Origin of the sequence: Pseudochrobactrum albidum (assembly GCF_051851455.1) — a bacterium.
Lineage (GTDB): Bacteria > Pseudomonadota > Alphaproteobacteria > Rhizobiales > Rhizobiaceae > Pseudochrobactrum.
This window is the reverse complement of the sequence record NZ_JBPVTR010000024.1, coordinates 457,442-572,784: the sequence shown is the minus strand read 5'-3', so window position 1 is coordinate 572,784 and position 115,343 is coordinate 457,442. Positions and strand designations below refer to the sequence as shown.

At 52.2% G+C, this 115,343-nt stretch carries 96 protein-coding genes and 1 pseudogene (2 of these 97 running past the window's edge); 60 read left to right on the top strand and 37 right to left on the bottom strand.

Annotation, left to right across the window (positions count from 1 at the left end; translation table 11 throughout):
• From pgi to ACSTTO_RS13645, 3 genes are all read left to right on the top strand, one after another.
• Positions 1 to 734, top strand: partial view of a glucose-6-phosphate isomerase gene (gene pgi / locus ACSTTO_RS13655; RefSeq protein ID WP_439273791.1) — the final stretch only. Its footprint begins 922 nt before the window's first position; 734 of the gene's 1,656 nt are visible here — the last part of the coding sequence; its start codon lies beyond the left edge, outside the window; the stop codon is at positions 732 to 734.
• Positions 735 to 930: 196 nt separating this feature from the next.
• Entirely contained in the window at positions 931 to 1,992 is a 1,062-nt protein-coding gene (locus ACSTTO_RS13650; RefSeq protein WP_439273790.1) for a peptidase M14, read from the top strand.
• Entirely contained in the window at positions 1,992 to 2,732 is a 741-nt protein-coding gene (locus ACSTTO_RS13645) for an HAD family hydrolase (protein ID WP_439273789.1), read from the top strand. Before ACSTTO_RS13650 ends, ACSTTO_RS13645 begins: the two co-directional genes overlap by 1 nt.
• Before the next feature lie 171 nt (positions 2,733 to 2,903).
• Here ACSTTO_RS13645 and ACSTTO_RS13640 read toward each other — a convergent pair whose 3' ends face one another.
• Complete coding sequence (locus ACSTTO_RS13640; protein ID WP_439273788.1) at positions 2,904 to 4,910, bottom strand: long-chain-fatty-acid--CoA ligase; 2,007 nt, start codon at positions 4,908 to 4,910, stop codon at positions 2,904 to 2,906.
• Between the two features lie 735 nt (positions 4,911 to 5,645).
• Positions 5,646 to 5,813 carry a hypothetical protein gene (locus ACSTTO_RS13635; RefSeq protein WP_439273787.1) on the bottom strand — a complete coding sequence of 56 codons (168 nt, stop codon included), beginning with the start codon at positions 5,811 to 5,813 and terminating at the stop codon, positions 5,646 to 5,648.
• An 856-nt stretch (positions 5,814 to 6,669) separates the two neighbouring features.
• Between ACSTTO_RS13635 and ACSTTO_RS13630 the strand changes: the two genes are divergently transcribed.
• Positions 6,670 to 7,341, top strand: coding sequence for an HAD-IA family hydrolase (locus tag ACSTTO_RS13630; protein ID WP_439273786.1), 672 nt, complete (start codon positions 6,670 to 6,672; stop codon positions 7,339 to 7,341).
• A gap of 33 nt (positions 7,342 to 7,374) precedes the next feature.
• Here the strand turns inward: ACSTTO_RS13630 and ACSTTO_RS13625 are convergent, their stop codons facing one another.
• Positions 7,375 to 8,325 (bottom strand): XdhC family protein, encoded by a 951-nt coding sequence (locus ACSTTO_RS13625; RefSeq protein WP_439273785.1) that lies wholly within the window; start codon positions 8,323 to 8,325, stop codon positions 7,375 to 7,377.
• Between the two features lie 77 nt (positions 8,326 to 8,402).
• Positions 8,403 to 8,948, bottom strand: a complete 546-nt coding sequence (locus ACSTTO_RS13620; protein ID WP_439273784.1) for an Lrp/AsnC family transcriptional regulator — start codon at positions 8,946 to 8,948, stop codon at positions 8,403 to 8,405.
• A gap of 78 nt (positions 8,949 to 9,026) precedes the next feature.
• On the opposite strand from ACSTTO_RS13620, the gene ACSTTO_RS13615 reads away from it, so the two are divergent.
• Positions 9,027 to 12,068 carry an aminotransferase class III-fold pyridoxal phosphate-dependent enzyme gene (locus ACSTTO_RS13615; RefSeq protein ID WP_439273783.1) on the top strand — a complete coding sequence of 1,014 codons (3,042 nt, stop codon included), beginning with the start codon at positions 9,027 to 9,029 and terminating at the stop codon, positions 12,066 to 12,068.
• Positions 12,069 to 12,122: 54 nt separating this feature from the next.
• On the opposite strand, the gene dld is transcribed toward ACSTTO_RS13615, so the two are convergent.
• The 5 genes from dld to ACSTTO_RS13590 all read right to left on the bottom strand — a co-directional run bounded on the left by dld (position 12,123) and on the right by ACSTTO_RS13590 (position 16,996).
• Positions 12,123 to 13,865 (bottom strand): D-lactate dehydrogenase, encoded by a 1,743-nt coding sequence (dld, locus tag ACSTTO_RS13610; RefSeq protein WP_439273782.1) that lies wholly within the window; start codon positions 13,863 to 13,865, stop codon positions 12,123 to 12,125.
• 11 nt (positions 13,866 to 13,876) lie between these two features.
• Positions 13,877 to 14,287, bottom strand: a complete 411-nt coding sequence (locus ACSTTO_RS13605; protein ID WP_439273781.1) for a c-type cytochrome — start codon at positions 14,285 to 14,287, stop codon at positions 13,877 to 13,879.
• A gap of 91 nt (positions 14,288 to 14,378) precedes the next feature.
• Positions 14,379 to 15,950 (bottom strand): GMC family oxidoreductase, encoded by a 1,572-nt coding sequence (locus ACSTTO_RS13600; RefSeq protein ID WP_439273780.1) that lies wholly within the window; start codon positions 15,948 to 15,950, stop codon positions 14,379 to 14,381.
• Between the two features lie 50 nt (positions 15,951 to 16,000).
• Entirely contained in the window at positions 16,001 to 16,537 is a 537-nt protein-coding gene (locus ACSTTO_RS13595) for a twin-arginine translocation signal domain-containing protein (protein WP_439273779.1), read from the bottom strand.
• Positions 16,538 to 16,600: 63 nt separating this feature from the next.
• Entirely contained in the window at positions 16,601 to 16,996 is a 396-nt protein-coding gene (locus tag ACSTTO_RS13590) for a VOC family protein (RefSeq protein WP_439273778.1), read from the bottom strand.
• Positions 16,997 to 17,264: 268 nt separating this feature from the next.
• On the opposite strand from ACSTTO_RS13590, the gene ACSTTO_RS13585 reads away from it, so the two are divergent.
• From ACSTTO_RS13585 to ACSTTO_RS13570, 4 genes are all read left to right on the top strand, one after another.
• Positions 17,265 to 17,573 (top strand): ribbon-helix-helix domain-containing protein, encoded by a 309-nt coding sequence (locus tag ACSTTO_RS13585; protein ID WP_439273777.1) that lies wholly within the window; start codon positions 17,265 to 17,267, stop codon positions 17,571 to 17,573.
• Between the two features lie 160 nt (positions 17,574 to 17,733).
• Positions 17,734 to 20,781: a D-2-hydroxyglutarate dehydrogenase YdiJ gene (gene ydiJ, locus ACSTTO_RS13580; protein ID WP_439273776.1), complete on the top strand. Its 3,048-nt coding sequence runs from the start codon at positions 17,734 to 17,736 to the stop codon at positions 20,779 to 20,781.
• Positions 20,782 to 21,285: 504 nt separating this feature from the next.
• Positions 21,286 to 22,362, top strand: a complete 1,077-nt coding sequence (locus ACSTTO_RS13575; RefSeq protein ID WP_439273775.1) for a DUF475 domain-containing protein — start codon at positions 21,286 to 21,288, stop codon at positions 22,360 to 22,362.
• A gap of 122 nt (positions 22,363 to 22,484) precedes the next feature.
• Positions 22,485 to 23,900, top strand: a complete 1,416-nt coding sequence (locus ACSTTO_RS13570) for an MATE family efflux transporter (protein WP_439273774.1) — start codon at positions 22,485 to 22,487, stop codon at positions 23,898 to 23,900.
• 39 nt (positions 23,901 to 23,939) lie between these two features.
• Here the strand turns inward: ACSTTO_RS13570 and ACSTTO_RS13565 are convergent, their stop codons facing one another.
• The 6 genes from ACSTTO_RS13565 to ACSTTO_RS13540 all read right to left on the bottom strand — a co-directional run bounded on the left by ACSTTO_RS13565 (position 23,940) and on the right by ACSTTO_RS13540 (position 29,621).
• The gene (locus tag ACSTTO_RS13565; protein ID WP_439273773.1) at positions 23,940 to 24,761 is read right to left on the bottom strand and encodes a M55 family metallopeptidase; all 822 of its coding nucleotides are present in this window, start codon (positions 24,759 to 24,761) and stop codon (positions 23,940 to 23,942) included.
• Positions 24,762 to 24,880: 119 nt separating this feature from the next.
• Positions 24,881 to 25,036, bottom strand: a complete 156-nt coding sequence (locus ACSTTO_RS13560) for a hypothetical protein (RefSeq protein ID WP_439273772.1) — start codon at positions 25,034 to 25,036, stop codon at positions 24,881 to 24,883.
• Between the two features lie 191 nt (positions 25,037 to 25,227).
• Positions 25,228 to 26,745, bottom strand: a complete 1,518-nt coding sequence (locus ACSTTO_RS13555) for a tripartite tricarboxylate transporter permease (RefSeq protein WP_439273771.1) — start codon at positions 26,743 to 26,745, stop codon at positions 25,228 to 25,230.
• A 162-nt stretch (positions 26,746 to 26,907) separates the two neighbouring features.
• Positions 26,908 to 27,372 carry a tripartite tricarboxylate transporter TctB family protein gene (locus tag ACSTTO_RS13550; RefSeq protein WP_439273770.1) on the bottom strand — a complete coding sequence of 155 codons (465 nt, stop codon included), beginning with the start codon at positions 27,370 to 27,372 and terminating at the stop codon, positions 26,908 to 26,910.
• A 17-nt stretch (positions 27,373 to 27,389) separates the two neighbouring features.
• Positions 27,390 to 28,334, bottom strand: coding sequence for a Bug family tripartite tricarboxylate transporter substrate binding protein (locus ACSTTO_RS13545; protein WP_439273769.1), 945 nt, complete (start codon positions 28,332 to 28,334; stop codon positions 27,390 to 27,392).
• A gap of 225 nt (positions 28,335 to 28,559) precedes the next feature.
• Positions 28,560 to 29,621 (bottom strand): ABC transporter substrate-binding protein, encoded by a 1,062-nt coding sequence (locus ACSTTO_RS13540; RefSeq protein ID WP_439273836.1) that lies wholly within the window; start codon positions 29,619 to 29,621, stop codon positions 28,560 to 28,562.
• A 188-nt stretch (positions 29,622 to 29,809) separates the two neighbouring features.
• Here ACSTTO_RS13540 and ACSTTO_RS13535 point away from each other — a divergent pair, with 188 nt between their 5' ends.
• Both ACSTTO_RS13535 and ACSTTO_RS13530 read left to right on the top strand, forming a co-directional pair.
• Entirely contained in the window at positions 29,810 to 30,511 is a 702-nt protein-coding gene (locus ACSTTO_RS13535) for a response regulator transcription factor (protein ID WP_439273768.1), read from the top strand.
• Positions 30,511 to 31,923, top strand: a complete 1,413-nt coding sequence (locus ACSTTO_RS13530) for a sensor histidine kinase (RefSeq protein ID WP_439273835.1) — start codon at positions 30,511 to 30,513, stop codon at positions 31,921 to 31,923. The genes ACSTTO_RS13535 and ACSTTO_RS13530 overlap by 1 nt, the downstream gene beginning before the upstream one ends.
• Positions 31,924 to 31,967: 44 nt before the next feature.
• Here ACSTTO_RS13530 and ACSTTO_RS13525 read toward each other — a convergent pair whose 3' ends face one another.
• The 3 genes from ACSTTO_RS13525 to ACSTTO_RS13515 form a co-directional block, all read right to left on the bottom strand.
• The gene (locus ACSTTO_RS13525) at positions 31,968 to 33,077 is read right to left on the bottom strand and encodes a porin (RefSeq protein WP_439273767.1); all 1,110 of its coding nucleotides are present in this window, start codon (positions 33,075 to 33,077) and stop codon (positions 31,968 to 31,970) included.
• 238 nt (positions 33,078 to 33,315) lie between these two features.
• On the bottom strand, positions 33,316 to 33,684 hold the full coding sequence (locus ACSTTO_RS13520; protein WP_439273766.1) for a winged helix-turn-helix domain-containing protein: 369 nt from the start codon (positions 33,682 to 33,684) through the stop codon (positions 33,316 to 33,318).
• A 180-nt stretch (positions 33,685 to 33,864) separates the two neighbouring features.
• Positions 33,865 to 34,419, bottom strand: coding sequence for a cupin domain-containing protein (locus ACSTTO_RS13515; protein WP_439273765.1), 555 nt, complete (start codon positions 34,417 to 34,419; stop codon positions 33,865 to 33,867).
• Between the two features lie 191 nt (positions 34,420 to 34,610).
• On the opposite strand from ACSTTO_RS13515, the gene aptA reads away from it, so the two are divergent.
• From aptA to ACSTTO_RS13485, 6 genes are all read left to right on the top strand, one after another.
• The gene (gene aptA, locus ACSTTO_RS13510; protein ID WP_439273834.1) at positions 34,611 to 35,942 is read left to right on the top strand and encodes an omega-aminotransferase AptA; all 1,332 of its coding nucleotides are present in this window, start codon (positions 34,611 to 34,613) and stop codon (positions 35,940 to 35,942) included.
• A gap of 425 nt (positions 35,943 to 36,367) precedes the next feature.
• Positions 36,368 to 38,011, top strand: coding sequence for an ABC transporter substrate-binding protein (locus ACSTTO_RS13505; protein WP_439273833.1), 1,644 nt, complete (start codon positions 36,368 to 36,370; stop codon positions 38,009 to 38,011).
• A gap of 25 nt (positions 38,012 to 38,036) precedes the next feature.
• Positions 38,037 to 39,005, top strand: coding sequence for an ABC transporter permease (locus ACSTTO_RS13500; protein WP_439273764.1), 969 nt, complete (start codon positions 38,037 to 38,039; stop codon positions 39,003 to 39,005).
• Entirely contained in the window at positions 39,005 to 39,847 is an 843-nt protein-coding gene (locus ACSTTO_RS13495) for an ABC transporter permease (RefSeq protein ID WP_439273763.1), read from the top strand. Before ACSTTO_RS13500 ends, ACSTTO_RS13495 begins: the two co-directional genes overlap by 1 nt.
• On the top strand, positions 39,840 to 40,658 hold the full coding sequence (locus ACSTTO_RS13490) for an ABC transporter ATP-binding protein (RefSeq protein ID WP_439273762.1): 819 nt from the start codon (positions 39,840 to 39,842) through the stop codon (positions 40,656 to 40,658). Before ACSTTO_RS13495 ends, ACSTTO_RS13490 begins: the two co-directional genes overlap by 8 nt.
• Entirely contained in the window at positions 40,648 to 41,442 is a 795-nt protein-coding gene (locus ACSTTO_RS13485) for an ABC transporter ATP-binding protein (protein ID WP_439273761.1), read from the top strand. Before ACSTTO_RS13490 ends, ACSTTO_RS13485 begins: the two co-directional genes overlap by 11 nt.
• A 40-nt stretch (positions 41,443 to 41,482) precedes the next feature.
• On the opposite strand, the gene xylB is transcribed toward ACSTTO_RS13485, so the two are convergent.
• A complete protein-coding gene (gene xylB, locus ACSTTO_RS13480; protein ID WP_439273760.1) occupies positions 41,483 to 42,940 on the bottom strand; it encodes a xylulokinase in 1,458 nt (485 codons plus the stop codon).
• A gap of 240 nt (positions 42,941 to 43,180) precedes the next feature.
• Here xylB and phnC point away from each other — a divergent pair, with 240 nt between their 5' ends.
• From phnC to phnN, 5 genes are all read left to right on the top strand, one after another.
• Entirely contained in the window at positions 43,181 to 44,038 is an 858-nt protein-coding gene (gene phnC / locus ACSTTO_RS13475) for a phosphonate ABC transporter ATP-binding protein (protein ID WP_439273759.1), read from the top strand.
• Positions 44,039 to 44,195: 157 nt separating this feature from the next.
• Positions 44,196 to 45,113 carry a phosphonate ABC transporter substrate-binding protein gene (phnD, locus tag ACSTTO_RS13470; RefSeq protein ID WP_439273758.1) on the top strand — a complete coding sequence of 306 codons (918 nt, stop codon included), beginning with the start codon at positions 44,196 to 44,198 and terminating at the stop codon, positions 45,111 to 45,113.
• Positions 45,114 to 45,227: 114 nt separating this feature from the next.
• Positions 45,228 to 46,205, top strand: a complete 978-nt coding sequence (gene phnE, locus ACSTTO_RS13465; protein ID WP_439273757.1) for a phosphonate ABC transporter, permease protein PhnE — start codon at positions 45,228 to 45,230, stop codon at positions 46,203 to 46,205.
• A 2-nt stretch (positions 46,206 to 46,207) separates the two neighbouring features.
• Positions 46,208 to 47,563: a phosphonate ABC transporter, permease protein PhnE gene (gene phnE / locus ACSTTO_RS13460; protein WP_439273756.1), complete on the top strand. Its 1,356-nt coding sequence runs from the start codon at positions 46,208 to 46,210 to the stop codon at positions 47,561 to 47,563.
• Between the two features lie 137 nt (positions 47,564 to 47,700).
• Complete coding sequence (phnN, locus tag ACSTTO_RS13455) at positions 47,701 to 48,258, top strand: phosphonate metabolism protein/1,5-bisphosphokinase (PRPP-forming) PhnN (protein WP_439273755.1); 558 nt, start codon at positions 47,701 to 47,703, stop codon at positions 48,256 to 48,258.
• Here the strand turns inward: phnN and ccoS are convergent.
• The 8 genes from ccoS to ccoN all read right to left on the bottom strand — a co-directional run bounded on the left by ccoS (position 48,250) and on the right by ccoN (position 56,593).
• Positions 48,250 to 48,420: a cbb3-type cytochrome oxidase assembly protein CcoS gene (gene ccoS / locus ACSTTO_RS13450; protein ID WP_439273754.1), complete on the bottom strand. Its 171-nt coding sequence runs from the start codon at positions 48,418 to 48,420 to the stop codon at positions 48,250 to 48,252. The genes phnN and ccoS overlap by 9 nt on opposite strands.
• Before the next feature lie 110 nt (positions 48,421 to 48,530).
• Positions 48,531 to 50,774 (bottom strand): cation-translocating P-type ATPase, encoded by a 2,244-nt coding sequence (locus ACSTTO_RS13445; protein ID WP_439273753.1) that lies wholly within the window; start codon positions 50,772 to 50,774, stop codon positions 48,531 to 48,533.
• Complete coding sequence (locus ACSTTO_RS13440; RefSeq protein WP_439273832.1) at positions 50,771 to 51,322, bottom strand: FixH family protein; 552 nt, start codon at positions 51,320 to 51,322, stop codon at positions 50,771 to 50,773. Before ACSTTO_RS13440 ends, ACSTTO_RS13445 begins: the two co-directional genes overlap by 4 nt.
• A 110-nt stretch (positions 51,323 to 51,432) precedes the next feature.
• The gene (gene ccoG, locus ACSTTO_RS13435) at positions 51,433 to 52,989 is read right to left on the bottom strand and encodes a cytochrome c oxidase accessory protein CcoG (protein ID WP_439273752.1); all 1,557 of its coding nucleotides are present in this window, start codon (positions 52,987 to 52,989) and stop codon (positions 51,433 to 51,435) included.
• Between the two features lie 194 nt (positions 52,990 to 53,183).
• Complete coding sequence (ccoP, locus tag ACSTTO_RS13430; protein WP_439273751.1) at positions 53,184 to 54,047, bottom strand: cytochrome-c oxidase, cbb3-type subunit III; 864 nt, start codon at positions 54,045 to 54,047, stop codon at positions 53,184 to 53,186.
• Positions 54,040 to 54,198, bottom strand: a complete 159-nt coding sequence (locus tag ACSTTO_RS13425) for a CcoQ/FixQ family Cbb3-type cytochrome c oxidase assembly chaperone (protein ID WP_439273750.1) — start codon at positions 54,196 to 54,198, stop codon at positions 54,040 to 54,042. Before ACSTTO_RS13425 ends, ccoP begins: the two co-directional genes overlap by 8 nt.
• Before the next feature lie 11 nt (positions 54,199 to 54,209).
• A complete protein-coding gene (gene ccoO / locus ACSTTO_RS13420) occupies positions 54,210 to 54,941 on the bottom strand; it encodes a cytochrome-c oxidase, cbb3-type subunit II (protein WP_439273749.1) in 732 nt (243 codons plus the stop codon).
• Between the two features lie 14 nt (positions 54,942 to 54,955).
• Complete coding sequence (gene ccoN, locus ACSTTO_RS13415; protein ID WP_439273748.1) at positions 54,956 to 56,593, bottom strand: cytochrome-c oxidase, cbb3-type subunit I; 1,638 nt, start codon at positions 56,591 to 56,593, stop codon at positions 54,956 to 54,958.
• 978 nt (positions 56,594 to 57,571) lie between these two features.
• On the opposite strand from ccoN, the gene ACSTTO_RS13410 reads away from it, so the two are divergent.
• The 7 genes from ACSTTO_RS13410 to ACSTTO_RS13380 all read left to right on the top strand — a co-directional run bounded on the left by ACSTTO_RS13410 (position 57,572) and on the right by ACSTTO_RS13380 (position 66,392).
• Positions 57,572 to 59,197 (top strand): amidohydrolase, encoded by a 1,626-nt coding sequence (locus ACSTTO_RS13410; protein WP_439273747.1) that lies wholly within the window; start codon positions 57,572 to 57,574, stop codon positions 59,195 to 59,197.
• 55 nt (positions 59,198 to 59,252) lie between these two features.
• Entirely contained in the window at positions 59,253 to 60,194 is a 942-nt protein-coding gene (locus ACSTTO_RS13405; protein WP_439273746.1) for an ABC transporter permease, read from the top strand.
• Entirely contained in the window at positions 60,191 to 61,093 is a 903-nt protein-coding gene (locus ACSTTO_RS13400; RefSeq protein ID WP_439273745.1) for an ABC transporter permease, read from the top strand. Before ACSTTO_RS13405 ends, ACSTTO_RS13400 begins: the two co-directional genes overlap by 4 nt.
• A 60-nt stretch (positions 61,094 to 61,153) precedes the next feature.
• On the top strand, positions 61,154 to 62,746 hold the full coding sequence (locus ACSTTO_RS13395; RefSeq protein ID WP_439273744.1) for an ABC transporter substrate-binding protein: 1,593 nt from the start codon (positions 61,154 to 61,156) through the stop codon (positions 62,744 to 62,746).
• 96 nt (positions 62,747 to 62,842) lie between these two features.
• Positions 62,843 to 64,279 (top strand): amidohydrolase family protein, encoded by a 1,437-nt coding sequence (locus ACSTTO_RS13390; protein WP_439273743.1) that lies wholly within the window; start codon positions 62,843 to 62,845, stop codon positions 64,277 to 64,279.
• A 56-nt stretch (positions 64,280 to 64,335) separates the two neighbouring features.
• Positions 64,336 to 65,316 carry an ABC transporter ATP-binding protein gene (locus tag ACSTTO_RS13385; RefSeq protein ID WP_439273742.1) on the top strand — a complete coding sequence of 327 codons (981 nt, stop codon included), beginning with the start codon at positions 64,336 to 64,338 and terminating at the stop codon, positions 65,314 to 65,316.
• Positions 65,313 to 66,392 carry an ABC transporter ATP-binding protein gene (locus ACSTTO_RS13380; RefSeq protein WP_439273741.1) on the top strand — a complete coding sequence of 360 codons (1,080 nt, stop codon included), beginning with the start codon at positions 65,313 to 65,315 and terminating at the stop codon, positions 66,390 to 66,392. The genes ACSTTO_RS13385 and ACSTTO_RS13380 overlap by 4 nt, the downstream gene beginning before the upstream one ends.
• Positions 66,393 to 66,489: 97 nt before the next feature.
• Here ACSTTO_RS13380 and ACSTTO_RS13375 read toward each other — a convergent pair whose 3' ends face one another.
• Both ACSTTO_RS13375 and ACSTTO_RS13370 read right to left on the bottom strand, forming a co-directional pair.
• The gene (locus tag ACSTTO_RS13375; protein WP_439273740.1) at positions 66,490 to 67,887 is read right to left on the bottom strand and encodes an alanine/glycine:cation symporter family protein; all 1,398 of its coding nucleotides are present in this window, start codon (positions 67,885 to 67,887) and stop codon (positions 66,490 to 66,492) included.
• Between the two features lie 229 nt (positions 67,888 to 68,116).
• Positions 68,117 to 68,941 carry a bifunctional allantoicase/(S)-ureidoglycine aminohydrolase gene (locus ACSTTO_RS13370; RefSeq protein WP_439273739.1) on the bottom strand — a complete coding sequence of 275 codons (825 nt, stop codon included), beginning with the start codon at positions 68,939 to 68,941 and terminating at the stop codon, positions 68,117 to 68,119.
• A 347-nt stretch (positions 68,942 to 69,288) separates the two neighbouring features.
• On the opposite strand from ACSTTO_RS13370, the gene ACSTTO_RS13365 reads away from it, so the two are divergent.
• From ACSTTO_RS13365 to ACSTTO_RS13350, 4 genes are all read left to right on the top strand, one after another.
• Positions 69,289 to 69,984, top strand: coding sequence for a response regulator transcription factor (locus ACSTTO_RS13365; protein ID WP_439273831.1), 696 nt, complete (start codon positions 69,289 to 69,291; stop codon positions 69,982 to 69,984).
• Positions 69,985 to 70,016: 32 nt separating this feature from the next.
• Complete coding sequence (locus tag ACSTTO_RS13360) at positions 70,017 to 71,168, top strand: ATP-binding protein (protein ID WP_439273738.1); 1,152 nt, start codon at positions 70,017 to 70,019, stop codon at positions 71,166 to 71,168.
• Positions 71,169 to 71,304: 136 nt separating this feature from the next.
• On the top strand, positions 71,305 to 72,285 hold the full coding sequence (locus ACSTTO_RS13355) for a DUF535 family protein (protein WP_439273736.1): 981 nt from the start codon (positions 71,305 to 71,307) through the stop codon (positions 72,283 to 72,285).
• Positions 72,286 to 72,534: 249 nt separating this feature from the next.
• A complete protein-coding gene (locus ACSTTO_RS13350; RefSeq protein ID WP_439273734.1) occupies positions 72,535 to 73,194 on the top strand; it encodes a phosphatase PAP2 family protein in 660 nt (219 codons plus the stop codon).
• On the opposite strand, the gene ACSTTO_RS13345 is transcribed toward ACSTTO_RS13350, so the two are convergent.
• Positions 73,137 to 74,162 (bottom strand): AraC family transcriptional regulator, encoded by a 1,026-nt coding sequence (locus ACSTTO_RS13345; RefSeq protein WP_439273732.1) that lies wholly within the window; start codon positions 74,160 to 74,162, stop codon positions 73,137 to 73,139. The genes ACSTTO_RS13350 and ACSTTO_RS13345 overlap by 58 nt on opposite strands.
• 135 nt (positions 74,163 to 74,297) lie before the next feature.
• Here ACSTTO_RS13345 and ACSTTO_RS13340 point away from each other — a divergent pair, with 135 nt between their 5' ends.
• The 24 genes from ACSTTO_RS13340 to ACSTTO_RS13225 all read left to right on the top strand — a co-directional run bounded on the left by ACSTTO_RS13340 (position 74,298) and on the right by ACSTTO_RS13225 (position 101,858).
• Positions 74,298 to 75,488, top strand: a complete 1,191-nt coding sequence (locus tag ACSTTO_RS13340) for an acetyl-CoA C-acyltransferase (RefSeq protein WP_439273731.1) — start codon at positions 74,298 to 74,300, stop codon at positions 75,486 to 75,488.
• A gap of 66 nt (positions 75,489 to 75,554) precedes the next feature.
• Positions 75,555 to 77,330: an AMP-binding protein gene (locus tag ACSTTO_RS13335; RefSeq protein ID WP_439273729.1), complete on the top strand. Its 1,776-nt coding sequence runs from the start codon at positions 75,555 to 75,557 to the stop codon at positions 77,328 to 77,330.
• Positions 77,320 to 78,468 carry an acyl-CoA dehydrogenase family protein gene (locus ACSTTO_RS13330; RefSeq protein WP_439273727.1) on the top strand — a complete coding sequence of 383 codons (1,149 nt, stop codon included), beginning with the start codon at positions 77,320 to 77,322 and terminating at the stop codon, positions 78,466 to 78,468. The genes ACSTTO_RS13335 and ACSTTO_RS13330 overlap by 11 nt, the downstream gene beginning before the upstream one ends.
• A complete protein-coding gene (gene mmsB, locus ACSTTO_RS13325) occupies positions 78,465 to 79,361 on the top strand; it encodes a 3-hydroxyisobutyrate dehydrogenase (RefSeq protein WP_439273726.1) in 897 nt (298 codons plus the stop codon). Before ACSTTO_RS13330 ends, mmsB begins: the two co-directional genes overlap by 4 nt.
• The gene (locus ACSTTO_RS13320) at positions 79,358 to 80,131 is read left to right on the top strand and encodes an enoyl-CoA hydratase (protein ID WP_439273724.1); all 774 of its coding nucleotides are present in this window, start codon (positions 79,358 to 79,360) and stop codon (positions 80,129 to 80,131) included. Before mmsB ends, ACSTTO_RS13320 begins: the two co-directional genes overlap by 4 nt.
• 192 nt (positions 80,132 to 80,323) lie before the next feature.
• Positions 80,324 to 81,004 (top strand): GntR family transcriptional regulator, encoded by a 681-nt coding sequence (locus ACSTTO_RS13315; RefSeq protein ID WP_439273722.1) that lies wholly within the window; start codon positions 80,324 to 80,326, stop codon positions 81,002 to 81,004.
• A 39-nt stretch (positions 81,005 to 81,043) separates the two neighbouring features.
• On the top strand, positions 81,044 to 82,507 hold the full coding sequence (locus tag ACSTTO_RS13310; RefSeq protein WP_439273720.1) for an aldehyde dehydrogenase family protein: 1,464 nt from the start codon (positions 81,044 to 81,046) through the stop codon (positions 82,505 to 82,507).
• Between the two features lie 30 nt (positions 82,508 to 82,537).
• Entirely contained in the window at positions 82,538 to 83,290 is a 753-nt protein-coding gene (locus ACSTTO_RS13305) for a glucose 1-dehydrogenase (RefSeq protein ID WP_439273830.1), read from the top strand.
• A gap of 161 nt (positions 83,291 to 83,451) precedes the next feature.
• Positions 83,452 to 84,906, top strand: coding sequence for an ABC transporter substrate-binding protein (locus ACSTTO_RS13300; protein ID WP_439273719.1), 1,455 nt, complete (start codon positions 83,452 to 83,454; stop codon positions 84,904 to 84,906).
• A 70-nt stretch (positions 84,907 to 84,976) separates the two neighbouring features.
• Entirely contained in the window at positions 84,977 to 85,930 is a 954-nt protein-coding gene (locus ACSTTO_RS13295; RefSeq protein ID WP_439273717.1) for an ABC transporter permease, read from the top strand.
• A 2-nt stretch (positions 85,931 to 85,932) separates the two neighbouring features.
• A complete protein-coding gene (locus ACSTTO_RS13290; protein WP_439273829.1) occupies positions 85,933 to 86,793 on the top strand; it encodes an ABC transporter permease in 861 nt (286 codons plus the stop codon).
• Positions 86,790 to 87,848: an ABC transporter ATP-binding protein gene (locus ACSTTO_RS13285; protein WP_439273716.1), complete on the top strand. Its 1,059-nt coding sequence runs from the start codon at positions 86,790 to 86,792 to the stop codon at positions 87,846 to 87,848. Before ACSTTO_RS13290 ends, ACSTTO_RS13285 begins: the two co-directional genes overlap by 4 nt.
• A 54-nt stretch (positions 87,849 to 87,902) precedes the next feature.
• Complete coding sequence (locus ACSTTO_RS13280; protein ID WP_439273715.1) at positions 87,903 to 88,727, top strand: ATP-binding cassette domain-containing protein; 825 nt, start codon at positions 87,903 to 87,905, stop codon at positions 88,725 to 88,727.
• Between the two features lie 86 nt (positions 88,728 to 88,813).
• The gene (locus ACSTTO_RS13275; RefSeq protein ID WP_439273713.1) at positions 88,814 to 90,199 is read left to right on the top strand and encodes an amidase; all 1,386 of its coding nucleotides are present in this window, start codon (positions 88,814 to 88,816) and stop codon (positions 90,197 to 90,199) included.
• 109 nt (positions 90,200 to 90,308) lie between these two features.
• The gene (locus ACSTTO_RS13270) at positions 90,309 to 91,538 is read left to right on the top strand and encodes a thiamine pyrophosphate-dependent enzyme (protein ID WP_439273712.1); all 1,230 of its coding nucleotides are present in this window, start codon (positions 90,309 to 90,311) and stop codon (positions 91,536 to 91,538) included.
• 2 nt (positions 91,539 to 91,540) lie between these two features.
• The gene (locus tag ACSTTO_RS13265; RefSeq protein WP_439273710.1) at positions 91,541 to 92,572 is read left to right on the top strand and encodes an alpha-ketoacid dehydrogenase subunit beta; all 1,032 of its coding nucleotides are present in this window, start codon (positions 91,541 to 91,543) and stop codon (positions 92,570 to 92,572) included.
• Complete coding sequence (locus ACSTTO_RS13260) at positions 92,573 to 93,838, top strand: dihydrolipoamide acetyltransferase family protein (RefSeq protein ID WP_439273709.1); 1,266 nt, start codon at positions 92,573 to 92,575, stop codon at positions 93,836 to 93,838.
• Between the two features lies 1 nt (position 93,839).
• On the top strand, positions 93,840 to 95,237 hold the full coding sequence (lpdA, locus tag ACSTTO_RS13255; protein ID WP_439273707.1) for a dihydrolipoyl dehydrogenase: 1,398 nt from the start codon (positions 93,840 to 93,842) through the stop codon (positions 95,235 to 95,237).
• Positions 95,238 to 95,584: 347 nt separating this feature from the next.
• Positions 95,585 to 96,562, top strand: a complete 978-nt coding sequence (gene bioB / locus ACSTTO_RS13250) for a biotin synthase BioB (protein ID WP_439273705.1) — start codon at positions 95,585 to 95,587, stop codon at positions 96,560 to 96,562.
• Positions 96,556 to 97,671, top strand: coding sequence for an 8-amino-7-oxononanoate synthase (locus tag ACSTTO_RS13245; RefSeq protein ID WP_439273704.1), 1,116 nt, complete (start codon positions 96,556 to 96,558; stop codon positions 97,669 to 97,671). The genes bioB and ACSTTO_RS13245 overlap by 7 nt, the downstream gene beginning before the upstream one ends.
• Positions 97,664 to 98,299, top strand: a complete 636-nt coding sequence (gene bioD / locus ACSTTO_RS13240) for a dethiobiotin synthase (RefSeq protein WP_439273702.1) — start codon at positions 97,664 to 97,666, stop codon at positions 98,297 to 98,299. The genes ACSTTO_RS13245 and bioD overlap by 8 nt, the downstream gene beginning before the upstream one ends.
• Positions 98,296 to 99,570, top strand: a complete 1,275-nt coding sequence (locus ACSTTO_RS13235; protein WP_439273701.1) for an adenosylmethionine--8-amino-7-oxononanoate transaminase — start codon at positions 98,296 to 98,298, stop codon at positions 99,568 to 99,570. The genes bioD and ACSTTO_RS13235 overlap by 4 nt, the downstream gene beginning before the upstream one ends.
• Positions 99,567 to 100,529 (top strand): beta-ketoacyl-ACP synthase III, encoded by a 963-nt coding sequence (locus tag ACSTTO_RS13230; protein WP_439273700.1) that lies wholly within the window; start codon positions 99,567 to 99,569, stop codon positions 100,527 to 100,529. The genes ACSTTO_RS13235 and ACSTTO_RS13230 overlap by 4 nt, the downstream gene beginning before the upstream one ends.
• A 138-nt stretch (positions 100,530 to 100,667) precedes the next feature.
• Entirely contained in the window at positions 100,668 to 101,858 is a 1,191-nt protein-coding gene (locus tag ACSTTO_RS13225; RefSeq protein WP_439273698.1) for a M24 family metallopeptidase, read from the top strand.
• 51 nt (positions 101,859 to 101,909) lie between these two features.
• Here ACSTTO_RS13225 and ACSTTO_RS13220 read toward each other — a convergent pair whose 3' ends face one another.
• From ACSTTO_RS13220 to ACSTTO_RS13190, 7 genes and pseudogenes are all read right to left on the bottom strand, one after another.
• The gene (locus ACSTTO_RS13220; protein WP_439273696.1) at positions 101,910 to 102,908 is read right to left on the bottom strand and encodes a TRAP transporter substrate-binding protein; all 999 of its coding nucleotides are present in this window, start codon (positions 102,906 to 102,908) and stop codon (positions 101,910 to 101,912) included.
• A gap of 26 nt (positions 102,909 to 102,934) precedes the next feature.
• On the bottom strand, positions 102,935 to 104,764 hold the full coding sequence (locus tag ACSTTO_RS13215; RefSeq protein ID WP_439273695.1) for a TRAP transporter large permease: 1,830 nt from the start codon (positions 104,762 to 104,764) through the stop codon (positions 102,935 to 102,937).
• Positions 104,765 to 104,998: 234 nt separating this feature from the next.
• Positions 104,999 to 105,862: a transporter substrate-binding domain-containing protein gene (locus ACSTTO_RS13210; RefSeq protein ID WP_439273693.1), complete on the bottom strand. Its 864-nt coding sequence runs from the start codon at positions 105,860 to 105,862 to the stop codon at positions 104,999 to 105,001.
• Between the two features lie 30 nt (positions 105,863 to 105,892).
• The gene (locus ACSTTO_RS13205) at positions 105,893 to 106,687 is read right to left on the bottom strand and encodes an ABC transporter ATP-binding protein (RefSeq protein WP_439273692.1); all 795 of its coding nucleotides are present in this window, start codon (positions 106,685 to 106,687) and stop codon (positions 105,893 to 105,895) included.
• Positions 106,684 to 107,427: an ABC transporter permease gene (locus ACSTTO_RS13200; protein WP_439273691.1), complete on the bottom strand. Its 744-nt coding sequence runs from the start codon at positions 107,425 to 107,427 to the stop codon at positions 106,684 to 106,686. Before ACSTTO_RS13200 ends, ACSTTO_RS13205 begins: the two co-directional genes overlap by 4 nt.
• Complete coding sequence (locus tag ACSTTO_RS13195) at positions 107,427 to 108,146, bottom strand: ABC transporter permease (RefSeq protein WP_439273690.1); 720 nt, start codon at positions 108,144 to 108,146, stop codon at positions 107,427 to 107,429. Before ACSTTO_RS13195 ends, ACSTTO_RS13200 begins: the two co-directional genes overlap by 1 nt.
• 194 nt (positions 108,147 to 108,340) lie before the next feature.
• Positions 108,341 to 108,965, bottom strand: a pseudogene (locus ACSTTO_RS13190) (DUF922 domain-containing Zn-dependent protease).
• Between the two features lie 237 nt (positions 108,966 to 109,202).
• On the opposite strand from ACSTTO_RS13190, the gene ACSTTO_RS13185 reads away from it, so the two are divergent.
• The 3 genes from ACSTTO_RS13185 to ACSTTO_RS13175 all read left to right on the top strand — a co-directional run.
• On the top strand, positions 109,203 to 110,801 hold the full coding sequence (locus ACSTTO_RS13185; protein ID WP_439273689.1) for an ABC transporter substrate-binding protein: 1,599 nt from the start codon (positions 109,203 to 109,205) through the stop codon (positions 110,799 to 110,801).
• A gap of 222 nt (positions 110,802 to 111,023) precedes the next feature.
• Positions 111,024 to 112,265, top strand: coding sequence for a peptidase T (pepT, locus tag ACSTTO_RS13180; protein WP_439273688.1), 1,242 nt, complete (start codon positions 111,024 to 111,026; stop codon positions 112,263 to 112,265).
• 20 nt (positions 112,266 to 112,285) lie between these two features.
• Positions 112,286 to 115,343 carry the 5' portion of a hydantoinase B/oxoprolinase family protein gene (locus tag ACSTTO_RS13175; RefSeq protein ID WP_439273687.1) on the top strand. 542 nt of this gene lie beyond the right edge of the window, so the window shows 3,058 of its 3,600 coding nt (coding positions 1-3,058); its start codon is at positions 112,286 to 112,288; its stop codon lies beyond the right edge, outside the window.

The following is a 115,343-nucleotide window of genomic DNA, read 5'->3' as shown; positions in this document are numbered from 1 at the left end:
TTGAGCAGAACCTGCCGATGATATTGGGCGCAATCGGCTATTGGCACCGTGAAATCTGCGGCTTTGGCAGCCGTGCGGTCATTCCTTATGATCAGTATCTGGCGCGGTTGCCGGCTTATCTTCAGCAGCTGGACATGGAATCCAACGGCAAAAGCGTCAAGCTGGACGGCACGCCGGTTACAGGCGCCACAGGGCCGGTTGTCTGGGGTGAACCCGGCACAAACGGCCAGCATGCTTTTTTTCAGCTGCTGCATCAGGGAACAGATACTATTCCGCTGGAATTTATGATTGCCGCCAACAGCCATGAAGCGGAGCTGCCGGAGCAGCATCAGATGTTATTGGCCAATTGCCTGGCGCAAAGTGAAGCTTTGATGAAAGGCCGCACCCTGGAGGAGGCGCAGGCGCAATTGCGGGCGCGTCAATTACCAGAGGCGGAAGTGGCGCGCATTGCACCGCATCGTGTGTTTGCCGGTAACAGGCCCTCAGTCACGATTATTTATGACAAGCTCACACCTTTTGCTCTTGGCCGCCTGATTGCGCTTTATGAGCATCGTGTTTTTGTGGAGGCGCAATTATTCGGTATTAATGCCTTTGACCAATGGGGAGTGGAGCTTGGCAAGGAGCTGGCCACAGAATTGCTGGATGTGGTGCGCGGAGAACAAACTGCCGCCAACCGCGATGCCTCCACACAGGGGCTGATTGCGCATTTGCAGCGCAGCATACAGAAAATGTGAACAAAGCTGCAAAGGCGGCCGCTGAACAGGGAAATGCGTGACAATTCATAGCGTTTGGTGTTTGCTGCCTTTCTATGCAGGAATCGGAAGCGTTGTGAGGAGCAATGCGGATTCTGCCGGATAAATTGCAAGATATATGCCGCCGTTTCAGCGCGGTAAAACCGGCTCAAAGCCGGAATTCTCAGGTGGGACAAAGATGAAGACTGATCGGATAGAATTTGCCGCAGATGTGCCGGGCATTCAGGTGGAATTGCGCGTTTTGCGCTTTGAGGGCACAGATCAAACGGCGCCGTCAGCCTATATGCAATCATCGCTTCATGGCGCTGAATTGCCGGGGCAGGCCGCTTTGCATTCTCTCATTCCGATGCTGCAAAAGGCTGAGGCGGAAGGCCGAATTCGCGGTAATCTCACCATTGTGCCGCAGGCCAATCCCGTGGCTTCCAATCAATGGCTCAGCCACCAGCATCATGGCCGGTTTGATTTTTTCTCCGGGATTAATTTTAACCGCAATTTCCCGCTTCTGGAAGATTTTGACACATCTTCCTTGCCGGAGGCCGATGCGCCGGTATCGCTTGACAAGCGCATCAAGGCAATGTTGGTGCGCCTCGCCTTAAAACATGAAATCGTGCTGGATCTGCATTGTGACGATGAGAGTGAAAACTATCTCTATGTACATGAAAATTTTGCAGAAGATCTGCGTGATCTGGCAACCGCGTTGCGCTCTGCCGCTATTCTTGCCGGAGATTCTACCGTGAGTGCGGCTTTTGAAGAGGCCTGTGTTAACCCGCTCTTGCATATGAAGCCGGAGGAGCGTGATATGCGCCGGCGTGCGGTAACAACGGTTGAGTTTCGCGGCCTTAATGATGTTGATCCTGAAACCGGCAAGGCTGATGCAGAGGGGCTTTATCGCTTTCTTGTCGCCCGTGGTGTGGTGGAAGATGCGGCAAGTGAGCTGGGTGAGCCGTTTAACGGCCCGATCGCGCCTTTTTCACGTGTGGAGATGATCCGCGCGCCGCAGGGCGGCATGGTGCTTTATCATGTGGCGCTTGGCGATATCGTGAAAAAGGGTGATCTTCTCGCCACAATCGTAACGGTGCCGGGCGAGCCGGAACATGATATCAAATTATGCGCGCCGCAGGCCGGCCGTGTGCTCACCCATCGCAGTCTGCGTTATTTGCGCCGTGGTGATGATGTGATGAAACTGATAGGGGATGAACCCTCAGCACAGGTAAAACCTGCCGGTTCACTGGAGGCCTGATGTCTGCGGTTGTTACAACACCTTGCGGCTCTGTAAAAAAAATCCGCGCTATACTTTTTGACAAGGATGGCACGCTGGTTGATTTCAACCGGACATGGTTTGCCATTTCCTGTGAGCTGGCAAGGCGTTCTGCTGCCGGTGATGATACCTTGGCTCGCAGCCTGCTGGAGGCCGGAGGCTATGATTGGGAAAGTGAGCGATTTCGTGCCAATTCTGCAATTGCCGCAGGAACGATAGAAGATATTGTGGCGCTCTGGCACCCGCACGACAGTGCGGAGCAGCGCCGCGAGCGCGTGGCGGAATATGATATTTACGGGGTTGAGGAGGGTGCAAAACAGGCTGTTGCAGTGGAGGCGCTGACACAAACCCTGCAGGCGCTGAGAAAAGCCGGCTTTGTGCTTGGTATTGCCACCAATGATTCCGAGGCCGGTGCGCGGGCAACGGCGGCCGCGCTCGGCATCAGCGATTTATTTTCCGGTTTTGTGGGTTATGACACCGCAGCACGTGCCAAACCGCATGCTGATCCGCTATTGCATTTTGCAGCAGAAATTGGCGTGACACCGGCGGAAGTGGCAATGGTTGGCGATAATCCGCATGATCTGGAATGCGCCAGAGCTGCCAAAGCCGGCTTGGCTGTTGGTGTTCTGACCGGTAACAGCCCGCGTGAAGTGCTGGAGCCGCTGGCAGATATTGTTTTGGATTCCATTGCCGATCTGCCGGATTATCTTGCCGGGCAATAATATCTGTTTGCAAGTTCCAAGTGCTGTTGCACGCCGCGGGTGAGCGGCTTTGCGCATCCTGTCTGTTTAAAACGCAATAAGACATCGGTCCTTCGGGCTGATGTCTTATGGATATGTTTTTAAAAGCGGTTCCGGTTCAAACAAAACCTGCGGAACCGCTCTTACCCGGTTTTAACGCAGTTCGCGCCGCAGAATTTTACCGACATTGGTTTTCGGCAGGCTTTCACGGAATTCAATTATACGCGGGCGTTTGTAATTGGTCAGTCGTTCTGCGCAGAAGGCTTTCAGCTCGTCTTCTGTCAGTTCCGGATTGCGGCGCACCACAAATAATTTGACAACCTCGCCGGAATGTTCATTGGCAACGCCAATAGCCGCTGCCTCCATGACGCCCGGATGTTCGGCTGCAACCTCTTCAATTTCATTGGGATAAACATTGAAGCCCGAGACCAGGATCATATCCTTTTTGCGGTCGACAATCTTGGTGAAGCCTTTTTCATTCATAAAGCCCATATCGCCGGTGCGGAAAAATCCGTCCGGTAAAATGGCTTTTGCGGTTTCTTCCGGCCGGTTCCAATAGCCTTTCATAACCTGTGGCCCGCGAACGCAGATTTCTCCCACTTCACCAAGCGGCACATTATTGCCGTCATCATCGCGGATTGCCACATCTGATCCGGGTACCGGCAAGCCGATGGTGCCGGAAAATTCTGTGGCATTAAGCACATTGGCTGTAGCAACAGGAGAGGTTTCTGAAAGACCATAACCTTCGGTGATCAGGCAGCCGGTCAGTTTTTCCCAGCGTTCTGCCACCGGCCGTTGCACGGCCATGCCGCCGCCAAGGGTGAGAACCAGCGGTTTGAAATCAAGCTGGCGGAATTCCGCATTATCCATCAGTGCATTGAACAGGGTGTTCAGGCCGGGGAAAATGTGAAAAGGCGCTTTTTTAAGTTCTTTAACAAAAGCCGGAATATCACGCGGATTAGGAATAAGCACATTGCGTGTGCCTTGCTGAATGCCCATCATCGCATTCACTGTCAGTGCAAAAATATGATAAAGCGGCAGGGCGCAGATATAATTGATATTTTCCGGTCTTCCCTTGCGCTGGAATGCCACATCAAGCCAGAGGCGCAATTGCTCCACATTGGCAATAATATTGCTTTGCAACAGCATAGCGCCTTTGGAAACGCCGGTTGTGCCGCCGGTATATTGCAAAAATGCCAGATCATCCGGTGTAATATCAACCGGCTTGAAGGTGAGTTTCTCCCCGGCGGATAAGGCAGATTTAAAACGTGTATGTGCCGGAATATTCCACTGTGGAACCATTTTCTTGACACGGCGCACCACAAAATTAATCAGGGCGCCTTTCAGCCCGTGCAGGTCGCCCATAGAGGCGACAATGACATGTTTGACCTGCGTGGAAGGCAGAGCTTTTTCGAGCGTGTGGGCAAAATTTTCAAGAACAAAGATAGCCTTGGCACCGGAATCATTAAGCTGGTGTTCCAGCTCGCGCGGGGTATAGAGCGGATTAACATTGACCACCACCAGGCCGGCACGCAAAATTGCGGTAATGGCCAGCGGATATTGCAATATATTGGGCATCATCACGGCGACACGATCGCCTTTTTCCAGCCCGCGTGATTGCAGCCATGCGGCCATTGCGGCAGATTTTTCATCCAGCTCCCTGTAAGAAAGTGATTTATCCATACAGGTAAAGGCCGGACGCTCGGCATAGGTTTTGCAGGCGGTGAGAATAAGATCGGCAATAGATTGATAAGGGGAGGGGGAGAGCGTGTGTGCCACACCTTCCGGATAGCTTTGCAGCCAGGGCCTTGTGGCATAGGGGCTGGCGGTATCTGTCTTGTTCTGTACGGGGGCTGGTGCCTTTTCAGGCGTGGCGGTTTTTGGCTTGCTTGCAGGTTCTGCACTTACTGGTTTTGCGCCGGCAGCTTTGGCTGCACGTGTTGCCTTGGTGGCTGAAGCCGGTTGACTGGTCTTTTTTGCGGTTGTGCCGGCCTTGGCAGCAGATTTGGTTGCTGTGACAGGTTTTGCGGCGGTTTTGCGCGCTGTTGCCTTTCCTTGGGTTTTGGTGGTTGTTGCAGCCTTTTCCACTGTTTTAGTGGTGTTTTTTGCTATATCTTTTGCTGTGCCGGTTGTGGCATTCTTACCGCTCGAACGTGTCATTCTGCCTCCCAGAATTCCTGCTGTGCTGACATATGCCCGCCGGATTGCTCCGGTTTCCGGTTCCTCCTCTTTTAAAAACCGGTCTGTCAGCAGCTTAAACGAGATTGTGCCGAGATCAATATCCGGCAATAATATTCCATTGACGTAAACGTAAATTGCTTGTCAGGCAATATGTCAAATCACAATGCATTTAAAATAAATTATGCGCTATAAATTTTCATACGCAAAATGCACATAAGTGAAGGTAAAATATAATTCTGCAATAAGGGGCATATATAAAAAATAATATGCCTTATGCTTTACAGCTATCTGTCATATTGAAAATAAATTAATATATTCTTTTCAATATGTTATGTCTTTAAAAAAATATAAGCCCCCTCTGTTCGGATGAAAGATTTTGCGATTTGTGCGGCTTATTTTTTGCGTTGAAGATTTTGCTCTTTATGTGTCATTTTGCGCTGGTTTCGCACAGGCTTTAAGCGTTTATTTTTTGGCCATGCAGGCATGAAATCTTCATATTGCCGGCAAGCTGAATGTTGTTTCAGCGAGATAATAATTGTGCAGAGCCGAAAAATTAGCATCAATATCGCCGATTCTCATATTTCAGCCGCATTGATCGGCGTGCTCCTGTTGCCTAAAAAATAAAAAGCCGCACGGATTTATCCTGTGATGATCTTCGCCATCTTATTTAAAAGAATATCCGTGCGGCTCCCCTCTGATTATTGGCTTATTCCTTTAGCTCAAAATGGCGACAAGGCCGGTGGTAATTGCCCAAAGAATAAAAGCAGCCGGCACAGCCAGTGCGGCTAAAAATATTCCGAGAAACACATAGGCTGCATTATCACTGTGTGTTTGCAGGTCATCATTCGGTTTTTGCCAGAGAGCGGGTATGCCGTCATACATAATCTGTCTCCTCCGCAATCATTTTTGCAATTATCGATTATGATATGAATGTAAAAATCTTCAAGGGTGAATATAAAATTGATTTTAAATGCATAAATGAGATGGTATTAAGCTATTTATCGATAATTATTTTATAAATTTAAAATGATTTGCTTTGATCATTAAATGAAATAGTTCAATAAAATTATTGATATAAATATATTTTACTTTTTTACTGTAAATATCGTATGATTTGTAAATTCAATAAAAACTGAAATTTCTGGTGTGAGTGCTTTTGTTAAGCGATGCCGCGCTGGGCACTGCCCTTTTGTGTTTGTGTCAGGTTCTTAGAATATTTACTGTGTGAGTCGGGTGGCATATCATTTATCCGCATATCAGCAGATGTGCGCAAATCCTGTTTGATGTGCTGTTGCCCCTGCCTTACGATACTGCCGCCCTTGCCTTGCAATGCTGCATGTCTGTTATGCAATATTGTTTATTGTCGGTCTTTCAGGGTTCCATTATATAACGGGCTGTCGGGTTCGTTCTCCTCCTCCCAATTAGACCCGACAACGGAATACGGTACTCCTCCTCCCAGCCGTATCCATGATCAGGCCGCGCATTCTCCTCCCCCGCGCGGCCTTTTTCTTTTCTCCCTCACAGCATTATGTCTTGCAGAGTTTGCAGCGCATTCTATTTTGCCGGTAAATCATTATGTTCATTTTGTTATTATTGTAACATTTGTATGTTTGTATGATAACAATTGGCGTAACATAAATTGTTGCAGTAATTTTTAACTTAAATATTGCTGTCAAATAACCGGATTATAGCCGGATTCCAGATTGCCGGCGGCGAGCGGCTCAAAAAGGACCTGAAAGTGAAAACGTGCGATAATTCTGTATTTCTTCATTCCTATGCCGGATTCTTGTTTGATATGGATGGCACTTTGGTAAATTCCATTCCTGTTGTGGAGCGTATCTGGCTGGAATGGGCGGCAGAACACGGGCTTGACGGGCAGGAACTGCTGAAAAAGGTGCATGGCATCCGCGTTGTTGATATGATCAGGGCGCTTGATATGCCGCATCTTGATCCGCAGGCTGTGGCTGATGCTTTTCTGGCAGAAGAAATGCGGGATTTTGCCGGTATCCGGGCGATTGCCGGTGCAAGGGATTTTATTGCTTCACTGCCGGAAGATCGCTGGACAATTGTCACATCCGCCCCGCGTGAGCTGGCACAGGCGCGCCTGAGCGCAGCCGGTTTGCCAATACCGCAAACCATTGTGGTGGCAGAGGATGTTGTCAAAGGCAAGCCTGATCCCAGTGGCTATCATCTGGGGGCGCAGCGCCTTGGTTTTGATGCAGCCGATTGCCTGATATTTGAGGACGCGCCGGCCGGAATTGCGGCAGGGCAGGCGGCGGGAGGCAAGGTTGTGGTGATCAGCGAAACCCACAGCCACAGGGTGAGCGGCGGTAATGGGGAGTTTCGGGATTATACCGCTTTGGGCATGATGCAGGATGATAATGGCCGCCTGCGCCTCAGTGTTAGCTGAAAACGCATATGAACCGCGCTTTGAGGCGGCCGCCTAATTGCGATAGGCCTGAATGATTTCAGCAAGGACAGCGGTGGCAATCTCGGCGGGTTCCTGTGCACTGATGGCAAGGCCGATAGGGGCATGAATCCGTGTGAGCTCATCGGCGCTGAAACCGGTTGCCATCAGCCGCTCCAGCCTTTGCGCATGGGTTTTGCGGCTGCCGAGTGCGCCGATGTAAAAACAATCGCTCGCAAGGGCGGCAATCAGCGCCGGATCATCAATATGGGGAATATGGCTGAGCGCAACAATTGCGGTAAAATTATCCGGCTGGTTGTGGCGAAAAAAATCCTCCGGCCATTGTGTATTCAGCCGTATATCGGGAAAGCGTTCTTTTGTGGCAAAGCCGGTGCGCGGGTCAAGTATTGTCAGTTCATAGCCGGTAATTTGTGCCATTTGCGCCAGCGATTGTGCAATATGCACAGCACCGGTTACCAGAATATGTGGCCGCGGCCGGTAGGTGCGGATAAAGCATATATCATCCAGCAAGGTGATTTTTGCACTTTCCGGCGCCGGAACAAGGCTGATTCCGCCACTGGCAAGATCGGTGCGCGCGGTGATTTGCCGGCGGGAGGCCTGCGCCTGAATAATCCGGCCGATCGTTTGATAGAGGGCGGCATCATAAGGGGTGATGAGCAGGCGGAGCGTGCCCCCGCAGGACAAGCCTGCCGCCCATGCATCTTCATCGCTGATACCAAAGGACAGATCGCGCGGCTCTCCCTGCTGTAAAACTTCTGCGGCTTGCGTAATAACTTCCGCCTCAATACAGCCGCCGGAAACCGAGCCCTCAAAATTGCCCTGTGCGTCACAAATCATATGGCTGCCTGCAGGGCGCGGCGCCGAACCCCACACAGAGAGCACGGTAACAAGTGCAATCCTGCGCCCTTGTTCAAACCAGTTTTGTGCAATTTGGAGCGGATCGGCGGCTGATATTGTCTCAGTCATGGCAGTAACAATCCCCTTTTTTTGAAAGAAGACTGACTAAATTTGCACGATCAGGCAATGATTTATTTATAGCAGATTTATTTATCGCGCAGAATTTCGCGGCGCAGAACAATATTTGTGGTCAGGTCTTCCACATTGTCAAATTCGGCAATTCTGTTGCGAATTTCATTGAGCGCATTGATGGAGGGCACTTCCACCTCCACCACCAGATCAAGCTGGCCGCTGACAGAAGAAACCTTGCGCACCTGCGGCAGTCCGGCCAGATTATCAAGAATGGGAAAGCTTGGCGTACGCTTTAATGTAACCATGAGAAAAGCCTGCAATGCTGCATCATCGAGCAGGCCGATATCGGCGCGATAACCACGGATCACGCCATTTTTTTCAAGCCGGGCAACACGTTCGCTGGTGGCGCTGCGGGAGAGGCCGATGCGCCCTGCAAGCGTTTTCATCGGAATGCGGGCCTCCTGTGACAGAATGCTCAGGATTTTATGATCTGTGGCGTCAATATCCTGCATCATTTCCCTTCTGGATGCGCGCGGTGTTGCGCTCAAAATTGTTGCCGGCAATGTGACGGTTACTTGAAACAAACTGCCGGTGCAACCGGCACTTTGTCTGATGCGCATCTTTTTATGCTGTGTAAATCTGTGTGCATAAAAGATGTAACGCCTGCCTTCTGAACAGGCACATGAAACGGAATAATCATGCTTGATACTGCGCCGCAATTTTCACCTGACGATGCCGCTGCCCTGCTTGCCGCCCATTATGGTCTTAGCGGGGAGCTCGCGCTGCTTAACAGCGAGCGTGATCAGAATTTTAAGCTGACTACGGCAGAGGGTAAAAGTTTTATTCTGAAGATTATTAATGCTTCGGAGCCGGAGACGGAAAGCCGTTTTCAGACGGCTTTGCTCAACCATATCCGTGAACATGCCCCGCATTTGCCTGTGCCGCAGATTGTACACACCCTAAAAGGGGACAGCCTTGCCGATACACAGATGCTCAATGGCGATATACATAATATCCGCCTAGTGAGCTGGGTTGAAGGGCAGCCTCTGGCAGAATCTGCCCGTTCATTGCAGGCTCTGGAGAGCCTTGGCGCATTACTTGGCCAGTTTGATGCGGCGCTGCAGGGGTTTATCCATGCCGGTGCGCTGCGTGATCTTGATTGGGATATTACCAGGGCAGGGCGCTCCAGAGACCGTCTTCATCTTGTTAAAAATACCGATGACCGTGCTTTGCTGGAACGTTTCATCACCCGTTTTGAAACACAGGTTGCACCAAAGCTTAAAACCTTGCGTGCCGGTGTTATCCATAATGATGCCAATGACTGGAATGTGCTGGTTGGCAATGACAATCAGCATGTCATTGCCGGTCTGATTGATTTTGGTGACGCACTCTACACGCCGGTGATTGCCGAAGTGGCGATTGCGGGCGCCTATGCGGGGCTTGATCATGATGCGCCGGTCAGCGCCATTGCCGCTATTGCCAAAGGGTTTCACAGATATTATCCCCTGCGGGAGGAAGAGCTTAATCTGCTCTATGATCTTATCGCCATGCGTCTGGTCACCTCGGTCACAATTTCTGCATCGCGCCGGCAGCAGGTGGAGGATAACCCCTATCTGGCGATCAGTGAAAAACCGGCATGGGATCTCCTGCGCAAACTTGACCGCATGGAGCCGCTTTTTGTAAGCGCAATATTGCGTAAAGCTTGCGGGTTTGATGCAGTTTGCGGTGCATCCGTAACGGTTAATTGGCTGAAAAATAATCGTTCAAAACTGTTGCCCCTGTTGGATAAGCCGGTTGCAACCTATCCGGCAGAACTGGTTCCCTATGGCGACCCGTTGCATCCGATGACTATAAAATCAGCAGAAGAACAGCCGGTTATTGCCCAAAAAATATGGGAGGAACATTGCGCTGTAACCGGTTCTGAACTTGGCATCGGCCCTTGGGGGGAGGAGCGCACCGTTTATGCCGGCACAATGTTTGAATCCAGATTGATAAAAGACAAACGGCGCACCTGCCATCTGGGGCTTGATTTGTTTATGCCCGCAGGCACGCCGCTCTATACCCCGCTTGATGCGATTGTGCGCAGCGTGGATATTGAGCCGGATCCGCTGGGTTATGGCTGTCTGATCACGCTGGAACATCGCCCGCAAGACTGCCCGCCTTTCATCTCGCTTTGGGGGCATCTGGCACATGAAGCTGTCAACCGGCTCAAGGCAGGCGATGTTTTGCACGCCGGTGATCTTGTTGCCTATATGGGCAATGAAACAGAAAACGGCCATTGGGCACCGCATTTGCATCTGCAGATCTGCACCGATACCCGCCTGACGGCAATGGATATTATTGGTGTGGGGGAGGAAGCCTATCTTGATGTCTGGGCAGAATTATTTCCTGATCCCCGCAATTTTGCCGGTCAGGCAGATGAGTTTTACCGGCAATCGGGGCGCAGCAGGCAGGAAATTGTCGCCATGCGCCGCAAAATGCTGCTGCCCAACCTGTCAATTTCCTATGAGGAGCCGATCAAATTTGTGCGTGGTGACGGCGTCTGGCTGATTGACCATAAAGGCCGCGCCTATCTCGATTGTTTCAACAATGTCTGCCATATCGGCCATGCGCATCCGGCTGTGGTGGAAGCCCTGCATAAACAGGCCTCAACGCTCAACACCAATACACGCTATCTGCATGATAATATTGTGGCCTATGCCGAGCGCCTGACAGCTACCCTGCCGGATAACCTCACCATTGCCGGTTTTACCAATAGCGGTTCTGAGGCCAATAGTCTTGCACTGCGGATGATGCGCGCACATACAGGGCGTGAGAATGCAATTGTGCTTGACTGGTCTTATCACGGCACCACGCAGGAACTGATTGATTTGAGCCCCTATAAATTCAACCGCAAGGGCGGCAAGGGGGCCAAACCGCATGTTTATGTGGCAAAAGTGCCCGATAGCTACCGTGCGCCGGAAGACTGGAATCCGGCAGATCATGCCAGATTTTATGCGCAGAGTGTGGCAGAACAAATTGCGCGAATGCAGGCAAAGGGGGAGGGGCCTGGTTTCTTCATTGCAGAATCTATTCCAAGCGTGGCCGGTCAGGTTTTTATGCCGGATGGTTATCTCAGGGAAGTCTATAAAATGGTTCGCGATGCCGGCGGCATATGTATTGCCGATGAGGTGCAGGTCGGTTTCGGCCGTGTCGGCAGCCATTGGTGGGCTTTTGAAACACAAGGGGTAACGCCGGATATCGTGACCATGGGCAAGCCTATCGGCGATGGTCATCCTATGGCAGCACTGGTTACCACCCGCGAGATCGCCGACAGTTTCAACAATGGTATGGAATATTTCAACACATTTGGCGGCAATCCGGTGTCTTGTGCCGTTGGCCTTGCTGTTCTGGATGTGATTGAGAGCCAGAACCTGCGCGCCAATGCGCTTGCAATCGGCAATTATCTGATGGCTTCCTTCCGTGATATGCAAAACCACTATGATGTGATCGGCGATATACGCGGTCTTGGCCTGTTTCTTGGTATTGAACTGGTTAATGACCGCCACACAAAGGAGCCGGCAACTGAGATTGCGCGTGCCGTGTGTAATGTTGCCCGCCGCCGCGGTATTTTGATGGGCACGGAAGGCCCGTTTGATAATGTGCTGAAAATGCGCCCGCCAATGATCTTCAACAAGGCAAATGCTGATTATCTGCTCAATGTTTTGGATGAGGCTTTTGCGGAAGTAACGAAGAAATAAGAAAAATCAGGGCTGGTGCATTTCACCGGCCCTGATTTTTAACAGTCATTATCCTCAGCAATCATTACACTGGCAGCCATAGAAGCGGAACTTTGAGGCTTTGCCGATACCGGGGTTGAAACTGTTGGTCGGATCAAGCTGCCGGTAAAAGGCGGCCTGCTCGGGTTTGGCCTCATAAAGATGGCCGACATTATGTTCAGCCGGATATTCCGCACCGCGAGAGCTGATCAAATCCAGCAAATCATGTTTGAAGCTTTTGGCATCAAAGCCTTTTTTCACTACATAATCCTGATGGAAGACATGGCAGAAAAAATGCCCGTAATAGAGTTTGGACAGGCATTGCCGCTCAAGATTATCCGGCAGCACCTCAAACCAGTCCCTCGTATTGCGTGGCAGGGCAATATCCAGCGCCACCATATCTTGCGCCTGTTTATCATGCACAATTGCATAGCGGATGGCGGCACCGGCGGCGGCAAAGCGATGCAGGAATGCTTTCTTGCCTTCTTCTGCCGTGCAGCTGAACCAACTGCCCTTTTGCGCATTGTCAGGCTTTGCAAACAGGGCGCTTAAATAATCACGCGCTTCCTGCACGCCCTTGCCCGACATTTTCAGCATCAGGTGATGTTCGTATTTTTCATGATAATCCAACAGGCGCTTTGGCAGTACTTCCGGCCAGAACCGCATCAGTTTTTGCAATATCCGGTCAGTCAGTGAGGAGGGCAGAAACGGCAACCGGTCGGTGAAGGCATCAATCCGTCCTTTAAGCGTGAAAAAGCGCGGCATAAATTCTGTGCCGAGCTTGTCAATCATCACAAATGTATCCTTGCCATAAATGCGGGTCACGGCAAAGGCTTCACGATGTATATATTCTCCGGCCACTGGCAGATCGCTGAAATTTTGCAGAATATCCCTGCGAATCGTGGTGAGGATATGCGGATCCTTGGTGCCGATATAAAAGCTCTGCTCCTCCCCTTCGGGGGCAAAAGTATCAAGCCGCACGGCAAAAACCGCAAGCTTGCCTGCGCAGCCTGAGGCGTTTTTCAGGCGCCGCGGATCGGCATTGAAACGGGCTGGGCTGTCTTCCTCAACGGCGCGCACACGGGCAGCATAATCATTATCATGGGCAACAGCATCCGTATCATTACTAATATCGGCGGCGCTGTAATCCCCTTTGTCCAGCCGGGTTAAAATTTCTTCCGGTGTTGTACCAAGATCAATGCCAAGCTCATTGATGAGATGCAGCTCCCCCTGTTCGTCAAGGCGGGCATAAAGCGCAAGTTCCGTATAGGCAGGCCCGCGTTTGACAAGAGAGCCGCCGGAATTATTGCTGATACCGCCGATAATAGACGCGCCAATACAGGATGAGCCGATGACGGAATGCGGCTGACGGTTATGGGGCTTGAGCAGTTTTTCCAGTTGAAACAATGTTGCGCCGGGCAGGCTGACAATTTGTTTGGCATCATTGATAAGATCAATGCGGTTCATCCGTAATGTATTGATAACAACAACAGGCCGGTCATAATCATAACCGCTGGGTGTGGAGCCCTCTGTCAGGCCGGTATTGGCCGCCTGAAATATGATGGCCGCGCCATGTCTGACACAGATTTGTAAAACCCGCCATTGCTCCATAAGGCTTGCGGGAAACACCACCGCCGCCGCTTCTCCCTCGCCGCTTCTGAAACCTTTGCGATAACGCTCTGTGGTACGGGGGGTGGTCAGGATGTGTTTCCTGCCAACCACAGATTGCAGATCGGCAATCAGATGCTGCGGGGCGGAGGGGTGGTGTTTTTCTGGCATGACGATAAAATTTATTCTGCGGATTTTGAGCGGAGATAGGCGATAAGGTCGCTGATATCTTCCGGTTTTTTCAGGCCGGCAAAAATCATTTTGTTACCGGGGATGAATTGCTTAGGTGCGGCGAGATAGGAGCGCAGTGTTTCCTCATCCCAAACCATTCCCTCTTCACCGGCCTTGGACATGGCCGGTGAATATTTGAAACCCTCGGCCGTTGCTGTCTTGCGCCCGATAATATTAACCAGATGCGGGCCGACACGGTTTTTCTTTTCCTCGATTGTGTGGCAGGCCATGCATTTTGCAAAGACTTTCTTACCCTTTTCAGCATCGCCTTCCGCATGGGCGGGCTGGATGAGGGCGGGCTGGATGAGGGCAAAGCCTGAAAGCAATGCAAGACCAATCAGATTTTTAAACGCAATATGCATTTGCTACACCTTTTTAAACCGTTATTTGCGGACGGTTCTAATTGAAATCTGCCGCAGCGGCGCGTGAATAAGTGCCGCTGCGGCAAAACTGTCAGATATTGCCTGCAGCCATTTCTGCGGCAATATATTCCGCCTGACGGATTGCCAGCGCCACAATTGTCAGGGTCGGATTTTCCGCTGCAGATGTGGTGAACTGGCTGCCATCCGAAATGAACAGGTTTTTAATATCGTGGCTCTGGCCGTGCTTGTTCACCACGCCATCCTGTGCCTTTTCACTCATCCGGTTGGTGCCCAGATTATGCGTTGAAGGGTAAGGTGGTGTGGGGAAGGTCTTGGTTGCGCCAACTGCTTTATAGAGCGCCTCACCCTGTTTATAGGCATGATTACGCATGGCAATATCATTGGCATGGTCGGTAAACCATACATCCGGAACCGGCATGCCATACTGATCTTTCAGTTCACTGTGCAGTTTAACGGCATTTTGTTCCTGTGGCAGGTCTTCACCCACAATCCACAGGCCGGCCATATTGGGATAATCATCCATAGCCGCCGCAAAAGAGCGCCCCCAGCCACCCGGATTAAGGAAGGCCGCCATAAAAGGAACACCAAGCGAGATGGTTTCCATCTCATAACCGCCCACAAAACCGCGGGAAGGATCATGGCGGGCTTCATCGCGGATGATGCCCGCCATGGTGGTGCCGCGATACATGCGAACAGGCTTCTCAAATACGCCATAGACAGAGCCAGTGGTGTGGCGCATATAGTTTTTGCCGACCTGCCCGGAAGAATTGGCAAGACCGTCAGGAAACAGAGAGGAGGCCGAGTTCAGCAACAGGCGCGGACTCTCGATCGAGTTGCCGGCAACGGCAACAATGCGGGCTTTCTGCGTGTGCAGCTTGCCCTCTTTATCAGCATAGACAACACCGGTAACCTTGCCGTTCCTGTCATGCTCGATTTTCACAACATGCGCATTGGCGCGCACTTCCAGCTTGCCGGTGGCTTCGCCTTTGGGGATTTCTGTATAAAGGGTTGACCATTTGGCGCCCCATTTACAGCCCTGAAAGCAAAAACCGGTCTGCTGGCATGCCATACGGTCATCGCGCTCGGCAGAATTAATTGCCATATTGCCGGTATGGCATTCTTTATAGCCAAGCTTGTCGGCGCCGGCTTTCATCACCTTAAAATTATTATTGCCGGGCAGCGGGGCAATGCCATTAGTGTTGGTAACGCCCATTTTATCTTCAGCACGGGCATAATAAGGCTCAAGATTCTGATAGCTTATCGGCCAGTCCAGCAGATTGGCGCCCTCAATCTTGCCGTAATGGCTGAGTGTCTTGAACTCATGTTCCTGAAAACGTAAGGATGCGCCGGCCCAGTGAATGGTGGTGCCGCCTACGGCTTTCACAATCCATGCCGGCAGGTTGGGAAAATCTTTTGCAACACGCCAGCCGCCGCTGCTGGTGCGCTTGTCATCCCATGAAAGCTGGGCAAAGCTTTCCCATTCATCATTGATAAATTCGTCATATTCATAGCGGTTGCCTGCTTCCAGAATGACAACATCAATGCCTTTCTGTGCCAGTTCATTGCCTAATGTGCCGCCGCCCGCGCCGGAGCCGATAATAACAACCACATGGTCGTCAGTCAGTTTATAAGGAGCTGCCATAGTTTCCTCCCACAAGAAAAACTAATCAATTGATCGTCAAAGTTTGGAGGTCAGAGCCATTCGATATCGTCAAAACCGCGCTCGATATAACCGCCTTTGGAATAGGATTCGCCCTCATAGCCAAAGAGCGGCCAAAGCTCTTTCTGATTATAGAGGCTGACGACGAGATCACTGCGAATAGCCTGAAAAAACGGGCTGTCTTCAATGGCGTGAAGAATGGCAACCCGGTCTTCTTCCCAGCCCATATCGCGATAGGACGGGCTGCCGGCAGCAACGGCACGTTTGTTGAGATCAGCAATGCCTTCCTCAATCAGTGTCAGATGAGCTTTGTCTTTTGCAGCCTTTTCTTCATGGCCCTTGATGGCAATGGCATAAAAACGGTCAGCCAGCCGGTCATGGGGGTAGATATCGCGTGCCAGCTTGATGAGCGTGGCAACACTATCGGACTTGAGAGCATTGCTCTCAAGCGCCCAGGCATAATTAGCGCCAAAAACCGCATTGCCAAAAACAATAAGGGCAGCGCCGGTGCCGCCGCGCTTTAATAATTCACGGCGAGAAATGCCGCGCAGGTTTTTTGTGACTGTCATGTTTCCCTCCCAAGGTAAACGTCATGGGCGGGCAATGTTCCTCGGCATTGCCCGTAATCCTGATTATTTGAAGCGGCCACCGCGCTGCAGCACTTCGATTTTGTAACCGTCAGGGTCGGTGATAAAGAAGAAGCGGCCAACCAATTGGCCATCGGGCTTGAATTCAATCAGTTTTCCCGGATTAAGGCCGGCCTCAACAAGACGGGCATGTTCCGCATCGAGATCTGCTACCGAAACCGCAAGATGGCCATAGCCATCACCCAGTGTATAAGGCTCTGTGCGGCCTTTATTGATGGTGAGTTCCAGTTCAAACTCGCTTTCCGGATTGCTGAGATAAACCAGCGTGAAATCCTGGAAATCAAGCCGGTCGGCAATCTCCAGACCAAAAGCTGTTTTATAGAATGCAAGGGAACGCGCTTCATCAATGACGCGGATCATGGAATGAATATTTTTTGCCATAAGATCACCGGTTGTGAGAAGATTGGAATTAGACTTGTTCCAAATTCTGCACTTTTTGTCTCATTGCATGGTAGTAGCCCATTACCGCATGATGTTTTTTGTGTCTGAAATATGAAAAATCATCAATATTCGTGTAAACTGGTTGCCTGAATATATACGCGTGAAATGCCGCTTTAAAAAAATGCAAGGCGGTTTGGGTTCTATGCTATAGAGGCGTATAAACATGGAAGGTATAATCAGTATTCCGGCTATTCAGTGAGGATTTGAGATGTGTGAAGTATTTGCAACGCAGGATCCCGATCGTTACCGTCCGGTTAACCGCTCTGTGCGTATTGGCGGGCATTCCACAAGCATTCAGCTGGAAGCCGCCTTTTGGGATATTATTGATGAGATCGCCTGCGGACAGGATATGTCTACATCGCGGTTTCTTTCAACGCTTTATGATGAAGCCATGCATGTAAACGGGTCAGTGCCGAATTTTGCTTCGCTTCTTCGTACCAGTTGCCTGATTTATCAGGGCAGCAATGGCGCGCAGCGCAAGGAGATGAACCGTCCGGTCATTATTGCTGCGGAATAAGGTGATAGAAAATACTATGCATAACCTTATGCCAATGCATGATAAAGTTCATCGCTGCCTGTGATTGGAAAGCACCGCCAAAAACGCTATGACATGTCTGCGATAAAGGGTTGTATAAGGAGAAATACCTGATGCAGCCGGCAAATGCGGAGAGAATTGCGTGATACCATTTCTGCGGGCGGAGATTGCGGCGCAGCCGGAGCCTCTGGATTTTTATGATGCACTGCGGCTGCGCGGCTTTGGTGGTGATATTGAGTTTGATGCGGCAACAACCACCGTTTTTGCAACTGATAATTCCGTTTATCAGTTGCGCCCGCAAGGGGTGCTTTTTCCGCGCGGGATTGAAGATCTGCAAAAAATTGCCCGGCTCCTGCATGAGGCGCGCTTCCGCCATTTGAAAATGGCAATGCGCGGCGGCGGCACCGGCACCAATGGCCAGTCCCTGACCGGCGGGATTGTGGTTGATACCTCACGCTATATGAACCGCATCCTCTCCATTGATCCGCAAAAGCGCATTGCACGGGTTGAAAGCGGCGTGGTCAAGGATCAGCTCAACAAGGCACTGAAGCCCTATGGTCTGTTTTTTGCGCCGGAGCTTTCCACCTCAAACCGCGCCACAATCGGCGGTATGATCAATACGGATGCCTGCGGGCAGGGCTCCTGCCTTTATGGCAAGACCTCCAATCATGTTTTGGGCTTGCGGGCTGTTTTGATGGATGGCAGCGAGCTGAATACCAGGCCACTCTCCAGAGATGAACTTGAGAAGTTGCAGAAACAGGATGATCGCAGCGGTGCAATTTATCGGTTGGTCGATGAGATTGAGCGCGAAAACCGCGCGCTTATTGACAGGATATTTCCAAAGCTCAACCGTTTTCTGACCGGCTATGATCTGGCGCATTTGCGCGAAAAAGACGGCGGGCTTAATCTCAATTCCCTGCTTTGCGGCGCGGAAGGGACATTGGCGCTGATCGCCGAGGCAGAGCTCAATCTTTTGCCGATTCCGCGTTTTGCCGCTCTGATCAATATCCGTTATGATGATTTCAATACGGCATTGCGTGATGCCCGTTTTCTGGCCGGTCTGCAGGTTGCCTCTGTTGAGACAGTGGATGCCAAAGTGCTTTCACTGGCGCGCGGCGATATTATATGGAGCCGGATTGCCGATTATTTCCCCCCCGAGGCGGGCAGGCGCACAGATGGCATCAATATTGCCGAGGTGCTGGCAGACAGTACTGAAGAACTGCAGGAGAAAATCCGTTTTGTCAGCAAGGCGCTGGCAGGTTCTGCGCAAGAGGGCCGCCATGGTTTCACTATAACTGAAAAACCGGAGGATATTGAAGCCATCTGGACAATGCGCAAACGTGCCGTTGGCTTGCTTGGCAATGTTGAGGGGGCGCGTCGTCCGGTTGCTTTTGTTGAAGATACAGCCGTACCGCCGGAAAATCTGGCTGATTATATTCTGGAGTTCCGTGCGCTTCTGGACAGGGAAGGGCTGGATTATGGTATGTTTGGCCATGTTGATGCAGGGGTGCTGCATGTGCGCCCCGCACTTGATCTGACGGATCCGGAACAGGAGCCGATGCTCCGCCGCATTTCTGATGCGGTGGTGGCGCTGACACTCAAATATGGCGGTGTGCTGTGGGGGGAACATGGCAAGGGTGTGCGCTCGGAATATGTACCGGAATTTTTTGGGCCCCTTTATCCGCAATTGCAGCGTATCAAGGCAGTTTTTGACCCCTTCAATCAGCTCAATGCCGGTAAAATCGCCACGCCCGATGATCAGCCGCTGACAAAAATCGACGAACTGGCCTTGCGCGGCCAGAAAGATCGCATCATTCCGGCGGATGTGCGTAACGCATTCGATAATGCGCCTTATTGCAATGGTAATGGCGCTTGTTTTGATTTTAATACTGATTCTGCCATGTGCCCGTCATTCAAGGGCAGCGGCGACCGGCGCTATTCGCCCAAAGGCCGCGCTTCGCTGATCCGTGAATGGCTGCGCCTGCTTGGTGAGCAGGGGCTTGATCCGCGCCATCTGGCACAGGATTTGCGCAAAAAGCCGCTATGGCGCGGTTTTTTCAGCCGTATGGGCAATTCGATAAGCGCGAAAAACCGTGATGATTTTTCCCATCATGTACGCGATGCAATGGATACTTGTCTTGCCTGCAAGGCCTGCGCAGGGCAATGTCCGGTCAAGGTCAATGTGCCGGCCTTCCGCTCCAAATTTCTGGAGCTTTATTACAGCCGCTATCTGCGCCCGTTAAAAGACCCGCTCATTGCTTCAATTGAGCATATTATGCCGCTGGTTGCTAGGTTTGGCGGGCTTTATAATGGTTTAATGGCCAGTGCGCCCGGCCGCTGGGGCATGAGGCAGGTCGGCCTCACAGCCTTGCCGGAACTTAGTCATGTAAATTTAAAACAAGAACTGCGTGATCGTCATATTCAGATGGCGGATCCGCATATGCTTGGCACTTTAAACAAAGCGCAGAAAGCCGGCAGTGTTATTCTGGTGCAGGATAGTTTTACAACTTTTTTTGACACGCAATTGCTGCTTGATGTGCTGGACCTGCTTAAAATGCTTGGCTTTACACCCTATCTGGCTGAGCTGAAACCAAATGGCAAGGCGCAGCATGTGCATGGCTATCTGCGGTCCTTTACCCGCACGGCACGCAAGACCGGTCTTTATCTCAACGGTCTGGCGCAAAGCGGTGTGCCGCTGATTGGTCTTGATCCGTCCATGACACTGACCTATCGCAGTGAATATCGCGCCGCACTGCCCGATCAAACCGTGCCGGATGTGATGCTGCCGCAGGAATGGCTGGCACAGCACCTGCAACACATTGCGGGGCATATCAAACCTGCTGCAAAATATGCGGCACAAACTTATATGCTGTTGCCCCATTGCACTGAAAAAACCAATGCCATGCCTTCCATTGCCGCATGGACTGCGATTTTCAGGCATTTTGGCATCAATATGACCATTGGTGAGAGCGGCTGTTGCGGCATGGCCGGCACATTTGGCCACGAATTGCGCAACCGCGCATTATCAGACAATATTTATGATCTGAGCTGGCGGCACAAAATGCAGGCCCATGGGCGTGAGCATATTGTAATGGCCACGGGTTTTTCTTGTCGTTCGCAGGTGGAGATCATGGAAAAGACGCAGATTCCCCATCCTTTTCAGGTGCTCAAGCAATTGCTTATGGCCTGATCAGGGGCGACAGGCTCAGGAAAAGAGGTTTATCTTCATCTGCGGCGGATGGCTTTGTATGGGACATGTGAAAGCCGGTCATGTGAAATATGTCATTTTTTTGTTTTAAAACCATTGCCGCCTCTTGAAACCGGCTGCAAAGTGCTTAAATGCGTTTAATCTGCAGGCTGTCTGATGACGGTAATCATGGCCGGTGAGAGGCACCGGCATGCATTTTATACCCGCTTATGGCATTGGCCACCCGCTTATGGCATTGGCCAATCGGCAGGCGCATCAGCCGGCAGCAGATTTAACACGGTGCCGGGCCCCTCTGGCGAGAGTTTTACGGCGCTCTCGTGATGTCGGTACTGCCGCAAATCCAGCCGGCGGACATGTGATCATGAAAATCTGTTTCATGTTTTTTGCGGATTGTGCTGATAGTGCTTCCGCCTTTAATTTTTCTCATCAATCTTACACTAAGCGCCATTGTGCCATTTCTGTCTTTAACAGGGGAGAGATGGCAAAATGAGCAAGCCGCAAGTTCAAAAAACAGTACTCAGCTATTTTACCTGGGCATTTATAATCACCATTGTGGGCTTATTGCTGGGCGCATGGCTCGGCTGGCAGACAAGCGGCACATTAGGCGGAATGGCCTCGGTATTCTTTATCTGCGCGGTATTGGCCGTGCTGGAAATTTCCCTGTCATTTGATAATGCGGTGGTCAATGCCAATAAACTTAAGGATATGACACCGAAATGGCAGCATCGGTTTTTAACCTGGGGTATTGTTATTGCCGTCTTTGGAATGCGTATTGTCTTTCCTTTGTTGGTGGTGGTGATTGCCGCAGGCATAGGCCCGGTTGAAGCTGTTGTGCTTGCAGCCTCAAAACCGGAAGAATATGCGCGGATCATGACCGATGCGCATTTGCCGATTGCAGCCTTTGGCGGCACATTTCTTTTGATGGTGGCGCTGACCTATTTCTTTAATTCCGAGAAAGATGTGCACTGGGTTGGCCCTTTGGAGCGGGTTATGGCGCGTCTGGCGGATATCAAAGGCATTGAAGTTGCCATTGTACTGATCATGTTGCTGATCTTCTCTTCGCTTTTGAATGATGATCAGGAAATGACTTTTCTCTATGCCGGTATCTACGGGCTTTTAACATTCCTTGGTGTTGAGGTATTGGGCGGTATTCTTGATGCATCGCAAAAAACGCTGAATGCCGCGGCGCGGGGCGGGCTTGGCGCTTTCCTTTATCTGGAAGTGCTGGATGCCAGCTTCTCCTTTGACGGTGTGATCGGCGCTTTTGCCCTTTCGCAAAACCTGTTTGTGATTGCCATCGGCCTTGGCATCGGTGCTATGTATGTGCGTTCCATGACCATTATGCTGGTTGAAAAAGGCACATTGAATGAATATCGCTATCTGGAACATGGTGCATTCTACGCCATACTGATCCTGTCTGTTGTGATGTATTTTCAGACGCTGGTGCACATTCCGGAGGTTATTACCGGCCTTGGCGGCGCGGCTCTGATCGGCATAGCTTTTTGGGCATCTGTGCGGCACAACCGCCGGGAAGAACAGGCAGAAACTGTTCCTGCTGAATAGGTTGACGCCAGCTTTTCATAAAAGGCCGCCGGATTTTTCCGGCGGTTTTTTTATGTTTTACGACATTGCAAAACAATGTTTCTTGCCGCATTGATGGAATATTGCGAAAACGGAAAGCAGATATGGCAGCCGATGAAAAAGATGCAGGGAACGGGCAGATGATTGCACCGGAGGCTGTTGCTGCAAGGCCGCAGCCGCAAATTGGCCTGTGGCGTTCCTATATGCTGATTTTTCTGCCGATGCTGTTTTCCAATATTTTGCAGGCTGCCTCCGGCACGCTGAACGGCATTTTTGTCGGCCGCCTGATGGGGGTTGATGCATTGGCGGCAATATCTGCCTTTGCACCGGTATTCTTTTTGTTTCTGGGGCTGATTATCGGGCTTGGCGCCGGTGCAACCGTGCTGATCGGGCAGGCATGGGGGGCGCAGGACAGGGAGAAGCTGCATGCTATTGCCGGCAGCGCAATTGCCATGGTTCTTGTTGTCTCGCTCTCCACTGCGGTTCTTGGCAGTGTGTTTGCTCCTCATCTGATGGCTTTTTTGGGTACACCTGCAGAAGTGCTTGATGAATCGGCACATTATGCGCGGATTATGATGGCAGGAATGCCGGTGATTTTCAGCCTGTGGCTGCTCAGCAATATGAGTCGTGGCGTGGGGGATGCGGTCAGCCCGCTCTGGGCGCTGGTTATCGCCACCGGCGTTGCGATGCTTTTAACGCCGCTGTTTATTGAAGGTTTGTTGGGCTTTCCGCAGCTGGGGGTTATGAGCGCGGCAGTTTCAACGGTTATCGCCTCGGCTGTGGCATTGTGCTGGCTGTTGTGGTTCTGGCATCGTAACCGCCACCCCATGGCATTGACGCGGACCTTCATCAGGCTGATCCGGTTTAATCTGCGCTATTGTCTGATAATTTTGAAAATCGGCTTGCCAACGGCCTTGCAGATGCTGACCATAGCCTTTGCTGAAATTGTGTTGCTGGGGCTGGTGAACAGGCATGGCACACAGGCAACAGCCGCCTATGGTGCCATTACGCAGACATTGGGCTGGGTGCAGTTTCCGGCAATTTCCATTGGCATTACCGCTTCCATTCTGGCATCGCAGGCGGTCGGGGCAGGGCGCAATGAGCAGGTGCATAAAATTGTGATCGCCGGTTTGCAGCTCAATTGGCTGGTTACCGGCGCCTGTGTGCTGCTGGCATATTTTTTCTCTGATATGATCAGCGGTGCATTTTTGACCGAGCAGGCGGTGGCGGCTCTGGCGGCGCATTTGTTGCATATTGTTTTGTGGACAATTGTGCTGTTTGGCATGAGCAGTGTTTTTATGAGCACGATGCGCGCCAGCGGTGCCATTTATGCACCGACCATACTGACAATGAGCGCCATTCTTCTGGTGGAAATACCTGCCGCTTATATTTTAAACCACTGGATCGGGATTGACGGTATCTGGTGGGCCTATTCGCTGACTTTTACTGTCATGCTCTGCCTTCAGGCCGGTTATTATTATTTGATTTTCAACAGGCGCAAAATCGTCCGGATGATATGAAAAAGCCGGCTTTGCCGGCTTTTGTATTTTGAGAATTGTTTATTTCACATTTGCCGCCAAGCCGGAGAGAACCCCCATCCAGCCCACAGCCTCAGCCACATTCCCGCAATCAAAAGCAATCGTTGTGGCATCAATACGGTCGGCACAGGGAATAATTGCCATCTGATCGGCCAGAAGCGGAGAATTCATTATAAATTCTGCCCTAATGCGCCCGTTAAACGGCTTCCATGCCTGCATTTCATTTTTGCGCTCAACGGCGTTTTGTGCCTTTGCGCGGATCATCTCACGGGCATTGTGAACAGAGACCTGCCGCGCCGCGCGGTTGCCAAGAGCTGTTTTGACAACGGCAAATTCCGCATGGGGGAAGAATGGGCGGTTTTCCTGTTCTGTGCGGTCATCGCCGGAAATCAGCGCCACAGGCACGCCAAGCTCGCCCGCATAGGCACCGTAAAAGCCAGGCTCGCCCACAATCTGTCCGTTGAGCCTGATGGTGCGGAAGGCAAAACCGTTGGTAGTATGGGCAAGCACGCCATATTGTGCGGCACTGGCATGGTGGCCGGTGAGAAACATCAGGTCGAAACTCTCATCAAGACCGGCAGCCATGTTAAATTTTTTCGGACGGCCAAGGATCAGTTCTGCCGCCGGATGCAGCATTTCCGGAATAATATTGACCATAGGGCCGTGAGAGTCGTTGACCAGAATATAATCCGCGCCACCTGCCAATGCGCCTTCAATTGCGGCATTAACCTCTTCTGTCATCAAACGGCGCGCCCGTTCATATTCCGTATTGCCGGGCTGGCCTTGCTGTGATGTTACCACACCGGCAACACCTTCAATATCCGCGCAGATATAAACTCTCATTTTGTCCTCTCCGGCAATCATGATTGATTCCGTTTTGTCCGGCATAGTCTGGCAAAAAAGCCCCGCCGCTTCAACCAAAGCGTGGGGCTTGAAAGGCTTAAATTATCAGAGACTTACTATTATTTGAAATCAGCAGGATTGATACCGAGCGCACGCAGATCCCTGTCATGGGGGCGGCGGCGGCCTTCAACGGCAGCGGCGGCAGAGGCAGCAGCGCCAAAAACACGCAATGCGCGGCTGATGAAATTACGGGAATGCCTTGTGCTTACAGTCATCTTGCTTCTCCGTGCGGATTGCCTGCACTATGCAGAACTTTATCTTATGACATAAAGATGGGCGCATCAGGCATCCTGCACAACGGACACAAAAGCAGGTCTGCCATGCAGTCTGTGCATGGCATTACTGTTTTTTACAAAAAAGCAAAACCCGCCGTGTCTGCGGCGGGTTTAACAGGTTTTGTATGTTTTTAGTCTTCATTTGCTGCAAGCTGTGCAAGAACCTCACCGCGTCCGCGGGCACGCATGATCAGCGGTATAATAAGCGCCAATGCCGCAATGGTAAGCAAGGTGGCCGCAATGGGAGAGGTAAAAAGCACTGTCACATCGCCCTGGCTGATTGACAGGGCGCGGCGCAATTGCTGTTCCGCAAGCGGCCCCAGAATGAGCCCCACCACCGCAGGCGCAATCGGATAGCCAAAAACCCGCATACCATAACCCATCAGGCCAAATGCAAGCAGCATACCAAGTTCAAATACAGAAGGATTGGCGCCGATAGTGCCGAGTGTGGCAAACAGCAAAATACCGGCATAAAGCCAGGGTTTGGGGATGGTGAGCAGTTTTACCCACAGGCCGATCATTGGCAGATTAAGCACCAAAAGCATAAAATTAGCAATCAAAAGGCTGGCAATCAGCCCCCATACCAATTGCGGATTGCTGGCAAAAAGCAGCGGCCCCGGTTGCAGGCCATATTGCTGAAAGCCCGCCAGCATGATGGCAGCTGTTGCGGTTGTGGGCAGGCCAAGGGTAAGAAGCGGAACAAGCGTGCCGGCAGCAGAAGCATTATTGGCAGCTTCGGGGCCGGCCACGCCTTCAATAGCGCCATGGCCGAATTCCTCGGGATGTTTTGTCAGCCGGCGCTCTGCGGCATAAGAGAGAAAAGTGCCGATTTCTGCACCGCCTGCGGGCATGGCGCCAATAGGAAAGCCGATAAAAGTACCCCGCAGCCACGGCTTCCATGACCGTGCCCAGTCTGCGGCAGACATCCAGAGCGAGCCTTTTACCGCTTCAACCTTATCGGGTGCGCGATTGCCTTGAGCGGCGATAAATAATGTTTCACCAATTGCAAACATGGCAACGGCAAGCGTGGTAACCTCAATACCGTCAAGAAGATCGGGAATGCCGAAAGAAAGCCGCGCCTGCCCGGTCAGCTGGTCAATGCCAATAGTGGCAAGGGCAAGGCCGATGAAGAGCGAGGTGAGACCGCGCAGGGCGCTGTCACCAAAAGCGGAAGAAACCGTGACAAAAGCCAGCACCATCAGCGCAAAATATTCCCTAGGGCCAAAAACCAGTGCAAGTTTGACAATATAAGGCGCAATAAAAGCAAGCCCGATAGTGGCGATAAGACCGGCAACAAAGGAGCCGATGGCAGCGGTTGCCAGTGCAGGCCCCCCGCGGCCTTTGCGCGCCATTTTATTACCTTCCAGAGCGGTCACAATCGAGGCGCTTTCACCGGGGGTGTTGAGAAGAATAGAAGTGGTGGAGCCGCCATACATACCGCCATAATAAATACCTGCAAACATGATCAGCGAACCCGCAGCATCAAGCTGATAGGTAACAGGCAGCAACAGCGCAACGGTAAGGGCAGGGCCGATGCCGGGCAAAACACCCACAGCCGTCCCCAGTGTCACACCGATCAGTGCATAAAGCAGGTTCATCGGCTGCATCGCAACCACAAGCCCCTGCATCAGAAATTCAAATGTAGACATTAAAATACTGTTCCTGTGTTAAGCGCAGCCTTGCAAACATCATATGTTTTGAGGTTGCGCGTCAGAACAAAAAAGAGGGCTCATATCCCGCTATCGGCAGATTGCCTGAATGCTTTGCCCGCCTTTTGCAGGCAAAGCGCAAGCCGGCAGGCAATCTGCATTTTAAAAAAACAGCCGCTCCAGCGGGCCGGCAGGCAGAGACAATTGCAGCAATTTGGCAAAGATCAGCCAGATGACATAGCAAATTGCTATGCCGGACGGGATTGAAAGCCATAATTTGCGCTTTCCGAAGCCATAGGCCGTAAGGGCAAACATAAGTCCGGTTGCAACAGAAAATCCGGCACTGTTGAGCAGCAGCATTTGTGCTGTCAGCCCGCCTATAATCCAGAGAACCGGCTTGACTTCCTGCGGCTCACGCTCAGGGAAATCATGGCGAAAAGCGGCAATAATCGTCCACACGCCCAATCCGGCCAGTGCAAAAGCGATGACCTTCGGCACGGTAGCAGGGCCGATTTGTGAATATCCGGCAGCACCGCTTAAGCGCGCCATATCCCACAGCATAATAGCTGCAACCGCAAAAAGCGCGGCGGCGATGCCGAGCGCCGCCTTGTCAGGGCGGCGCTTCATTGCGGGTTTCAGCCTGCTCATTGTACCAGACCAATATCTTTCAGGACAGTTTCGGTCGCCTGAATATCCTTGTCCAGCTGTGCATCAAAAGCATCGCCTGCCAGATAGGTATCTGCCCAGCCTTTGGTTTTCAGTGTCTCCTGCCAGGCTTTGGTGTGAACGAGCTTTTCGATATCCGCATTAATTGCGGCTTTTTGCTCTGCGGTAATGCCGGGTGCAGCGGCCAGCATGCGCCAGTTCTGCAACACCACATCAAGGCCGGATTCTTTCAGTGTCGGGGCGTCAATGCCCTCAATGCGTTCGGCGCTGGTAATGGCCAAAAGCCGCAGGTCACCGGACTGGATCTGCGATTCAAATTCGCCATAGCCGGAAACACCGGCAGAAACCTGGCTGCCAAGAATGGCTGCAAGTGCCTCGCCGCCGCCGGAATAGGCAATATAATTGATTTTCTTAGGGTCAACGCCTGCAGCCTTGGCAATCAGGCCGACAGCAATATGGTCGGTGCCGCCGGCAGAGCCGCCACCCCATGAAACCGCACCGGGATCATTTTTCAGCGCCTCAACCAGATCTCCGATAGTTTTGAAAGGGGAAGAGGCCGGTACAACAATGGCTTCATATTCACCGGTAAGGCGGGCAATCGGGGTAACATCTTTCAGTGTTACCGGTGATTTATTGGTCAGAATGGCGCCAACCATCACATAGCCGCCAACGATCAGTGCATCATCTTTGCCTTTTTGCTGACTGGCAAATTGTGCAAGGCCGATTGTGCCGCCAGCTCCGGGAACATTTTGCACCTGAACCTTGCCGGAGATGCCCTCCTGCTGCAATACGGTTTGCAGGGCGCGGGCAGTTTGATCCCAGCCGCCGCCCGGATTGGCGGGGGCAATAATTGTATAATCGGTTGCATAGGCCGGCAGTGCTGCTGCACTTGCGAAAAGACAGGCAATAAGAAACTTTTTCACGTCTGATCCTCCGATGCTGCGTTTAAGACGCAGACTGATGTTGCACGGGCAGGATCAGGCACAAAGGCGCCCTGACAGAATGATGATATCCTCCCCGTTACTGCCGCTCCGCCTCCACGGATAGCAGTTCTGTCAGTCCATCATATAAAGCTGACATAAACCTGACATTTTTTCTTCTGTGCGTTTTGCAGGCCAAAAGCCGCTCTAAGCCTGTACGCCAATATTTTAATGTTGGCGCAGCACTTTATTCCATTTGGCAATCAGCCGGCTGCGTTTTACCTGATCAAGATAAACCATCAGTCCGGGGCTGACCGGCACCGGCCTGAGCTTGTTGCCATGAATTTCCTGCATTGTAAGAGCTGTATTCTCTCCGGCAACCTCCGGGCTTACCGCCGGAATTTGTAATTGCCGCGCCAATATGGTCTGCCCCTCTTTAGACATGAAAAAGGCAAGATAGCGCCGCCCCAGTTCAGGTGAGGCAGCCGCTTGCGGCACCAAACCGATGCGGGACATGACCACGGTGTAATCTCTGGGCAGAACAATGCCGACATCAGGATTGCGCGCTGCCCAGTCTGCCGCGTAGGAGCCGAGAATATTATAACCAAGAACAAAGCGCCCGTCGGCAACCCGCTCTACAATGGCCTGACTGGTGGAATAAAGTTTGACGCCTGCATCGCCCATCGCCTGAATAACAGTCCATATATCGTCAAACTGCTCCTGATCACGCGACATGAACAGAAAACCAACGCCCGAACGTTCAATATCATAAGTGCCGATACGGCCAAAAACCGCTTCTCCGCGCTCTTTAAGATAAGTGATGAATTCCGCGCGGGTGGATGGCGGTTTGCGATCCCTGAACTCCGGTTTATGATAAATAAAAACAGCCGGTTCAAAGGTGAGCGCATAAGCGGTATTGCGCCAGTTTGCCCAGGCCGGCCAGTTTGGGCTCATTGGCAGCTGGCTTGGTTGTGCATAGCCGTCATTGGTAAGTTTAACCTGCAGATCCATCGCTGAGGAAAAGGCAAAATCGGCGGTTTTCCGGCCATTATCAGTTTCATGCACAATACGTTCATAAATTTCGGTGGTGAGCATATCCTCATAGCGCACGGCAATATCCGGATTGCTGTTTTGAAAACCCTTTATCATCGGGCGGGCAATAGGTTCATCAAGGGAAGAGTAAACCACAAGAACAGAGGCATTTTTATTGCCGTTCAGCGCCGGAAAAAATGCAACCGAAGCCTGTGCCGCACTGTGCCATAAAACCAGCCAGCCACAGATTGCGCTCAGCCAAATATGCCGCAACTCCTGTTCTCCCTCTGAATTTTGCAGATGCCGCTTTGTTGATATGATATTTTTATACCCTGTCCGGCTATGCGGCGCTGACATTGTTCCGGCGATGATTATATGCTGCCCCGGGGGAGAAACAATATGCCCTTTTGCCGGATGGCTGCAGGGATGTGGGGAGGTGGTTTTGCGTGCGTATATTATTGGTTGAAGATAATAAGGCCTTGTCGGAAGGGCTTGGCGCATTGCTGCGCGGCAGTGGTTATATTGTTGATATTGTGGGCGATGGTGCATCGGCACATGCTGCGGCAGCGGTGGAGAATTTTGATCTTGTGATTCTTGATCTCAACCTGCCGGAAATGGACGGGCTGGAGGTGCTGCGCGCCATGCGGGCGCGGCAAAATCAGGCTGCGGTTATGATTCTCACCGCACGCGGCGCACCCGAGGAGCGGGTACGCGGGCTGGATCTGGGTGCTGATGATTATATGATCAAACCGTTTGATATCAGTGAATTTGAAGCGCGGGTCAGGGTTTTGTTGCGCAGACAGGCGGGGCTGCGCCATGCGCTGGTGCATTTTGGTGCCGTGACGCTTGATCTTAATACACGCAGTTTCAGCTATGAGGGGCAGAATATCGATATTCCCGCGCGGGAGCTTGGCCTGCTTGAACTGCTTTTTGTGCGCGGCGGCAAGGTGGTGGCCAAGGAGGCGATTGTACAGTCGCTCAGCGGTTTTGATCATGATTTAAGCTCCAATGCGATTGAGCAATATGTGAGCCGGTTGCGCAAAAGGCTTGCGCCTTACGGGCTGACGGTCAAAACAGCGCGGGGGCTTGGCTATTATCTTGATCGCCTGTCAACGCATAAGCCGGATATTTCTGCGGGTGCGGGATGATGCGGCAGGCGGCCTATTCCTTACGCAAAAGGCTGCTTGGCTGGATGCTGGTTTCCACCTGTCTTATTGGCCTGATTGCGCTGATTGATACCTATCAGGAGGCTGTCAATACCGCCAATAATGTGGCTGACCGTGTGCTTGGCGGCTCGGCTCTGGCAATTGCAGAACGTGTTGTGGTCTCGGAGCATGGCGGGCTGGAGGTGGATATTCCTTATGTAGCTCTGGAAATGCTGACTTCAGCAGCGCAGGACCGGGTATTTTACCGTGTTGATAGTGCTCCGGGGCAGTTTATTACCGGCTATGAAACCTTGCCGCTGTTAAATGGCCGGGAAAATAAAAATCCGCAATTTGGTGACAGTATTTATCGTGGTGAGCCGATAAGGCTGGCTATGTTGCGCCGCTCCGCTTCAACCGGTGTTAATTCTGTGCCTTTTACTGTGACTGTTGCCGAAACAACGATGGCACGGCGCCAACTCACCCATACTATTTTGCTGCGCTCGGCATTGCGCCTATTATTGATGATTGGCGGCACTGCATTGGTGGTTTGGGTTGCGGTTACCTATGCACTGCGCCCGCTCGACCGTTTGAGCGATGCGATAGCCGAGCGCAACCCGCAGGATCTGCACCCGATCAGGGAACATGTGCCAAATGAGGTGCAGGGCTTGGTGGATACGGTCAATTCTTTTATGGTGCGGCTGCAATCGGCGCTGGATGCGCTGCGCCATTTTACCGGTAATGCCAGCCATCAATTGCGCACGCCTTTGGCCATTATCCGCACGCAGCTTGCCCTTGCAGGGCGCAAGCCGGACCGGCAGGCTATGCTGGAGGCCGTGGCACAGGCCGATCAGGCTGTGGCGCATGCGGAGCGAATTCTGGCGCAATTGCTGTTGCTGGCAAAGATTGATGCTTCCGGTGATCAGGCTGTGCAATTGCTGGCGCCGGTTGATCTGGCACAGATAGCGCGGCAGATTACCGGCGATTATGTGCGCGATGCGGCGAAGGGCGAGATTGATCTTGGCTATGAGGGGGAGGAGAGCCTGATCATTCGCGGGGACAGGCTGCTCTTGGAGGAGGCGTTAAAAAACCTGCTTGGCAATGCCCTGCTTTATGCCGGCGCGCAGGCAATGGTAACGGTAAGTGTGTACAGGGAGGGCAGGCAGGCCTGCCTTGCCGTGGAGGATAATGGCATTGGCGTGCCAAAGGAGCAGCTTAAGCTGATCCGCAAACGCTTTGACCGTGGTATTTTTCAAAATTCATCCGGTCATAATAATATAGCCCGCCCGCCACAGGGCAGCGGGCTCGGGCTTTCTATTGTTGATGAAATTGCGGCACTGCATGGCGGGCAGCTGATTTTACGCCAGTCGCGCAGGAATAGCGGTTTTCTGGCGCTTATCTGCATTCCTTGCGGCTAATCGGAGCGGCAGCAAAGGGTGTCGCCGCTCTCTTTTCCATTGTTTTAAAAACTGCGCTGGATGAGCACCGTCCCCCCAATGGCATCTTGCTTGTAGAGCTTGGTTGCCAGCGGATCATTCCAGCGCGTATAGGAGATTTCCGGCTGAATAATCAGCCCCCGCACCAGTTGATATTCAAAATTGGCGCTGGTTGCGAAAGTTTTACTGGCATCATAAGCCAATTGTATATTCAGGCTGGTTTTGTCGTTGAGCTTGTAGGCGCTGCCGCCCCATATCGCCCATTTGCCGCCCCACTGCCCGTAAAAGCTGGTTTTTTGGCGCAGCCCGTCAAAATATATATCTTCATTGTTTTTATAAGCGCCCTGAACCCAGAAAGACAGGGAATCATTGGCTTTCAAATTCAGTTTGGTTTTACCTGCCCAGGATTTATTGATACTATCATAGGCAGTAACCAGAGCGATGCTGCCCCAGCCCTGTTCATATTTTGCGCCGGTGACTATATGGGGCATATAACCGGTGATAACCCCGCCATAGGTCAGGCTGTTATCGTCATCTTTGATGGTTTTGAAGCCGGAATCGCTATTATTGCCTTGTTCCAGCGACAAAATGGCCGAAAAGCCGCCGGCATTTTTATAGGTATAACTGATAAAATTGGTGCGCGCTCCTCCGTAAGCAATGACATCATCATTGATGATATTGCCCAGATAGTCGCTGAAATCGACAAAGGCAGAATTTGCAAGGCCAATCTGCAAGCCGCCAAGACTGATGACTGCCTTGCGCAAAGTGCCGCTGCTTTTGCTGTCTTTACCGTCCCCCCACTGGAAACGTATGGTTGCCTCGGTTTTTAATGTGCCAAACTCTGTTTCGGTGGCGATTTTGGGCGACAGGTGAAAACGGGTTTGGCTGACAGGGCTGTGATAGCTGCTATTGTCATAAGGATCATGGCCACCTTGCATGAGAAAGCGCACATAACCATTGAGTGCCAGACAGGATTCTGTGCCGGGAATCGTAAAATAGCCTTTGCCATAGGTATCGCACACCCGTACGTAGTGGATATTTTCATCGTCCGGAGTTGTGGTATTATCGGCGGCATAGCAAATATTACTGTTAAGTATTAATATAATTGTTGTTAAATTAAATTTTAAATTATTCATTATGTCCCACCATTATATGATTAATAACACTTGCAATATGATTTATTACTTATGCAATTAATATTGCAGCTTTGAGCTATAGAGTTATTGTGGGATATAATTTGCGGTAATATAGGCCGGAGAACTGCAGAGGCTATGTACTCGGCTTGTTGAGCCTCTTTGAAAGAAACAGCAATAATTGCATGGATATTTTATTCATGCAGGCGACATAATAATTTTTTGCGGAAAGTTTTTTGCACTACGGCTTATTATGCTTGCTGGCTGTTTGCAGCCATTCAAGATCGTCATTAAGAGCCTGTGCCAATAGCGCCTCCATCCGGCGGAAGCGGCGGATCACTTCTTCCCCGAAAGGAGTGAGAACAGCGCCGCCGCCTTGTTTGCCGCCGCGCTGGGAGATGACGCAAGGCTCATCAAACATGGTGTTGAGTGCATCTGTCAGCTGCCATGCCCGGCGATAAGACATATCCATGGCGCGCCCTGCGGCAGAAATGGAGCCGGTATCGCGAATATGTTCCATAAGCTGGATTTTGCCGCGTCCAAGGCGCTCATTTTCCGGAAAATCAATGCGCAGCACTGGTTTTAATAGGATTGCTGTTTTTTGTGTCATGATTATTCTGTCCGCAATATCACGAAGTTCCGGTAAAAAGAAGTTCCGGTAAAAATATGCAAGCCTCTTTGGCGGTTTTCTGGCATTAGGTTGCTCTTTGCTGCTTATTTATAAGATAATATTACGGCATGCAGATTAACAGGGCTTCATTTCAGATCGCGCCTGTTTATAGGATTTTTCTTAAAAACTTGGCGGCGTGCAGGCGCTGATCACATCGCAGGCCACAGGCCCCACACAGCGAAAACGATGAGGTCTGCGGCTTTCAAAATAATAGCCGTCACCAGGGCCTAATATGCGCCTCTCACTGTCTACGGTCACTTCAAGGCGGCCGGCAATAATAATGCCGCCTTCTTCCCCCTCATGCACGAGCGGCACCTTGCCGGTATCGGCACCCGGCTCATAACGCTCCTTGAGAATTTGCAAGGCGCGGCCAAACAGATTGTCACCAAGTTGACGGAAGGAAATTTTGCCTTTGCCGATCTCAACAAATTCCTCTGCCTGATAAAAGGCTTTTTGCGGCATATCCGGCTGCAGGGCAAAGAATTCGGCCATGCCGATCGGCAATCCGTCGAGAATGCGTTTTAATGCGCCGACAGAAGGGTTGGTCTGATTAGCCTCAATCAGGGAAATTGTGGCATTGGTCACACCGCTGCGCTTTGCCAGTTCGCGCTGGGAGAGGCCGGATTTCTCACGAATAAAGCGTAAACGGCCGCCAATATCAATCTCACCGGACATGACAGATGCCATCCTTTGTTGCACTTGTTAAATATTTTAAACATATTGCATTTTATACAATAAAAATCAATCAGATAAATAAGAGAAGAAATAGACTTGTTTCGCTCTTCAGGACATGGCCAACTTGAAGCGGCATAAAGGAGAGAGGGCAGTTTTTATTGCAGGAAAACTGTGTGACAAGGAGCGAAATTATGGCCGATTTTACCAATAGTCCGAAACTGGACAATTTCTGGATGCCGTTTACGGCAAATCGCCAGTTCAAGGCTGCGCCGCGCATGCTGGCAACAGCTGAGGGCATGTATTATACGGATATTGATGGCAATGCGGTGCTGGACGGCACTGCGGGCTTGTGGTGCGTGAATGCCGGCCATGGCCGTAAACAGATTTCCTCCGCTGTTGAAAAACAGCTCTCGACCATGGATTTTGCGCCGACCTTTCAGATGGGGCACAATATTGCCTTTGATTTTGCCACCCGTCTTGGCGAGATTGCGCCGCGGGGGGACGGCAAGATTCTCGACCGCATTTTTTTCACCGGTTCAGGTTCTGAATCTGTTGATACTGCTTTGAAAATTGCCATCGCCTATCAGCGTGCCATCGGGCAGGGCACCCGCACCCGTGTGATCGGCCGTGAGCGCGGCTATCATGGTGTGGGATTTGGCGGTATTTCTGTCGGCGGTCTGGTGAATAACCGCCGTGTATTCCCGCTTTTGCCCGGGGCTGATCATCTGCGCCATACCCATGATCCTGAAAAAAACGCCTTCAGCAAGGGGCAGCCGGAACATGGCGCAGAACTGGCCGATGATCTGGAACGTATGGTGGCGCTGCACGGGGCAGAAACCATTGCCGCTGTGATTGTTGAGCCGCTGGCCGGTTCCACCGGCGTGCTGGTGCCCCCCAAAGGCTATCTGGAGCGCCTTGCAGCGATTGCCAAAAAACACGGTATTTTGTTGATTTTTGATGAAGTAATCACCGGCTTCGGCCGCCTTGGTGCGCCTTTTGCATCCGATTATTTTGGTGTGACACCGGATATGATCACCACTGCAAAAGGCCTGACCAACGGCGCTGTTCCGATGGGGGCGGTTTTTGCCGGCCGGCATATTTATGACGCTTTGATGCAAGGGCCGGAAGGCGCGATTGAACTGTTTCACGGTTATACCTATTCCGGCCATCCGGCAGCCTGCGCGGCAGGGCTTGCAACGCTGGATATTTATGCGGAAGAAGCATTGCTCACCCGTGCTGCAGCACTGGCAGATGGCTGGCAGGAGGCGATCCATTCACTGAAATCTGCAAAAAATGTGATTGATATCCGCACGCTCGGTCTGGTGGCCGGCATTGAACTGGCTCCGCGTGATCAAAATGCGGGGGCGCGTGCTTATGATATATTTGTTGATTGCTTCAAAAAAGGGCTGCTGATCCGTGTGACCGGTGATGTGATTGCGCTTTCCCCGCCGCTTATTGTCAGCCGGGAGGAAATTGCAAAAATTGTCTCCATCCTTGGGGATGCAATGAACCGCGCTGCCTGATTTTTCTTCTGGGATGACAGGCCTTGCGCAGCGTGTTTTGCGCAAGGCTTATAAATGAGGCTATTTCAACGCCTGCGCAAAACCGGAATGTTTTCATGTTTCCGGCCTGCATTATTGTGCTTTTCCGGCCCGTGCAGAATAAGTGCTGTTATGCCAGTCTTGGCTGTATTTATTCCGCGGGTCATATTATTTGATTGAAACAATAGGTTTTCAGGAAAAGATTTTTACAACAATCCTGAAAAGAAACCTTGTTTCAAAAAACTGGATTTGCGAAAAAATCACACCCCTTGGAGAAGCAGGCAAGCCCTTCTATGATGCTCTGTAAAAACGGGATTTGTGTCTGGCGGGCTAAGGGCATCAGCCTGTAGCAGCCAAAGCAGACAGCGGTGACAAGGCTGCCTCATTTGTGAAGAGAGATTGGTATGATGACAGGATTTTTGCTCAGCCGCCGCAGCTTGCTGGCGAGCACCGCCGCCTTGGCAGCGGGTGCTGTTCTGCCGCGGTTTTCCTTTGCGCAAAGCATGGAAAAAACACCCTCAGTTGAGCCTGCGCGCGGCGGGCGTCTGGTGGTGGCAGCAGATAGTGAGCCGGCCAATCTCAATCCGGCAATTATTGCTTCCAACGGCGTATTTTATGTGGCCAGCAAAGTGATTGAGCCGCTGGCAGAGCAGGTCTATGCGGATGCGCAGCATCCGGACGGATTAAAACCGCTGCTGGCAACCGGCTGGCAAGGCTCGGAAGATGGTCTTTCAGCCACATTTACACTGCGTGAAGGGGTAAAATGGCATGACGGCAAGCCGTTTACTTCAGCGGATGTGGCTTTCTCGGCGCTTGAAGTGTGGAAACCATTGCAAAATCTTGGCCGTTCGGTCTTCAAAAATCTGGCAGATGTTGAAATGCCGGATGAACACACCGCTATATTCCGTTTTTCTGAGCCAACGCCTTTTCAGCTGATCCGCAATGCCTTGCCGATTGTAACTGCGGTTTTGCCAAAACACCTCTATCAAGGCACAGATATTGCCAAAAATCCTGCCAATGAAAAACTGGTTGGCACAGGGCCTTTTATCTATGGCGAGCATAAGCCGGGTGAATATTATCTGCTGAAGCGCAATAATAATTACTGGAACACTCGGGAGCCGGCGCTGGATGAGATTATTTATCAGGTGCTGCCAGACCGCGCTGCGGCCGGCAACGCACTGGAAGCAGATCAGATTCAGCTGGCAGCTTTTTCCGCAGTGCCGCTTGCCAATCTCGGGCGCATTGCCAAAGTACCGGGGCTGAAAGTCTATACCAATGGTTATGAGGCGCTGACCTATCAGCTATGCGTTGAGATCAATCATCGCCGCAAGGAACTGGCCGATCTTAAAGTGCGTCAGGCTATTGCCCATGCAATTGACAAGGATTTTGTGGTTAAAACCATCTTTCTCGGCTTTGCCAGGCCGGCAACAGGGCTGGTGCCCGCCTTTGACAAGGTGTTTTATGCAGCTGACACACAGCAATATCCTTTTGATATAACCAAAGCAGAAAAACTGCTGGATGAAGCCGGTTATAAAAGGGGCGGGGACGGTATCCGTTTTCGCTTAAAGCTGTTACCTGCGCCATTTTTCAATGAAACCCGTCAATTTGGCGATTATCTGCGTCAGGCGCTGGCAAAAATCGGCATTGATGCGGTGATTGTTGCCAATGACACACCAGCCCATCTCAAGGCGGTTTATACCGATCATGATTTTGATATTGCGGTGGCAACGCCGGTTTATCGCTCAGATCCGGCAATTTCCACAACGGTTCTTCTGCAAGGCGGCCTGCCGGCAGGCGTGCCGTTTACCAATCAATATGGCTATAACAATGCTGCGGCGGATGCACTGATTGCCAAAGGCGCGGTAACGCTGGATGATAAAGCGCGGGCTGCAATCTATCAGGATCTGCAGCGGCTTGCAGCGCAGGATCTGCCGCTGATTAATGTTGCGGATTTCTCATTTATCACCGTGGCAAGTGACAAGGTGCAGAATGTGTCGGATAATCCGCGCTGGGCTGTTTCAAACTGGGGCAATACCGGTATTGCCGGGTAATCAAACAGGATAAAGCGGGTTTTCGGTGCGGTTTTTTATTCGTCGTCTTGTCAGTATTATTCCGGTGCTTGGTCTTGTTCTGGCGGGCGGTTTTTTGTTGCTGGAAGCCGCACCAGGCGATGCCGTTGATGCCTATATTGCGCAAATCGGCGGTGCAGATGCCGGCCAGCTGGAGGCACTGCGCCGTTTGTGGGGGCTGGATCAGGGAATGCTCTCGCGGTTTATTACTTATATAGGTGCGCTTTTTTCCGGTGATTTTGGCTGGTCCGTGGCTTTTCAAAAACCGGTTCTGGATATTATTCTGGAACGGCTGCCTGCAACCCTGCTTTTGATGGGTATTGCAACTTTCCTTGCTTTTTTTGCCGGTTCGCTGCTCGGTATTCTTGCCGGTTCAAAGCCGCATTCCGGGTGTGATCATATTATATCGCTCACATCATTGGCGCTTTATGCAGTGCCGGGCTTTTGGCTCGGGCTGGTGTTGATTGTTGTTTTTGGCGTAACATTGCGCTGGCTGCCGGTTGGCGGGCTGGAAACCATAGCCTCAGGTAAAACGGGGCTGGCAAGGGCGCAGGATATTGCCCGTCATCTGGTGTTGCCGGTCTTGTCTTTATCCTGTGTTTATCTCACACTTTATTTGCGGTTGATGCGTGATCGTATGGCGGAGCTGCATCAGGAGCCGTTTGTGCTGGCGCTCAGGGCGCGGGGTTTGCGGCAAAGCAGAATTATCTGGCGGCATATTGCCCGCAATGCCGTGCTGCCGGTGGTAACAATGCTGGGGCTTCAGGCCGGTGTTATGCTTGGCGGCAGCGTGGTGATCGAGAGTGTTTTTGCTATTCCCGGTTTTGGTCGTCTGGCAGCAGAGGCTGTGGCAAAGCGCGATACAGCTTTGCTGCTTGGCGTTATCCTGTTCGGAGCCTTTACCGTGATTATTGCCAATTTGCTGGTTGATCTTGCTTATGCGCGGCTTGATCCGCGGGTGAGAAAGCCACGATAATGCGCTATTGGCTCACTTTAAACCGGCAGGGAAAGGCTGGCATTGTTCTTCTTGGCCTGTTGATATTGATGGCTTTGTCGGCGCCTCTTCTTTTTGCCGGTGATCCGCTGGCAATTGTTGGCGAGCCGATGCTGCGCCCTTTTACTGATCCTGCACATTGGCTTGGCACAGATCGTTTGGGGCGTGATGTGCTGGCCGGTTTGTTTTATGGTGCGCGCACCACCTTGCTGGTGACGCTGAGCTCTGCGGCTGCAGCGCTTATTGCAGGCAGTCTGGTGGGATTATTGGCAGGATTTCTCGGTGGCTTTGCCGATAATGTGCTGATGCGTATTACCGAGGCTTTTCAGACCGTACCCGGATTTTTATTAGCGCTGGCTACCATCAATATTCTGGGTTCAAGCATACCGGCACTGATTATTGCAATCAGTATTGGCAGCTGGACACAGGCTGCGCGGGTTACGCGGGCGGAGGTATTATCATTGCGCGAGCGTGATTTTGTTGCTGCGGCGCGCATATTGGGGCAGGGGGCGTTTTCCATCGCTTTCCGGGAGATTTTGCCCAATGCCTTTCAGCCTGCGGCATCGCTGGCAGCTGTTTCTGTGGCGGCCGCCATTCTGATCGAGGCGTCTTTGGCTTTTTTGGGTTTTGGGGATCCGAACAGCGTAACATGGGGCACCATGATTGCAGAAGGGCGCGCGGTTTTGCGCTCAGCGCCCTATCTCTCGGTTATTCCAGGTCTGGCATTGGTAATCACTGTTCTGGCTGTATATTTAACAGGGCAGGCTTTAACACAGCGCGGTGGCCATGTGCAGCAAGATGGCAGGGAGAGGATTGATGGGTGATTTTCTCCATGTGCAGAATTTGCGTGTCTCTTATGCCGGGCACTATGTGTTGCAACCGGTAAATCTTTCATTGCGGCGGGGGGAACGGCTGGCGCTGATTGGCGAGAGCGGCTCGGGTAAAACCACATTTGCCATGGCACTTGCCGGATTGCTGCCGGATAATGCATGCCTTGAAGGACAGGTTATTTTTCCGGCTTTTAGCCATATGCCTGTTGCAGGGCGCGATATTGGTGTGCTGTTTCAGGATCCCGACGGTTCGCTTGATCCGGTGATGCGCGTGGGCGACCAGATAGCGGAAGTTATTGTAACCCATCTTAAAACATCATGGCGGGAGGCGCGCCTGCAGGCAGCATCATTGCTGGAGCAGGTGCAGATTGCCGATAGTGTGAAGCGCCTGCGCAGCTATCCGCATGAATTTTCAGGCGGGCAGAAACAGCGCATTGCACTGGCAGCAGCACTTGCGGGCAAGCCGCAATTGCTGATTGCCGATGAGCCGACCAGTGCGCTGGATAGTGTGGTGCAGCAACATGTGGTGCAGGTGCTGGATGCGCTGGTGCGTGCCCGGGGGCTTACACTGATTTTTGTCACTCATGATATTGCTCTTGCCTCGCAGCTTGCTGATAAAATTGCGGTACTTTATCGCGGCAAATTGGTGGAATTTGGCACGGCGCGGCAGGTGATCACCGCGCCGCAACATGCCTATACAAGAGCATTTCTGGCCACATATATCGGGCTTGACTGGCAGCGGCAGGCGCGATTGCCGGAAATTGCTCTGCCGGCATTGAATGGAGCAGGGCAGGATGCCTCATAAAACAGATGGCAGCGCCATATTGCGGGTTTCAGCCCTGTATAAGCGTTTTGGTAATGGCTCTGAAAACGGGCTGAAAAATATCAATCTTAGCTTGTATACGGGGGAAACACTGGCGCTGATAGGGCGCTCAGGCTCCGGAAAAACCACATTGGCGCGGCTGATTATGCAGCTGGATGTGCCTGACAGCGGGCATATTGAGCTCAACGGCATAGATCTTAGCACTCTTAAGGGCAGCCGGCTGCGGGCCATGCGCGCCCGTTTTCAGATGGTGTTTCAGGATTCGTTGGCGGCATTTAATCCGCGCCGCACGATCGGGCAGATTTTACAGGTGCCGCTTGCCTTGCATGGTGATGCAAAACAGGCGCAGGGGCAGATTGCTGCGATATTGGAGCGTGTTGGTCTTGACGGCGCCATGGCACGGCGCTACCCGCGTGAGCTTTCAGGCGGGCAGCGCCAGCGCGTGGCCATTGCCCGTGCCCTGCTGAGCCAGCCTGATCTGATCGTGCTGGATGAGCCGGTTTCTGCGCTTGATGTGTCGGTGCGGGCAAAAATTCTCAATCTTCTGGCAGATTTGCAGCAGGAAAGGGCAATTGCCTATTTGTTTATTTCCCATGATCTTGCAATTGTGCGAGCCTTTAGCGACCGCATGGCGGTGTTGCATGAGGGAGAAATTGTTGAACAGGGCGTGCCGGATGCTGTTTTGCGCAATCCGCAGGCACAAGCCACGCGCCAGCTGGTTGAGGCCGTACCAAGGCTGGTTTTTAAAAGAGATTTTGAAGCTTAAACCGGTTCTTCCTGTTTTGTAAAACTCAGCTTTGTAAAACTCAGGCCAATGGCCGCAATGCCTGATAAAGCGCTTTATATTGATGATAGGCGCTCTCATAGGCTGCAAGCAATTGTTTATCCGGCTCAATGGTGCGAATAATTTGCGGTGGCTTGCAAATGGTAACGGGATCAGAATTTTCCGCTGCAATCAGTCCAAGACGGGCAGCGCCAAAGGCAGCGCCAAAATCGCCGTCTGCCGGCAGGTGAACCGGTATATTCAGGGCGGTGGCCAATGCTTTCAGCCAATAGGCTGAGCGTGAGCCGCCGCCGATTGCGGTGATATTGTCAAGCTTTGTGCCGGCTTTTGCCAGTGCTTCTGCATTATCGCGAAAGGCAAAAGCCACCCCCTCAAGCACGCTTTGTGTGAGAGTGGCGCGGCTGTCATAATGGCTGAGCCCTGTAAAACTGCCGCGGATGCGGCTGTCATTATAGGGGGTGCGCTCGCCGGAGAGATAAGGCAGAAAACGAACCGGAGAAGGCGCACGTAATATATCCCCCAATTCCTGCGTCAGGGCTGCGGCCTCATGGCCGGTAATGCTGCTATACCAGTTCAGCGCATCTGTTGCTGAAAGGATAACGCCCATTTGGTGCCATGTCCGGGGCAGGGCATGGCAAAAGGCATGAACGGCACTGTCAGGACGGGGGAGGAAACGGTTATTGGCGGCAAAAATCACACCGGATGTGCCAAGCGAGGCAAAAGCCTCACCGGCCTTGATCGTGCCGATGCCGCAGGCTGAGGCTGCATTATCACCGGCGCCGCCCGCCACAGCAATATTGGCAGGCATGCCCCAGCGGGCGCACAGGTCTTTGCGCATGGTGCCGGATATATCTGTGCCTTCTGTAAGGCGCGGCATATGGCTTTGATCAAGATCCGTTGCGGCCAGCAGGGCGGGCGACCATTTGCGCTGTGCCACATCCAGCCATGCAGTGCCGGATGCGTCAGACATTTCACTGGCATATTCCCCGCTTAGCCACAGGCGCAAATAATCCTTGGGCAGTAAAATTTTTTTAATACGGCTAAAAGTCTCCGGCTCATTTTCCTTTACCCATAATAGTTTGGGGGCAGTAAAACCCGGAAAAACAATATTGCCGGTCAGCTTGTGAAATTGCGGGTCGGCATCAAGGGCTGCTGCCTGTTTGTGGCTGCGTGTATCATTCCACAAAATGGCAGGACGCAATATTCTGTCTTCAGCATCAAGCAGCACTGCGCCATGCATCTGGCCGGAAAGGCCTATACCGCGTAACCGGCCAAGTGCCGCACTGTGATCGCTCTTTAAACTGTCCAGCACCTGTTCGGCAACTTTTATCCATTCCTGCGGATCTTGTTCAGACCAGCCGTCCTGCAGGCGGGAGACATGGAGCGGAGCATGGGCAGAGGCGATGATTTTCTGTTTTTCATCAATCAGCAGTGCCTTGAGGCCGGATGTTCCAAGATCAAGACCAAGATAAAAAGCCATAATATATGCCTTGCTGTTTAAGCGTTATGCCGGATGCAGATAATGATAAAAAGTGCCTGCAGGCAACAGTTTATTCCCGATCCGTCGTGTTGGTATCAACATTGATTGGCGCACACCGCCTGTTGGCTGCCCGTTGACTGCTACAAAACTGTTTTGAAACTTTCATGTAACTGCAATCAAAATCACATCGCGGTTTCATATCACGCCTCTAGTTTCGCAAAAAACGGATTGAGGCCGCTGATGCTTAAACTTGAGAATGTGACCCGCCGGTTTGGCAGCAATATTGCAGTTTCAGATGTTAGTCTGGAAATCCCGCAGGGACAGATGGTGGGGATTATCGGGGCGTCAGGCGCAGGGAAATCGACCTTGCTGCGTATGATCAACCGGCTGATTGATACATCTGACGGTGCGGTAATGTTCAAGGGGCAGGATGTATCACGGTTGCGCGGGCGTGAACTGCGCCGCTGGCGCAGTGATTGCGCCATGATTTTTCAACAGTTCAATCTGGTGCCGCGGCTTGATGTATTGACCAATGTGCTGCTTGGCCGTCTTAATCAGCGTTCAACGGTTAAGAGTCTGTTTGGTGTTTTTTCCCGTGAGGAGCGGGCGCAGGCCATCGCCAATATTGAGCGTCTTGATATTGTTAAAACGGCGTTGCAGCCTGCAGGCACATTATCCGGCGGCCAGCAGCAGCGCGTGGCGATTGCCCGCGCTTTAATGCAAAATCCTAAAATTGTTCTTGCAGATGAGCCGATAGCCTCGCTTGATCCGCGCAATGCGCAGGTGGTGATGAGTGCGCTGCGCGATATCAATAAGCGTGAAGGTCTTACTGTTATTACGAATCTGCATACGCTGGATACGGCGGGCACTTATTGTGACCGTATAGTAGGCATGCAGGGTGGCAAAGTGGTGTTTGATGGCAGTCCGGTTGAGCTGACACAGGCGGCTGCCCGCAAAATCTATGGTGCACAGGCTGATGATGCAAGCTTCTCGGAAGCGGTTACTTCAACCGCTCTGGAGCCTGTGGCACAGCCTTTGCCCTCCCTTGCCCCGCAAGTGGCGCGGCAAGTCGCCAGACTTGTGGCTGATGCTCAATAAAACATGACCGGAAAATATGCTCAGCCCTGCCCAGACCCAGAGCAGATATTGTCTGCAAATATTTCGTTTGCCGCAATAACCAAGAAAATATCGGGCGAGGCGGCAGTATATCCGGCGCGGAAATATAAATAATGACCGTTTAACAGGAGATTGGTTTATGGTTTTGAGAAAGTTTTTGCTCGGCGCTGTTGCGCTGTCTGCCGTGGCAACAGCAACGGCTGCGCAGGCTGACAAGCCTGAGATTTTCCGCGTTGGCATTATCGGCGGAGAGAATGAGGCAGACCGTTTGCGCAACTACCAATGTATTGTTGACAAGCTGCCGGAAGCAATCGGGGTTAAGGAAGTCAAATTGTTTCCTGCTTCTGATTATGATGGTGTAATTCAGGGGCTGCTTGGCGGCACGCTGGACTATGCGGAGCTTGGCGCATCCGGCTATGCCAAAATCTATCTGACCAAAGAAGATGCTGTTGAGCCGATTTTGACAACAGAGCAAACCGATGGCTCAACCGGTTATTATTCTATCATGGTTGCCCGCAAGGACAGTGGCATCAAAACACTTGAGGATATGAAGGGTAAGAAACTGGGTTTCGCTGATCCGGATTCAACATCAGGCTATCTTATTCCTGTTACTGCGCTGCCAAAAGATCTGAAGGGGGCAACGGTTAAGGATTATTTCAGCGAAACCGGTTTTGGCGGCGGCCATGAAAATCTGGTTTTGGCGGTTAAGGATGGCAAATTTGATGCCGGAACAACCTGGGGTTCCGGTGTCGGGAACTTTGATGAGGGCTATACATCCGGCAATTTGCGCAAAATGGTGGATAAGGGGCTGATCGATATGAAAGACTTTAATGAAGTCTGGCGATCACCGCTGATTCCGAATGGTCCGGTTGTTATCCGCACAACAATTGATCCTGCCCTTAAAGACAAGTTCAAGGCCTTTATGCTGGATCTTCCGAAGACAGATCCTGAATGTTTCGGCGCGATTATGGGCGGTGATTTCAAATCTTATATTGAGGTCAGCAAAGATTTTTATCAGCCGATTATTGATGCCCGCAAGGCTGAAATTGGTCAATAAAATGCGCTGCGGCCGGTTATCATTCTGATACCGGCCGTTTTTGTCCTTGTTCTGAACCATTGCAGAACTTGTATTAGAATACAGGGTCTGGAAGGGTCTGGTTATGGCAGGCTGATGACACATCTTGATTTGAAACCATTTCTTTCAGCGCCGGCTTCCGGCGAGGCGGCACTGGTTGAAAAACATTGGCAGGAGCTTGTTTTTCGCCGTCGTATTTATTCCATATTGATTGCCATTGGTTTATTGGCAGCTCTTGCCGCATCGCTGTGGTTTGCCAATGAAACCAATGCCGGAAAATTCTGGGATCGCCTGCCGCATTTTTTTGATTTTATCGGCGATATGATGCCGCGCGATGGTCTGGAGGTATGGCGTGCGCTTTTTGATCTGCCATCACCTTATTTTGATGGCAGCCAGAAATATGACTATGAGGCCGGTCGTATTTATCTCTTCGGCAGTCATTTTTACATTCCGGAATATTTTTATAAAATGCTGGAAACGCTCAATATTGCGATGATGGCAACTTTAATCGGATTTTTCTTTGGGTTTATGCTTTGCTTTTTCGCCGCCAAAAATCTGACGGCCAGTCGTGCCCTGCGTTTTGTTGTGCGCCGTTATATGGAAATCCTGCGTGCTTTTCCGGAAATTGTTATTGCCGGATTTTTCGCGGCAGTTTTATCTTTCGGCCCCATTCCGGCAATTTTTGCCGTTGGTATTCACACGATCGGCGCATTGGGCAAACTTTTTTTCGAAGTGGTTGAAAATGCCGATATGAAGGCAGAAGAGGGCTTGCGTGCAGTGGGCGCTAATTGGGTGGAGCGTGTTGGTTTTGGCATTGTGCCGCAGGTTATGCCCAATTTTATGTCTTATGCCTTTTTGCGATTTGAGATCAATGTGCGTGCTTCCACCATTATCGGGGCTGTTGGTGGCGGAGGTATCGGGGAGGCGCTGCGTCTTTCCATCGGGCACGGCCATCAGGCCAAAACACTGGCTATTGTGCTGCTGTTATTTGTAACAATCATTGCCGTTGATCAGACTTCGGCATGGCTGCGCCGCCGTCTTGTTGGTGCACAGGCCTTTCAGTTTGGAGCGTGATAATGGCTGCAATCACTCTTGGTTCCGCACAGATTTCCGATTATGAAACCCGCTATCCGGAAATTTTCCGCCGCACATCCGGCAAACATTATATGCTGCCATTGATCGGCCTTGGCGTTATTGCTTACCTTGTTTATTGCTGGTGGTTTTTTTCTATTGGCACTGTGCTTGCAGAAGGGCAGTGGCAGCGCGCAAATATTACTGCACGGCAGTGGTATTCTTATGAAATACGCCCGACAATCCGCATGAATGGTGATGCGGCAAAGGTCACTTATCCGCGTTTTTCGGTGCTTGGCAAAAACCCTGATCCCGATTGGGTAAGACAGGTTGACGGCACCACAACGGTTAGTTTCGGTGCATCACAGGCATTGCATCTTAATGGAAAATCCGTTGTTGCACAGCGGAATGATGAAATTGTGTCAATTGTTATCAATGATGATGCCGCGCGCCTGGCAGCCGGCACTGCTGTGCCATCATGGGTGTTACTGCGTGATAATGAGGTGCAGCTGGATTTCGGTTTTGCCGGTGAAGCGCGCATTATGCCGGAGCGCATCAGCATTGCGCGGCGTTTTCTGGGCTGGCCGAATTTTGTTTTTGATACCAATTCCCCGTTCTGGGGCAAATCTTTTTCTGAAGTGGCCGCCATGATTGTATCCGGTGAGCGTATCAAGCCGGACATGTCCAATCTGTCACTTGCTTTTGATAATATCTGGAACAATGCCGAGTGGCAGCATGGCGATGTGTGGACCAAGATGCTGCAAACGATTGTTATGGCATTTGTTGGCACATTTTTTGCAGGGCTTCTGGCATTGCCGCTGGCCTTTATTGCCGCGCGCAATATCACGCCAAATTTTCTTGCCAATCAGCTCACCAAACGCCTGTTTGATTTTCTGCGCTCGGTGGATATGTTTATCTGGGCATTGTTCTTCACCCGTGCCTTTGGCCCCGGGCCTCTGGCCGGCATCTCGGCGATTTTTTTCACAGATACGGGAACACTCGGCAAACTTTATTCCGAAACGCTGGAAAATATTGATGACAAGCAGCGTGAGGGGATGAAATCTGTTGGCGCATCACCGGTCAATGTACAGCGTTATGGGGTTATTCCGCAGGTTATGCCGGTTTTTCTTAGCCAGATGCTGTATTTTTGGGAATCAAATACCCGTTCTGCAACGATTATCGGGGCGGTTGGCGCTGGGGGCATCGGGTTGAAATTATGGGAAGCCATGCGCACCAATGCCAATTGGGCCAATGTTGCCTATATGGTGGTGCTGATTTTGATTGTCGTATTTGTTTTTGATGCGGTTTCCAATGCGCTGCGCTCGCGTTTGATGGGGGACAGGCGGGTTTCTTCAAAATGAAATAAAAGTGTCAGATCAATTTTGCGGGATGATCATAAAATGACTATAAGCTGCAGGCTTGCTGTTTCATGATTTGATGACGATATTTGGTATAATATCTGGCACTGGATTGGCAGGTTTGGGCGGGTTTTGAAAATATGAATGGTATTTTTGTCGCTGTGGTCGGGCCAAGCGGCGCCGGCAAAGACACGGTTATTGATTATGCCCGCAAACACCTGCCGCAGGATGGCAGCTATCATTTTGTGCGCCGTGTTGTCACCCGTAAAGCCGATGGCAATGCGGAGGATCATGATTCTATGTCACAGGCAGAATTTTTGAACGCCGTACAAGCCGGCGCTTTTTGCCTGTACTGGCAGGCGCACGGACTTTATTACGGCCTGCCGCGATCGGCAGAGGATGCGCTGGGGCAAGGCGCGGTGGTGATTGCCAATCTTTCCCGCCGTGTGCTCGGGCAAGTGGCAGGGCGTTTTGCCAAGAGTGCCATTGTGCACATTACGGCAAATCATGATGTGCTGGCGCAGCGTTTGGCAGCGCGCGGCCGTGAGTCACCACAATCCATTGCAGCAAGGCTGCATAGAAACGAAACTGTGGAGACCTGCGGCCTGCCTTTGCAGGTGATTGATAATTCAGGCGAATTACATGCCGCCGGAGAAAAATTTGTGCATTATCTTAAGCAATTGCGCCATTCATTGTGATGGCTTGTCGGGTGCCGGCTTATCATCATCTGTGAGGAAAATCCGGTTTGCCGCTCCGTCCATATCCTCATATTGCCCGTTTTTGAGTGACCATAAAAAAACGCCGAGCCACAATAATCCAAACAGCAGGGCAATAGGGATGAGGAAGAGCAATATATTCATTTTCTGGCCTTTTGCCACTTAAAGAGGCTTTTAAGAGCGGCTGCGGGTGAAACAGCAGCAAAGCAACCGCTCCGGATATTCATTTCCCCGTATTATATACTAAAAACATTTTAAACTTTTTTTGGAAAAACCCCGGGGGAGAGGGGGTGGCGCTGCGGTGTTTTTTTGCCAGCTCGTAAACGCAGGGCGTTGCTGACAACAAGTATGGAGGACAGCGACATGGAAAGTGCGGCAATCAGCGGTGTAACATAACCAAACAGGGCAATCGGCACCGCAATGATATTATATATGAGCGACAGGCCAAAATTCTGCCGGATCAGCTTCCCTGCCTCTCGCGAGATGGTATGTGCCAGCGGTACGGCAGCAAGACTATCATGCAGGAACACAAAATCCGCAGCATTGCGCCCGATATCAGCTGCCGTTGCCGGCGCCATGGAAACATAGGCAGACATCAGCGCCGGCGCATCATTGAGCCCGTCACCAACCATCAGCACCTTGCGGCCCTGATGCGCGCATTCAGAAACCAGCTGTGATTTTTCTGCCGGCAGAATTTCCGCGTGGTAGGTTTCAATGCCAAGCTGTTGCGCGAGGGTGCTGACAGCCTGTTTTTTATCGCCGGAGAGAATTTCCACACGAAGTTTCTCATCTTTCAGGCTCCGGATTGCCTGAGCGGCATCTTCACGCGGACGGTCTTCAAAGCAGAAGGTTTCAACAAGATTGCCATTGCATGACAATACTGTTTCTGTGCCGTTATTGGCGTTGTTTCCTGTATCCTGCATCACAGCCCAGTCGCGCCGGCCAAGACGATAAATATCAGCCCCTTTACGGGCTTCAATTCCATAACCGCTGATTTCTTCAATCTTCTCAAAACGGATTGCGGCAGCAGGGTTTGTGTAACCAGTGAGCGCACGCGAAAGGGGGTGACGTGAATAAAGTGCCAGTTCTGCAGCCAGTTCAAGTGCATGGCGGTTAAGGCTGTCATATCCGGTCAGTTGCGGCCGGCCAAGGGTCAGCGTACCGGTCTTGTCAAACATCACACTGTCAATTTCCGCCATGCGCTCCATAGCAGAGCCATCTTTGATCATGATACCGTTTTCAAACAGGCGGCGTGCGGCAACAACCTGCACAATCGGCACGGCCAGCGCCAGAGCGCAGGGGCAGGTAATGATCAGGGTGGTGATGGCAACATAGATGGATTTGTGCCAGTCACCGGAGAGATAGAGCCAGATAATAAAAGCCAGCAATGCTGTGGTATGAACCAGCGGTACATAAAGCGCCGAGGCGCGATCTGCCAGCTGACGGTAGCGTGCCCTGCCGCCTTCAGCGGCATCCATAAGGCGCACCATTTCTGCAAGGAAGGAGTTATCGGCAGAGGCTGTGGCCTGAATGGTCAGCGGAGCGGTTAAATTCATGGTGCCGGCGCGGATTTGTGAGCCCTGCATCACCGGCACCGGCACGCTTTCTCCGGTTGCAATCGAGCAATCCAGATCAGAATGGCCGCTTATAACCACGGCATCAACCGGCACGCGCTCGCCGACAGCCAGAATAATCCGCATGGAGGGGCGTATCTCTGCAATCGGCACAAAACTGTGCTGGTGATTGTCATCAATCACCACCGCACCGCGCGGGCTGAGCTGTGAAAGGCCTTTGACAGCAGAGCGCGCACGCTCACGCATCACATGATCCAGCGTGCGGCCGATCAGCAAAAAGAACAGCAATGTGGCAGAAGCATCAAAATAGGCATGTTCGCCGGAATTGAGTGTTTCATAAACACTCATGGCAAAGGCAAGGCTGATGGCAAGTGAAATCGGCACATCCATATTGGTGCGCCCGTGCTTGAGGGCATTCCAGGCGGAGAGATAGAAAATACGCCCGGAAAAGACCAGTGTCGGCAAGGCAATCAGGCCTGAGAGCCAATGGAACATATCCCGTGTTGCGGCATCCGCACCCGACCAGACAGAGACGGAGAACAACATGATATTCATGGAGGCAAAGCCGGCAACGGCCAGCGCGATCAAAAGGCGCGACAGTTGCGGATCCTTGTCTTCTCCGAGTTCAAAAATATGCGCGGGATAGCCTGCCCGTTGCAGCGCATCAATAATATGGGGCGGCTCTGTACCGTCTTTCCAGCGCACTGAAACGCGCTTTGAAGAGAGATTGACGCGCGCATAGGTAATTCCGGGCAGTTTTTTAAGGGCGGTTTCTATGGTTTGAATGCATAATCCGCAATGAACGGACGGTACGGAAAGATCAAGCTGGCGCTGGCCATCGCCAAGCACACGGCTGGCGAGCAACAATTCTTCCGGGCGGTAATCAGCCGCGGAAAACTGAATGCCGGTGCCACAGCAACTCATTGCGCTGATCCTTTTACATCCTGCTCATCTTCTTTGATTACGAACAGGCCATTGCTGATATTAATGCGGTGAATCTGCCGGTACGGCTCCTCAAGTCCGGCATAAGTATTAACCTCAACCACCCAATTGCCATCTTTCAGGTCGGCCTCGGCGGTCAGCACATTGCCGGCAGAGGGCAGCATATTAAGTGTCTGGTCTTCTTTTTCATTAACAGGGCGGCGGAAAACGGCCGTGGCGCCGGTCACCCTGACAGGCTTGCCGTTGGCATCGGTCAGGCGATAGGTGACAAGGCCGTTCTCATAGGTCAGATGCTCACGCCAGTTGAGCGCGGCATGGGCTTTGCCGGTGATGGATTTTTTGTTGAATTCCTGACTGGCAACATAGGAATTCTGCACAACAAGGCCAGACCAGCTGCGAATGGCCGATGTCGCCATAATGAGATTGACCACAATGATCACGCCGAAAAAGGCGATCATGATGCCCAGCATATGCCATCCGGTAAAACTGCCCTGCTGCTCTGTCTGTGCCGGTGTGTTGTGCTTGATCATCATTGTGCTCCCTTGCGGGCATTGCCTCATTTATCTGCAAATCGGAAATGCCCTGTTGCTATGTGGTCTGCGCATTTGTCTGCCGCCCTGATTGTAAGGGCAGCAAGGCTTTATTTCTTTTCAGGCGCAATGAAAGTGGCTTTATAGGTGGCGGATTCTGTTCCGTTAAAATCACGCACTGTCATTGTAAAAGGCGTGCTGCCGCCTGCAGCTGCATCTTTTGGCACAATGATAAAGACTTTCAATGTTTTCAGACGATCCGGATCGGCCTCAAAAATAAACCGCCCGTTATTGTCTGCAACCTGATCGGCAATATTGATATGGGCATTTGGCAAGCCGTCTACCAGTAATTCAAACTGCCGCGGCTCATTGACCATATTGAGCAGTTTCACTGTATAGCCATTGCGGATTGAGCCGTCTGACAACAGGACATATTGCGGGTTACGATCCTGCAGGACATTAATGCCGATACGTTCACGCAGCAAGAGCGAGGTAATCAGCGCCAGACCAATCAGCGCCCAGACCGAGAAATAGAACAGGCTGCGCGGGCGGAAAATGCTGGACATTTTCAACTGCCGCACTTTATCACTGAGGGTGTTTTTCGATGAATAAACCCGCTCCGGATTAATTGATGCGCTGCCATTTGCGGTAGCCAGAGCCATATTGGCATCATAATCCGAGAGTGTGGAATAAGAGATCAGGCCGCGCGGCTTGTTAAGCTTGTCCATAACCGAGTTACAGGCATCAATACACAAAGCACAGGTGATACATTCCAGCTGCTGGCCATCGCGGATATCAATACCCATCGGGCAGGCCGCAACACAGGCATTGCAATCCACGCAATCGCCCACAGTCTCACCGGCCGCAATGGCTTTTTTGGAATTGCGGGTGCGTGGTTCACCACGCCAGTCATTATAGGTGACGGTGAGGGAGTTTTCATCCAGCATCGAGGCCTGAATGCGCGGCCACGGGCACATATAGGTGCAAACCTGTTCACGCATCAAGCCGCCAAAAACATAGGTTGTAGCGGTAAGAATGGCGACAGTCGCATAGGCAACCATTGCGGCCTGGCCGGTAACAAAATCCATCAGCAAGGTTGGCGCATCGGCAAAATAGAAAATCCATGCACCGCCGGTCATAACCGCAACAATCAGCCATATTGCATGTTTGGTAACACGCTTGATGAGCTTGTCGGCCGTCATCGGCGCCTTGTCGAGTTTGATACGGGCATTGCGATCACCCTCCACGGCGCGTTCAATTGCCATGAACAGATCAACCCAGACTGTTTGCGGGCAGGTATAGCCGCACCATGCACGCCCTGCGATACTGGTAACCAGAAACAGGCCGATACCGGCCATGATCAGCATACCGGCCACATAATAAAATTCCTGCGGCCAGATTTCGATAAAGAAGAAATAGAAGCGCCGGTGTGCAATATCAATCAAAACCGCCTGATCGGGAGCAAAAGGCCCGCGATCCCAGCGCAGCCAGGGGGTGAGATAATAAATGCCCAAAGTGATGAACATTATGATCCATTTGAAACGGCGAAATTCGCCATGGACCCGTTTCGGGAAAATTTTAACACGCGCTGCATAAAGCGGACCACGCTTTTCAGACGAATTAACCGCCTGCGCTTCTATGCGCTCAACCTCACTGACATCAGACATTCTGAACCCCGCATTCGCACTATCCGCAGATAGCTGCAATTGCTGTTGTTTGAGCATTTCAGTTTTTTTACAGGAGCGATGAAATGCTCTCGTTTATTCTGAACCACTTTTGAAGAAGCGGCGCATATCAGAAAGCCGCTAGATTTGCCGTGGCATAGGAAGCCTCCGGCCGTTTTCCAGCCGGAGGCAATATTTTATTCACCGCCGCCAAGTGAATGCACATAAATGGCAAGCTGTTTGACGGTTGTGTCACCAAGACGGACTTCCCATGCCGGCATAACACCGTGTTTTGGGCTTCTGACCTGTCTTGCAATGGCATCTTCGCCTGAACCATAAAGCCAGATGGCATCGGTCAGGTTCGGTGCACCGAATTCCTTGCTGCCCTTAGCATCTTCACCATGGCAGGCGGCGCAGTTCTCGGCAAAAATCTTTTCTCCTGCCGGGATCATGCTTGCATCGCGCGGTGTTGAGGTCAGGCTGGTGACATAGGCTGCCACTTCACGGATTTGCTGCGGCTCAAGAATATCACCATAGGCCGGCATTTCAGACACGCGGGTTTCTTCATCATCCTGCGAGCGGATGCCGTGGCGGACAGTCTGGAGAATCTCATCAATGGAACCGCCCCAGAGCCAGTCATCATCGTTGAGGTTCGGATAGCCGGGAGCGCCCTGCGCGCCGGAACCGTGACATTGCACGCAGTTTACACGGAAAGCCGCAGCGCCGCCTGCAATGGCAAACTGGTTAAGCTGTGGATCCGCCATGATCTCCTGCACGGATTTTTCCTTGATCGCAGCCATAATATCCTGGCGTTCGGTCTGGATTTTGGAATTTTCCTTCCAGAATTCACCGCGGCTCGACCATTGCAGCACGCCGGATGTTGCGCCGTTGATCAACGGCCATGCCGGATAGGCGATTGTATAGGCAAGGGCCCAGACAATCGTTGCATAATAAACATAGAGCCACCAGCGTGGCATAGGATTGTCGAGTTCCTTGATACCATCCCATTCATGGCCGGTTGTTTCAACGCCTGTAACATCATCAATCTGTTTTTCAGTCATTGGAGTCATCCTTGAAGAGAATGGCTTGTGCATCTTCCGCCTTTTGCTTGCTGCCCGGGCGGAATGTGAAGAAAACTACAAAGAGGAAGAACAGGAACATCCCCAGTAGTCCCCAGCTGTCAGCAAAATGACGCAGGGTGTTGTAATCCATGGTCAGTCTCCTCAGCGTGACTGCGGTGACTGGTCATAGGTTGAGAAGTCAACCAGTGTTCCCAGCATTTGCAGATAGGCAATCAACGCATCCATTTCGCTTATCATGCGCGGATTGCCGTCGAAATCGCCGGTTTTGGCTTTAGGGTAGCGGGCAAGCAATGCTTCTGTATCCGCTTCCGGATCAGCCTGTGCCTTCATATCGGCCAAAGCATTATCAACCATTTCCGGTGTATAGGGCACGCCAACGGCAATATTGGCTTTCAGATTTGCCGTAATGCCGTTCATGTTGAGAGGCGTATCTTTCAGGAAGGCATAGCTCGGCATCACAGATTCCGGCACAACATCGCGCGGCTCGATCAGATGCTGCACGTGCCATTCATTGGAATAGCGGCCGCCGACACGGGCAAGATCAGGCCCTGTGCGCTTTGACCCCCACTGGAAGGAATGGTCATACATGCTTTCAGCGGCAAGGCTGTAATGGCCATAGCGCTCCACCTCATCACGGAACGGGCGGATCATCTGGGAATGGCAGAGATAGCAGCCCTCGCGCACATAAATATCGCGTCCCGCCAGTTCAAGCGGAGAGTAGGGGCGCATGCCCTCTACTTTCTCGATGGTGTTCTGCAGATAGAACAACGGCGCGATCTCCACAAGACCGCCGATTGTGACCACAACAAGCGAGCCGATCAGCAGTAAAGTCGCATTTTTCTCAATGAGTGAGTGTTTTTTGAGTATAGACATACCTCACCTGCTCCTTATTCTGCCGGCTTCAGCGCGGGGGTTGGTGTTTCATGGGAAGCCGGTGCAGAACCGGGAATGGCTGCTTCTTCACGCAGTTCTCCCTTGATGGTTTTGTAGACATTCCATGCCATCACAAAGCCGCCGCTCAGATACATCAGGCCGCCAAGTGTACGGATGACATAATAAGGGAACATGGCCACAACCGTTTCGGCGAAGGAATAGACCAGGAAGCCCTGATCATCATATTCACGCCACATCAGCCCCTGCTGAATACCGGCCACCCACATGGAGGCCGCATAAAGCACGATACCGAGTGTTGCCAGCCAGAAATGCCAGTTGACCATGCGCACAGAATAAAGCCGCTGGCGGTTCCACAGGCGCGGAACAAGGAAATATACAGCGGAGAAGGTGATCATGCCGTTCCAGCCGAGCGCACCGGCATGAACATGGCCGATTGTCCAGTCTGTATAATGCGACAGGGAGTTCACAGCCTTGATCGACATCAGCGGGCCTTCAAATGTAGCCATACCATAGAAGGCAATCGCAGCAACCATCAGACGCACAACAGGATCTGTGCGGATTTTATCCCATGCGCCAGAAAGCGTCATAAGACCATTGATCATACCGCCCCATGAAGGCATCCATAGCATGATGGAGAAGACCATGCCCAGTGTCTGCGCCCAGTCAGGCAGGGCTGTATAATGCAGATGGTGCGGGCCTGCCCAGATATAGAGAAAGATGATTGACCAGAAGTGCACAATAGACAGGCGATAGGAATAAACCGGACGGTTTACCTGCTTTGGCACAAAATAATACATCATCGCAAGGAAAGGCACGGTGAGGAAGAATGCCACCGCATTGTGCCCGTACCACCATTGTGTAACCGCATCCTGCACACCGGAGAAAGCAGAATAGCTCTTTACACCGAGGAATGACACAGGGATCGCCAGATTGTTAACGACATGCAGCATGGCGATTGTGATGATGAAGGACAGGTAGAACCAGTTGGCCACATAAATATGCGGTTCTTTACGCTTGAGAAGTGTTCCCATGAAGATCACAAGATAAACAACCCAGACAAGCGTGAGCCAGGCATCAAGATACCATTCCGGTTCAGCATATTCGCGGGATTGGGTAATACCGAGAAGATAACCGGTGCCGGCCATAACGATAAAAAGATTATAGCCCCAGAAAACAAACCAGGCCAGATCTCCGCCGAAGAGACGTGCACGGCAGGTGCGCTGTACAACATAGAAGGAAGTGGCAATCAGCGCATTGCCGCAGAAGGCAAAAATAACCGCTGATGTATGCAGCGGACGCACACGGCCGAAATTAAACCATGGCGCAATATTAAGATCAGGAAACGCAAGCTGCGCTGCTACGATAACGCCGACCAAAAAACCGGTAACGCCCCAGAAAACCGTAGCAATAATGCCATAGCGGATCGGGCCGTCCATATAGCCGGTCTTGTCTTGTTTTACGGGTTTCAGGCTGTAATCCGCATTGCGGAGCAGCAGGATAGTAAAAATAACAAGTGTAAAGAACAGAACCCACATATGGCTTCTGAATAATGGATCATGTGTAAACCCGGCAAGCAACAGTGCAAAAAATGCACCGAGCCCCGAGATTACAATTCCCGCAGCGTAATTCATTGAGAGACCCCTCGCGAGCATAACTGGTACCACCGGACGGTTTCGGGAAAACCTACAATTCCGGCATCATAGAATTATTACAGGGGTTACCATTTTCCGTCTTTGATTTAAATCAAGCACGCCTGCGGCAAGAGAGCCGGATAATGGCATGATAAGGCTGTATTTCTAGTGGGCTGTGGCAGGGGGAGAGGTGATTTTTCGTCAATAAAAAATATGAACTTTTCTGAAAGTTGTTTAGAGAAAAGTTTTTTATTTTTTAAGTGAATTAATTTATAAAATTCAACAATTTAATGGATTTTTGTGTAAGTTTTCCCAATATCGAAATTACAGGAATTTCTGTAAATTCGATATTGGGGGCTTGATAAGAAAAACAGGTTTTCCCAATGGTTTGAGAGCAGGCATTCTCATATTTTATCATGATTGTCGCAAGGTGGGACGGATTGTCGCTATCCAGCTAGCGGCGCATGGATCAGCGGCTTTTTTATGGCGGCGACAGGATTTTTCAATGGCAAGGAGAAGTTTGATTCTGTTCCTGTTTTTTGCATGATAAATTTGTTTCATGCTGGCTTTTTTTGCCTTGTTGCTGTGGCAGAAAAAACAACCCTGTCAGCCTGTTCCCGACATTTAGGCGAAATGCCGGTGTTTTTATCATATTATTGCAAATGTAAACGATTATATGCAAGATTGATATTGCATTATGCAATTTTAGTATGAAAAATTGTTAGCATTTTATTTCTCCCGCTCTTGCTTTGGGCCCTGTTTTTTGCAAGCATGCTAAAAATATAAAATAACATTGCGGGAAAGTTTTCCTTTGAAAGAAAACAAAACCAGCAGGCAAGGGGAATATAAAAGCCATCCGATTTTGCAGGAGTGAGGCTTTTCCTCAACTCACACACCAGCCTTCCCGGCCTTGTGCCGGGGCGGATAGCAAAATTATGCCTTGTGCTTTTGTGCAGGGCTGCGGGAGTATAACAAATTATGAAATATGCAGATCTCGTCCTTTCGGGCGGGCAGGTTTTCTGCGGCCTTGAGGAAGGCTTCTCTGAGGCTTTAGCGGTTGCAGATGGCAAGGTGCTGGCAACGGGCACAAGTGCAGAAATTGCGGTGCTCACAGGTGAAAATACACGCTATATTGATCTTAAAGGGCGTGTGGCAATTCCCGGATTGAATGATGCCCATATGCATCTTTTGATGCTTGGCATTGGCATGAATGAGATTAATCTTCGGCCTGAATCGGGCGTTCGCAGCCTTGATGAAATTTTCAGACGTATTGCTGCAGAAGCAGCAAAAAAGCCTGCCGGTGAATGGATCCGCGGCGGCGGTTATGATCATTTTGAGCTTGCCGAGCAGCGTCATCCTGCAATTGAGGAGCTGGATGCGGTTGCCCCTGATCATCCGGTTTATATCACCCGCACCTGCGGCCATGTTGGTATTGCCAATAGTGCCGCAATGCGGCTGGCCGGAATTGCGGATGATACGCCAAGCCCGTCCGGCGGGTTGATTGAGAAGCGCAACGGGAAATTATCCGGCCTGCTGGCAGAGTCCGGCATGCGTGTGGTGACAGATAAAATACCGCCATTAAGCCGTGAAGAACTGAAAGCGGCCATTATCCGCGCAGGCCGTTATATGCTGTCTCAGGGTTTTACCTCGGTGATGGATGCGGCCGTTGGTATGGGCTATGGTATGGAAGAACTCCATGCCTATGAGGAGCTGGCCAAGGCCGGCGATTTGCCGCTGCGCACCTGGGTGTGCATTTATGGCAATCATGATGGTATTGGTGATGAGGCTTATGACCAGGGGTTCTGCGCCGGGCGTGAGACCGGTCTGTTGCGCTATGGCGCGATGAAAGTATTTTCTGATGGCAGTGCCGGCGGGCTGACAGCCGCCATGAGCGAGCCTTATGTGGCGGGTGATCCCAATAATTTTGGCATTTTTTGCTATTCAGAAGAAGAAATGCATAAATCTCTCAGGCACTATCATGAGCTTGGCTATCAACTGGCAATTCATGCCATTGGCGATGCCGCGATAGAGCAGGTGTTGTCAGGGATTGAAAAGGCCGATAGCGCGCAATATCCGGTTAAAACCCGCCGCCACCGTATTGAGCATTGCGGCTTTTTGAGTGACGGGCAGATTGAGCGTATGGCCAAAGCCGGTATTGATCCGGTGCCGCAGCCGATGTTTATCTATGAGTTTGGCGATCTTTATGTGGCCAATCTCGGTGAAAAGCGCGCTTATGCATCCTATCCGATGCGCAAATGGGTGGATGCAGGCCTGCATCCGGCAGCTTCATCTGATGCGCCGGTAACCTCCACCAATCCGTTCCAAAATCTTTATACTCTTGTCACCCGCAAGACCAAGGCAGGCACAGTCATTGGTGGTGATCAGTGCCTGACAACGGAAGAGGCAATTCACGCCTATACGCATTTTGGCGCTTATACGCAATTTGCCGAACACAGGATAGGAAAACTTGTGCCCGGCATGGCTGCGGATATTGCGGTTTTATCGCGGGATATTTTTGCGTGCGATGCAGAGGAAATCCGCAATGATGTGGTTTGCGATATGACAGTGCTGGACGGCAAAATCGTCTTTGAGCGGCAAATATAGCTGATTTGATCAGGCGCATTGCGCTTCATCCCGATAATCAGAGAAAGGCAAATTCATGCTCCGGCACACGTTACAGCGTTTGCTTCTTGCTCTTCCGGTAATGTTTGGTGTTTTGTTGCTTGGCTTTTTGCTGATGCAGGTGGTGCCAACCGATCCGGCACAGGTGCGTGCAGGGCCAACCGCCACCCAGGAATTGATTGAGGCCATCCGGCGTGATCTTGGCCTTGATCAACCTTTATGGAAGCAGTTTTTTTATTATATCGGCCGTTTGCTGCAGGGTGATCTTGGCGTATCCATTATCAATAATGTGCCGGTTTCGCAGGAGCTCGGCGCAACCATCGGCCCCACGCTGGAGCTGATGTTTGCTTCACTTGTCTGGGCTATTCCCTTGGGCATTTTACTGGGCACGGTGGGCGCTTATTATCGCGGCTCGCTGCTTGATCGCTCCATCATGGCCGTGTCTGTTGCCGGTGTTTCCGTTCCTGTGTTTTTTTTGGGACTTGTTCTGATCTGGCTGTTTGGCTTCAAATATCCGGTTTTACCATTCACCGGCCGTCTGGGGCCGTTATGGACATGGGAAGGTTTCACCAGCATCATTTTGCCTGCAATCACGCTTGGCGGTGTTTTTGTCGGCCCTGTCGCCCGTATGACGCGCACATCCGTGCTTGATGTATTGGGCGCGGACCATATCCGCACTGCCCGCGCTAAAGGCTTGACTGAACGTCTGGTGGTTATGCGCCATGCCTTGCGCAATGCGCTGGTGCCGGTGGTAACGCTGATTGGTTTGCAGATCGGGTTTTTGCTTGGCGGTGCCGTGGTTGTCGAAACCGTATTTTCATGGCCGGGTATCGGCCGCCTTGCCGTTGGCGCCATTCTTTCCAGTGACCTGCCCATGGCACAGGGAACAATTATTGTGATGTCGCTTGGCTTTATTCTCGTCAATCTCGGCGTTGATATTCTCTATGCCGTGCTCGATCCGCGTGTGAGAGGTGCATGATGACCAGTATTGCAAAACCAACCGCTGATCAGGCCGCCACACAGGCGGAGCAGGAAATCGCATTTAAACGTGTCAGTGTTTTACGTATGCTGATGTCTGATGCCGGCTCAGTGATTGCCCTGCTTCTGGTGGCAATAACATTGTTTTGCGGATTGTTTGCCCCCTGGCTTGCACCGGAAGATCCTTATGGCGGCAATCTTGCAATGATGCTGAAACCGGTTGGCGAGGCGGGCTATCTGCTTGGCACAGACGGGCAGGGGCGTGGTATGGTTACACGTTTGCTCTATGGCATCCGCACCACATTATTCATGGGCTTTGTGTCGGTGTTTTTTGGCTGTGTTGTTGGCGGTATAATCGGCTTTATTGCCGCCTATTACACCCGCTGGAGCGGGCTATTGATGCGCTTTATGGATGTGCTTTTGTCTTTTCCGGCTATTTTATTCGGGCTGGCAATCGCCGCTATCTTTGGCCCGGGGCTCACGGCTGTTATCATTGCGCTGTCAATAGCCACAGTGCCGTTGATGGCGCGTGTGGTACGTGGTGGTGCAATTGTGGTTCTGCAGCAGGATTATATTGAAAGCGCCCGTTCGCTCGGCATGTCTGACAGCCGCATTATTTTCAAATATGTGCTGCCCAATTGCCTGTCCTCAATCTTTGTATTTGTGACATTGCGTTTCGGGCAGGTGATATTGCTGGGCGCAGCGCTCTCATTCATCGGTCTTGGCGCACAGCCGCCAACGGCTGAGCTTGGCGCCATGGCCTCAGAAGGGCGTAATTTCCTGTTCTTTGCCCCTCATGTCTCGGTGCTGCCAAGTCTGGTGATCTTCATCATTGTTCTGGCATTCAACGTGCTTGGAGATTCCCTGCGCGATGCGCTCGATCCTAAATTGCGTAAATAACATCATTTTTGGCGGCGTATCACTGCACAGAACAGTGGGCGCCTCATCAGGAGGACTGAAATGAGAAACTATCTTGCTTCCATTCTGACTGCCGGTGTGGCAGCAGCAGCCGTAATGACCGGCGCAGCCTATGCCCAGACCAAGGCGCCGCTATCTATTTTGCGGGTGATTGATGCGGATAATTATGACCCGATCCGCTCCACAGCAACGGCCATGGTTGAAGTGATGGCAATGCTGGGTGATACGCTGGTATCACTTGATTTTGATATGAAAACCATCAGGCCGGGGCTGGCTGAAACATGGTCGGTTTCAGAAGATGGCAAGACCTATACATTCCATCTGCGCAAGGATGTCAAATTCTGCGATGGTCGGCCGATGACTGCTGCAGATGTGGTTTATACGATCGAACGCTGGCAAAATCCTGAAAAACGCTCACCAACCGCTTTTCGCGGCGGGAAGGTGAAAAGTGTCACCGCCAAGGATGATTACACGGTAATTTATGAGCTGGAAGAGCCTTATTCTGATCTTTTGCCGCAATTGACAATGCCGTTTTCCAGTGTCGTGGACAAAGCAACGGTTGAGAAACTGGGTGAGAATTTCGGTGTGCAGGGCTTTAACGGCACCGGCCCTTATTGCTGGGTGAGCTGGCAGCCGCGGCAGGAGCTGAAGCTGAAGAAAAACCCGTATTATACATGGGGGCCGTCTTTCTATAAAAATCCAAGCCCGCAGGTTGATGAGATTGTCTGGCGCGTCATTCCGGAAGCTAATACGCTGATGGCAGCCATTCAGGCGCGGCAGGCGGATATGACCTATTATATGCCGCCTATTGCGCTAAGCACTATGGAAAACATGCCGGGCATCAGCGTTTCCAAGCAGGAAAATTATATTTACGATATGTTTATGGGCTTCAAGATTGATAAGCCTGTCGTATCCGATCCGGTGATCCGCAAGGCCGTCAATATGGCGACAAACAAGGCCGCGATTACACAGGCTGTCTATTTTGGCCATGGCAAGGAGATGAAATCGCTCCTTAATCCGGCAATTATTGATTATGATCCGGAATCTGCCAAATTAATGCCGGCCTTTGATGTGGATGGCGCCAATAAAATGCTGGATGAAGCCGGCTGGAAAACGGGGGCAGACGGTATCCGTGAAAAAGACGGGCAGAAAGCATCCTTCCTTGTTTATGGTCTGCGCAATGCCACCAATCCCACAGTGAGTGAGGCCATGCAGGCTGACCTGCGCAAGGTTGGTATTGATATGAAAATCCAGCTTTGGGATGCAACTGTTGGCTGGGGCAAGCTGGCAACGCAGGAATTTGATGCTTTTTATATGAATTATCCGGCATTAACCGCGCTTGAAGCCATTGGCCTGTATTTTCCGAGCCGTCAGGCACCAACGCCAAACCGTATGAACTGGAAAGATCCGGCAACGGATGAGCTGTTGCGCAAAGCCGCCACCACCACAGACCAGAAAGAGCGCCATGAGGCGCTGGCAAGCCTGCAACGCAATCTTACAGAAGAAAATCTGTGGGTCACCCTGTCGTCTGAACCTATGTGGCTGATCTCCGGTGACCGCGTGGAAGGTGCCAAAGCCCACGGTATTTATGGCGCCGGTATCTATAAAGGTCTGGATATTTCTCTGAAACGCTAACAACAAAAAATTGCGGCATTGCGAGGAGGCCGTGCCGCAATTGCAGGTCAGGAATACGGGCGCAGATCCGGAATAAGAGCGCAGGGGAGTGATGCGGTGACTGTAACAGTTATCAAGAATGCCGATATTGTTGTTGCATGGGACAAGGAAGCGCAAAGCCATATTTATTTAAAAAACGCAGATGTCGCGTTTGAAGATGGTAAGCTTGTTCATATAGGCAAGGATTATTGCGGCGTTGTAGACAAAGAGCAGGACGGCCGTGGTTTTATGGTTATGCCGGGGCTGGTCAATATTCACTCCCATCCTGCTAGTGAGCCGCTTAATAAGAGTATCCTTGATGAACTTGGTTCCCCGGGGCTGTATAATTCTGCGCTTTATGAATTTATGCCAATCATCCGCCCTGACAGTCAGGGTGCGGAGGCGGCATGGAAAGTAGCCTATGCGGAATTGCTCAAATCCGGCGTTACAACATTGGCAGATCTTTCCGTTGCCCATCCCTCATGGATTGATCTGGCAGGCCAAAGCGGCCTGCGCATATGTATCACCCCCATGTTCCGCACCGCCCGTTGGTACACCAAAAACGGCCATGTGGTTGAATATGAATGGGACGAGGCTGCAGGTGAAAAAGCACTGGCAGAGGCACTGCAAATAGCAGATGCCGCTGAAGCGCATCCCTCCGGCCGCCTGTTCTCCATGTTGTGTCCGGCACAGATTGATACCTGCAGTGAAGGCCTGATCAGGGAGAGCTATAGGGAGGCAAGGCGGCGCAATATCCCCTGGCAGATCCATGCCGCACAATCAACGGTTGAGTTTCATGAGATTACCCGCCGTCATGGTGTCTCGCCTGTTCAGTGGCTGGAACAGCTGGATGTTCTGGGCGAGACCAGCATTGTCAGCCACGGGATTTTTCTTGACGATTATCCGCGTAATAACTGGCATACGCGCCGTGATCTTGCCCTTTTGGCCGAGAGCCGCACAGCTGTTGCCCATTGCCCCACTGTTTTTATGCGCCGTGGCATAGCCATGCGTGATTTTGGCCGTTATTTGCGCGCCGGTGTGCGTCTTGGCATCGGCACTGATACCTATCCGCATAATATGCTCGAAGAGATGCGCCATGTCGGTTACGTGGCGCGGATGATGGCTGAAAACCCGCGCACTGTTACATCAGGTGAGATTTTTACCGCGGCGACAATGGGCGGTGCCGACCTTCTCGGACGCAATGATATCGGGCGGCTGGAGGCAGGCTGCAAGGCCGATCTGGTGCTGGTTGATCTCAGGCACCCGATGATGCGGCCGGGCTATGATCCGATCCGCAGCATGATTTATGCGGCAGCCGAACGCGCGGTGGATACGGTTTATGTCGATGGTGTAAAAGTGGTTGAGAAAGGCTGCTGCCTGACGATTGATTTTGAGCAGGCGGCAGAAGAGCTTCACGCCGCACAGCAACGTACAGTTTTGCGGGCACCGCAGGAAGACTGGGCAAAACGTCCCGTCAGCGCCTATGCCCCGCATTCATTTTCCGGTCTGAACTAAAGGGCGGATATAAATCACCGCTTATGGTTTTGCCTGAGCGGTCTGGAGATAAATATATGACAGAACCGGTTCTCGAAATCCGCAATCTGGTCACGGAATTTAAAACACCAAATGGCACCATCCGCGCTGTGGACGGTATCTCGCTGAAAGTGGAGCGCGGCAAGACGCTGGGTATTGTGGGAGAGAGCGGCTGTGGCAAGTCCATGTTGTCACTCTCGGTGATGGGGCTGGTGCCGCCACCGGGCAAGAATGCCGGCGGTGAGGTGATCTTTGAGGGGCAGGATCTTTTAAAACTGTCGCCCGATGACATGCGCAAGCTGCGTGGCAACCGCATTGCGATGATCTTTCAGGAGCCGATGACCTCGCTTAATCCGGTGCATACAATCGGCTATCAGTTGGTTGAGGCCCTGCAGGCTCATCATAAAAAACCGTATAAGGAGATGCGTGAGGAGGCAATTGAAGCCTTGCGCAGAGTACGTATTCCCGCACCGGAGCGCCGCTTTGATGAATATCCGCATCAATTGTCCGGCGGTATGCGCCAGCGTGTGATGATTGCCATGGCGCTGGTTTGCAAACCGGTGCTGCTGATTGCCGATGAGCCGACAACGGCGCTGGATGTGACCATTCAGGCGCAGATTCTCAACCTGCTGCGGGAGTTGCAGCAGGAGACCAATATGGCAATTATCCTCATCACCCATGATCTTGGCGTGGTGGCGCAGGTGGCCGATGATGTGGCGGTGATGTATGCCGGCAAAGTGGCGGAACGCGCTTCTGTTAATGCTGTTTTTCAAGATCCGCAGCACCCCTATACGATCGGGCTTATGGGCTCTATGCCGCGTATGGATGAAGATGTGGAGCGCCTTGTGGCCATCAGCGGTGTGGTGCCGCCGCCGTTCCGTTTGCCATCCGGTTGCAGGTTTAATCCGCGTTGTCCGTTTTCTGATGAGCAATGCACGGCAAACCTGCCTGAATTGCATGAATTAAAGACCAATCATCTTGTTGCCTGCCATAAAGCACCGGTGGAGGATTTTCTATGACACAGCCGCTTCTGGAGTTGCAGGGTATTTCCAAACATTTTCCTGTCAAAAAAGGGCTGATCCGGCAAAAAGTTGTCGGCACAGTGCGTGCTGTGGATGAGGTATCCTTCAAGCTGATGGCAGGGGAAACGCTGGCGATTGTGGGCGAGAGCGGTTGCGGAAAATCGACCACGGCGCGTCTGGCATTGCGCTTGCTGGAGCCAACTGCCGGCCGTGTGTTGTTTGAAGGCGAGGATGTCACACATGCAAACGGCAGCAAATTGCGTGATCTGCGCCGCAAAATGCAGGTGGTGTTTCAGGATCCCTATGCAAGCCTCAATCCGCGTATGACCGTTGGCGAATTGATTGCCGAGCCGATGCTGGTGCATGGTGTGGGAACAGATGCCTCGCGCCGTGAACGGGTGATTGAATTGCTGCGCCGCGTTGATCTGGCTCCCTACCATGCCGCCCGTTACCCGCATGAGTTTTCCGGCGGCCAGCGCCAGCGTATCGGCATTGCCCGTGCGCTTTCATTATCGCCCAAACTGATTGTGTGTGATGAGCCGGTTTCGGCACTTGATGTATCTATTCAGGCGCAGGTGGTCAATCTGCTCAAGGATTTGCAGAAAGAAATGGGGCTGTCCTATCTGTTTATTTCGCACGGGCTTCCGGTGGTCAAGCATATGGCTGATCGTGTGGCGGTTATGTATCTGGGGCAGGTAATGGAAATTGCCGATAAGCACCGGCTTTATAATAATCCGCGTCATCCCTATACGCAGGCTTTGCTGGCTGCCGCGCCCCAGCCTGATCCGGCTTCCCGCGGCTCATGGAAAGTGCTGGGCGGGGATGTGCCAAGCCCGCTTAATCCGCCTTCCGGCTGCCGCTTCCATACACGTTGCCCGCTGGCACAGGATAAATGCCGTGCGCAGGCGCCGGCGTTGCAGGATGTGCAGGACGGCCATCAGGTGGCCTGTCACTTTGAGGCGCAGGTGCCGGTTTTCAAACATGCGGCGCATTTTGCATCCGGCGCAGAAAAATTGCAGCAACGTTTGGAATTATTTGCGAAAAAACGGGCAGAGAAAGAGCAGGCCGCCTGAGAGTATATATTTTACATGAGAGCATATATTTGAAAATGGAACAGGCCGCTTCATATCTGAAGCGGCCTGTTTTGCTGTTTAAAAAACCGGAAGCGGTTTATTTCCAGATTTCACCATCGACCTTGCCGCTGAGTTCAGGATAATTTTGCAGCGTAAAATGCGGTGTGCCGGCTTTTTTCTGCTCAAAATAATCCTTTGTCACTTTCACAACAGTGCCTGAGAGCAATGTAATAGCAATAAGGTTGATGGTTGCCATCAGCCCCATTGCTGCATCTGCAGCATCAAAAACAGTGAGAATGCTTTCATAAGCGCCCCAGATTACCATCAGCAATGTGCCGCAACGCAGCAATGTCAGCCAGAAATGTTTGCCGGCACCAAGATAGATCATGGCATTTTCAGCATAGGCATAATTGCCGATGATTGAGGTGAATGCGAAGAAGAAAATCGCAATACTGATGAAATAGCTGCCAAACCAGCCAATATGCACAGTCATGGCTTCCTGAGTCAGCAATGTGCCGGTGAGGCCTGAGCTCGGGTCAAGCTTGTGCGATAGCAGGATCATGATTGCTGTGGCTGTACAGATCAGGATTGTATCAATAAACACGCCAAGCGCCTGCACAAAACCCTGTGAGGACGGGTGATGCGGATTTGGCGTGGCTGAAGCGGCAATATTGGGCGCAGACCCCATACCGGCCTCATTGGAGAACAGGCCGCGTTTTACGCCGTTCATCAAGGCGCCGGCAATACCGCCTGCTGCAGCTTCCACGCCAAAGGCGCTTTTAACAATCAGGGCAATCAGCGCCGGCACTTCAGCAATATTGGCAATGAGCACATAAATAGCCACGCCAAGATAGATTGCCGCCATAAATGGCACAACAAGCTCGGCCACGCGGGCAATTTGCCGGATACCGCCAAAAATCACAATACCGGCAAGTATGGCGATGACAACACCAACTGCAATTTTGGAAATGCCGAAAGAGCCGTTCATGGCATCGGCAATGGCATTGGCCTGCACGGCATTAAACACAAGGCCAAAGGCAATGATCAGGCAGATGGAAAAAATAATGGCTGCCCAGGGTGCTTTAAGACCCTTTGAAATATAAAAGGCAGGGCCGCCGCGAAACTGGCCATCTGCATCGCGGGTTTTGTAAAGCTGTGCCAGCGTGCTTTCTGCATAGGCTGTTGCCATGCCCACAAATGCAACAATCCACATCCAGAAAATTGCACCAGCGCCGCCGAGATAAAGCGCAACCGCCACACCGGCAATATTGCCGGTACCTACACGGGAGGCAAGGCTGGTACACAATGCCTGAAATGGTGTGATGCCGCTGTTATCCTGCTTGGGAGTGCGCATAACCGAGCGGAAAAATTCAGGAAAATGGCGGATCTGGAGAAAGCCGAGTCGCACGGAAAAATAAATTCCGGCGGCAAGCAGGCCATAGACGAGAACATAATTCCAGAGGATTGTATTTAAAAAAGCAATGATAGCATTCATCGGTAACAGGACTCCGAAGCACTTTCGGCTGAAGTGAATATGGCGTTTTTACGGTGAAAATAAATTAATAAATCGTTTTTAACGGATATTTTTAATTAATGCATGGTTTTTTATATGTTTGTGAGGATTATGGCTTTTTAAAAAATCAAAATTGTTATTTTTCAATGAGTTGAAGCCGCGCGGCCTGTGTAAAACCGGCGGCTTTCTTGTTAAAATTATTGTGGCGGCCTCAGAGTTTCAGCTTAACATGGCGGTTTACATCCTTATAAAGCAGGTAGCGGAATTTGCCGGGGCCGCCGGCATAACAGGCTTGCGGGCAGAAGGCGCGCAGCCACATATAGTCACCGGCTTCCACCTCTACCCAGTCCTGATTGAGCCGGTAGACGGCCTTGCCTTCCAGCACATAAAGACCGTGTTCCATGACATGGGTTTCAGCAAAAGGAATAACCGCGCCGGGTTCAAAAGTAACAATATTGACATGCATATCATGGCGCAGATCAGCCGGATCGACAAAACGGGTGGTTGCCCATTTGCCATCTGTATCCGGCATGGCAACCGGTTCTATTTCAGACTCATGCCTGAAAAATGCCTCCGGCACATCAAGGCCATTGACATATTCAAAACGCTTTCTGATCCAGTGGAAGCGGGCAGGCGCATCGCTTTTATTGCGGATTGTCCAGCGGCTTTTGGGCGGCAGAAAAGCATAGCTGCCTGCACGTAAAGCGTGTTCCTTGCCATCAAGCGTAATAACAATATTGCCTTCAACCACAAAAATACCGGCTTCTGCATCAGCATCCGGCTCAGGTTTCTCGCTGCCGCCCTGCGGTTCCAGCTCTACGATATATTGCGCAAAAGTCTCGGCAAAGCCGGAAAGCGGGCGTGATAAGATCCAAACCCGCGTTTTATCCCAGAAAGGCAGACAGGATGTGACGATATCCATCATCACGCCTTTGGGGATAACGGCATAGCTTTCCGTAAATACCGCGCGATCGCTTAGCAATTGTGTTTGCTTTGGCGCGCCGCCTGCAGGGGCGTAATAGGTGCGCTCAGTCATGATCTCTCCCGATTGCTGGCTTAAGGGCTGCCGGATAGCTGGCGGCCTGGTTATTCTCTGTTGCAGTCAGGCCGGTTTTTTAGGTTTCTGCAAGGGGGCAGCAGAAAATTATTGCTGAAAATAAACAATGAGTGGCAATAATTTGAGTGACAGGAATGCTGCGGGCAAAATTCAGGAAAAGCCGGCTCTTAACGATTTATCTGCATGTGTCTTTCAGTGCTTGGTCATAAACACATATAATCTTGACAATTTTCCTATAGTTGCAACTGCTTTTCCGGACAGGATGACACCGGCCGCAGATGGGCTCAACATCTGACCGCGGGTAATTGAAAAACAGGTGCGTCATGATTGATAAAGGTCTGATACTGATTGTTGAGGATGAACCGGCAATTGCCGGTATTCTGGAGGCCTATCTTATCCGTGATGGCTATCGCACAATTTCAGCCGCTGATGGCGAAATAGCCTTGCGCCATTATGCCATGTTGTCACCTGATCTGGTTCTGCTGGATGTGCGCATTCCCAAAATTGATGGTTTTGAGGTTTTGACGCGGTTGCGCAGGGAAAGCAATGTGCCGGTGATTATGGTCAGTGCGCTGGCCGAGGATATTGACCGTTTGTCGGGGCTGCGGCTGGGGGCGGATGATTATATTATCAAGCCGTTTAACCCGCAGGAGGTGGTGGCGCGGGTGAATGCCGTGCTGCGCCGCACCCGCAATAATATGGCTAACATGACTGTCCGCTTTGAAAATATCCTGATTGATTTTGATGCCCATGCCGCTTTTGTGGATACGGAGGAGGAGCGCAAATTATTGCCGCTGACCTTGAGCGAGTACCGTATTCTGGCATATATGATCCGCCGTCCCACCCATGCTTTTCAGCGTAATGATCTTCTGGATGCCTGTTTGCCGCAAAGTGATGCGCTGGTGCGCACGATTGATACGCATATTGCCAATTTGCGCCGTAAGATTGAAGTTCATGGCGGGCCGTCCGGCCTGTTTCCGGCAGTGCGTGGCATTGGTTACCGGCTGTCAGAACCACGATGAAATTATTCCGCTCTCTTTTCTCCGCTGTGTCATTGTCCCGCCTGTCTCTTGGCACTGTTTCTGCCCTTGTAACGGCGGCCATGCTTTTATTGAGTACGGTGATAATGTTTTTTGGCATTCTCTGGGTGCTGGAGATGCAGGAGCAGAGCTATCTTGGTATGCTCACGGAGAATGCCCGCAGGGCTTATGATATGCTGGAAAATGGCGAATTGCCATTGCATGAGGATTTTCTGGCACTGATCAGGCAATTGCGCCAGCTTTATGAGGGCAGTGAGAATGATCTGTACTGGCTGGTGCTTAAATCCGGTTTTATCGCAGCTTTTATTTGCAGTCTTATCGGCTTTTGGCTGGCGCGCAAAATCAGCCGCCCGCTCAATTTACTGACCGGTGTGGTCAATAATCTCCGGCGGGGGGATTTTTCAGTGCGCGTGCCGGATAATGTCCGTGGTACCGGCGAGGTTTTGTTGCTTATCAGCCGTTTTAATGCACTGGCAGAAGAATTGGAAAATATGGAACGGCGGCTGCGGTTTAATACAATGGCTGTGGCGCATGAATTACGCACACCCCTGACCATCGTGCAGGGCACATTGCAGGGTATGGCGGATAAGGTTTTCCCCCGTGATGATGGCCGGATCGAAGACCTGCTGACACAGGTGGAAGGCTTGTCGCGTCTGGTGGAGGATTTACGCACATTATCGCTGGCTGCCAGCCAGAAACTGGTTACTCAGCGCAGACATATAGACATTGCGCAAGCTGCAGAACAGGTGCTTCAGGCTTCACGCCCGCTGTTTGATGAGGCGGATATAATTGTTGAAACCAGCTTGAAAACCGCAATCATTCCCGCAGATGGCCAGCGTCTGCGGCAGGCATTGCTGGCCGTGGTCGAAAATGCAATCCGCTATGCGGCATCGGGCAGATATTTGCGTTGTGAATGCGGCTATCTGAACAGGGAGGAAGCATTTTTGCGGGTGATTGACCATGGCCCTGGTTTGGCACGGGAACTTGTCGGGCATTCTATTGATATTTTTTGGCGGGCGGAGCCTTCCCGTTCCAGATCAACCGGTGGTTCCGGCCTTGGCCTCTCCATTGTGCAGGCTATTGTGCGCGCCCATGGCGGCAGGGTGGAGTGCAGTACGCCACAGGCAGGCGGTGCCATGATAACAATGATTTTTCCGAGAAAATAGGCAAATCAGACATCAGAAACAAAAAAGATTATCGTATTATAATATACCTTAAAAAACCTCACATTATTTACCGGTTAAATCTTGACAGTTCAGTTGCATAACTCCTTCCCACAGGAAGTGAGAATTGTAGCATATCATGTCTTCCAGATTATATAAAACTGAAAATGCCGCAAAGGCTGTTTCCCGTTCGTCTTCACTATATTGCTGCGCAATAGCCGATAGAGAAACTGTAAAATATAACAAGATTCTCGGGCAGGCCTTGAGTATCGGTTCGCGCACAAGCTTCAGAAAAGCGGCCAGTTTTACATTGCGGTTGATAGGTTACCCGGTCTTGTCATGGCGCTGGTACCGGTTTCTGGCCGAATTTGCGGCGCAATACCAATTGGGAGCGCCGCATGATGATATTATCCGTAAGGCGATCCCCAATTTCTTTCTTTATAAAGCCGCCCGCTCTGAAAGACTGCAATGGCTGAGAGATCATTTTTTAATCGCCGCACAGATGATGGATGCGCAGCTATTGCGCCGCCTGTGGGCGGGGGAGGCGTTGATTTGCGCAGAGGTGGCAGGGCGCAGGCAGGGATATGAGATTGTATTGTGCCTGTCTGATCATGCCGGTGCGCGCCATGAGGGCGGTTTTACCCTTGGTATCAGGCGCGGTGCAGAACAGGATATGCTTTGTATGATGAGCTTTATTTTTGTTCGTACTCGCACACAAGGGGTCAGTCTGGCTATTGGTGGTTTGCAAGGGGCAAAGGGCGCTGATGCCAAGCGCGCGGTGATTGATGTAACCCGTGATCTTTATGGCCTGCGCCCTAAGGATGCCTTGCTGCTTTTGGCCGAAGGGATGGCCGGTATTTTCGGTGCAAAACACCTGTTGGCTGTGGGTAATGCGGAACATGTTATTAATTTTCGCAGTTCATCCCGCCGTAAGAAGATGCATTCCGATCTCGATCATTACTGGAAAGAACGCGGCGGCGTGCGATGCCGGCATTTTGGCTATCGGCTGCCGCTGCGCAATGCAGCAATGCGCGAGGCGGTTACCAAACGCGATATCTGCAAATTACATTTTCTTGAGCATGGCAGAAAATTGGTGTCTGGAAATAAAATATATGAATAAATCCAATAAAAAATGCTTTGTTTAATTTATATCGTAATTGAAGCGATTTTGAAAAACATTATAAAAGATGATTTATATTTATGTTCTATTTTTACTTGTTGTTTTTATCAGTGATTTTTTATGATTTTAAATAATATATCTTCATTTTTCTTAAGAATAAATGGTAGCTCTTCGCTTATACCGCAGACGACCAGCCAAATTTGGCAATCTTTATTATTGAGATTGACTTTTTTCGTAAGTATTTTCTTTATGATCCTGCCTGTAGCCGATCTTGTTGTATCTGGCTGGTTCACAGATAGTGCGGGAAATTTCTACCTGCATAATAATCAGAATTTGCTGGCCTTGCGTGATCTGCATCGTATATTGCCTGCACTGATTATCCCTGCTTTGCTGCTCACCCTTATGATACAGGCATTCTTCAGCCGCTGCTGGCTGCCCGCGCCGCATAAGCTGTTATATATTCTTTCGGTTTATACCATTGGCGCAGTGGCTGTTGTGCATAGTCTTAAATTTCTGGTAGGGCGTGCACGGCCAAATGAAATTGCGGAATTTGGTGGCGAATTGCTGTTTACGCCGGCATGGCAGATTGCACATATATGCCATAAGAATTGTTCTTTCCCTTCAGGTGAGGCTGCAAGCGCCATGGCAATGCTGGCTGTTCCGCTGGCGATTGGCGGCATATATCGCACACCTTTATTGCTTATAACTGCTGTGGCTGCTTTTGCCTTTTCATTAAACCGGGTGGCTATGGGGGCGCATTTTTTATCGGATATTGTGCTGTCATGGCTGTTTGTTGCCCTTGTCATGGCCTGGTTGTGGCCGGTTTTTCATTCACATAAGGCGGGGATTGATCACTTTGTGTTCAAAGCCGGACGGCGCATCTGTGCTTGTTTTTCGAGCTTGCGGTAAGCATCAGGGCTGGTGCCGGTCCATTTTTTAAATGCCCGGTGAAAGGCGCTTGGCTCCGTATATCCAAGATCTGCTGCAATAATGCCCACAGGTTTATCCGTTTCCTGCAGCCAGTTGAGCGCATATTGACGGCGCAGTTCCTGTTTTATGTTGTTAAAACTCATGCCATCTGCCCGCAAATGCCGGCGCAAGGTCGGCTCTGACAGGCGCATAATCTGTGCAGCTTGCGCAAAATCCGGCCAATTGGCGGGCGGGATTTCGCGCAGCAATTTGTAGAGCAGAGAGGTACTGCCGCGATCATAACGATAACGCAGCAAAATATTGGCCGGCGCTTGTGCCAGAAATTGCCGTAAGGCTGCCTTGCTGCGGTGAATTTTCAGAGTCAGCAATTCGGCATCAAGGGCAAGGCTGGTCTGCGGGTTGAAAAAACGCACTCTGGCATTGAAGAAATCCAGATAATCGGGCCGGTTTTCCGGCGGTGCGCCACGGAAGGCAATATCACGAATGGGCAGGCGCCGTTTAACCAGCCAGCACAAAACGCCATAAAGAATAAGGAAAAATGTGCGATAGGCAAAGGCAGGCCGTGCAGGGCTGATCTCTCGCAATATAATAACAGCCAATCCGTCATCCAGAATTAATTCACCTTTCGGCTCCCCGATCAGCAAGGTTAAAAAGCGCAGGGAGCGGCGGATGGCATGTTCGAGATTATCGCTGGAAAGTGCTGCATGGCATAACATGGCAAAACTGCCAGGCGGCATGGGACGCTGCCCGAAGCGGAAGAACTCACATTGAATTTCCTCCGCAATTGCCAGCCAGAGGCGCGCATAGCGGGCGGCATCCAGTTTAAAATCCGGTTGTTTTAGAGTGTCTTCATCAATGCCTGCAGCAGCAAGCACAAGCGGTGCTTTTGCAGGTGCATAATGCTGCAAGGCTGCCAGCGCATCCTCAACAAAGCCACTGCCGATCATGATTTTTCTCCTGCTTCTTAAGGAAATGATATGGCAAAAACGATCATAAAATAAAGTTCAAACTGTCATTATGAACCATAGACCTTCGGATTAGGCTCAAAATGCATCTATCTGAATTTGCAGTTTCGGGAGGGCATGCAGATGACAGATCCGGTGGTTATTGTCGGCATGGCGCGCACGCCCTTAGGGGCTTTTCAGGGCTGTTTCAGCAATTTGCAGGCCGCCAAACTGGGCGCGGTTGTGCTACAGGCCGCTATTGAGCGGGCAGGCATTGCACAGGATGATATTGATGAGGTGCTGCTTGGTTGCGTGCTCTCTGCAGGGCAGGGGCAGGCGCCGGCGCGTCAGGCTGCAATTGCCGCGGCAATACCTCTGGCAACAGGGGCAACAACCATTAATAAAATGTGCGGCTCCGGCATGAAAGCGGTGATGCTGGCACATGATATGCTGGCTTGCGGCAGTGCTGATATTATTGTGGCTGGCGGAATGGAGAGCATGACCAATGCGCCCTATCTGCTGGACAGGGCTCGCGCTGGCTATCGCATGGGGCATGGCAAAATCACGGATCATATGTTTCTTGACGGGCTGGAAGATGCTTATGAGAAAGGCCGCCTGATGGGGAGTTTTGCAGAAGATTGTGCTGAGGCCTTCCGGTTCAGCCGTATGGCGCAGGATGAATTCGCATTGCGCTCTCTGAAGCGCGCCCAGACGGCGCTGGAACGCGGTTTTTTCAGGCAGGAAATTGCACCTGTTATCGCTGGCAATGGTAATTCTGCGCATCGCATTGATATGGATGAGCAACCTGCCAGAGCCCGGCCGGAGAAAATTCCGTTTTTGCGTCCGGCCTTTCGTGAGGACGGCACAGTGACACCGGCCAATTCCAGTTCAATATCAGACGGGGCAGCGGCATTGGTATTGATGCGCCTGTCACAGGCGGAGAAGCGCGGCTTAGCGCCGCTTGCCCGCATTGTTGCACAAACAACTTATGCCCATGAGCCGCGTTTGTTTGCCACGGCGCCGGTCGGGGCGATACGCAAACTCTATGAAAAAACTGGCTGGACAGCCGGCGATGTTGATCTTTTTGAGATCAACGAGGCTTTTGCCGTGGTGACAATGGCTGCAATGCAGGAGCTGAACCTGCCTGCGGAAAAGGTCAATATTCATGGCGGCGCCTGTGCGCTCGGTCATCCGATTGGCGCATCAGGCGCGCGCATTCTGGTGACCTTGCTCGCGGCCTTGCAGACTCATGATCTGCAGCGCGGCATAGCCAGTATTTGTATCGGCGGTGGTGAGGCCACAGCCATAGGGCTGGAGCGTTTTCATTGAGATTATAGATTTATAGCGGTTTGTTCAGCCGCGCACACAGTGATTTATGCTTTTTGGGAGGATGGCATGAGGCAACTGAGTACGGAGAGCTTTAAAGAGGCGCGTGATTTTTTATTGCGGCATCGTGAAGATTATCAGGCTGCAAAAAAAGGTTTTGTCTGGCCGCAGGCGCTGCCCTTTAACTGGGCGCTGGACTGGTTTGATGCAGAACTGGCCGCCAATCCGCAAAGCCGTGATCAGACTGCGCTGTGGATTGTTGATACGGATAAAAAAACAGAAACAAAGCTGAGCTTTGCTGATCTGAGTATCCGCTCTTGCCGGCTTGCCAATTATCTGCGCGGGCTTGGCCTGAAGCGTGGCGATCATCTGCTGGTGCTGCTTGGTAATGTGCCCGCCTTGTGGGAGGTGATGCTGGCTGCGATGAAGCTTGGCATTATTGTTATCCCCGCCACCACCTTGCTGACACCGGATGAATTATCCGACCGGCTGGAGCGTGGCAATGCCCGCGCCATTCTTGCAACCGGTGAACAGCTTTTAAAATGTGAGGGGCTGGCAGGGGCGGAGATATTGCGCATTCAGGTGCCTGATGGCTCTCCTGTCCGGCAAGACAACTGGCATGATTATACGCAGGCCTACAGTCAGCCTGCGGTGTTTGTGCCGGAGGGTGAAACACAGCCGCATGACCCGATGTTGCTTTATTTTACCTCCGGCACCACAGCCAAGCCGAAACTGGTGCGCCATAGTCATCGCAGCTATCCGGTTGGCTCTTTGTCTACAATGTATTGGATTGGCTTGCAGCCGGGGGATGTGCATCTCAATGTTTCTTCGCCGGGCTGGGCAAAACATGCGTGGAGCTCGCTTTTTGCCCCCTGGAATGCCGGTGCAACAGTATTGATTATTAATCAGCCGGCTTTCAGTGCCAGGGTGCTGCTGGCAGAAATGCAGCGTTGCGCAGTCACCACGCTTTGTGCGCCGCCAACCGTGTGGCGCATGCTGATACAGCAGGATCTTAAGGCCTGCAAAATGAGCCTGCGTGAATTGGTGGGAGCCGGTGAGCCGCTCAATCCTGAAATTATTGAGCGGGTATATGAGGCGTGGGGGCTGACAATCCGCGATGGTTACGGCCAGACAGAGACCACAGCCCAAATAGCCAATAGTCCGGCACAAAATGTAAAAAAAGGTGCCATGGGCAGGCCGTTGCCGGGTTATGAAGTGGTCATTCTTGATGCAGACGGCCATGCGGCACAAGAAGGCGAGGTGTGCCTGCTATTGGGCGACAAGCATCCGGCAGGGCTGATGCAAGGTTATCAGGAAGCTGACGGACGGCTTGGCGGAACAGATGGCCGCGTATACCGCACCGGTGATGTCGCCTATCAGGATGAGGATGGCTATTTGCACTTTGTCGGCCGTGCCGATGATGTGTTCAAGTCATCTGATTATCGCATCAGCCCGTTTGAGCTGGAAAGCGTGCTTTTGGAGCATGAGGCGGTGATAGAAGCTGCGGTTATTCCGGTGGATGATCCAATACGCCTGTCTGTTCCCAAGGCCTATCTTCTCTTGCGTACCGGTGAAGAACCTTCACGTGCGCTTGCCCTTTCTGTTCTGCAATATGCCAATGAGCGTCTGGCACCGTTCAAGCGTATCCGTTCGCTGGAATTTGTGCGGGAATTACCAAAAACAATTTCCGGAAAAATCCGCCGCGTGCAATTGCGCCGTATGGAGTGTGAGGGCAGGCAAGACGATGTTTTCCGCGGTGTTGTTTTTTGTGAAACCGAATTTCCTGAGCTGAATATCGGGCGCAACCGGCCTGCACAAATTGGAGAGGAAAATCATGTTCGCTGAGCTTGCTGAGGAGCAGCGCGGTATTTTTGCAATGGCTGCGGATTTTGCCGCGCAGGAACTTAAGCCCCATGCCCTGCAATGGGATGAGCAGAGGCATTTCCCTCTTGATGTGCTGCGCAAGGCGGCAGAACTTGGCATGGGAGGTATTTATATTCGTGAAGATGTGGGTGGTTCAGGCCTTGGCCGTATGGATGCGGCCTTGATTTTTGAGGCGCTCTCCCGGGGTTGTCCGGTTGTGGCATCATTCTTGTCGATTCATAATATGTGCGGCTGGGTGATTGATGCCTATGGCTCGGATGCGCAACGCCGCAAATGGTTGCCGCGGCTGAACACAATGGAACTGATCGCCAGCTATTGCCTGACTGAACCATGCTGCGGTTCCGATGCGGCCAGTCTCACCACCAGAGCCGTGCGCGATGGCGATGATTATCTTATTACAGGGCAAAAACAATTTATCTCCGGCGCCGGTGCAAGCGATGTTTATATTGTCATGGCACGCACCGGTGCAGCAGGCGCAAAAGGCATATCGGCTTTTATCGTGCCCAAAGAGGCTGATGGGATTTCTTTTGGTGCCAGTGAAAAGAAAATGGGCTGGAACGCCCAACCCACCCGCACAGTGATGTTTGATAATCTGCGTATTCCGGCAGAAAACCTGATCGGCGAGGAGGGCATTGGTTTTAAAATTGCCATGTCGGCTCTTGATGGCGGCAGGCTTAATATTGCCGCCTGTTCGCTTGGCGGCGCACAGGCCGCATTTGACAAGGCGCTGGCCTATATGGAGGAGCGCAAGGCTTTCGGTTCAAAACTGCATCAGTTTCAGGCACTGCAATTTTGCCTTGCCGATATGGCCACAGAGCTGGAAGTGGCGCGCACCTTTTTGCACCGCGCCGCCCGCTCTCTCGACCGCAGGGATGCGGATGCGGTGAAACTATGTGCCATGGCCAAGCGTTTTGTGACAGATATTGGTTTTAATATTGCCAATCAGGCACTGCAGCTACATGGCGGCTATGGCTACCTTCATGAATATGGGATGGAAAAACTGGTGCGCGATCTGCGCGTGCACCAAATTCTGGAAGGCACCAATGAGATCATGCGGGTGATTATCGCCCGTGAGTTATTAAATGGGAGAGGGAAATGACTACGGAGATTATTGGTTTTATCGGCCTTGGTCACATGGGCGCACCCATGGCGGCCAATCTGGTCAGAGCCGGCTATAGTGTCTGTGGTTTTGACCTGTCAGAAGCGGCAAGGGCACAGGCGCAGGCCGATGGGGTGCGGATTGCTATTGATGTGCAACAGGCAGTGCAGAATGCAACAATAATCATTACCATGTTGCCGGCCGGTAAACATGTAATAAGCGTCTGGAAGGAACTGATGGCGCTGGCAGCACCGGATACGCTGCTGATTGATTGTTCCACGATTGATGTTGAAAATGCGCGTAAAGCACATCAAATGGCGGCAGAACACCGGTTACTCAGCATTGATGCGCCGGTTTCGGGCGGTGTTGTGGGGGCAGGAGCCGGCACACTAACCTTTATGGCAGGTGGAGAGAAGGCCGCCTTTGAGCGCGCCGCGCCTGTGCTGGCGGCAATGGGCAGGCGCATAGTGCATTGTGGTGATACCGGTGCAGGGCAGGCCGCCAAAATTTGCAATAATATGATCCTTGGCATTTCCATGATTGGTGTGTGCGAGGCCTTTGCACTGGGAGAAAAATTAGGTCTGTCACAACAGGCTCTGTTTGATGTGGCATCCACGTCTTCCGGCCAGTGCTGGGCGCTTACCACCAATTGTCCGGTGCCAGGGCCCGTGCCCGCATCCCCTGCCAACAGGGATTATCAGCCCGGTTTTGCTGCCAGCCTGATGCTGAAAGATTTGAAACTGGCGCAGGCCGCGGCAGCCTCTGCCGGTGCCACAACGCCTTTGGGTGCGCAGGCCGCACAGCTTTATAACCTGTTTAACGCAATTGGCTGCGGTAATGAGGATTTTTCCGGCATTATTCGTATGTTGCGGGGCAAGGAGAATAAGCAATGAGTTATGAAACCATCCTGACAGAACAGCATGGCCGCGTGCTGCTTGTTACGCTCAATCGCCCGCAGGCGCTTAATGCACTGAACCGGCAATTGGCAGCAGAATTGATTGCGGCGGCGCAGGCAGCCGATAAAGACCCTGCAATCGGCTGCCTTGTTGTAACCGGTTCTGCCAAAGCTTTTGCCGCGGGAGCGGATATCAAAGAGATGCAGGCGCAGGATTTCAGCACCATGTATGCAGCAGATTGGTTTGGCGAATGGGAGCGTTTTACAGCTGTTCGCAAGCCGGTTATTGCGGCGGTGGCAGGCTATGCGCTGGGTGGCGGCTGCGAATTGGCGATGATGTGCGATTTTATTCTTGCGGCTGATAATGCCAGATTTGGCCAGCCGGAAATTCGCCTTGGCGTTATTCCGGGCATGGGCGGCTCACAGCGCCTGACACGCTTTGTCGGCAAATCAAAGGCTATGGAAATGTGCCTGACAGGGCGGATGATGGAGGCGGAAGAAGCCGAGCGCTGCGGCCTTGTTTCGCGCATTGTGCCGGCGGATCAGCTGGTGCCGGAGGCCCTGGATGTGGCGGCAAAAATCGCGGAAAAATCCCTGCCTGTCACCATGATGGTCAAGGAGGCCGTCAATACGGCCTATGAAACAACATTGTCTCAAGGGGTGCAATTCGAGCGCCGTCTGTTCCATGCCGGTTTTGCCGGCCATGATCAGAAGGAAGGCATGAGCGCCTTTGTTGAAAAACGCGATCCGTTTTTTCTGCACCGCTGATCACAGCAAGGCTCATGCGCATTTGTGCCTGTGCACCGGTTTGCATGAGCAACGGTTTACACTGGCACAGATTTACATTGACACAGATTTGTATGGGCACAGATGATACAAATTGATGTCATGGCTTATTTTGCGCTTGATCAATTTTGTATCCTGGATAATCATATAAAAAAACATAAGGGAACATAAAGCTTGTCCGGTTATAAATGGAGCAGCCAGACCAGGCTGCTGGACGAAATTGCGCAAGCACTTCGTGAGAGTATCTATGCGGGGCAATATGCGCCGGGCACAATCTTGCGGCAGGAGCAGATTGCAGCCGAATTTGGTGTCAGCCGCACTCCTTTGCGCGAGGCATTGCGGGTGCTGGAGCGTGACGGGCTGATTGTTTATCTCCCCGGGCGCGGTGTGCGTGTTGCCAATGTTGATCTTCCCCATCTGCTTGATGCCTATGCAGTGCGTGAGGTGATTGATGGTGTTGCTGCCCGCTTTGCCGCAGAGCGTGCAGATGAAGCCGCGATTGCCGGCCTTTATCAGCTCGTAGCCCGTCAGCGCACCATTGTTGAGCCGTGGGATGCCAAAGCCTATACGCAATCCAATGTTGATTTTCATCTGGCGGTTATGGCCGCCGGCGGCAATGCGTCTCTGGATGGTTTTGTGCCGCTATTGCGCATGACCTCACAGGTATTTGCGCCATTTTTCTCGCTCACCGCAACGCGGGCAAAAAACGCCATTGAAGAACATGGCCGGATTGTTGAGGCAATTGCCGCCAAGGATGGCATGGCCGCAGAAGAACTTGCACGGCAGCATATCCGCAGAACGATTGAGAGTCTCAAACAGGCAAAAAACAGCAATGGTGAGCAGGCATTATTCTGAAATAAAATCAGAGGGCAATATCCTGCGGGAGAGAATGGCATGGTATCAGAGGCAGAAAACGGGTTGCGGCATTACGGTAATTTTATCAGTGGTATTTGGCAGGATGCCGAGCAGGGTGAAACACTGACGCTGAAAAACCCCTCCGATGGCAGTGAACTGGCGCTGATTGCCCGTGGCACGGCGGCCGATATTGATCTGGCGGTCAAGGCGGCACGTGCGGCTCTATCCGGCGCATGGGGCGGTATGAGCGCAACCGGGCGTGGCCGGCTTTTGCATAAAATTTCTGAGGCGGTATTGCGCGAAATTGATCTTTTATCTGTGCTTGAAGCCCGCGATGTCGGCAAACCCTTGACACAGGCCCGTGCCGATGTGGTGGCACTGGCGCGTTATCTGGAGTTTTACGGTGCGGCGGCAGATAAAGTGCATGGTGAGACGCTGCCTTATCAAAACGGTTTTACTGTGCTGTCAGTCTATGAGCCGCATGGGGTGACGGGGCATATTATTCCGTGGAACTATCCGATGCAGATCCTTGGCCGCAGCCTTGGCGCAGCTCTTGCCATGGGCAATGCTGCGGTGGTGAAGCCTGCGGAGGAGGCCTGCCTGACCATTCTGGAATTTGCGCGTATCGCACAGCAGGCAGGTTTGCCGGATGGCGCCCTGAATGTGGTGACCGGGCTTGGGGCAGAGGTCGGCGCCGCCCTGTCTTCACATCCGGATGTCAATCATATTTCCTTTACCGGCTCTCTGCGCACGGGGCAGGCCGTGCAGGCGGCGGCTGCACAAAATGCGGTGCCGGTAACATTGGAGCTTGGCGGCAAATCCCCGCAAATCGTATTTGCTGATGCCGATATTGAACGTGCAGTGCCGTTTCTGGTTAATGCAGGCATTCAAAATGCAGGTCAGACCTGTTCAGCATCGTCACGCATTCTTGTGCAGCGCGCAGTTTATGAGCAGGTTATTGCCGCCATGAGCGCACATTACCGCACTTTGACAGCCGGCAATGCCGAGACAGATCTCTCCCTCGGGCCTGTGGTTTCTGAGCGTCAGAAGGCGATTGTCGAAAATTATCTGCAACTGGCGCAGCAAGATGGTTTGAAGATTGCAGCCCAGGGCGAGATTGCCGGTGATGCACCGCAATCCGGCGCTTATGTGCGGCCAACCTTGCTGCGTGATGTGCCGCCACAGCATCGGCTTGCACAGGAAGAGATTTTTGGCCCCGTACAGGTCATTATGCCGTTTGATACGGAGGAGGAGGCGGTACGGCTGGCCAATGGCACGGCTTACGGGCTGGTTTGCGGTGTGTGGACAAGGGATGGTGCGCTGCAGTTGCGTATGGCACATGCTGTGCAAGCGGGGCAGGTTTTTATCAATAATTATGGTGCGGGCGGCGGGATTGAACTGCCCTTTGGCGGGGTTAAACGCTCCGGCCACGGGCGGGAAAAAGGCTTTGAGGCACTTTATGGATTTGCCACGCTGAAAACCATTTCGGTTTATCACGGTTAACCTGAAAATACGCATGGGAGAATGGATCTGATGACTGGTTCGCTTGACAGGAAAACCGCAATCATCACCGGCGCGGGCTCAGGTTTTGGAAAGGCCATGGCACGCAAATTTGCCCGTGAGGGTGCAAATATTGTGGTGGCGGATCGTGATGCTGCAGGCGCAAAACGTGTGGCGGGTGAGCTTGGCGCACAGGCGCTGGCGGTTGAAGCCGATATTGCCCGGCAAGATGCCGTGGCTGAGGCCGTGCGTCAGGCGGTCATGCATTTCGGGCGGGTGGATATTCTGGTCAATAATGCCGGTATAGGCCACAAGCCGCAGCCGGCAGAAGATATACAGCCGGATGAATTCGACCGGATTGTCGGGGTCAATATTCGCGGAATTTATCTGATGAGCCGCGCGTTGATTCCGCATTTTAAAGAGAATGGCGGGGGTGTCATTCTCAATATTGCATCAACCGGTGCTGCCCGCCCGCGCCCCAACCTCGCTTGGTATAATGCCACCAAAGGCTGGGTGGTTTCTGCCACAAAGGCACTGGCAATTGAGCTTGCCGCTTATAATATACGCGTTAATGCGCTTAACCCTGTGGCTGGTGAAACCCCGTTGCTCACAACTTTTATGGGGGAGGATACGGAAGAAATCCGGCAGAAATTCCGCGCTTCCATCCCGCTTGGCCGCCTGCTGAAACCGGAAGATCTGGCGCAGAGCGCGGCATTTCTGTGTTCGCCGGCTGCCAGTATGATCACCGGTGTTGCATTGGATGTGGATGGCGGGCGTTCAATCTGAAAACGAGGATCTGAGCGGTGATAGGCCTTTGAACTGATAATGGTTCACGATAAGGTTGACGGGTTCTATTCCGGCCATGCCTGAGCACTATCAGCATGGTATAAACAAGGGGACAGGCGATGCGATATCAATATATAACCAGGCAGCTTATACTGGCAGCAATGACAAGTGTTGCGGTTGCGGCGGCAAGCGGTGCGGGGCTGGCAAAAGACACATTGGCAATTGGTGAGGTTCTGGAGCCTCCGGGTCTGGATCCAACGGCAAATGCTGCTGCCTCCATTCGCCGCCTGACCTATAATAATCTTTATGAAGGTTTGGTGCGCATTGATGAGGATGGCGCGGTTAAGCCAAATCTGGCAGAAAGCTGGACGATTTCGCCGGATAATCTGACCTATACATTCAAACTGCGTGACGGCGTAAAATTTCATAACGGTACGCCATTTGACTGCTCGGTGGTAAAATTTACCTATGACAGGGCGATGGCACCGGATTCCACCAATGCGCAGAAAGCATTATTTGCACCGATTGAAAAGACAGAGTGCCCTGATCGGGCAACGGCTGTTGTCACACTCAAGCGTCCGTCATCCACTTTTCTGTTTGGAATGGGCTGGGGTGATGCGGTGATGATGGCGCCGGATACGGTTGCCACCAATAAGACCAATCCGGTTGGTACAGGCCCGTTCAAATTCAAACGCTGGGTGCAGGGGGACCGCGTGGAGTTTGAGCGCAATCCTGATTATTGGGGTGAGCCTGCCAGACTTTCTGCTGTTACTTTCCGCTTTATCAGCGATCCGTCTGCGGCAGCGGCGGCGGTTATGGCCGGTGATGTTGATGCTTTTCCGGAATTTCCGGCGCCGGAGCTGATCGGCCGCTTGCAGGGTGATGAGCGCCTTGCCGTTGAGATCGGCTCTACGGCGGGCAAGGTGATCATGTCGCTCAATAATGCGCGCAAGCCGTTTGATGATGTGCGTGTGCGCCGTGCGCTAGCCCATGCTATTGACCGCAACGGGGTGCAGGAGGCGATTACCACCGGCCTTGCCAAAACAATCGGCGCCCATTACACGCCGGCAGAGCCCGGCTATATCGATTTGAGCGATACCTATCCTTATGATGTGGCAAAGGCCAAAGAACTGCTTGCGCAGGCAGGCGTGCCTGCGGGAACAGAAATGACCATTATGCTGCCGCCGCCTGCCTATGCGCGCCGTGGCGGCGAGGTGATTGCCGCTATGCTGGCCGAGATAGGCATTCAGGCCAGATTGGTGCCGGTGGAATTTGCACAATGGCTGGATCAGGTCTTTGCCCGCAGCGATTTTGACGCAACGATTATTGCACATGTTGAAACCCGCGATCTCGATATTTATGCGCGGGATAAATATTATTTCAACTATAACAGCCCTGAATATAAGGCGCTTTATAAGCAATTCTCGGAAACTGTGGATGAGAAACAACAGCTTGATCTGCTTGGCCGGCTGCAGCGCAAACTTGCCGAGGATGAGCCGAATATATTCCTCTACGCGCTGCCGAAAATAGGTGTCTGGGATAAGAGGCTGAAAGGCATGTGGAAGAACCAGACCATTCCGGCCAATGATCTGACCCATGTTTACTGGGACAAGTAAGGCCATTGCCCTGCGGATCGGCCGCAAGGGCAATGTTTCAATCTTGTTATGAAATGAAGGGAGGCCGCATTTGTTACGTTATTTTACGGGGCGTCTGATTTCTCTGATCCTGACCACCCTTGCGGCCTCAATCATCATATTTCTTTTGATGCAGGTGCTGCCTGGTGACCCTGCGGCGATTATGCTCGGCATTAATGCGCAGCCTGATACCCTGGCGGCATTGCATAAACAACTCGGGCTCGATGCGCCGTTGATTATGCGGTATTTTGACTGGATCGGCGGGTTTTTTATCGGCGATTTTGGCACAAGCTATACCTATTCCGTCCCCGTCAGTGAGCTGCTCGGCCCGCGCCTTCAGGTAACTTTGCCGCTGGCGGTTATGGCAATGGTTTTGTCTGTTGTCATGGCCATCCCGCTTGGGGTGATTGCTGCTGCAAAGCGCGGCAGCGCCACGGATGTTCTGGGCATGGGCGTGGCGCAGATTGGTGTGGCTGTGCCCAATTTCTGGCTCGGGCTGTTGCTGATCCTGTTTTTCGCGCTCACGCTTGGCTGGTTTCCTGCCTCAGGTTTTGCCGGTTGGGAAAATGGCCTGTGGGCCGGCATCCGTTCCCTTGTCTTGCCTGCTGTGGCACTGGCTCTGCCTCTGGCAGCCATTCTGGCGCGTGTTACCCGTTCTGCGGTGCTTGAAACGCTGAATGAGGACTTTGTGCGCACTGCCCGCGCCAAAGGTTTGAGCCGCAATGCCGCCTTGTGGAAACATGCAACCCCCAATGCGCTTATACCTGTGGTGACAATTCTTGGCCTGCAATTCTCATTTCTTCTGGCAGGCACAATTATTATTGAAAACGTGTTCAATTTGCCGGGTTTGGGAAGGTTGATTTTTCAGTCTATTGCCCAGCGTGATCTGGTCACTGTGCAATCGCTGGTAACCCTGCTTGCCGCAAGCGTGATAGCGGTCAATTTTCTGGTCGATATGGCCTATGGCTATCTGGATCCGCGTCTGTCTTCAGGGGGGCGTGTATGACTATGATGCAAGGGCTCACGCGTAGCGGGCACAAGCTTGTTTTGGCTTTTGGCATGAGCCGCAGCCTGTTTATCGGCACGCTGATTACAGTTTTTCTGCTGGCAATGGCGTTTTTATCGCTGTTCTGGACACCTTACAGTGCCACAGCGATGAATTTTATGCACAAATTGCAAGCACCCTCGGCGCAGCACTGGCTTGGCACAGATGCATTTGGCCGTGATGTCTTGTCAATGATTATGGTTGGTGCCCGCAACTCCCTGTTTGTGGCGCTCATTGCCGTTGCTGTGGGTATGGGGCTTGGGGTGCCGCTCGGCAGTTTTGCCGCAGCGCGCGGCGGCATGGCCGATGGTTTAGTGATGCGCATGACGGATCTTGCTTTTGCCTTTCCCGCACTTTTGACAGCGGTAATCATCACAGCCGTGTTCGGCCCCGGTGCGGTTAATGCAATGATTGCCATTGGTATTTTCAATATTCCGGTTTTTGCCCGTATCACACGCGGCGCATCCATGGGGTTGTGGAGCCGCGATTATGTGCTGGCTGCCCGTTGTGCAGGGCGTGGCGATGTGGCGATAACGCTTGATCATATCCTGCCCAATATCGGCCATGTGCTGATTGTGCAGGCAACCATTCAGTTCGCGCTTGCAATTGTTGCTGAAGCGGGGTTGTCCTATGTCGGCCTTGGCACGCAGCCGCCGCATCCAAGCTGGGGGAAGATGCTCAATGATGCGCAAACCTATATTTATGATGCGCCGCATCTGGCAATTTTTCCGGGGCTTGCAATTACGCTTGCGGTGTTGGGGCTGAATATGCTTGGCGACGGATTGCGCGATACGCTTGATCCCCGGGTCAGGAGGCAGAGATGAGGGAGCCGCTTCTTGAAATCCGCAATCTTGATATATTGCTGTCTGCAGGCGGCAGGCATGCCGAGATTTTATCGGATATTCACCTGACAGTGCACCGTGGCGAACGCCTTGGCATAGTGGGGGAATCCGGCTCCGGTAAATCGGTGACCGCGCTGGCGGTGATGGGGCTTTTGCCGCATCGTATGACAATGCGCGGCAAGATGTGCTTTGCAGGGCAGGATCTGGCTATGCTTGGTGAGAGCGCACGCTGCTCCATGCGCGGGCGGCAAATGGCGATGATTTTTCAGGAGCCGATGACGGCGCTGAACCCGATCAGGACTATCGGGGCGCAGATCAGTGAAGGCCGCCGCCTGCATATGGGCGAAAACCGCGCCGATGCCGAAAAGGCCGCACGCCGTCTGCTTGATCGTGTGGGGCTTGGCTCTCCGCGTTTTGATCTTGATCTTTACCCCCATCAATTATCCGGCGGGCAGCGCCAGCGCGTGATGATTGCCATGGCTCTGGCCTGCGAACCGGAACTGCTGATTGCCGATGAACCAACAACCGCACTGGATGTGACAGTGCAGGCGCAAATTCTTGATCTTCTGGATGAGTTGATTGACGAAAGCGGCACGGCCTTGCTGCTGATTACCCATGATCTTGGTGTGGTGTCTGAAATGACAGATCATATCGCGGTGATGTATGCGGGGCGAGTGGTGGAAAGCGGGGCGACAGATGATGTGTTTGCCCGCATGGCACACCCTTATACACGCGGGCTGTTTGCAGCCTCGCCCCATAGTCTGGCTGTTTTGCCCGGTCAGCACAGCGGGGAAAAACGCCGGCGTCTTACCGCTATTCCCGGTGTGGTGCCGGATCCGTTCAGCCGTTTGCCGCAATGCGGTTTTGCCGATCGCTGCCCTTATGTGCAGGATGATTGCCGCGCATCGGTTCCGGCGCTGCAGGGGTGCGCCTTTTTGGAAAATAGCCATTATGTCGCCTGTTTCCATCCGCTGGAGCATTTCCAGCAAAAGGGGGAACCGGTTTTACATCCGCAATGCGCGAAAACTGAGAGATAGAGCATTTCTGATGATTTGTCTTAAAACAGAAATGCTTATGGATGAGGTGGCGCTATGACTGTGCTTTTGGAAGTGCGTGATCTGATACGCGAATATAGGCTGCCCAAACAATCCTTGCTGTCCAAACCGCAAAGCCTGCGGGTGCTGCATGGTGTGAGCCTTACTTTGCAAAAAGGCGAAAGCCTTGGCATTGTTGGTGAATCCGGCTCTGGCAAATCCACACTTGCCCGCTCCGTCATGGGGCTGGAGCGCCCGCAATCAGGCAGTGTGACAATTAACGGCAAGGATATTTACAGCCTCAACCGCACGGCGCTGAAAGCGGCGCGTAAAGAGTTTCAGGCGATTTTTCAGGATCCTTACGGTTCACTTGATCCGCGCCATACGGTGCGCCGTATTCTTGCCGAGCCGGTTTTGTCACTGGAGGGCGGCACCACCGCGCAAAGCCGCGAGCAGCGTATAAGCCAAGTTCTTGAAGCTGTTGGCCTGCCGGCATCTGCCGCGGATAAATATCCGCATGAATTTTCCGGCGGGCAACGCCAGCGTATCGCCATTGCCCGTGCATTGATCACGCGTCCGTCGCTGATTGTGGCCGATGAGCCGGTTTCGGCGCTGGATGTTTCCATTCAGGCGCAGGTTCTTAACCTGATGATGGATCTGCAGGAGCAATTTGGCCTGTCTTATCTGTTTATCAGCCATGATCTTGGAGTCATGCGGGTGATAACAGATCGTGTTGCAGTCATCTATCAGGGTAAAATTGTTGAAGAAGGTGCGACCAATACGGTTTTTGATCATCCGCAGCATCCTTACACTCAAAGACTGGTACAGGCAGTGCCAAAACCATTTTGCGGCCGCCGCAAAATGCGGGTGAAACCGCAGTGAAAAAAATATTATGATGAAAGACGGAAAGTCTGTGTGCCCGTAAAACCCGCCAAGAGGTTGCGGGCAGCAGAAAATGGGAGACATATATGTCTGAGCTTGCAGATTTAAGTGCAGTGGAAATGGTCGCCGGTTTCAGGACGGGCAGCCTTTCGCCGGTTGAGGTGACAGAAGCGGTAATTGACCGTATTGAGGCTTATGAACCGCATCTTCATGCGATGTGGGCCTTTGAGCCGGAAGCGGCGCTTGCCGCAGCAACACAATCGGAGGCGCGCTGGAGGCGCAGGGAAGAGCGCGGGCCGATTGATGGCGTGCCGCTGACAATTAAAGAAAATATCGCCACAAAGGGCTTGCCGGTGCCGCTTGGCTGTGCGGCCATTGCCCTTGATCCGGCGGCCAAAGATGCCCCGCCTGCTGCACGCTCCCGGGAGAGCGGGGGGATTATTCTTGGTAAAACCACAATGCCTGATCTTGGTATGTTGTCTTCCGGCTTGTCGAGTTTTCATGAATTGGCGCGCAACCCCTGGGATGTGGCAGCCAATCCCGGCGGTTCAAGTGCGGGTGCAGGGGCTGCCGCTGCTGCCGGCTATGGGCCGTTGCATATCGGTACGGATATTGGCGGCTCCATCCGCCTGCCTGCCGGCTGGTGCGGGATTGTGGGGCTCAAGCCGTCTTTCGGGCGTATTCCGATTGATCCGCCCTTTATCGGCCGTGTGGCAGGCCCGATGACCCGCACGGTTACAGATGCTGCCCTTTATATGTCTGTTCTCTCCAGACCTGACCGGCGTGATGCGATGAGCCTGCCTTATCAGCATATGGACTGGATGGATCTGGAGCGTGATATCAAAGGTTTGCGCATCGGCTTATGGCTGGATGCCGGTTTTGGCTCTGCTGTGGAGCCGCAGGTCAGGGCTGCAGTGGAGGCCGCGGCGCAAACTTTTGCCAATGCGGGAGCGATTGTTGAAGCTGTGCCTGCATATCTTACCCGTGAGATGATTGACGGGCTGGATCATTTCTGGCGTGTGCGTTCATGGAAAGATATTTGCGCAATGACACCGGAAAATCAGCAGAAAATTCTGCCCTATATTTATCAATGGGCGGAAGGCGGGAAAAATCTGGACGGCGCACAGGTTTATGCAGGTTTTGCCCAGATTGATGCCATGCGCCATGCAGCCCTTGCCGCAATTAGCCCTTATGATTTCATGATTTCGCCAACAGCGCCTATGCCGGCTTATCCGGCAGAATGGGCTTCGCCGCTTAATGATCCGCAGCGCCCGTTTGAGCATATCGCCTTTACTGTTGCCATGAATATGTCAGAACAGCCTGCAGTGTCACTGAATTGCGGCTATACGGAAAAAGGCCTGCCAATCGGCCTGCAGATTATCGGCCAGCGTTTTGATGATCTTGGTGTATTGCGCCTTGCCCGCGCTTATGAAACCCTGCGCCCGCAGCAAAGGCCGTGGCCGGAATTTTAAATTATCAAGGGGGGAATAACAGGGGATAAACGGAATAAACTCTGCCGCAGATGAAAGCGCGGCAGAGACAGCATGCAGTGTCAGTTCCAGCCATTGGAGAAGTACAGTCATGTCATATCCGCCACTCTCATTACATATGCCAAGAATGGCGCGGGGAGAAAATATGGAGCCTGCCAATCCCCGCCTGCGCTTTGCTGCGGCTGGGGAAATGCGCCGCCCGCCTGTTGATGCAGATCCGTTTGATATTCACGATCTGGCCTATAGCCTTATCCGCGTGCTGGATGATGATGGCGAGGCAAAAGGCGAATGGGTGCCGGATCTGAGCGCAGAGCAATTGCGGCAAGGCCTGCGCTCGATGCTGAAAACCCGCGCCTATGACCGGCGCATGATGCGCATGCAGCGCCAGGGGCAGACTTCCTTTTACATGCAATGCACCGGAGAAGAGGCAATTGCCTGCGCTTTTCAGATGGTGATGCAAAAAGGGGATATGAATTTTCCCACCTATCGCCAGCAGGGATTGCTGATTGCACAGGAATGGTCGCTGACAGATATGATGTGTCAGGTGCTCTCCAACGAAAAAGATCATCTTAAAGGGCGGCAATTGCCGATTTTTTACTCGGCACCGGAGGCCGGTTTTTTCTCTATTTCCGGCAATCTCGGCACGCAATTTGTGCAGGCTGTGGGCTGGGCTATGGCCTCAGCCTTGCGCGGTGACAGCAAGATTGCCGCCGGATGGATCGGCGATGGCTCCACCGCCGAGAGCGATTTTCATGCGGCGCTGGTTTTTGCGTCCGTTTACCGCCCGCCGGTGGTGCTTAATATTGTCAATAATCAATGGGCGATTTCATCGCCGCAAACTGTGGCGGGGGGTGAAAATATCAGTTTTGCAGCCCGTGCCCATGGTTTTGCCATTCCGTCCCTGCGTGTGGATGGCAATGATTATCTGGCTGTTTATGCCGCTGCCAGCTGGGCTGCGGAGCGGGCGCGGCGCAATCTGGGCCCGACATTGATTGAATGGGTAACCTATCGTGTGGCACCTCATTCCACATCCGATGATCCGAGCAAATATCGCGCCAAGGAGGAGGAGACGAGCTGGCCGCTGGGTGATCCGGTTGAGCGGCTGAAACAGCATTTGATCGGCAAGGGGGAGTGGAGTGAGGAGCGCAATGTGCAGCTTCTTGCCGGCATTGATGCGGAGATCAATGATGCTGCCCGCGAAGCGTTGAAATATGGCACATTGCATGAGGGGCCGAAGGCCAGCCCGGCCACAATGTTTGAAGATGTTTATAAAGACATGCCGCAACATTTGCGCGAACAGCGCCAGCAGATGGGGTATTGATCATGTCCGCACAGAAATCAGCGCCAAGACGTACAATGATTGAGGCCATCCGTGAGGCGATGGATGTGATGATGGAGCGCGATGACAAGGTGATCGTGTTTGGTCAGGATGTCGGCTTTTTCGGTGGTGTTTTCCGCTGTACGGAAGGGTTGCAGCGCAAATATGGCGAGGCGCGGTGTTTTGATACGCCGATCTCGGAAACAGGCATTGTCGGTGTTGCTGTCGGCATGGGGGCTTATGGTCTGCGTCCTGTGGTGGAAATTCAGTTTGCCGATTATGTCTATCCTGCTTATGATCAGATTGTCTCGGAAGCCGCGCGTTTGCGGTTTCGCTCTGCCGGCGATTATAATGCGCCAATGGTCATCCGCATGCCCTGCGGCGGCGGTATTTTCGGGGCGCAAACCCATAGCCAGAGCCCGGAGGCGGTGTTTACCCATGTGGCCGGTTTGCAGACCATTATTCCTTCCAATCCCCATGATGCCAAAGGCCTGCTGATTGCGGCAATCGAGAATGATGATCCGGTGATTTTTCTGGAGCCGAAGCGGCTCTATAACGGGCCTTTCAACGGCCATTATGATCAGCCGGTTGTGCCGTGGTCAAAGCATGTTTTGAGCGAGACGCCGGAGGGCTATTATTCCATTCCTATCGGCAAGGCGGCTATCCGGCGAGAGGGGGCGGCGGTAACAGTGCTGGCTTATGGCACAATGGTGCATGTGGCTGAGGCGGCTGCGGCTGAAACCGGCATTGATGCAGAGGTGATTGATCTGCGCTCGCTGGTGCCGCTGGATATTGATACGATTACCGCCTCTGTTGCCAAAACCGGACGCTGCGTAATCGTGCATGAAGCCACGCGGCTTTCAGGTTTTGGCACGCAATTGGCGGCAGAAGTGCAGGAGCGTTGTTTTTATCATCTTGAAGCGCCGATCCTGCGCGTAACCGGCTGGGATACGCCCTATCCGCATGCCCATGAATGGGATTATTTCCCAGGGCCTGAGCGTGTCGGCCGTGCGCTTATTCAGGTGATGGAGGCATAAATGGTAAAAAAGATCATTAAAATGCCGGATATCGGTGAAGGTGTCGCAGAAGTTGAAATTATTGAATGGCATGTAAAAACAGGTGATGTGATTGCCGAGGATCAGCTGCTTGCGGCAGTGATGACCGATAAGGCAACGGTGGAAGTGCCGTCGCCTGTTGCAGGAACCGTGCTGGCCATCGGGGCTGAGGCGGGAACAGTAATGGCTGTTGGTGCCATGCTGGCTGAGATCGAGGTGGAGGGCACAGAGGCTGGGGAGGAATTGCCGCATCAGACCATTGCTGCAACACAATTCACGCCGGATGCGCCGCAGGGAGAGCCGGAAAAATCAGCACCGGTTTCGGTTTTAGCACCGGTTGTGATGCCCGCTTCATCGCCCGCATCTTTGAAGATTGCGCAAAATAAGCCTGTTGCCTCACCGGCGGTGCGGGCATTGGCGCGGGAGCTTGCGATTGATCTGGCGCAGATCAGGGGCAGCGGCCCTGCAGGGCGCATTACCCGTGATGATCTGGATAAATTTGTGAAAAGCGGCGGCAGCGCGCATGGCAGCCACTATGCACGCCGCGATGGCGTGGAGGTGATCAAGGTCAGCGGTCTGCGCCGTAAAATAGCCGAGCGCATGGCCAGAGCCTGCCGTGAAGTGGCGCATTTTTCCTATGTTGAGGAAGTGGATGTTACGGATCTGGAGCTTTTACGGGCATCCCTCAATAACAGCCATGCGGCTTCACGCGGCAAGCTGACTGTGCTGCCATTTATTGTGCGGGCGCTGGTTGTGGCCTTGCGTGATTTTCCGCAAATGAACGCGCTTTATGATGAAGAGGCGCAAATTTTAACCCGCCATGAGGCGGCGCATATCGGAGTGGCAACACAGACGCCAAACGGGCTTATGGTGCCGGTTCTGCACCACGCAGAGGCCATGGATCTCTGGGCAGCGGCGGCGGAGATTGTGCGCCTTGCCGGTGCCGCACGTGAGGGAACGGCAAGGCGTGAAGAACTGACCGGCTCCACAATTACCATTACCAGCTTAGGCGAGCTTGGCGGGCTGGTGACAGCGCCGGTGATTAATCAGCCGGAAGTGGCAATTATCGGCATTAACCGCATTGCCGTGCGTCCGCAATGGCAGGATAACCAGTTTGTGCCGCGCAGAATGATGAACCTGTCTTCCTCTTTTGACCACCGGATGATTGATGGCTATGAGGCTGCGGCTTTTATCCGCCGCATCAAACAATTGCTTGAAGTTCCCGCAACACTTTTTATCGAGGTGTAAGATGGAAGATATTGCAACAAAAATTCTGATCATCGGCGGCGGACCTGCCGGCTATGTTGCTGCCATCCGCGCCGGACAATTGGGGCTACCGGTGATATTGGTTGAAAAAGATCAGCTGGGCGGCACTTGTCTTAATATCGGCTGTATTCCCTCTAAAGCGCTGATCCATGCGGCAGATGCCTATTATCAGGCGCTTGGCCGGCAGCAGGGCTCGGTATTTGGCCTGCAGACGGGAGATGTTACGCTGGATTGGGCTAAAACTCTGAAATGGAAAAACGCCATTGTGCGGCGTCTGACCGGCGGTGTGGAAGGGCTGTTGCGCAAGCAAAGGGTAACGGTGCTGAAAGGCACGGCAGAGATACAGGATGGCAAAACCGTGCTGGTGCATGGCAAAGCCGGCACAACACGCATCCGTACCCAGCATCTGGTGCTGGCAACAGGTTCTGCACCATTACAAATTCCGGCACTGCCGTTCGGGGGCAATGTTATTTCCTCAACCGATGCATTGGCACTTACGGAAATACCGAAAAAACTGGCGGTGGTTGGTGCCGGTTATATCGGGGTGGAATTGAGTACAGCCTTTGCCAAACTCGGCTCACAGGTAACGCTTATTGAAGCGGCAGATCGTATTTTGCCGCTATGGGATCTGGAATTAACTGCGCCGGTTCGTAAAAGGCTGACAGCACTGGGGGTAACGGTCATGACCCGCAGTGAAGCACGGGAGCTGAGTGAAGACGGGCGCATTTTGCAGGTGCATCAGCATGGCAGCGGTGCGGCGGTGCCGGTGGAGGCGGATCGTTTTCTGGTTGCTGTTGGCAGGCGGCCTAATATTGGCGGTTTCGGTCTGGAGCGCCTTGATCTGGCGATGAACGGCGCTTTCATCCGCATTGATAAATATTGCGCAACATCAATGCTCAATGTGTGGGCAATCGGGGATATAACCGGCGAGCCGATGCTGGCGCATCGTGCGATGGCACAGGGCACTATGCTGGCCGAGCATCTTGCCGGAAAAAAATCAGCCTTTGAGGAACCGGTCATTCCTTCTGTTTGCTTTACGGATCCGGAGGTGGTTTGTGTGGGCTTGATGCCTGATCAGGCAAAACGCGAAGATTATGAGATTGTCACCGGTATTTTTCCCTTCACCGCCAATGGCCGCGCCATGACCCAGCAGGATGAAAGCGGTTTTGTGCGTATTATTGCACGGGCGGATAATCATCTGGTGCTGGGTATTCAGGCGGTTGGCCATGATGTGTCCGAGCTTGTCAATGGTTTTGCCCTGGCGGTGGAAATGGGGGCTGTGCTGGAAGATGTGGCGCAGACAATTCATGCCCATCCAACCCGCGGCGAGGCTTTTCAGGAGGCAGCCTTTACGGCGCTCGGCCGCAATCTGCACAGCTGATGCTGTGTAGATAATGGCGCAGAAAAACAGCATTTTCCGCAGCCCGATAACTGGCGCGATATTTTGAGCCCTCAGCCCTGCAGGGCGGGATTGCTGCCGGCATAACAGGTAAAAACGGCAATTACGCACATAAGGCAAGTCTGAGGGAGTGCCGGTAGCCGGCATTGTGAGAAATTTGACGGCACTTTTAAAATTATAGATAATTTATAATATTTAATATAGAATTAGAAAATAAAATAGATATTAATGTCTGGACGGCGCGTATTTTACGTCTTATCCATGCTAAAAATTGCGATTCTTTATAAATTATCTATAATTTGAGGTTGAAACAAATGCCGGAATGTGAAGTGAGAGAGCAAACCAAGATCAATCGCTGGACACCGGAGGAAGCGCGGCGGATTTATGATCAGCCCTTCAATGACTTGCTGTTTCAGGCACATGTTATTCACCGGAAAAATTTTGATCCCAACCGCCTGCAGATGAGCAAATTGCTGAGTATCAAGACCGGCGGTTGTCCGGAGGACTGTTTTTATTGCAGTCAATCAGCACACAATTCCACAGGGTTGAAAGCATCCAAACTCATGGAGGTTGAGCGCGTATTGGCACAGGCGCGTCAGGCAAAAGCAGAAGGCGCCACGCGTTATTGCATGGGGGCTGCCTGGCGCAGCCCTAAAGAGCGCGATATGGATATGGTTGTTGCCATGGTTGAGGGCGTTAAGGCGCTTGGTATGGAAACCTGCATGACACTTGGCATGTTGTCGCTGCCGCAAGCGCAGCGGCTGCGTGCGGCGGGGCTGGATTATTATAATCATAATATTGATACATCAGAGGAATTTTATCCGCAGATTATCACCACCCGCACCTTTGCAGATAGGCTGGATACGCTGGATAATGTGCGCATGGCCGGTATCAATGTTTGTTCCGGCGGTATTTTAGGCATGGGCGAGAGCGAGCAGGATCGCGTTAATATGCTGGTGACGCTGGCCAATCTTGAGCAAGTGCCGCAAAGCGTGCCGATCAATATGCTGATCCCGATTGAGGGCTCCAGACTTGCCGATGCCAAACCGGTGGATTCCATTGCCTTTATCCGTATTATTGCCCTGGCACGGATTATGATGCCAACATCGCATGTGCGTCTCACGGCAGGGCGCAGCAATATGAGCGATGAAATGCAGGCGATGTGTTTTTTCGCCGGTGCCAATTCTATTTTCATCGGTGATGTTTTGCTTACCGCCGCCAATGCCGGCGATGACCGCGATGCCGCTTTGCTCAAACGCTTGGGTCTGCAGGCCGAAACCGCAGATGAGGCTGGCTGCACATGCTGATGCAGCCCTATCATGCACTTTTGCAACGGCTTGCGGGTAAGGGGCGGCTGCGCAAGTTGACTATGGCGCAGGGTGCCGATTTTTCATCCAATGATTATCTGGCGCTGGCAGGGTCAACGCAACTACGGGATGTTGCCCGTGAGGCGCTGGAGCGTGGTGTACCGGTTGGCTCCGGTGGCTCACGTCTTTTGCGTGGCCATCACCCTGAACATGAGGCGCTTGAAGCCGAGGCTGCAGATTTTTTCAGCGCAGAGCAGGTTTTATATTTTGCCAGTGGTTATGATGCCAATCAGGCGGTGTTTGCAACACTGCCGCAGATGGGCGATCTGGTGCTTTATGATGCGCTTGTTCATGCCAGTATCCATGCGGGAATGCAGGCAGGCAAGGCAAGAATACAAAGCGTGCCGCATAATGATATAGCCGCCTTTGAAACAGCTATTCGCAATTTTCGCGCAATAGAAAAGGGCGGCGCTATTTGGCTGGTGGCGGAGAGCCTCTATTCCATGGATGGTGACCGCGCGCCGCTGGCAGAGCTTGGCGCGCTGGCTGACCGCTACGGCTGTTTTCTTTATATTGATGAGGCGCATGCAACCGGCATATTCGGTGCGCACGGGCGGGGCTTGGCTGCCGGTCTGGCCGGACGGGATAATGTGTTGATCCTGCACACTTGCGGCAAGGCGCTTGGTGCTTCCGGTGCGTTGCTTTGCGCCGCTAAACCTTTGATTGATGTGCTGATCAACCGTGCGCGCGGCTTTATTTTTACCACAGCGCCATCCCCCCTGCAGGCGGCCATTGTGCGCGGCAGCCTGAAAATTCTGGCAGCAGAGCCGCAAAGACGGGAGCGATTGCACACACTTATGCGCCATGCAGGGCAATATTTGCCGCAAAGCGGCTCACAGATCATTCCGTTTATTGTGGGCGATAATCAGCGCGCTGTAATGCTGGCTGCGGCCATGCAGGATCATGGTTTTGACATTCGTGCCATTCGTCCGCCAACAGTGCCGCCCGGCACGGCACAGCTGCGTATTTCCATTACACTTCATAGTAATGAGGCGCAGATCAGCCATATGGCTGACCTGCTAAAAGAGAGTGCAAATTCTTATGAATAATCCTGTCTTTATTGTTAGTGGTACCGATACCGGCATTGGCAAAACCATTTTCAGCGCAGCACTTGCCCAGGCTCTGCAGGCCGGTTACTGGAAACCGGTGCAATCGGGTCTGGAGGAAGAGACAGATAGTGCAATTGTGCGCCGTTTGGCACCGGATTGCTCTGTCTTGCCGGAACAATGGCGCCTGCAATTGCCAGCTTCCCCGCATCTTTCAGCAAGCCGTGAAGGTGTGGAGATTGATCCTGAAAAATTAAATATTCCCCGCTGCAGCAAGCCGCTGGTGGTGGAAGGGGCTGGCGGGCTGATGGTGCCGCTGAGCCGCAGGCAAACTTATCTTGATGTCTTTGCCCGCTGGCAATATCCGGTCATTCTTTGTGCCCGCACACAGCTTGGCACAATCAATCATAGCCTGTTATCGCTGCAAGCATTGCGCAGTCGCAATATTCCGGTATTGGGCATGGCCTTTATCGGTCATGCGCATGAGGATAGTGAAGGGATAATCTGTGAACTGGGCAATGTGCGCCGTCTTGGCCGCCTGCCGCTGCTGGATGATCTGAATCCGCAATCACTGGCGCAGGCTTTTGCGGCAAATTTCAACAGGGCTGATTTTACCGGAGTGGTGCAATGACCCGCTATTCTTCACCGGTCTGGCATCCCTTTACCCAGCATATGCTGGAGCCGGTTACAAAAAAAATTATTCACACTGAAGGCGCATATCTTATTGATGAAGACGGACGCAAAATCCTTGACCTTATCTCATCATGGTGGGTCATCACCCATGGTCACCGCTATCCTGCTGTCATGCAGGCCATCCGGCAGGCGACAGAACATTATGATCAGATTATTTTTGCAGATTACAGTCATGAGCCTGCCGAGCAACTGGCGCAGGAATTAATCCATATTGCGCCGCAGGGGCTTGCCCATGTTTTTTATTCTGACAGCGGCTCAACCTCGGTGGAAGTGGGCTTGAAAATGGCGCTTGGCTATTTCCATAACCGCGGTGAAAAGCGCTCAAAAGTTGCGGTTATGGCGGGCAGTTATCACGGCGATACAATCGGCACCATGTCGGCCGGTGAGCGCGGTGTATTTAATGCCGCCTACGGAGCATTGCTTTATGATGTGGCGACAATTCCCTTTCCTGCTGAGGGGCGCGAACAACAAACGCTGGATGTATTTGAACAGCTTTGCCGCCATGGTGACCTGGCGGCCTTGCTCGTTGAACCGCTGGTGCTTGGCGCAGGCGGCATGAAAATTTATCCGGCATATGTGCTGCGGCAGTTAAAATCTATTGCCGAGGCCTATGGTGTTTTACTCATCTGTGATGAGGTGATGACCGGCTGGGGACGCACCGGCACTTTATTTGCCAGTGAGCAGGCCGGGATCACACCGGATATTCTGTGTCTGTCCAAAGGCATTACCGGCGGGGCTCTGCCCCTGGCGGCAACACTTTGTGTGCCGAAGATTTTTGAGGCGCATCTTTCAACCGATCGCAGCCGCACTTTCTATCATTCAAGTTCCTACACGGCAAATCCGATTGCCTGTGCGGCAGGGCTTGCCAATGTGCAGCTCTGGCGTAATGAGCCGGTTTTGCAGCGTGTGCACAATGTGCAGGCCATGCAGAGCCGCGGGCTGGCACGTTTTAAAGATGATCCGCGTTTTGAAAATATCCGCCAATGCGGAACCATCACAGCACTGGATTTCAAAACACAATCGGGCGGCTATCTCTCAGATATTGCCTTGCGGCTGAAGGCGTTTTTTCGTGCGCATAATGTGTTGCTGCGCCCGCTTGGCAATGTGCTTTATCTTATGCCGCCTTATTGCGTAACAGAGCAGGAGTTGCAGCAGGGCTATCAGTTGATAGATGAGGCTGCCACACTGTTGCAATGTGGCAAATTATGAGCGGCTTTTATCCGTCATCTCTTATCGGCTTTGGCCATGCTGTGCCAAAGCGTCAGGTTTTTAATGCAGAAATTGAGGCAGAGCTCGGGCTTGACCATGGCTGGATCGAACGCCGCACCGGCATCCGCAGCCGCTATTGGGTCGGGGAGAAAGATTGTTTAACCGATCTTGCGGCACAGGCCGGGCGCATGGCGCTGGATCATGCGGCAATATCCCCGTCAGAAATAGGGATGGTGATACTGGCAACCTCAACGCCGGATCATTTGTTGCCACCTTCCGCACCTTTGCTGGCGCATAAATTAGGGCTGGCGTGTGCCGGCGCGGTCGATCTTGCCGGAGCCTGTTCCGGTTTTCTCCATGCTCTGGTGCTGGGCGATGGGCTGGTGCGCACACAGGGGCAAATGGTGCTGATTGTTGCGGCCAATATTCTCTCGCGCCGTATAAACCGGCAGGAGCGGGCATCGGCAATTATATTCGGGGATGCGGCGGGCGCGGTTGTGCTGGCGCCATCCGGCCACGGATATTGCCATCTTGTCAGTTCCGCACTCACCAGCGATGGCAGCTATTATGATCTTATCAGCATTCCCGCAGGTGAAACATTGATGACCATGCGTGACGGCCGCACCATGTTTGCACAGGCGGTCAGGATCATGACAGAATGCGGCAGAAAAGTTTTGCATCAAGCCAATATTGCACCGGATGCAATCCGCCATTTTGTGCCGCATCAGGCCAATGCGCGGATTTTTGATGCCGTGGCCTCGCAGCTGCAACTGAACAATGCTGTCACCGCGCGCACCATCACGGATTACGGCAATTCATCGGCAGCCACCATTCCGCTCAGCCTGTCTTTGGGGCGGCATCAATACCACAAGGGGGATCTGGTTTTGTTAACGGCAGCCGGTGCCGGGCTTAATGGCGGGGCGGCTTTGCTGCATTTTAATGGCCAAAACCCGTCATAACCAGAAAGAACAGCGCAAAGCAAATCAGCAAGGTAATTTATTGGGTTGCATCCGTAGTGTTGAGCAAAAAATAATATCTGCTGCCATATAAAACTGATATATGAGATTGCAAATCGGACTTTGCAGGAAGGTAATCCAATGATTGGTGGTTCTGATTATGCAACGGAACTGGCTTTTGTTCGCTCTTGGACGGATATTGCACCGGCAATTACAGTGCGCGAGCGGCTGGCACGCCTTGAAAAAGCCCGCGAACTGATGGTGGCCAGCGGTGCTGATGCATTGATCGTGGGGGCAGGCACCAGCCTTGACTATTTTACCGGTATCGGCTGGAGCATGATTGAGCGTCTGGTGGCGATGGTGCTGCCGCTTGAAGGGGAGCCTTATCTGGTTTGTCCGGCTTTTGAGGCGGGTTCGCTGGAGGCTGTACGAATTATAGATGCGCATCTCCGGCTTTGGGAAGAGCATGAGAGCCCCTCAGCTCTTGTTGCACAAATTCTTAGAGATGAGAATTGCAAGGTTCTGGCCGTTGATCCGGCGCTGCCTTTTGGCATGGCAAGCAAGATCGGCAAAGCTGCCAGCAATGTGCGCCTGATAGATGCCGCAGCCGTGATTGATGGCTGCCGCTGTGTGAAATCACCGGCAGAAATCGCAATTATGAAACAGGCGATGCAGATGACGCTGGAGGTGCAGCGCCGCGCGGCACGTATTCTTCATGTCGGTATCAAAGCCAGCACAGTGCGCAATTTTATCCATGAAACACATAAGGCGATCGGCAGCAATGGCAGCACTTTTTGCGCCGTGCAATTTGGCCGTTCAACTGCTTTTCCCCATGGTTTGCCGCAGGATGATGTGCTGGCTGAAAATGATATCGTGCTGGTCGATACCGGTTGTCTGGTACAGGGCTATAATTCTGATCTGACGCGCACTTATATTTTTGGCACGCCGACTGCACAACAACTGCGTATCTGGAATATTGAGAAAGAGGCGCAGCTTGCTGCCTTTGATGCTGCAAAGGCCGGCATAAGTTGCGGCTCTGTGGATGATGCCGCGCGTGCGGTTTTGGAGCGCCATGGTCTCGGGCCTGATTACCGGTTGCCGGGGCTGCCGCATCGCACCGGTCACGGTATTGGCATGACCATTCACGAGGCGCCTTATCTGGTGCGCGGTAATAAGACTATGCTGCAAGAGGGCATGTGTTGTTCTGTTGAACCGATGATTGTCGTGCCAGAGCAATTCGGCATCCGTCTGGAAGATCATTTCTATATGACGGAACAAGGTGCGGAATGGTTCACCCAACCGTCTTTCAATATGATGGAGCCATTTGCCTGAAATTAGAAAAGCCATTGAAACCGGACAGGGAGTAGCTTTTTATCGCGGCGGTTATAAAGCTTTAATCGCATTGACCCGGTCAATGCCGCCAACAATCGGTGCAAAATCATCCCACACGGTTTTGGCTCCGGCCTGCCATTCATCATGATCTTCCGGCACCAGAACCTGTGCGCCATGTTGTTTGGCTGTGGCAATGGCTGCAGCCTCATCCTCAATAATCAGCTGGTTGAAATAATCTGCCGCTTCCATAGAGGCCTGCTGCAATACCTGTTGCTGTTCTGCATTGAGGCTGTTCCAGAACGGGGCAGAGAAATATACGACGCCTGATGCCCAGATATGCCCTGTTTCTGTAATAAAAGGCACGACCTCATAAAGCCTGAAACCCGCATAGGCCGATTTTGTCAAATCCATCGCATCAACAACGCCGGTTTGCAGCGCATTATAGGTCTCGGTTACAGGAATGCCGACCGGCGTGGTGCCAAGATTGTTCCAGAGTTTGGTATGCAGCGGGCTTTGAATAACGCGGATGTGTTTGCCTTTGATTTGTTCCGGCCTGACCACGGCCTCTTTGCTCAGCAAATGCCGCGCGCCATAATTGATAAAAGCGGTGGCGATAAAATTCTGGGCTTTCAGCTTGTCCTTCAGGTCATTGCCGGTAGCACCCTGTACGGTTTTCAGCACATGGTCTGCATCCTTGAACAGGAATGGCAAATCGAGAATTTGCAGCTCCGGCACCCAGCCGGATAAGGCCGAAACAGTGGAGAGACTGCCTTGCACCGAGCCAAGGCGTATACCTTCAGCCACTTCCTTTTCGCCGCCAAGGGCGCTGTCCTTAACAATATTGAAGCGGAACTGGCCAGGCAATTGCTCTTCCGCAAGATCGCGGATTTTCAGCCAGATTCTGGTTTCCGGCTTATCATCGCCAAATAGCGAGGCAATGGTCACGGTGGTTTTGGCCTGTGCCTTGCGAATGAGTGCCGGCATGGCAAGGGCATTGGCAGCGCCAAGGGCTGCAATATGCAGAAAATGGCGGCGGTCAAATGTGGTCATGGCGGATAGTCCTTACAGAAAACCAGTCAGGCAAAAAGCGCCCATGCGCAAAGAATGACGAGTGAAAACAACAATGCGATGAAATAAGGTATTACAGCCCTGAACAAGGCTGTGGCGGGCAGACGGGTTATGCCGCTTACTACAAAAATCAGCATGCCCGCCGGCGGGGTCAGCCCGCCAAGCATCAGATTGACGACGAGAATGATGCCAAACATTATGGGATCAATTCCGGCGGCAACAGCTATTGGCATAAAAATCGGGCCGAACAGCAAAATCGCCGCGCCAATATCCAGCACAAGGCCGGCAATCAGCAGCACAAGATTGATGATGATCAGGATCATAACGGGATTGGCAGTAAAGCCGGTTATGAGGCCGGAAACTGTGCCGGAAATATCATCCACTGCCAGCAAAAAGGCAAAGGGGCCGGCAGTGCCGATCAGCAGGCCGATGGCAGAAGCCTCCTTGCCGGATTGTTTGAAAATATCGTAAAGCGCGGCGAGGCGAACTTTGCCGGTTATGGCAGTGATCAGCGTGTAGAAAGCGGCAAGAGCCGCGGCTTCCGTTGTGGTGACAATGCCCATGCGGATGCCTGCAACAACGATAATGCCAAGGCCAAAGGCCGGTAATGCGCTGAAAGCGGATTGCAGCTTCTCCCGCCCGCCGGCGCGGGGCCGGGCAATCTGATTATGCACAGTCAGGTGAATGGCAACTGCAAGGCAGATTGCCATAATGGCACCGGCAAAGAACCCGCCGACCAGCAATGCGCCAACCGAGAGATTGGTAGCCGTTGCCAGAATGAGAAAGGCAATGGAAGGCGGGATGACATTATCCAGCACCGATGAGGCCGCGATAATTGCTCCGGCCTGTACCGGAGGATAACCGTGTTTGACCAGTTCCGGCTGAAAGGTTGCCGCGCCAAAAGCGGCATTGGCCACGGAAGAGCCGGAAGTGCCTGAAAATAATACACTTGTAAGTAATGTTGTTTGTGCAAGTCCGCCACGGTGATGCCCTACAAGAGAGGCGGCAAATTGTATGATCTTTTGTGCAAGTCCCGCAGCCGTGAGCAGGTTGCCGGCCAGAAGAAAAAACGGGATGGCCAGAAGCAGGAATTTGGAAAGACCGCTGACTGTGGTTGATACAACGGCCGGTTCCGGCAGGGTGCTGCCAAAGGCGATGGCACAATAAGCGCCGGTGAGAAAAGCATGGGGCAGCGGGGCAGCCGCCAGCAGGCCGATAAATGTTATTATCCCCAAAATCATGCTCGGATGCAGATCAGTGTCGAGATGGATATGGCTGACAGCACTATAAAGGGTGGCCGCGATCAGAAAGGCAATCAGCAGATCGGGTATTTTATTTTCGCTGATGCGTTGCAAGGCGCAAACAATCAGAATGAAAACACCGCCAAGCCCCATAAATCCGAACCGGATCCATTCCGGCAGGCCGAGTGCGGGAGAAATGCCGCCAAGAAGTGTTGCAATCCGCGCGCTGCCAAAACCCAAAACCAGCCCGCTCATCAGGGTAAAAATATCGGCAATAATGGTGGTGATGCGCTGGCCTGCAGGCGTAAGACGCGCTGTTAACAGATCAAGCCGCATGGCCAGTGCCGCATTAATGGCCAGCGGCGCACCAAAGGCTATCAATGCAATATAAAACCAGATGGCCAGTTCTTCAGTGCCGGTAAGCCCGGTATTGAAGCCGTAGCGTAATATAACCGCTATCAGCACAATCAGCAGCAATGCGCCAAGTAAAACCGCACAGAGTGCTGCCAGCATATTTTCAATGCCTGCCAGCAAGGCGCTGGCACGCAATTGAACCGGTGTGGGCGCAATGGCAGAACAGGTTTTTGCTGTGCTCATGATCATATCGCTTGCAGGTTAAAGAAAGTGCGGTCAATCATAACCATATTGATTGCCTTTCCTGCCTCATTTTTCTTGAAATATCAGAAACTTACCTTCTTGTGAAACAAAAGGCAAAGCAGGCATTTCCAAAATAACGGCGCAAGGGTTGTTTTCTTGCCAATCTTTGGCAGGCCGATAAAAATATGGCCGCAGAATATGCGGCCATAAATTAAAATATGCCTGTTCATCAGGTTATGGGGTTACGTCGAAACCAAACCATTTTTCAGACAGTTTTTTGATGGTGCCGTCTGCCTTTGCTGCCTCAATGGCTTCGCTGAACATTTTTTGCAGTTCAGGCTCGTTTTTGCGCAGGCCAACGGCAACGCCACGCCCCAGCACGCCGCCTTTGAAGTAAGGGCCGGTCAGAACCATATCTTCATTACCCGGTTTTTTGGCGGCATCGGCCAGATAGGCCAGTGAGGCAACAACCAGATCAACACGGCCGGATTTGAGATCCAGATCGTGCTGTTCTGTGGTTTTGTATTCACGGATATCAGTGCCGTCCTTGAAATAAGTATTAAGCAGGGTCAGGCCGAGCGAAGCGGTTTGCACGCCAATGGTGCGGCCTTCAATTGATGTGGCAAATTCGCTGAGTGCTTTTTTGGTTTCTTCATCATCTTTTGCAAGATAAAGCGTTTCGCCGCTATGGGGCAATTTGGCAAAAGGGCTGTCTTTCAGCGTGGCAAAAGTCTGTGGTGTCAGCCCATAGGAAACGGAAAAATCAATGGTTTCCTCACGTTTGGCAGTAGCGGTGAGGCCTGCCATAATTGCATCAAACTTGCCGGCATTGAGCGCCGGTATCATGCTGTCAAATGGTGTTGCAACAAGGGTGCATTCCACTTTCATATGATCGCAGAGATATTTGCTGAGCTCAATTTCATAGCCGTCAAGCGTGCCGTCTGCCCTGGTGAAATTATAAGGACGATAAGCACCTTCTGTGGCGATGGTGACCTTTGTCCATTTTTTTTCTTCTGCCTGTGCGGTAAGGCTGGCCGACAGGGCGGCAAGCATCGCGCCAGAGGCGATAAGTGATTTGGTGAGAAGTCTGGTTTTCATAGAAGCACCTTGTTGGAGAAAAATAATAATTCAGGCTGCGTTTTCATGCGCAATGAATTTGCGGAAGCGCTCGGATCTGGAATTGCTGAAGACATCTGCCGGTGCACCGTCTTCCTCAACCTGGCCTTGATGCACAAAAATCACGCGGTTAGAGACATCGCGGGCAAAGCCCATTTCATGGGTCACAACCAGCATGGTGCGCCCTTCTTCAGCAAGGCTGCGCATCACACGCAACACTTCGCCCACCAGCTCCGGATCAAGCGCGGAAGTCGGCTCGTCAAACAGCATAACTTTTGGCTTCATGGCCAATGCACGGGCAATTGCGGCACGTTGCTGTTGCCCGCCGGACAGATGCGCGGGGTAATAATGACGCTTATCGGCAATGCCCACTTTGGCAAGCAGGGCTTCTGCTTCTTCAATCACTTCCGTGCGATTGCGCCGCTGCACATAGATTGGCGCCTCAATCACATTTTCCAGAATGGTCTTGTGTGACCAGAGATTGAAATTCTGGAACACCATGCCAAGTTCTGAACGGATGCGCGAGATCTGTTTTTTATCTGCGGGATAGTTCTCACCTTTGGAATTTTGCGCCATTTTAATGGTCTCGCCGGAAATTGTCACTTTGCCGGCTGTCGGAATTTCCAGAAGATTGATGCAGCGCAGCAATGTGGATTTGCCCGATCCGGATGAGCCGAGAATGGAAATCACTTCACCCTCTCGGGCTTCAAGCGAGATACCCTTGAGCACTTCCACTTGGCCGAAATTTTTACGCAAGCCCTCGACTTTCAAAGCCACCGGCGCGGAAGGAGAGATTAATTGACTCACGATGATTTTCCCCCTGTAGGAGCTTTAACGCCGGCAAGTGCTATATCGGCAGGAACGGGCTGGCGCAGATAAGGCGTCAGGCGATATTCAGCCAGAAGAAGAAGCCGCGTCAGCACAAAATTGATGATCAGGTAAATGGCGCCGGCAACAATAAAAATTTCAATCGCACGGTAGCTTTCGGCAATCAGCTTGGCGGCAATCCCTGTTACTTCCATCAGCGTGATGATTGAGGCAAGCGATGTGGCCTTGACCATGGAGATCATCTCATTGCCATAGGCCGGCAAAGCCTGACGTATGGCAAGCGGCATGATAATGCGGCGAAAACAGGTAAAACGCGACATGCCGCAGGCTTTGGCTGCTTCAACCTGCCCGTGGGGCACAGAAAGCAGGCCGCCACGGATAATCTCTCCGGCATAGGCGGCTGTATTCATGGTCAGCGCAATAATGGCGCACCAGTAAGCTTCACGCAGAACCGGCCACAGAAAAGAATAACGGATGACAGGAAACTGGCTCAGACCGTAATAAATGATGAAAATCTGCACCAGAAGCGGCGTGCCGCGAAAGATAAAAATATAAATACGGGCAATCCAGTCCAGCACAGCAATGCCGGACAGGCGCATCATGGCAATCAGCAGCGCAAGGCAGGCCCCAAGCGCAATGGCGCTGGATGCAAGTTTCAGCGTCAGCGGAATGCCTGCCGCCATAGCCATGAAAGATTGTATGAAAAAGTCAAAACTCATCAGGCTCTCCTTACGCCGCGGGAGAAGTAACGCTCTGCCATTTGCAACAGGCTGCCTGAGACAGAGGAAATCAAAAGATAAAGCGCACCGGCAATCAGGAAGAAATTGAATGGCAGGCCGGTGGAGCCTGCGCCGATCTGTGCTTGCCGCAGCAGTTCCACCACACCGGTAACGGAGACCAGCGCGGATTCTTTCAGGCTTACCTGCCAGACATTACCAAGACCGGGCAGGGCATGGCGCAGCGATAAAGGCGCAATAATGCGGCGGAATTTGAGCCAGCGCCCCATGCCGCAAGCGGTAGCGGCTTCAATCTCGCCTTTGGCAACAGCCTTGAAGGCGCCGCGAAAAACCTCTGTGTGATGGGCGCCACAAGAAATGGCAATGGCCAGCACGCCGGCAAGAAAACCCGGAAAACCGAGAAAACCTTCTGAGCCGAAGAATTTTCCAATGGCAGTGATGGCAGCACTGCCGCCGAAATAAAACAGGTAGATGATCAGAAGATCAGGAATACCGCGAATAATGGTGGTATAGCCATCGGCAATTGCGCGGATTATACGCCCGCCGGAGATTTTTGCCCAGGCACCGAAAACTCCGATAACCGCGCCAAGCAAAAAGCCGGAGACAGCAAGGGTAACACTCATCATTGCACCGATAAGCAGTACCTTTCCCCAGCCATCCGGACCAAAGCTGAGAATTTCAAAAAAGCTGAGCTGCTTCATAATGCTTCCGGCTGGCTGTTTATGATGAATGCAGAGATCATTGTATAACCCTGAGGTAAGGCGTTTTAAGGCGCATTGTGTTATGCTGGCAGATTTGCCCGCGCATTTGTATTAAAATATTTTCAAGTGCTGATAAAATTCTCCGGCGCATCATTCAAGTGTTGTTTTGGTTCATAATGCGCGGTTTCTGCATTTCAGTGTCCGTTGACCAGCCCCAGAATAAGTTGATGAATATTGCCGCCTTCTGCCATATCAGCGCGGTCAAAGTCACGGCCTTTCTGACGTTGCTCCTGAAACAGTGCTGATAAAACCTTGTTCAGTTCGGTTTTGAACTTCCGGCATCGGGGGTCATTGGCAACAGACATACCTGTGGTTGCCATCTCGATCTTGCGTACCATCTCCTTGATATATTCACCATGCACATGCTCATGCTGTTCAATACCGGCAATAAAAACTGCCCATAATTTTGCGGTCTCGGGGGGGCAGCTTTTGTGCAGGTTTCGGCAAAGTATAGGTGATTGTCAGTTTGGGGGTGGCTGAAACCAATGTGCAATTACCGTCGTCGGTTTTATAGCGTCGTGCCCATGTCAGCGTGAAATTGGTGTGCGCAATCGTGCGGATATTTTTGCCGTTGCTTTTGTTGATCCGCGGCCCGTTTTGCCCGATGGAGTGATAAAGCTGTGCACCTGTGCGGCCGGAAATGGCATAGGTCTGTGTTTTTTCAATGGGCTGCCAGTTTGTTCCTGCGGCATGGGCGCTTGTAACATATGCCAAAAACAGAAGCGCCGGCACGCCGGATAATCCGTAAAAATATTTCATGTCGGCGGCCTTTGGAATTTTTCTCTCATGTTAAATTTTAAATATTTTGAATAAAAGTAAATTTGTAAAAAATAATCAATGGCGTTGGCGCCGGAAACATACAACTATTATAGTTATGGAATCACGCTGCCTGCACAAGGCGCAGATGGGGGAATGGATATCGGATTGGTCAGCTGCATAATGCATTTTGCCTGCGATATCATTCAGAACTCGGAAAACGGGATCGGAAAACGGATAATGAATATATATAAAAAACTGCTTTCAGCATCGGCGGCAATGATTGCGGTCAGTGCTGCGGCCTTGATGCCGGCGGCAGCCAAAACGCTGATTTACTGCTCTGAAGCAGCACCAGACGGCTTTGATGCCGCCATGACAACGTCAGGCGCGACTTATGATGCCTCTGCACGTAATATTTCCAACGGTTTGATCAAGATCAGGCGCGGTTCAACCGAATTGGAGCCCGGGCTGGCAGAAAGCTGGGAAATCTCGGAAGACGGCAAGGAATATACATTTAAGCTGCGCAAGGGTGTGAAATTCCACACCACGAGCTATTTTACCCCAACACGGGAATTTAATGCCGATGATGTGATTTTTACCTTTGACCGTCAGGGCAATAAGGATAATCCGTTTTACGGTAAGGGTACATGGCCGCAATATGGCGCTTATTCTTTTCCCGCGCTGATCAAGGAAATTAAGAAAATCGATGATCATACGGTGAAATTCATTCTCACCCGCCCTGAAGCGACCATGATCGCAACCCTGTCGCTGACATTTGCGGTGATTCAATCCAAGGAATATGCCGATAAGCTGCTTGCAGAAGGCAATATTGATCAGTTCAACCAGATGCCAATCGGCACAGGCCCTTATCAATTTGTCGGTTATCAGACAAACAGCGCAATCCGCTATCAGGCCAATCCGGATTATTGGGGCGGCAAGCAGAAAATTGATAATCTTATTTTTGCGATCACACCGGATGCATCAGTGCGCTATCAGAAGCTGAAAGCCGGAGAATGCCATATTATCGCCTATCCTAATCCTGCAGATCTTGCGGAGATGAAGGAGGATAAGTCGATCAATATCCTGTCCAAGGAAGCGATGAATATCGCATTCCTGGCCTATAATACGACAAAAGCCCCGTTCGATGATGTGCGGGTGCGCAAAGCCCTTAATATGGCGATTAATAAACAGGCAATCATTGATGCGGTGTTTGAAACCACAGGCATTGTTGCGGTTAATCCGCTGCCGCCGGGTGTGTGGGGATATAATAAGGATATCAAGGATGATCCTTATGATGCGGAACAGTCACGCAAACTGCTTGAAGAAGCCGGGGTAAAAGACCTGTCCATGCAATTATGGGCTATGCCGGTGCAGCGCCCTTATATGCCCAATGCCCGCCGCGCGGCTGAATTGATGCAGGCGGATCTGGCAAAGGTTGGCGTCAAGGCTGAAATTGTGACCTATGACTGGAGCGAATATCTGAAACGGTCGCTTGAAAAGGACCGTGACGGGGCGGTGATGCTGGGCTGGACCGGCGGTATTGCCGATCCTGATAATTTCCTTGCGGCGCTGCTGGGCTGCGAGGCCGTTGGCAGCAGTAACCGCGCCAATTGGTGCAATGCTGATTTTGAAAAACTTATTCAGGCAGCCAAGCTCACCACCGATCAGGCCGAGCGCGCCAAGCTTTATGAGCAGGCACAGGTGATTTTCAAGGAGCAGGCACCATGGCTCACAATTGCCCATCAGATTGTGGAGCAGCCGCTGAGCGCCAAGGTTAAGGATTTCCGGGTGGATCCTTTTGGCGGTTTCCTGTTTGAGGATGTGGATATTGAGGAATAAGCCCGTCTTTTGAAAGGTATAGCCTGAAAATATTGCACAAAACGGCGCTGTTGCAGGCGCCGTTTTTACAGAGCATTTCCGTTAAAATCGCGATGCGGTTTTATGTCCGGATAATGCAAAAAACAAAGCATGCGGATGGCTGCGGCGATTTTTATTTGAACACTGGCTGTGCCAAAAAAAAACCGCAGAGAGCCCCCGCCGGAGTGAATTGAGAAAAGTCCGATGGATATTGTTGAACGCTTCCTGAATTATACGCGGATTAATACAACCGCTGTGCCGGATGCAGGCCGCCTGCCGTCCAGCGACGGGCAGACTGTGCTTGCCAATCTTCTGGCACAGGAGCTGCGCGATCTGGGCTTGTCGGTTGAGATGCGGGCTCATTCCATTGTGGTTGGCACCCTGCAATCTAATATCAAAGATGCATCGCGCAAGGTGCCCACTATTGCCTGGGTTGCCCATATGGATACCAGCAGCGAATATAATACCGACACCCATGCGCAGGTTGTTGCGTATAATGGCGGCGATATTGTGCTGAACAAGGAGCGCGATATTGTGATGCGGCTGGAAGAATTTCCGGAATTGCAAAATTATCAGGGCGACCGGATCATCGTCACGGACGGCACCAGCCTGTTAGGCGCGGATAATAAATCAGCAATTGCCGAGATCATGCATGCCATGCAGGTCTTGCGCGATAATCCGCAGATTGAGCACGGCACGGTAAAAGTGGTGTTTGTGCCGGATGAGGAAATTGGCCTTCTGGGTGCCAAGGCGCTGGATGTGCCAAGCCTTGAGGCAGATTTTGCCTATACGCTTGATTGCTGTGCCGTGGGCGAAATTGTTTATGAAAACTGGAATGCCGGTGAGTTTCACATCACTTTCCGCGGGCAGACAGCTCACCCGATGTCAGCCAAGGGCAAGTTGCGCAATGCTATACTTTATGCGCAGCAATTTATTGCTATGTTGCCCGCCGGCGAGCGGCCGGAATATACTGAGAACCGTGAAGGCTATTATTGGGTCAAGGGCATTCAGGGTAGCGTTGCCGAGGCAAAAATCGTGGTGGATATCCGGGATTTCATCAAAGCCGGCTACGAGGCGCGGCATCAGTTTTTGCAAAAGCTGGCAGCAAGTTTCAACCAGCTCTATGGCGAACAGACCGTGAGTGTGGACTATCGCCCGATGTATCGCAATGCGGCAGAAAGCCTGCAAGGCAACCGTTACCCTGTGGAACTGGCACTGGAGGCAATGAAAGCCATTGGCGTTGAGCCAAATGCCATTCCTATGCGCGGGGGCTATGACGGCGCGGTTCTTTCAGAAAAAGGCCTGCCATGCCCGAACCTGTTTTGCGGGGCGCATAATTTCCACTCTATTTATGAGTTTTTACCGGTTCGCTCCCTGCAGAAAGCCTCAGAAATGGTGGTTGAAATTCTGCAGCGGGCAGCTTCAAGATCTGAAGAACACAGATAATAAACGGTACGGGGCAGGGCATGTGGGATTTCTGGATTGATCGCGGCGGCACATTTACCGATATTATCGGCCGTGATGAACAAGGCATTTTACATAGTTGTAAAGTTCTGTCAGAAAATCCCGCAGCCTATCCCGATGCTGCGGTGCATGGTATCCGCCAGCTTTTGGGGCTTGCAGCCGGTGCGCCGGTGCCGGCCGGCAAAATTGCTGAAGTGCGCATGGGCACCACTGTTGCCACCAATGCGCTGCTTGAGCGCAAGGGCGAAAAACTGGCACTGATCACCACCAGAGGTTTTCGTGATGCGCTGCGTATCGGCTATCAGGAGCGCAAGAATATTTTTGCCACTGAAATTATTAAGCCGGATGCGCTTTATGACTGTGTGGTGGAGATTGATGAGCGCGTGCTGGCTGATGGCAGTATAGAGGTTCCGCTTGATATTGCACAGGCGCAGGCATCCTTGCGCGCCCTGAAAATGCAGGGCTATGATGCTGTCGCTATTGTTTTTATGCATGCGTATAAATTTCCGGGTCATGAGGCCGCTGTTGCCGCAATTGCCCGTGAGATCGGTATCAGTCAGGTCTCTGTCAGCCATGAGGTTTCACCACTCATCAAGCTGGTGGGGCGCGGCGATACAACCGTGGTTGATGCCTATTTGTCGCCGGTTCTGCGCCGCTATGTGGCACAGGTTGCGCGTGAGCTGGATGTGGAGCGCACCGGCACAAGGCTGATGTTTATGATGTCTTCCGGCGGGCTTACTGCCGCAGATATGTTTCAGGGCAAGGATGCCATTCTTTCCGGGCCTGCGGGCGGGGTTGTCGGGCTGGCGCGCACCGGTGAGACGGCCGGTTTTGGTCAGGTCATCGGCTTTGATATGGGCGGAACCTCCACGGATGTGGCGCATTTTGACGGCGAATATGAGCGCGCTTTTGAGACGGAAGTTGCCGGTGTGCGTGTGCGTGCGCCAATGATGCTGATTCACACGGTTGCGGCAGGCGGCGGCTCTGTTTTGCATTATGATGCCGGTCGTTTCCGTGTCGGGCCGGATTCTGCCGGAGCCTTTCCGGGACCGGCCTGTTACCGCAATGGCGGGCCGCTGGCTGTGACCGACGCCAATGTTATGCTTGGCAAATTGCTGCCGGAATATTTTCCGCCGATTTTCGGCGCGGCGCAAAATGAACCGCTGGATGTGGCGCGTGTGCGTGCATTGTTCACCGCGCTTGCCGCACAGATCGGCGATGGCCGCACAGCAGAAAATGTAGCGGATGGTTTTATTCGTATTGCTGTTGCCAATATGGTGGAAGCGATTAAGAAAATTTCCGTACAGCGCGGCTATGATGTTAGCCGCTATGCGCTGAATTGCTTTGGCGGCGCGGGCGGGCAGCATGCCTGCCTTGTGGCCGATGCGCTGGGGATAAAACATATTCTGCTGCACCCGATGTCCGGTCTTTTATCGGCCTATGGCATGGGGCTTGCGGATATTCGCGCCACACGTCAGAAAACCGCCGGCATTGCGCTGGATGATGCGGCGCCGGCTTTATTGCACGCTTATGGTGATGAACTGAGCACCGAATGTGTGGCCGAACTGGTGGCGCAAGGCGCACAGGCGCAGGCTGTGCATTGCATATTGCGCGCCCATATTCGCTATGCGGGCACGGATACGCTGCTGCCGGTGGAGGTAAGTTATCCGGCTCCGGATCATGCGGCGCGTTTGCGCGCGGCTTTTGAGGCGGCACATAAGCGCCGTTTTGGCTTTGTTGCAGATAATAAAGCACTGGTGGTTGAGGCCGTGGAGGTGGAGGCCGTGGGTGGCGGAGCGGCCGGACATGAGCGCGCAGCCACATCGGAGCAAAGTGGTGAGGCACAAGCCACGCGCCGGACACGGTTTTATTCCCAAGGGGCATTTCATGATGCGGGTATTGTCCTGCGTGAGGATTTGCAACCCGGTCAGACTGTGACGGGGCCTGCAATTATTATCGAAAAAAACCAGACTATTATTGTTGAAGATGGCTGGCAGGCGCGTCTTACCAGACATGATCATGTGGTGCTCACCCGCATCAAAGCCCTGCCGGAGCGCATGGCGATCGGCACGCAGGCCGATCCTGTGATGCTGGAGATTTTTAACAATCTTTTCATGTCGATTGCTGAACAGATGGGCGTGACATTGCAGAACACGGCCTATTCGGTCAATATCAAGGAGCGGCTGGATTTCTCCTGTGCCGTTTTTGATGCGCAAGGCAATCTGGTGGCCAATGCTCCGCATATGCCGGTGCATCTTGGTTCTATGGATGCATCTGTTGCAACGGCGATCCGTGAAAATCCGGTGATCCGGCCTGGCGATGTTTTTCTCATCAATGCGCCTTATAATGGTGGCACGCACTTGCCCGATTTGACGGTTTGCACACCGGTTTTTGATGATGGCGGGGCGGAAATCCGCTTTTGGGTTGCCAGCCGCGGGCACCATGCGGATATTGGCGGTATTGCACCTGGTTCCATGTCGCCGCTGGCGGTGAATATTGAGCAGGAAGGTGTCTATATTGATAATTTTAAACTGGTCGATCAGGGGCGGTTCTGCGAGGAGGAGCTTGGCAGGCTTCTCACCGGTGCCAGATATCCGGTGCGCAACCTCACCCAGAATGTCAATGACCTGAAAGCGCAGATTGCCGCCAATGAAAAAGGCGTGGCAGAATTGCGCAAAATGATTGCCCATTTCGGCGAGGATGTTGTCAGGGCCTATATGGGGCATGTGCAGGATAATGCTGCCGAGAGTGTGCGCCGTGTACTGGATCAGCTGCCTGACGGCCGGTTTACCTATGAGATAGATCAGGGCTGCAAAATTGAGGTGAAATTGACAATCGACCGCAAAAAGCGTGAAGCTGTGGTTGATTTTACCGGCACATCCGCACAGCGGGAAGATAATTTCAATGCGCCCGAGCCGGTAACCCGCGCTGCTGTGCTATATGTTTTTCGTGTATTGGTGCAGGGTGATATTCCGATGAATGCGGGCTGTCTGCGCCCGATTAAAATCATTGTTCCGCAAGGTTCCATGCTGTCGCCGCGTTTTCCTGCGGCTGTTGTGG

What these genes read in the sequence shown, in the direction of transcription:
- ACSTTO_RS13375 (WP_439273740.1), bottom strand. Translation starts at nt 67,887, where the DNA reads ATGAATGCTATCATTGCTTTTTTAAATACAATCCTCTGGAATTATGTT.
- ccoG (WP_439273752.1), bottom strand. Translation starts at nt 52,989, where the DNA reads ATGTCTGATGTCAGTGAGGTTGAGCGCATAGAAGCGCAGGCGGTTAAT.
- ACSTTO_RS13495 (WP_439273763.1), top strand. Translation starts at nt 39,005, where the DNA reads ATGCGCTATTGGCTCACTTTAAACCGGCAGGGAAAGGCTGGCATTGTT.
- ACSTTO_RS13620 (WP_439273784.1), bottom strand. Translation starts at nt 8,948, where the DNA reads ATGCGCATCAGACAAAGTGCCGGTTGCACCGGCAGTTTGTTTCAAGTA.
- ACSTTO_RS13330 (WP_439273727.1), top strand. Translation starts at nt 77,320, where the DNA reads ATGTTCGCTGAGCTTGCTGAGGAGCAGCGCGGTATTTTTGCAATGGCT.
- ACSTTO_RS13555 (WP_439273771.1), bottom strand. Translation starts at nt 26,745, where the DNA reads ATGTCTACATTTGAATTTCTGATGCAGGGGCTTGTGGTTGCGATGCAG.
- ACSTTO_RS13525 (WP_439273767.1), bottom strand. Translation starts at nt 33,077, where the DNA reads ATGAATAATTTAAAATTTAATTTAACAACAATTATATTAATACTTAAC.
- ACSTTO_RS13570 (WP_439273774.1), top strand. Translation starts at nt 22,485, where the DNA reads ATGGCAGCCGATGAAAAAGATGCAGGGAACGGGCAGATGATTGCACCG.
- ACSTTO_RS13425 (WP_439273750.1), bottom strand. Translation starts at nt 54,198, where the DNA reads ATGGATTACAACACCCTGCGTCATTTTGCTGACAGCTGGGGACTACTG.
- ACSTTO_RS13505 (WP_439273833.1), top strand. Translation starts at nt 36,368, where the DNA reads ATGACAGGATTTTTGCTCAGCCGCCGCAGCTTGCTGGCGAGCACCGCC.
- ACSTTO_RS13200 (WP_439273691.1), bottom strand. Translation starts at nt 107,427, where the DNA reads ATGAGTTTTGACTTTTTCATACAATCTTTCATGGCTATGGCGGCAGGC.
- ACSTTO_RS13260 (WP_439273709.1), top strand. Translation starts at nt 92,573, where the DNA reads ATGGTAAAAAAGATCATTAAAATGCCGGATATCGGTGAAGGTGTCGCA.
- bioD (WP_439273702.1), top strand. Translation starts at nt 97,664, where the DNA reads ATGAATAATCCTGTCTTTATTGTTAGTGGTACCGATACCGGCATTGGC.
- phnD (WP_439273758.1), top strand. Translation starts at nt 44,196, where the DNA reads ATGGTTTTGAGAAAGTTTTTGCTCGGCGCTGTTGCGCTGTCTGCCGTG.
- ACSTTO_RS13640 (WP_439273788.1), bottom strand. Translation starts at nt 4,910, where the DNA reads ATGACACGTTCGAGCGGTAAGAATGCCACAACCGGCACAGCAAAAGAT.
- ACSTTO_RS13340 (WP_439273731.1), top strand. Translation starts at nt 74,298, where the DNA reads ATGCAGATGACAGATCCGGTGGTTATTGTCGGCATGGCGCGCACGCCC.
- phnC (WP_439273759.1), top strand. Translation starts at nt 43,181, where the DNA reads ATGCTTAAACTTGAGAATGTGACCCGCCGGTTTGGCAGCAATATTGCA.
- ACSTTO_RS13195 (WP_439273690.1), bottom strand. Translation starts at nt 108,146, where the DNA reads ATGAAGCAGCTCAGCTTTTTTGAAATTCTCAGCTTTGGTCCGGATGGC.
- ACSTTO_RS13615 (WP_439273783.1), top strand. Translation starts at nt 9,027, where the DNA reads ATGCTTGATACTGCGCCGCAATTTTCACCTGACGATGCCGCTGCCCTG.
- ccoN (WP_439273748.1), bottom strand. Translation starts at nt 56,593, where the DNA reads ATGAATTACGCTGCGGGAATTGTAATCTCGGGGCTCGGTGCATTTTTT.
- ACSTTO_RS13230 (WP_439273700.1), top strand. Translation starts at nt 99,567, where the DNA reads ATGAGCGGCTTTTATCCGTCATCTCTTATCGGCTTTGGCCATGCTGTG.
- phnE (WP_439273756.1), top strand. Translation starts at nt 46,208, where the DNA reads ATGGCTGCAATCACTCTTGGTTCCGCACAGATTTCCGATTATGAAACC.
- ACSTTO_RS13225 (WP_439273698.1), top strand. Translation starts at nt 100,668, where the DNA reads ATGATTGGTGGTTCTGATTATGCAACGGAACTGGCTTTTGTTCGCTCT.
- phnN (WP_439273755.1), top strand. Translation starts at nt 47,701, where the DNA reads ATGAATGGTATTTTTGTCGCTGTGGTCGGGCCAAGCGGCGCCGGCAAA.
- ACSTTO_RS13270 (WP_439273712.1), top strand. Translation starts at nt 90,309, where the DNA reads ATGTCATATCCGCCACTCTCATTACATATGCCAAGAATGGCGCGGGGA.
- ACSTTO_RS13305 (WP_439273830.1), top strand. Translation starts at nt 82,538, where the DNA reads ATGACTGGTTCGCTTGACAGGAAAACCGCAATCATCACCGGCGCGGGC.
- ACSTTO_RS13575 (WP_439273775.1), top strand. Translation starts at nt 21,286, where the DNA reads ATGAGCAAGCCGCAAGTTCAAAAAACAGTACTCAGCTATTTTACCTGG.
- dld (WP_439273782.1), bottom strand. Translation starts at nt 13,865, where the DNA reads ATGCCAGAAAAACACCACCCCTCCGCCCCGCAGCATCTGATTGCCGAT.
- pepT (WP_439273688.1), top strand. Translation starts at nt 111,024, where the DNA reads ATGGATATTGTTGAACGCTTCCTGAATTATACGCGGATTAATACAACC.
- lpdA (WP_439273707.1), top strand. Translation starts at nt 93,840, where the DNA reads ATGGAAGATATTGCAACAAAAATTCTGATCATCGGCGGCGGACCTGCC.
- ACSTTO_RS13405 (WP_439273746.1), top strand. Translation starts at nt 59,253, where the DNA reads ATGCTCCGGCACACGTTACAGCGTTTGCTTCTTGCTCTTCCGGTAATG.
- ACSTTO_RS13355 (WP_439273736.1), top strand. Translation starts at nt 71,305, where the DNA reads ATGTCTTCCAGATTATATAAAACTGAAAATGCCGCAAAGGCTGTTTCC.
- ACSTTO_RS13245 (WP_439273704.1), top strand. Translation starts at nt 96,556, where the DNA reads ATGCTGATGCAGCCCTATCATGCACTTTTGCAACGGCTTGCGGGTAAG.
- ACSTTO_RS13335 (WP_439273729.1), top strand. Translation starts at nt 75,555, where the DNA reads ATGAGGCAACTGAGTACGGAGAGCTTTAAAGAGGCGCGTGATTTTTTA.
- ACSTTO_RS13590 (WP_439273778.1), bottom strand. Translation starts at nt 16,996, where the DNA reads ATGGCAAAAAATATTCATTCCATGATCCGCGTCATTGATGAAGCGCGT.
- ACSTTO_RS13485 (WP_439273761.1), top strand. Translation starts at nt 40,648, where the DNA reads ATGCCTCATAAAACAGATGGCAGCGCCATATTGCGGGTTTCAGCCCTG.
- ACSTTO_RS13410 (WP_439273747.1), top strand. Translation starts at nt 57,572, where the DNA reads ATGAAATATGCAGATCTCGTCCTTTCGGGCGGGCAGGTTTTCTGCGGC.
- ACSTTO_RS13285 (WP_439273716.1), top strand. Translation starts at nt 86,790, where the DNA reads ATGAGGGAGCCGCTTCTTGAAATCCGCAATCTTGATATATTGCTGTCT.
- ACSTTO_RS13370 (WP_439273739.1), bottom strand. Translation starts at nt 68,941, where the DNA reads ATGACTGAGCGCACCTATTACGCCCCTGCAGGCGGCGCGCCAAAGCAA.
- ACSTTO_RS13350 (WP_439273734.1), top strand. Translation starts at nt 72,535, where the DNA reads ATGATCCTGCCTGTAGCCGATCTTGTTGTATCTGGCTGGTTCACAGAT.
- ACSTTO_RS13440 (WP_439273832.1), bottom strand. Translation starts at nt 51,322, where the DNA reads ATGATCAAGCACAACACACCGGCACAGACAGAGCAGCAGGGCAGTTTT.
- ACSTTO_RS13210 (WP_439273693.1), bottom strand. Translation starts at nt 105,862, where the DNA reads ATGAAAACCAGACTTCTCACCAAATCACTTATCGCCTCTGGCGCGATG.
- ACSTTO_RS13625 (WP_439273785.1), bottom strand. Translation starts at nt 8,325, where the DNA reads ATGACTGAGACAATATCAGCCGCCGATCCGCTCCAAATTGCACAAAAC.
- aptA (WP_439273834.1), top strand. Translation starts at nt 34,611, where the DNA reads ATGGCCGATTTTACCAATAGTCCGAAACTGGACAATTTCTGGATGCCG.
- phnE (WP_439273757.1), top strand. Translation starts at nt 45,228, where the DNA reads ATGACACATCTTGATTTGAAACCATTTCTTTCAGCGCCGGCTTCCGGC.
- ACSTTO_RS13280 (WP_439273715.1), top strand. Translation starts at nt 87,903, where the DNA reads ATGACTGTGCTTTTGGAAGTGCGTGATCTGATACGCGAATATAGGCTG.
- ACSTTO_RS13490 (WP_439273762.1), top strand. Translation starts at nt 39,840, where the DNA reads ATGGGTGATTTTCTCCATGTGCAGAATTTGCGTGTCTCTTATGCCGGG.
- ACSTTO_RS13290 (WP_439273829.1), top strand. Translation starts at nt 85,933, where the DNA reads ATGATGCAAGGGCTCACGCGTAGCGGGCACAAGCTTGTTTTGGCTTTT.
- ccoS (WP_439273754.1), bottom strand. Translation starts at nt 48,420, where the DNA reads ATGAATATATTGCTCTTCCTCATCCCTATTGCCCTGCTGTTTGGATTA.
- ACSTTO_RS13380 (WP_439273741.1), top strand. Translation starts at nt 65,313, where the DNA reads ATGACACAGCCGCTTCTGGAGTTGCAGGGTATTTCCAAACATTTTCCT.
- ACSTTO_RS13560 (WP_439273772.1), bottom strand. Translation starts at nt 25,036, where the DNA reads ATGACTGTAAGCACAAGGCATTCCCGTAATTTCATCAGCCGCGCATTG.
- ACSTTO_RS13320 (WP_439273724.1), top strand. Translation starts at nt 79,358, where the DNA reads ATGAGTTATGAAACCATCCTGACAGAACAGCATGGCCGCGTGCTGCTT.
- ACSTTO_RS13600 (WP_439273780.1), bottom strand. Translation starts at nt 15,950, where the DNA reads ATGGCAGCTCCTTATAAACTGACTGACGACCATGTGGTTGTTATTATC.
- ACSTTO_RS13215 (WP_439273695.1), bottom strand. Translation starts at nt 104,764, where the DNA reads ATGAGCACAGCAAAAACCTGTTCTGCCATTGCGCCCACACCGGTTCAA.
- ACSTTO_RS13310 (WP_439273720.1), top strand. Translation starts at nt 81,044, where the DNA reads ATGGTATCAGAGGCAGAAAACGGGTTGCGGCATTACGGTAATTTTATC.
- ACSTTO_RS13395 (WP_439273744.1), top strand. Translation starts at nt 61,154, where the DNA reads ATGAGAAACTATCTTGCTTCCATTCTGACTGCCGGTGTGGCAGCAGCA.
- ACSTTO_RS13220 (WP_439273696.1), bottom strand. Translation starts at nt 102,908, where the DNA reads ATGACCACATTTGACCGCCGCCATTTTCTGCATATTGCAGCCCTTGGC.
- ACSTTO_RS13345 (WP_439273732.1), bottom strand. Translation starts at nt 74,162, where the DNA reads ATGATCGGCAGTGGCTTTGTTGAGGATGCGCTGGCAGCCTTGCAGCAT.
- ACSTTO_RS13445 (WP_439273753.1), bottom strand. Translation starts at nt 50,774, where the DNA reads ATGAGTTGCTGTGGCACCGGCATTCAGTTTTCCGCGGCTGATTACCGC.
- ACSTTO_RS13235 (WP_439273701.1), top strand. Translation starts at nt 98,296, where the DNA reads ATGACCCGCTATTCTTCACCGGTCTGGCATCCCTTTACCCAGCATATG.
- ACSTTO_RS13185 (WP_439273689.1), top strand. Translation starts at nt 109,203, where the DNA reads ATGAATATATATAAAAAACTGCTTTCAGCATCGGCGGCAATGATTGCG.
- ACSTTO_RS13530 (WP_439273835.1), top strand. Translation starts at nt 30,511, where the DNA reads ATGCGGCAGGCGGCCTATTCCTTACGCAAAAGGCTGCTTGGCTGGATG.
- ACSTTO_RS13265 (WP_439273710.1), top strand. Translation starts at nt 91,541, where the DNA reads ATGTCCGCACAGAAATCAGCGCCAAGACGTACAATGATTGAGGCCATC.
- ACSTTO_RS13635 (WP_439273787.1), bottom strand. Translation starts at nt 5,813, where the DNA reads ATGTATGACGGCATACCCGCTCTCTGGCAAAAACCGAATGATGACCTG.
- ACSTTO_RS13275 (WP_439273713.1), top strand. Translation starts at nt 88,814, where the DNA reads ATGTCTGAGCTTGCAGATTTAAGTGCAGTGGAAATGGTCGCCGGTTTC.
- ACSTTO_RS13585 (WP_439273777.1), top strand. Translation starts at nt 17,265, where the DNA reads ATGTGTGAAGTATTTGCAACGCAGGATCCCGATCGTTACCGTCCGGTT.
- ACSTTO_RS13605 (WP_439273781.1), bottom strand. Translation starts at nt 14,287, where the DNA reads ATGCATATTGCGTTTAAAAATCTGATTGGTCTTGCATTGCTTTCAGGC.
- ACSTTO_RS13385 (WP_439273742.1), top strand. Translation starts at nt 64,336, where the DNA reads ATGACAGAACCGGTTCTCGAAATCCGCAATCTGGTCACGGAATTTAAA.
- ACSTTO_RS13520 (WP_439273766.1), bottom strand. Translation starts at nt 33,684, where the DNA reads ATGACACAAAAAACAGCAATCCTATTAAAACCAGTGCTGCGCATTGAT.
- ACSTTO_RS13565 (WP_439273773.1), bottom strand. Translation starts at nt 24,761, where the DNA reads ATGAGAGTTTATATCTGCGCGGATATTGAAGGTGTTGCCGGTGTGGTA.
- xylB (WP_439273760.1), bottom strand. Translation starts at nt 42,940, where the DNA reads ATGGCTTTTTATCTTGGTCTTGATCTTGGAACATCCGGCCTCAAGGCA.
- ACSTTO_RS13300 (WP_439273719.1), top strand. Translation starts at nt 83,452, where the DNA reads ATGACAAGTGTTGCGGTTGCGGCGGCAAGCGGTGCGGGGCTGGCAAAA.
- ACSTTO_RS13515 (WP_439273765.1), bottom strand. Translation starts at nt 34,419, where the DNA reads ATGTCCGGTGAGATTGATATTGGCGGCCGTTTACGCTTTATTCGTGAG.
- ACSTTO_RS13650 (WP_439273790.1), top strand. Translation starts at nt 931, where the DNA reads ATGAAGACTGATCGGATAGAATTTGCCGCAGATGTGCCGGGCATTCAG.
- ACSTTO_RS13400 (WP_439273745.1), top strand. Translation starts at nt 60,191, where the DNA reads ATGATGACCAGTATTGCAAAACCAACCGCTGATCAGGCCGCCACACAG.
- ACSTTO_RS13550 (WP_439273770.1), bottom strand. Translation starts at nt 27,372, where the DNA reads ATGAAGCGCCGCCCTGACAAGGCGGCGCTCGGCATCGCCGCCGCGCTT.
- ACSTTO_RS13645 (WP_439273789.1), top strand. Translation starts at nt 1,992, where the DNA reads ATGTCTGCGGTTGTTACAACACCTTGCGGCTCTGTAAAAAAAATCCGC.
- ccoO (WP_439273749.1), bottom strand. Translation starts at nt 54,941, where the DNA reads ATGTCTATACTCAAAAAACACTCACTCATTGAGAAAAATGCGACTTTA.
- ACSTTO_RS13595 (WP_439273779.1), bottom strand. Translation starts at nt 16,537, where the DNA reads ATGACAGTCACAAAAAACCTGCGCGGCATTTCTCGCCGTGAATTATTA.
- mmsB (WP_439273726.1), top strand. Translation starts at nt 78,465, where the DNA reads ATGACTACGGAGATTATTGGTTTTATCGGCCTTGGTCACATGGGCGCA.
- ccoP (WP_439273751.1), bottom strand. Translation starts at nt 54,047, where the DNA reads ATGACTGAAAAACAGATTGATGATGTTACAGGCGTTGAAACAACCGGC.